This window comes from Halorussus limi (assembly GCF_023238205.1).
GTDB lineage: Archaea > Halobacteriota > Halobacteria > Halobacteriales > Haladaptataceae > Halorussus > Halorussus limi.
The window spans coordinates 56,297-170,404 of record NZ_CP096661.1 but is presented as its reverse complement, the minus strand read 5'-3'; the positions used below and the strand labels follow the sequence as shown (position 1 = coordinate 170,404).

Annotated in this window: 110 protein-coding genes and 3 pseudogenes (2 of these 113 only partly in view); 56 read left to right on the top strand and 57 right to left on the bottom strand. The window is 62.1% G+C overall.

The window, feature by feature from the left end; genetic code table 11:
• From M0R89_RS23500 to M0R89_RS21025, 4 genes are all read right to left on the bottom strand, one after another.
• A protein-coding gene (locus tag M0R89_RS23500) for a multicopper oxidase family protein (protein WP_368408905.1) crosses the window boundary here: on the bottom strand, positions 1-327 show its start. The gene continues 429 nt to the left of window position 1, outside the view; the window shows 327 of its 756 coding nt (coding positions 1-327); the start codon lies at positions 325-327; the stop codon falls past the left edge of the window.
• Between the two features lie 191 nt (positions 328-518).
• Positions 519-1,127, bottom strand: a complete 609-nt coding sequence (locus tag M0R89_RS23495) for a multicopper oxidase domain-containing protein (RefSeq protein ID WP_368408904.1) — start codon at positions 1,125-1,127, stop codon at positions 519-521.
• Positions 1,128-1,267: 140 nt separating this feature from the next.
• Positions 1,268-2,035 carry an SDR family oxidoreductase gene (locus tag M0R89_RS21030; RefSeq protein WP_248652975.1) on the bottom strand — a complete coding sequence of 256 codons (768 nt, stop codon included), beginning with the start codon at positions 2,033-2,035 and terminating at the stop codon, positions 1,268-1,270.
• A 161-nt stretch (positions 2,036-2,196) separates the two neighbouring features.
• Entirely contained in the window at positions 2,197-5,193 is a 2,997-nt protein-coding gene (locus M0R89_RS21025) for a PAS domain S-box protein (protein WP_248652720.1), read from the bottom strand.
• Positions 5,194-5,412: 219 nt separating this feature from the next.
• On the opposite strand from M0R89_RS21025, the gene M0R89_RS21020 reads away from it, so the two are divergent.
• The gene (locus M0R89_RS21020; RefSeq protein WP_248652719.1) at positions 5,413-5,904 is read left to right on the top strand and encodes a DUF7344 domain-containing protein; all 492 of its coding nucleotides are present in this window, start codon (positions 5,413-5,415) and stop codon (positions 5,902-5,904) included.
• A gap of 386 nt (positions 5,905-6,290) precedes the next feature.
• Here the strand turns inward: M0R89_RS21020 and M0R89_RS21015 are convergent, their stop codons facing one another.
• The 4 genes from M0R89_RS21015 to M0R89_RS21000 form a co-directional block, all read right to left on the bottom strand.
• Positions 6,291-7,142: a hypothetical protein gene (locus M0R89_RS21015; RefSeq protein WP_248652718.1), complete on the bottom strand. Its 852-nt coding sequence runs from the start codon at positions 7,140-7,142 to the stop codon at positions 6,291-6,293.
• Positions 7,143-7,313: 171 nt separating this feature from the next.
• On the bottom strand, positions 7,314-7,898 hold the full coding sequence (locus tag M0R89_RS21010) for a flavodoxin domain-containing protein (RefSeq protein WP_248652717.1): 585 nt from the start codon (positions 7,896-7,898) through the stop codon (positions 7,314-7,316).
• A 184-nt stretch (positions 7,899-8,082) separates the two neighbouring features.
• Positions 8,083-8,946, bottom strand: a complete 864-nt coding sequence (locus M0R89_RS21005) for a polymer-forming cytoskeletal protein (RefSeq protein ID WP_248652716.1) — start codon at positions 8,944-8,946, stop codon at positions 8,083-8,085.
• Entirely contained in the window at positions 8,943-10,211 is a 1,269-nt protein-coding gene (locus M0R89_RS21000; protein ID WP_248652715.1) for an MFS transporter, read from the bottom strand. Before M0R89_RS21000 ends, M0R89_RS21005 begins: the two co-directional genes overlap by 4 nt.
• Before the next feature lie 197 nt (positions 10,212-10,408).
• On the opposite strand from M0R89_RS21000, the gene M0R89_RS20995 reads away from it, so the two are divergent.
• Both M0R89_RS20995 and M0R89_RS20990 read left to right on the top strand, forming a co-directional pair.
• Positions 10,409-10,828 (top strand): hypothetical protein, encoded by a 420-nt coding sequence (locus tag M0R89_RS20995; RefSeq protein ID WP_248652714.1) that lies wholly within the window; start codon positions 10,409-10,411, stop codon positions 10,826-10,828.
• Between the two features lie 18 nt (positions 10,829-10,846).
• Positions 10,847-11,701, top strand: coding sequence for a CPBP family intramembrane glutamic endopeptidase (locus M0R89_RS20990; RefSeq protein WP_248652713.1), 855 nt, complete (start codon positions 10,847-10,849; stop codon positions 11,699-11,701).
• Positions 11,702-11,772: 71 nt separating this feature from the next.
• Here the strand turns inward: M0R89_RS20990 and M0R89_RS20985 are convergent, their stop codons facing one another.
• Positions 11,773-12,465 (bottom strand): YqjF family protein, encoded by a 693-nt coding sequence (locus M0R89_RS20985; protein ID WP_248652712.1) that lies wholly within the window; start codon positions 12,463-12,465, stop codon positions 11,773-11,775.
• A gap of 201 nt (positions 12,466-12,666) precedes the next feature.
• Here M0R89_RS20985 and M0R89_RS20980 point away from each other — a divergent pair, with 201 nt between their 5' ends.
• The gene (locus M0R89_RS20980) at positions 12,667-13,014 is read left to right on the top strand and encodes a DUF8147 domain-containing protein (RefSeq protein ID WP_497007471.1); all 348 of its coding nucleotides are present in this window, start codon (positions 12,667-12,669) and stop codon (positions 13,012-13,014) included.
• Positions 13,015-13,312: 298 nt separating this feature from the next.
• The gene (locus M0R89_RS20975; RefSeq protein ID WP_248652710.1) at positions 13,313-13,969 is read left to right on the top strand and encodes a helix-turn-helix domain-containing protein; all 657 of its coding nucleotides are present in this window, start codon (positions 13,313-13,315) and stop codon (positions 13,967-13,969) included.
• Between the two features lie 18 nt (positions 13,970-13,987).
• Here the strand turns inward: M0R89_RS20975 and M0R89_RS20970 are convergent, their stop codons facing one another.
• The 5 genes from M0R89_RS20970 to M0R89_RS20950 form a co-directional block, all read right to left on the bottom strand.
• Positions 13,988-15,241 (bottom strand): heme-copper oxidase family protein, encoded by a 1,254-nt coding sequence (locus M0R89_RS20970; protein ID WP_248652967.1) that lies wholly within the window; start codon positions 15,239-15,241, stop codon positions 13,988-13,990.
• A gap of 271 nt (positions 15,242-15,512) precedes the next feature.
• Positions 15,513-17,111: an SLC13 family permease gene (locus M0R89_RS20965; RefSeq protein ID WP_248652966.1), complete on the bottom strand. Its 1,599-nt coding sequence runs from the start codon at positions 17,109-17,111 to the stop codon at positions 15,513-15,515.
• A complete protein-coding gene (locus tag M0R89_RS20960; RefSeq protein WP_248652965.1) occupies positions 17,112-17,642 on the bottom strand; it encodes a VIT1/CCC1 transporter family protein in 531 nt (176 codons plus the stop codon).
• Positions 17,643-18,116: 474 nt separating this feature from the next.
• Positions 18,117-19,409, bottom strand: coding sequence for an MFS transporter (locus M0R89_RS20955; protein WP_248652964.1), 1,293 nt, complete (start codon positions 19,407-19,409; stop codon positions 18,117-18,119).
• Between the two features lie 3 nt (positions 19,410-19,412).
• Entirely contained in the window at positions 19,413-20,525 is a 1,113-nt protein-coding gene (locus M0R89_RS20950; protein WP_248652963.1) for an MBL fold metallo-hydrolase, read from the bottom strand.
• Between the two features lie 89 nt (positions 20,526-20,614).
• Between M0R89_RS20950 and M0R89_RS20945 the strand changes: the two genes are divergently transcribed.
• Positions 20,615-21,349 carry a helix-turn-helix domain-containing protein gene (locus tag M0R89_RS20945; protein ID WP_248652962.1) on the top strand — a complete coding sequence of 245 codons (735 nt, stop codon included), beginning with the start codon at positions 20,615-20,617 and terminating at the stop codon, positions 21,347-21,349.
• Between the two features lie 85 nt (positions 21,350-21,434).
• Here the strand turns inward: M0R89_RS20945 and M0R89_RS20940 are convergent, their stop codons facing one another.
• From M0R89_RS20940 to M0R89_RS20890, 11 genes are all read right to left on the bottom strand, one after another.
• On the bottom strand, positions 21,435-22,715 hold the full coding sequence (locus M0R89_RS20940; RefSeq protein ID WP_248652961.1) for a M20 family metallopeptidase: 1,281 nt from the start codon (positions 22,713-22,715) through the stop codon (positions 21,435-21,437).
• A gap of 6 nt (positions 22,716-22,721) precedes the next feature.
• Positions 22,722-24,068, bottom strand: a complete 1,347-nt coding sequence (locus M0R89_RS20935; protein WP_248652960.1) for an FAD-dependent oxidoreductase — start codon at positions 24,066-24,068, stop codon at positions 22,722-22,724.
• Between the two features lie 71 nt (positions 24,069-24,139).
• Positions 24,140-24,631, bottom strand: coding sequence for a hypothetical protein (locus M0R89_RS20930; protein WP_368408907.1), 492 nt, complete (start codon positions 24,629-24,631; stop codon positions 24,140-24,142).
• A 51-nt stretch (positions 24,632-24,682) separates the two neighbouring features.
• Complete coding sequence (locus tag M0R89_RS20925) at positions 24,683-25,429, bottom strand: DsbA family protein (RefSeq protein WP_248652958.1); 747 nt, start codon at positions 25,427-25,429, stop codon at positions 24,683-24,685.
• 119 nt (positions 25,430-25,548) lie between these two features.
• Positions 25,549-26,673: an MBL fold metallo-hydrolase gene (locus tag M0R89_RS20920; protein ID WP_248652957.1), complete on the bottom strand. Its 1,125-nt coding sequence runs from the start codon at positions 26,671-26,673 to the stop codon at positions 25,549-25,551.
• Between the two features lie 141 nt (positions 26,674-26,814).
• Entirely contained in the window at positions 26,815-27,804 is a 990-nt protein-coding gene (locus M0R89_RS20915) for a sulfite exporter TauE/SafE family protein (RefSeq protein WP_438267699.1), read from the bottom strand.
• 2 nt (positions 27,805-27,806) lie between these two features.
• The gene (locus M0R89_RS20910) at positions 27,807-27,956 is read right to left on the bottom strand and encodes a DUF7512 family protein (protein WP_248652956.1); all 150 of its coding nucleotides are present in this window, start codon (positions 27,954-27,956) and stop codon (positions 27,807-27,809) included.
• A 267-nt stretch (positions 27,957-28,223) separates the two neighbouring features.
• Positions 28,224-28,592, bottom strand: coding sequence for a rhodanese-like domain-containing protein (locus M0R89_RS20905; RefSeq protein ID WP_248652955.1), 369 nt, complete (start codon positions 28,590-28,592; stop codon positions 28,224-28,226).
• A gap of 134 nt (positions 28,593-28,726) precedes the next feature.
• Positions 28,727-29,194, bottom strand: a complete 468-nt coding sequence (locus tag M0R89_RS20900; protein ID WP_248652954.1) for a DUF6691 family protein — start codon at positions 29,192-29,194, stop codon at positions 28,727-28,729.
• Positions 29,191-29,691, bottom strand: a complete 501-nt coding sequence (locus M0R89_RS20895; RefSeq protein ID WP_248652953.1) for a YeeE/YedE family protein — start codon at positions 29,689-29,691, stop codon at positions 29,191-29,193. Before M0R89_RS20895 ends, M0R89_RS20900 begins: the two co-directional genes overlap by 4 nt.
• A gap of 1 nt (position 29,692) precedes the next feature.
• Positions 29,693-30,868, bottom strand: a complete 1,176-nt coding sequence (locus M0R89_RS20890; RefSeq protein ID WP_438267700.1) for an MBL fold metallo-hydrolase — start codon at positions 30,866-30,868, stop codon at positions 29,693-29,695.
• Between the two features lie 204 nt (positions 30,869-31,072).
• Between M0R89_RS20890 and M0R89_RS20885 the strand changes: the two genes are divergently transcribed.
• Both M0R89_RS20885 and M0R89_RS20880 read left to right on the top strand, forming a co-directional pair.
• A complete protein-coding gene (locus M0R89_RS20885) occupies positions 31,073-31,315 on the top strand; it encodes a sulfurtransferase TusA family protein (protein WP_248652951.1) in 243 nt (80 codons plus the stop codon).
• 2 nt (positions 31,316-31,317) lie between these two features.
• The gene (locus tag M0R89_RS20880; RefSeq protein WP_248652950.1) at positions 31,318-31,902 is read left to right on the top strand and encodes a DsrE/DsrF/DrsH-like family protein; all 585 of its coding nucleotides are present in this window, start codon (positions 31,318-31,320) and stop codon (positions 31,900-31,902) included.
• A gap of 125 nt (positions 31,903-32,027) precedes the next feature.
• Here the strand turns inward: M0R89_RS20880 and M0R89_RS20875 are convergent, their stop codons facing one another.
• Entirely contained in the window at positions 32,028-32,729 is a 702-nt protein-coding gene (locus M0R89_RS20875; protein WP_248652949.1) for a DUF2270 domain-containing protein, read from the bottom strand.
• Between the two features lie 175 nt (positions 32,730-32,904).
• Between M0R89_RS20875 and M0R89_RS20870 the strand changes: the two genes are divergently transcribed.
• Positions 32,905-34,287, top strand: coding sequence for a dihydrolipoyl dehydrogenase (locus tag M0R89_RS20870; RefSeq protein WP_248652948.1), 1,383 nt, complete (start codon positions 32,905-32,907; stop codon positions 34,285-34,287).
• Between the two features lie 132 nt (positions 34,288-34,419).
• Here M0R89_RS20870 and M0R89_RS20865 read toward each other — a convergent pair whose 3' ends face one another.
• The 3 genes from M0R89_RS20865 to M0R89_RS20855 all read right to left on the bottom strand — a co-directional run bounded on the left by M0R89_RS20865 (position 34,420) and on the right by M0R89_RS20855 (position 36,395).
• Positions 34,420-35,445: an NAD(P)/FAD-dependent oxidoreductase gene (locus tag M0R89_RS20865; protein WP_248652947.1), complete on the bottom strand. Its 1,026-nt coding sequence runs from the start codon at positions 35,443-35,445 to the stop codon at positions 34,420-34,422.
• On the bottom strand, positions 35,442-35,804 hold the full coding sequence (trxA, locus tag M0R89_RS20860) for a thioredoxin (RefSeq protein WP_248652946.1): 363 nt from the start codon (positions 35,802-35,804) through the stop codon (positions 35,442-35,444). Before trxA ends, M0R89_RS20865 begins: the two co-directional genes overlap by 4 nt.
• A gap of 189 nt (positions 35,805-35,993) precedes the next feature.
• Complete coding sequence (locus tag M0R89_RS20855; protein WP_248652945.1) at positions 35,994-36,395, bottom strand: helix-turn-helix domain-containing protein; 402 nt, start codon at positions 36,393-36,395, stop codon at positions 35,994-35,996.
• A gap of 545 nt (positions 36,396-36,940) precedes the next feature.
• Here M0R89_RS20855 and M0R89_RS20850 point away from each other — a divergent pair.
• The 5 genes and pseudogenes from M0R89_RS20850 (at position 36,941) to M0R89_RS20830 (ending at position 39,378) form a co-directional block, all read left to right on the top strand.
• Complete coding sequence (locus tag M0R89_RS20850; protein WP_248652944.1) at positions 36,941-37,432, top strand: DUF7995 family protein; 492 nt, start codon at positions 36,941-36,943, stop codon at positions 37,430-37,432.
• Between the two features lie 98 nt (positions 37,433-37,530).
• Positions 37,531-38,097 carry a DUF7342 family protein gene (locus M0R89_RS20845; protein ID WP_248652943.1) on the top strand — a complete coding sequence of 189 codons (567 nt, stop codon included), beginning with the start codon at positions 37,531-37,533 and terminating at the stop codon, positions 38,095-38,097.
• Positions 38,090-38,539, top strand: coding sequence for a toxin-antitoxin system TumE family protein (locus tag M0R89_RS20840; protein WP_248652942.1), 450 nt, complete (start codon positions 38,090-38,092; stop codon positions 38,537-38,539). Before M0R89_RS20845 ends, M0R89_RS20840 begins: the two co-directional genes overlap by 8 nt.
• Before the next feature lie 137 nt (positions 38,540-38,676).
• On the top strand, positions 38,677-39,078 hold the full coding sequence (locus M0R89_RS20835) for a DUF6166 domain-containing protein (protein ID WP_248652941.1): 402 nt from the start codon (positions 38,677-38,679) through the stop codon (positions 39,076-39,078).
• A gap of 23 nt (positions 39,079-39,101) precedes the next feature.
• A pseudogene (locus M0R89_RS20830) lies at positions 39,102-39,378 on the top strand (DUF7389 domain-containing protein).
• Here the strand turns inward: M0R89_RS20830 and M0R89_RS20825 are convergent.
• On the bottom strand, positions 39,368-39,901 hold the full coding sequence (locus M0R89_RS20825; RefSeq protein ID WP_248652940.1) for a hypothetical protein: 534 nt from the start codon (positions 39,899-39,901) through the stop codon (positions 39,368-39,370). The pseudogene M0R89_RS20830 and the gene M0R89_RS20825 sit on opposite strands and share 11 nt — an antisense overlap.
• Positions 39,902-40,516: 615 nt before the next feature.
• Here M0R89_RS20825 and M0R89_RS20820 point away from each other — a divergent pair.
• A complete protein-coding gene (locus M0R89_RS20820; protein ID WP_248652973.1) occupies positions 40,517-41,317 on the top strand; it encodes an aldo/keto reductase in 801 nt (266 codons plus the stop codon).
• 397 nt (positions 41,318-41,714) lie between these two features.
• Here the strand turns inward: M0R89_RS20820 and M0R89_RS20815 are convergent, their stop codons facing one another.
• Positions 41,715-42,161: a GNAT family N-acetyltransferase gene (locus tag M0R89_RS20815; protein WP_256478580.1), complete on the bottom strand. Its 447-nt coding sequence runs from the start codon at positions 42,159-42,161 to the stop codon at positions 41,715-41,717.
• A gap of 267 nt (positions 42,162-42,428) precedes the next feature.
• Between M0R89_RS20815 and M0R89_RS20810 the strand changes: the two genes are divergently transcribed.
• From M0R89_RS20810 to M0R89_RS20780, 7 genes and pseudogenes are all read left to right on the top strand, one after another.
• On the top strand, positions 42,429-43,859 hold the full coding sequence (locus tag M0R89_RS20810; protein ID WP_248652938.1) for a dihydrolipoyl dehydrogenase: 1,431 nt from the start codon (positions 42,429-42,431) through the stop codon (positions 43,857-43,859).
• 160 nt (positions 43,860-44,019) lie between these two features.
• Positions 44,020-44,325, top strand: coding sequence for a putative quinol monooxygenase (locus tag M0R89_RS20805; RefSeq protein ID WP_248652937.1), 306 nt, complete (start codon positions 44,020-44,022; stop codon positions 44,323-44,325).
• Between the two features lie 119 nt (positions 44,326-44,444).
• Complete coding sequence (locus M0R89_RS20800; RefSeq protein WP_248652936.1) at positions 44,445-44,801, top strand: DsrE family protein; 357 nt, start codon at positions 44,445-44,447, stop codon at positions 44,799-44,801.
• A gap of 461 nt (positions 44,802-45,262) precedes the next feature.
• Positions 45,263-45,871, top strand: coding sequence for an FAD-dependent oxidoreductase (locus M0R89_RS20795; RefSeq protein ID WP_248652935.1), 609 nt, complete (start codon positions 45,263-45,265; stop codon positions 45,869-45,871).
• Positions 45,768-45,995: pseudogene (locus M0R89_RS20790) on the top strand (FAD-dependent oxidoreductase); the annotation flags it as partial. The gene M0R89_RS20795 and the pseudogene M0R89_RS20790, both read left to right, overlap by 104 nt.
• A gap of 33 nt (positions 45,996-46,028) precedes the next feature.
• Complete coding sequence (locus M0R89_RS20785) at positions 46,029-46,316, top strand: oxidoreductase dimerization domain-containing protein (RefSeq protein ID WP_248652972.1); 288 nt, start codon at positions 46,029-46,031, stop codon at positions 46,314-46,316.
• Positions 46,298-46,468 (top strand): annotated as a pseudogene (locus tag M0R89_RS20780) (oxidoreductase dimerization domain-containing protein); the annotation flags it as partial. The gene M0R89_RS20785 and the pseudogene M0R89_RS20780, both read left to right, overlap by 19 nt.
• Before the next feature lie 58 nt (positions 46,469-46,526).
• Here M0R89_RS20780 and M0R89_RS20775 read toward each other — a convergent pair.
• On the bottom strand, positions 46,527-47,081 hold the full coding sequence (locus M0R89_RS20775) for an ArsR/SmtB family transcription factor (protein ID WP_248652934.1): 555 nt from the start codon (positions 47,079-47,081) through the stop codon (positions 46,527-46,529).
• 131 nt (positions 47,082-47,212) lie between these two features.
• Here M0R89_RS20775 and M0R89_RS20770 point away from each other — a divergent pair, with 131 nt between their 5' ends.
• On the top strand, positions 47,213-49,489 hold the full coding sequence (locus M0R89_RS20770; protein ID WP_248652933.1) for a heavy metal translocating P-type ATPase: 2,277 nt from the start codon (positions 47,213-47,215) through the stop codon (positions 49,487-49,489).
• Here the strand turns inward: M0R89_RS20770 and M0R89_RS23490 are convergent.
• Positions 49,486-49,821, bottom strand: a complete 336-nt coding sequence (locus M0R89_RS23490) for a heavy-metal-associated domain-containing protein (RefSeq protein ID WP_368408906.1) — start codon at positions 49,819-49,821, stop codon at positions 49,486-49,488. The two genes, M0R89_RS20770 and M0R89_RS23490, sit on opposite strands and share 4 nt — an antisense overlap.
• Before the next feature lies 1 nt (position 49,822).
• Here M0R89_RS23490 and M0R89_RS20760 point away from each other — a divergent pair, with 1 nt between their 5' ends.
• Complete coding sequence (locus tag M0R89_RS20760; RefSeq protein ID WP_497007470.1) at positions 49,823-50,038, top strand: DUF8129 domain-containing protein; 216 nt, start codon at positions 49,823-49,825, stop codon at positions 50,036-50,038.
• Positions 50,039-50,074: 36 nt separating this feature from the next.
• Here M0R89_RS20760 and M0R89_RS20755 read toward each other — a convergent pair whose 3' ends face one another.
• Together M0R89_RS20755 and M0R89_RS20750 are read right to left on the bottom strand one after the other, a co-directional pair.
• Complete coding sequence (locus tag M0R89_RS20755) at positions 50,075-50,221, bottom strand: hypothetical protein (RefSeq protein ID WP_248652985.1); 147 nt, start codon at positions 50,219-50,221, stop codon at positions 50,075-50,077.
• On the bottom strand, positions 50,214-50,354 hold the full coding sequence (locus M0R89_RS20750) for a hypothetical protein (protein WP_248652984.1): 141 nt from the start codon (positions 50,352-50,354) through the stop codon (positions 50,214-50,216). Before M0R89_RS20750 ends, M0R89_RS20755 begins: the two co-directional genes overlap by 8 nt.
• A 436-nt stretch (positions 50,355-50,790) precedes the next feature.
• Here M0R89_RS20750 and M0R89_RS20745 point away from each other — a divergent pair, with 436 nt between their 5' ends.
• Together M0R89_RS20745 and M0R89_RS20740 are read left to right on the top strand one after the other, a co-directional pair.
• Complete coding sequence (locus M0R89_RS20745; RefSeq protein ID WP_248652930.1) at positions 50,791-51,873, top strand: class I SAM-dependent methyltransferase; 1,083 nt, start codon at positions 50,791-50,793, stop codon at positions 51,871-51,873.
• 38 nt (positions 51,874-51,911) lie between these two features.
• Positions 51,912-53,261, top strand: a complete 1,350-nt coding sequence (locus M0R89_RS20740) for an FAD-dependent oxidoreductase (protein WP_248652929.1) — start codon at positions 51,912-51,914, stop codon at positions 53,259-53,261.
• A 119-nt stretch (positions 53,262-53,380) separates the two neighbouring features.
• Here the strand turns inward: M0R89_RS20740 and M0R89_RS20735 are convergent, their stop codons facing one another.
• A complete protein-coding gene (locus tag M0R89_RS20735; RefSeq protein ID WP_248652928.1) occupies positions 53,381-53,665 on the bottom strand; it encodes a HalOD1 output domain-containing protein in 285 nt (94 codons plus the stop codon).
• A 473-nt stretch (positions 53,666-54,138) separates the two neighbouring features.
• Here M0R89_RS20735 and M0R89_RS20730 point away from each other — a divergent pair, with 473 nt between their 5' ends.
• Together M0R89_RS20730 and M0R89_RS20725 are read left to right on the top strand one after the other, a co-directional pair.
• Positions 54,139-58,011: a PAS domain S-box protein gene (locus M0R89_RS20730; protein WP_248652927.1), complete on the top strand. Its 3,873-nt coding sequence runs from the start codon at positions 54,139-54,141 to the stop codon at positions 58,009-58,011.
• Between the two features lie 1,353 nt (positions 58,012-59,364).
• Positions 59,365-59,844 carry a hypothetical protein gene (locus M0R89_RS20725; RefSeq protein ID WP_248652926.1) on the top strand — a complete coding sequence of 160 codons (480 nt, stop codon included), beginning with the start codon at positions 59,365-59,367 and terminating at the stop codon, positions 59,842-59,844.
• A gap of 200 nt (positions 59,845-60,044) precedes the next feature.
• Here M0R89_RS20725 and M0R89_RS20720 read toward each other — a convergent pair whose 3' ends face one another.
• Positions 60,045-60,731: a helix-turn-helix domain-containing protein gene (locus tag M0R89_RS20720; protein WP_248652925.1), complete on the bottom strand. Its 687-nt coding sequence runs from the start codon at positions 60,729-60,731 to the stop codon at positions 60,045-60,047.
• 156 nt (positions 60,732-60,887) lie between these two features.
• On the opposite strand from M0R89_RS20720, the gene M0R89_RS20715 reads away from it, so the two are divergent.
• Complete coding sequence (locus M0R89_RS20715; protein ID WP_248652924.1) at positions 60,888-61,679, top strand: alpha/beta fold hydrolase; 792 nt, start codon at positions 60,888-60,890, stop codon at positions 61,677-61,679.
• Between the two features lie 62 nt (positions 61,680-61,741).
• Here M0R89_RS20715 and M0R89_RS20710 read toward each other — a convergent pair whose 3' ends face one another.
• Together M0R89_RS20710 and M0R89_RS20705 are read right to left on the bottom strand one after the other, a co-directional pair.
• Positions 61,742-62,296 carry a GNAT family N-acetyltransferase gene (locus M0R89_RS20710; protein ID WP_248652923.1) on the bottom strand — a complete coding sequence of 185 codons (555 nt, stop codon included), beginning with the start codon at positions 62,294-62,296 and terminating at the stop codon, positions 61,742-61,744.
• Positions 62,297-62,462: 166 nt separating this feature from the next.
• Positions 62,463-63,038 (bottom strand): DoxX family protein, encoded by a 576-nt coding sequence (locus M0R89_RS20705; RefSeq protein WP_248652922.1) that lies wholly within the window; start codon positions 63,036-63,038, stop codon positions 62,463-62,465.
• A gap of 237 nt (positions 63,039-63,275) precedes the next feature.
• Between M0R89_RS20705 and M0R89_RS20700 the strand changes: the two genes are divergently transcribed.
• Entirely contained in the window at positions 63,276-65,543 is a 2,268-nt protein-coding gene (locus M0R89_RS20700) for a copper-translocating P-type ATPase (RefSeq protein ID WP_438267698.1), read from the top strand.
• 109 nt (positions 65,544-65,652) lie between these two features.
• Positions 65,653-67,158: a PAS domain S-box protein gene (locus M0R89_RS20695; RefSeq protein WP_248652921.1), complete on the top strand. Its 1,506-nt coding sequence runs from the start codon at positions 65,653-65,655 to the stop codon at positions 67,156-67,158.
• Between the two features lie 19 nt (positions 67,159-67,177).
• On the opposite strand, the gene M0R89_RS20690 is transcribed toward M0R89_RS20695, so the two are convergent.
• Entirely contained in the window at positions 67,178-67,624 is a 447-nt protein-coding gene (locus tag M0R89_RS20690) for an anion permease (protein ID WP_248652970.1), read from the bottom strand.
• A 317-nt stretch (positions 67,625-67,941) separates the two neighbouring features.
• Here M0R89_RS20690 and M0R89_RS20685 point away from each other — a divergent pair, with 317 nt between their 5' ends.
• Both M0R89_RS20685 and M0R89_RS20680 read left to right on the top strand, forming a co-directional pair.
• Positions 67,942-68,880 carry a cation diffusion facilitator family transporter gene (locus M0R89_RS20685; protein WP_248652920.1) on the top strand — a complete coding sequence of 313 codons (939 nt, stop codon included), beginning with the start codon at positions 67,942-67,944 and terminating at the stop codon, positions 68,878-68,880.
• A gap of 94 nt (positions 68,881-68,974) precedes the next feature.
• Positions 68,975-70,372, top strand: a complete 1,398-nt coding sequence (locus M0R89_RS20680; protein WP_248652919.1) for a PQQ-binding-like beta-propeller repeat protein — start codon at positions 68,975-68,977, stop codon at positions 70,370-70,372.
• Between the two features lie 378 nt (positions 70,373-70,750).
• Here the strand turns inward: M0R89_RS20680 and M0R89_RS20675 are convergent, their stop codons facing one another.
• The gene (locus M0R89_RS20675; RefSeq protein WP_248652918.1) at positions 70,751-72,079 is read right to left on the bottom strand and encodes a DUF8593 domain-containing protein; all 1,329 of its coding nucleotides are present in this window, start codon (positions 72,077-72,079) and stop codon (positions 70,751-70,753) included.
• Between the two features lie 139 nt (positions 72,080-72,218).
• Between M0R89_RS20675 and M0R89_RS20670 the strand changes: the two genes are divergently transcribed.
• Complete coding sequence (locus M0R89_RS20670; protein ID WP_248652917.1) at positions 72,219-72,686, top strand: SPW repeat domain-containing protein; 468 nt, start codon at positions 72,219-72,221, stop codon at positions 72,684-72,686.
• Between the two features lie 25 nt (positions 72,687-72,711).
• Here the strand turns inward: M0R89_RS20670 and M0R89_RS20665 are convergent, their stop codons facing one another.
• Complete coding sequence (locus tag M0R89_RS20665) at positions 72,712-72,954, bottom strand: hypothetical protein (RefSeq protein ID WP_248652916.1); 243 nt, start codon at positions 72,952-72,954, stop codon at positions 72,712-72,714.
• A 216-nt stretch (positions 72,955-73,170) separates the two neighbouring features.
• On the bottom strand, positions 73,171-74,199 hold the full coding sequence (locus M0R89_RS20660) for an LLM class flavin-dependent oxidoreductase (RefSeq protein WP_248652915.1): 1,029 nt from the start codon (positions 74,197-74,199) through the stop codon (positions 73,171-73,173).
• A gap of 270 nt (positions 74,200-74,469) precedes the next feature.
• On the opposite strand from M0R89_RS20660, the gene M0R89_RS20655 reads away from it, so the two are divergent.
• Positions 74,470-75,444: a transcription initiation factor IIB gene (locus M0R89_RS20655; protein WP_248652914.1), complete on the top strand. Its 975-nt coding sequence runs from the start codon at positions 74,470-74,472 to the stop codon at positions 75,442-75,444.
• 12 nt (positions 75,445-75,456) lie between these two features.
• Here M0R89_RS20655 and M0R89_RS20650 read toward each other — a convergent pair whose 3' ends face one another.
• A complete protein-coding gene (locus M0R89_RS20650; protein WP_248652913.1) occupies positions 75,457-76,218 on the bottom strand; it encodes an SDR family NAD(P)-dependent oxidoreductase in 762 nt (253 codons plus the stop codon).
• Between the two features lie 229 nt (positions 76,219-76,447).
• On the opposite strand from M0R89_RS20650, the gene M0R89_RS20645 reads away from it, so the two are divergent.
• The 7 genes from M0R89_RS20645 to M0R89_RS20615 all read left to right on the top strand — a co-directional run bounded on the left by M0R89_RS20645 (position 76,448) and on the right by M0R89_RS20615 (position 83,720).
• Positions 76,448-77,098, top strand: coding sequence for a TetR/AcrR family transcriptional regulator (locus M0R89_RS20645; protein WP_248652912.1), 651 nt, complete (start codon positions 76,448-76,450; stop codon positions 77,096-77,098).
• The gene (locus M0R89_RS20640; RefSeq protein ID WP_248652911.1) at positions 77,098-78,405 is read left to right on the top strand and encodes an MFS transporter; all 1,308 of its coding nucleotides are present in this window, start codon (positions 77,098-77,100) and stop codon (positions 78,403-78,405) included. The genes M0R89_RS20645 and M0R89_RS20640 overlap by 1 nt, the downstream gene beginning before the upstream one ends.
• A 136-nt stretch (positions 78,406-78,541) precedes the next feature.
• A complete protein-coding gene (locus tag M0R89_RS20635; protein ID WP_248652910.1) occupies positions 78,542-79,567 on the top strand; it encodes a Cdc6/Cdc18 family protein in 1,026 nt (341 codons plus the stop codon).
• Positions 79,568-79,802: 235 nt separating this feature from the next.
• Positions 79,803-80,417 (top strand): universal stress protein, encoded by a 615-nt coding sequence (locus M0R89_RS20630; RefSeq protein ID WP_248652909.1) that lies wholly within the window; start codon positions 79,803-79,805, stop codon positions 80,415-80,417.
• 334 nt (positions 80,418-80,751) lie between these two features.
• A complete protein-coding gene (locus tag M0R89_RS20625) occupies positions 80,752-81,495 on the top strand; it encodes a winged helix-turn-helix transcriptional regulator (protein ID WP_248652908.1) in 744 nt (247 codons plus the stop codon).
• Positions 81,496-81,918: 423 nt separating this feature from the next.
• Complete coding sequence (locus tag M0R89_RS20620) at positions 81,919-83,520, top strand: TrkH family potassium uptake protein (protein ID WP_248652907.1); 1,602 nt, start codon at positions 81,919-81,921, stop codon at positions 83,518-83,520.
• Positions 83,517-83,720 (top strand): hypothetical protein, encoded by a 204-nt coding sequence (locus M0R89_RS20615; protein WP_248652906.1) that lies wholly within the window; start codon positions 83,517-83,519, stop codon positions 83,718-83,720. The genes M0R89_RS20620 and M0R89_RS20615 overlap by 4 nt, the downstream gene beginning before the upstream one ends.
• An 11-nt stretch (positions 83,721-83,731) precedes the next feature.
• On the opposite strand, the gene M0R89_RS20610 is transcribed toward M0R89_RS20615, so the two are convergent.
• Complete coding sequence (locus M0R89_RS20610) at positions 83,732-84,103, bottom strand: hypothetical protein (RefSeq protein WP_248652905.1); 372 nt, start codon at positions 84,101-84,103, stop codon at positions 83,732-83,734.
• A gap of 84 nt (positions 84,104-84,187) precedes the next feature.
• On the opposite strand from M0R89_RS20610, the gene M0R89_RS20605 reads away from it, so the two are divergent.
• Positions 84,188-84,877 (top strand): potassium channel family protein, encoded by a 690-nt coding sequence (locus M0R89_RS20605; RefSeq protein WP_248652904.1) that lies wholly within the window; start codon positions 84,188-84,190, stop codon positions 84,875-84,877.
• Positions 84,878-84,915: 38 nt separating this feature from the next.
• On the opposite strand, the gene M0R89_RS20600 is transcribed toward M0R89_RS20605, so the two are convergent.
• The gene (locus M0R89_RS20600) at positions 84,916-87,336 is read right to left on the bottom strand and encodes an amino acid permease (protein WP_438267697.1); all 2,421 of its coding nucleotides are present in this window, start codon (positions 87,334-87,336) and stop codon (positions 84,916-84,918) included.
• A gap of 340 nt (positions 87,337-87,676) precedes the next feature.
• On the opposite strand from M0R89_RS20600, the gene M0R89_RS20595 reads away from it, so the two are divergent.
• Both M0R89_RS20595 and M0R89_RS20590 read left to right on the top strand, forming a co-directional pair.
• Positions 87,677-87,829, top strand: coding sequence for a hypothetical protein (locus M0R89_RS20595; protein ID WP_248652903.1), 153 nt, complete (start codon positions 87,677-87,679; stop codon positions 87,827-87,829).
• On the top strand, positions 87,816-88,103 hold the full coding sequence (locus M0R89_RS20590; protein ID WP_248652902.1) for a DUF8156 family protein: 288 nt from the start codon (positions 87,816-87,818) through the stop codon (positions 88,101-88,103). Before M0R89_RS20595 ends, M0R89_RS20590 begins: the two co-directional genes overlap by 14 nt.
• Positions 88,104-88,130: 27 nt before the next feature.
• On the opposite strand, the gene M0R89_RS20585 is transcribed toward M0R89_RS20590, so the two are convergent.
• The 4 genes from M0R89_RS20585 to M0R89_RS20570 all read right to left on the bottom strand — a co-directional run bounded on the left by M0R89_RS20585 (position 88,131) and on the right by M0R89_RS20570 (position 92,044).
• Positions 88,131-89,354, bottom strand: a complete 1,224-nt coding sequence (locus M0R89_RS20585; RefSeq protein WP_248652901.1) for an FAD-dependent oxidoreductase — start codon at positions 89,352-89,354, stop codon at positions 88,131-88,133.
• 170 nt (positions 89,355-89,524) lie between these two features.
• A complete protein-coding gene (gene eif1A, locus M0R89_RS20580; RefSeq protein ID WP_248652900.1) occupies positions 89,525-89,809 on the bottom strand; it encodes a translation initiation factor eIF-1A in 285 nt (94 codons plus the stop codon).
• A 154-nt stretch (positions 89,810-89,963) separates the two neighbouring features.
• Positions 89,964-91,343 (bottom strand): hypothetical protein, encoded by a 1,380-nt coding sequence (locus M0R89_RS20575; protein ID WP_248652899.1) that lies wholly within the window; start codon positions 91,341-91,343, stop codon positions 89,964-89,966.
• On the bottom strand, positions 91,340-92,044 hold the full coding sequence (locus M0R89_RS20570; protein WP_248652898.1) for a hypothetical protein: 705 nt from the start codon (positions 92,042-92,044) through the stop codon (positions 91,340-91,342). The genes M0R89_RS20575 and M0R89_RS20570 overlap by 4 nt, the downstream gene beginning before the upstream one ends.
• Positions 92,045-92,230: 186 nt before the next feature.
• Between M0R89_RS20570 and M0R89_RS20565 the strand changes: the two genes are divergently transcribed.
• Complete coding sequence (locus M0R89_RS20565; RefSeq protein WP_248652897.1) at positions 92,231-93,283, top strand: pentapeptide repeat-containing protein; 1,053 nt, start codon at positions 92,231-92,233, stop codon at positions 93,281-93,283.
• Positions 93,284-93,337: 54 nt separating this feature from the next.
• On the opposite strand, the gene M0R89_RS20560 is transcribed toward M0R89_RS20565, so the two are convergent.
• Positions 93,338-93,670, bottom strand: coding sequence for a hypothetical protein (locus tag M0R89_RS20560; protein ID WP_248652896.1), 333 nt, complete (start codon positions 93,668-93,670; stop codon positions 93,338-93,340).
• A 193-nt stretch (positions 93,671-93,863) separates the two neighbouring features.
• Here M0R89_RS20560 and M0R89_RS20555 point away from each other — a divergent pair, with 193 nt between their 5' ends.
• On the top strand, positions 93,864-94,757 hold the full coding sequence (locus M0R89_RS20555) for a DsbA family protein (RefSeq protein WP_248652895.1): 894 nt from the start codon (positions 93,864-93,866) through the stop codon (positions 94,755-94,757).
• Between the two features lie 16 nt (positions 94,758-94,773).
• Here the strand turns inward: M0R89_RS20555 and M0R89_RS20550 are convergent, their stop codons facing one another.
• Positions 94,774-96,102, bottom strand: coding sequence for a helix-turn-helix transcriptional regulator (locus M0R89_RS20550; protein ID WP_248652894.1), 1,329 nt, complete (start codon positions 96,100-96,102; stop codon positions 94,774-94,776).
• Positions 96,103-96,348: 246 nt separating this feature from the next.
• Between M0R89_RS20550 and wecB the strand changes: the two genes are divergently transcribed.
• From wecB to M0R89_RS20510, 8 genes are all read left to right on the top strand, one after another.
• Positions 96,349-97,476 (top strand): non-hydrolyzing UDP-N-acetylglucosamine 2-epimerase, encoded by a 1,128-nt coding sequence (wecB, locus tag M0R89_RS20545; RefSeq protein WP_248652893.1) that lies wholly within the window; start codon positions 96,349-96,351, stop codon positions 97,474-97,476.
• Positions 97,473-98,759, top strand: a complete 1,287-nt coding sequence (locus M0R89_RS20540; RefSeq protein ID WP_248652892.1) for a nucleotide sugar dehydrogenase — start codon at positions 97,473-97,475, stop codon at positions 98,757-98,759. The genes wecB and M0R89_RS20540 overlap by 4 nt, the downstream gene beginning before the upstream one ends.
• Complete coding sequence (locus tag M0R89_RS20535; RefSeq protein WP_248652891.1) at positions 98,756-99,805, top strand: DUF354 domain-containing protein; 1,050 nt, start codon at positions 98,756-98,758, stop codon at positions 99,803-99,805. The genes M0R89_RS20540 and M0R89_RS20535 overlap by 4 nt, the downstream gene beginning before the upstream one ends.
• Before the next feature lie 236 nt (positions 99,806-100,041).
• Complete coding sequence (locus M0R89_RS20530) at positions 100,042-101,388, top strand: nucleotide sugar dehydrogenase (protein WP_248652890.1); 1,347 nt, start codon at positions 100,042-100,044, stop codon at positions 101,386-101,388.
• A gap of 1 nt (position 101,389) precedes the next feature.
• Positions 101,390-102,478, top strand: coding sequence for a glycosyltransferase family 2 protein (locus M0R89_RS20525; RefSeq protein ID WP_248652889.1), 1,089 nt, complete (start codon positions 101,390-101,392; stop codon positions 102,476-102,478).
• Positions 102,475-103,452, top strand: coding sequence for a glycosyltransferase (locus tag M0R89_RS20520; protein ID WP_248652888.1), 978 nt, complete (start codon positions 102,475-102,477; stop codon positions 103,450-103,452). Before M0R89_RS20525 ends, M0R89_RS20520 begins: the two co-directional genes overlap by 4 nt.
• Positions 103,452-105,431: a hypothetical protein gene (locus M0R89_RS20515; RefSeq protein WP_248652887.1), complete on the top strand. Its 1,980-nt coding sequence runs from the start codon at positions 103,452-103,454 to the stop codon at positions 105,429-105,431. The genes M0R89_RS20520 and M0R89_RS20515 overlap by 1 nt, the downstream gene beginning before the upstream one ends.
• A 247-nt stretch (positions 105,432-105,678) precedes the next feature.
• Positions 105,679-106,845 carry a rhodanese-like domain-containing protein gene (locus M0R89_RS20510; RefSeq protein WP_248652886.1) on the top strand — a complete coding sequence of 389 codons (1,167 nt, stop codon included), beginning with the start codon at positions 105,679-105,681 and terminating at the stop codon, positions 106,843-106,845.
• A 256-nt stretch (positions 106,846-107,101) separates the two neighbouring features.
• On the opposite strand, the gene M0R89_RS20505 is transcribed toward M0R89_RS20510, so the two are convergent.
• A complete protein-coding gene (locus M0R89_RS20505; protein WP_248652885.1) occupies positions 107,102-108,061 on the bottom strand; it encodes a glycosyltransferase family 2 protein in 960 nt (319 codons plus the stop codon).
• Positions 108,062-108,483: 422 nt separating this feature from the next.
• Here M0R89_RS20505 and M0R89_RS20500 point away from each other — a divergent pair, with 422 nt between their 5' ends.
• Entirely contained in the window at positions 108,484-109,641 is a 1,158-nt protein-coding gene (locus M0R89_RS20500; protein ID WP_248652884.1) for a PKD domain-containing protein, read from the top strand.
• A gap of 126 nt (positions 109,642-109,767) precedes the next feature.
• Here the strand turns inward: M0R89_RS20500 and M0R89_RS20495 are convergent, their stop codons facing one another.
• The 4 genes from M0R89_RS20495 to M0R89_RS20480 form a co-directional block, all read right to left on the bottom strand.
• Positions 109,768-111,327: a right-handed parallel beta-helix repeat-containing protein gene (locus M0R89_RS20495; RefSeq protein ID WP_248652883.1), complete on the bottom strand. Its 1,560-nt coding sequence runs from the start codon at positions 111,325-111,327 to the stop codon at positions 109,768-109,770.
• Between the two features lie 138 nt (positions 111,328-111,465).
• A complete protein-coding gene (locus tag M0R89_RS20490) occupies positions 111,466-112,044 on the bottom strand; it encodes a metal-dependent hydrolase (RefSeq protein WP_248652882.1) in 579 nt (192 codons plus the stop codon).
• A complete protein-coding gene (locus tag M0R89_RS20485) occupies positions 112,044-113,195 on the bottom strand; it encodes a DUF1616 domain-containing protein (RefSeq protein ID WP_248652881.1) in 1,152 nt (383 codons plus the stop codon). Before M0R89_RS20485 ends, M0R89_RS20490 begins: the two co-directional genes overlap by 1 nt.
• A 78-nt stretch (positions 113,196-113,273) precedes the next feature.
• Positions 113,274-114,108: the 3' portion of a hypothetical protein gene (locus M0R89_RS20480; RefSeq protein ID WP_248652880.1), read on the bottom strand. Its footprint extends 785 nt past the window's final position; the window shows 835 of its 1,620 coding nt (coding positions 786-1,620); its start codon lies off the right edge, out of view — the gene reads right to left on this strand; its stop codon occupies positions 113,274-113,276.

Genomic DNA, 114,108 nt, shown 5'->3' with positions numbered 1-114,108 from the left:
ATTGCCGTCAGTGGTACCGTCGTACCGCAGTATCGCTTCCGCAGGTTGCTCACTTCCGACGACGGGTGCCGCGACGATGGCCCCGTCCTTGGAGAAGTCGGCCTCGACGATCGTGTCGTAGCGTTCGCCCATGCTGATGTAGAAGGAGTCGACTTCTACCGGTTCGACCGGTCGTCCGTCGGCGTGCGTGACGGTCATCGAGTGTCCCCCGACGCCCACTCGGTGCGTCGTGGCGCCGCCGGGGTTGATGAACCGGAGTCGGATGCGCTCGCCTTCTTCGACGTCGAACGCGGGCGGGTTCGAGGGAAGACGGCCGTTGACGACCATCCCTTCGTACGGGGACGGCGGTCCTGCATCGGACCGCCGCCTCCCATTCCACCGTTCCGGTCTCCGTCTTCGCCGCCGGGGCCGCCCCCACCGGGTCCGTCTCCGCCTCCACCGGGACCGCCACCGCCACCACCGCCACGACCTCCCCCAAGCGGCGCTTCGATAGAGTCGAGGGTTGGGTCGCCAGCGAGTTAGTCGTCGACGACCAGCGTGAACTCCCGATCGTACTCGACGTGGGGCGACTCCTCCTCGACGATCAATGGCCCGTTGAGCGCCCTGTCGAATTGGAGACCGACATGGCTGTGATAGACGTAGGTGCCCGCCGGCGACGCTTCGTACTCGTACGTGAACGTCTCGCCGGGCGGGACCGGGTCATGCGTGACGTTCGGAACGCCGTCCATCGGATTGGGGACGGGAATGCCATGCCAGTGAACGGTCGTTTCCTCCGGCAATCGATTCTCGACGGAGACGCGCAACGTGTCCCCCTCGCTCACGCGGAGTTCCGGTCCGGGATACCGGTCGTCGTACAACCACGTGTCGCTGGTCTCGCCCGGTGCTACCTCGACTCGTCCTTCCATGGCGACGAGAGTCGCGTCCTGTCCGTCCCCGCCTACTTCCTCTTGAGACCCATCGAGGGACTCTGCTCCCAACCCGTGCACCCCCCTGCTTCCTGTGATTCCCAGCAGTGCCGCACCCCTTCCGATGCGCAACACACGTCGCCGTGATACGTTCCGGTTGTTGCTGACCATCACGCGCCCTACCACGCCGACGAGAAAAAACGAGGGGGCAATGCTCAACATCAGAGAGTATCGTTCCCTCCCCGTCTCGTTCGAAGCCGACTGCACTTCAGGAGCATACAGAACGAGCCTTCGACATTATATAGTAATGGTTTAGGAGTGATAAATTTTCCCTAGAAAATGTATAGTTGCCCCAGCAGTGGCTATCCGGTGTAGGTGTATCCACCGTCGACGACGAGCGACTCGCCGGTAACGTAGGACGCCAGGTCGCTCGCTAGGAAGAGTGCAGCCCCGGCGATGTCCTCGGGTTGGCCCATCCGGCGTTGGGGAATCATCTCTACGAACGCCTCGGTCGCCTCGGGACCTAGGTTCGCGTCCTCGGACATCGCGGTCTCGACACCCCCTGGATGAATTGCATTGACGCGGATTCCTTCGGGGCCGAGACTGTGAGCGAGCGCGTAGGTCAACAGGCGGACGGCACCTTTCGAAGTGCAGTACGTGACGTACCTGCCGTTGCCGACGATGCCGGCGATACTCGAGACGTTGATGATACTGCCGCCGTCGTGCTCGAGCATTCGCGCCGCGGCGCGTTGGGCGCCGAAGAACATCCCCTTGACGTTGACGTCCATCAACCGGTCGTACTCCCCGGGCGTGACATCCAGGAACTCCTCCAGTCGGAAGATGCCGGCGTTGTTGACCATCACGTCGATACCTCCGAACTCGTCGGCCGCGCTCATGGCCGACTCGATGTCCTCAACGTCGGTGACGTCGCACTCGACGAACGCCGCGTTCGCGTCCGTCTCGTCTTCGAGAAGTTCGTGCGTCGGTGCTCCCCCTTCCCGCGGCGTCTCTCGAACGTCGGCGACCACCACGTCGGCCCCGTGTTCCGCGAACGCCCGGGCGATACTCCGACCGATACCGCTTGATCCGCCTGTCACCACTGCCACACGGTCTGTCAGCAAATCCCCCATATCGGCGGTCACGACGAGCAAGGTAACAAGCGTTTACCCTGTTTTTGTCAGGACGACAGTTCTACGAGATTCTGTTGAAGTTCGTCAAATTCTACACTGAATAAACGATGCGCGTCCTGTACTCAGCGGCGATACTATCGATAGAGAAGACTGAAAGTTCGTTATTCTCCGACGCTCGCCGTAGCGCTGGCCACCAACTCGCCCAGCAATTTCTGCTGGGCGAGACGTAGATGCTGGTGAAACGTCGGGCCGGCGATGTTCAACGAGTCGGCTACCTCCTCGCCCGAACTCTGGCGGGGCCACTCGAAGAATCCCGCGTGGTACGCGGCCTCGACGACCGCCCGCTGTCGGTTGGTGAGATCGTCAGCAAACGCCTCTGCCACGCGTTTCGCCGTATCATCAGTCTGAACGACGCTATGTCGCGTAACCAACTCGGTCTCAGGATACACATCCTCCAGCACGTCGGTGATTCGGTGGACGTCGACGCTGTGCGGGAGGTAAACCGTCATCTCAAGGTCTCCATCCCCGATGCGGGGGTGTTTCACGCGGCCGCCGCGGCTAGCAAGCTCCGACACGACCGGCGGTTCCGTCAGCCGAAGCTCGAACGTCGCATCTCCGACCGCTTGCTCTGTAATAGTCACGTCGTCCCAGAAAGGAAGTTCGTCGACGAGCGCCTCCAGCGTCGAGACCGCGTCGTCGGTCACGGTACCGTACTGTAGGTAAATGCCATCTCCGATTGGGACAGTCTGATTTAACGTGATCGTCCCGTCGGCGTCCGATTTGGGGGCCGCTCCCTCGACGAAGCCCGGAATCCGGAACTCTAGTTCGACGACGGTGTCGGTCATCAACGCCTGCTTACGTTCGAGGGCCGCAATCGCGTGCCCGACGACTTCCCCCAGCTGGCCGAGAGCCTCGCGCTCACCGTCGTGAAACGCTCCTTTCCGGGCGGAGTACACGCCGATGATACCGTACAGCGTGCCCTCGTAGACGATGGGGATTGCTGCCGACGACCGATAGCCGTACTCGCGAGCGAGGTCGCGCCACGGTTCGAAAGCCGAATCGTCGAACGCGTCTCGGGTGACTTGTACCTCGTGGGTGTGAATAGCCCGACCGGCGGGCCCCTGCCCGTGGGGGTCATCCGAGTCGACAGAGATCGACACATCGCCAATGTAGCCGTCGACACCGGCTTCAATCCGGGAGTACACTGAGTTCGTCGTCGGGTTGACGTTTGCGATCCACGCAAACTTGTAGACGTCCGCCTCGGCAAGTGCGTCGCAGACGACTCGTTCGATTTCCTCGCGGGTCGACTGGTCGATGACCGCGTCGGTGATGTCGCGAACGATGGTATTCAGGCGATTGAGAGCGACAATTTCTTGTTCGTCCTCCTTGCGCTCGGTGATGTCACGGAAGTAGACTGACAACCCAGACTCCGACGGATAGATTCTGACGGTTTCCCAAATTCCGAGTGGCTCTGAGAACCGCTCGAAAATCTGGGATTCCTGCGTTGCCAGTGCGGTTTCGAATTGCTTGCGAAGGGGATCGTCGTCGGCTACGTCCAGCACTTCCCAGACGTTCTGACCGTAAAGTTCCGCTTCGGGCTGTCCAAGTAATTCTTCGGCGCGGTCGTTGACGTAGGTGAATCGATACTCATCGTCGAGGGCATAAAACGCGTCGTCAACTCGGGCGAACACCTCGTCGAGCTCGTGCTGGAGGCTGTCGCGCTGTTGCTCCAGCTGTCGGGCCTGTTCCTTGAGCTCCGTAATCTCGTCGGTGCAGACGACTACCTGTTTGAGGGTGTTGTCGTCGTCACGGATTGGTCTGGTACTGATTGAAAACCACCGACGGTCACCGTCGGTTGCCTCTGCCTCTCGAACGACCTGATTGGTGACTGCCTCGCCCGTCGTCAACGTCCGCGCCAGCGGGCGCTCCTCGAACGACAGGGGTTGGCCGTCCGGCCCGACGAGATCAACCTCACTGGCGGCGTAGTGCTCACCGTGAGAAAGCCCGAGGATGTCCTTTGCACGAGAGTTCAACCGCTGGAGGTCGCCGTCGGTGTCGAACACCATGAGGCCAGTAGGACTCACGTCGAAGAGGTTCTCGACGAGGTCACGCTCGCGGCGGAGTTGTCGCTCGTGTTTACGGCGGTCGGTCATGTCTTGGGTCACCTTCGCGTACCCTTGAAGAGTGCCGTCATCGTCGCGGATTGCCGAGATGCTGACTTTCGCCCAGAACCGCGTGCCGTCCTTTCGCACCCGCCAGCCCTCGACCTCGACGAAGCCGTCACGTGCGGCAGTAGCGAGGTTCCGTACAGGCACGTTCTCAGCACGGTCCGTCTTGGTGTAGAACGTCGAGACGTGCTTGTCGATGGCGTCTTTACGGGAATAGCCCTTGATCCGCTCGGCCCCCTCGTTCCACGTCACGACGCGGCCGTCGGGGTCGAGCATGAAGATTGCATATTCGTCGACTGTCTGTACGAGCGAGCGGAACTGGTGCTCGCGCTCGCGGAGTGCCCGCTCGGACGCCTTCTGGGCAGTGATGTCGTAGTAGAGTTCGACGCGGCCGCCGGCATACTCGCCAGTCTCAATGGGTTTACTCCGGTGTTCGAGCCATCGCTCGTTACGCCCGTTACCAGCCGTGATTCGGCACTCAAATTCCTCGGCATACGTGTTGTCGTCGTACGTGGCGATCACGGTCTCGGCGAAGTCGTCGGGTTCCGCGACGACATCCCCGATCGTCTCCCGGATGAGTTGCCGTTTGTCTCGTCCGACGATGGCCGCCGAGTCGAGTCCGAAGTAGCGTTCGATAGAGTCGTTAATCCACACGACGTCGAAGTCGTCGTCGAGCAGGAAGACGCCAACGTCCGCCGTGCCGAAGACGTCGCTCACGACCGATTCGTAACTGCCGTGTGCGAGGTCGGCGGTCGGCTGGGACGCGGTGGTCGGCCGGGAACGCCACCAGACGCGGCCGCTCGCCCCGACCTTCTTGGTCTCAAGGAGTTCGTCTTCGACCAGCTGTTCCAGCCGATTGTACGCGGTCCGCCGCGAACAGTCGACGACATCGGCGACCTCGCTGGTCGTCAGCGGGGGTGCTGGCGGCGTCGCGTCGAAGGCGGCGAGCGTGTCCGCGAACACGTGTCGCGTCGACTCGGCGGAGTCCATACCAATGGCATGCGCCATACACAGGAATAGTTTCCGCCACCGGAAACCAATGCTTCGTAATCGCTGTTATGGCCAGTAGTTTGGGAAGACCCTCGCTTCGATGAGGCTTTGATCGCTGTAAAGCAGAGACTGACAATATGAATACCCAAAAATGGTAGGGAGCTAGCTTAACCGGTGGGACTGTTTGGTATCCATACGGCCGACTGAGGGGGAAAACGAATGCAAGAAATCGAGACACAGTCCATGAATACGGAGAGGAAGCCCACCATACCATCGTTAACCGAGATGTACGGGGCACTCGCGGATGACCGACGACGCGTGATACTCTCGATCTTGACTGACCGGACGACAGCGGTTGACGTAGCAACCCTCGCTCGGTCTGTCGCAGCCCGGGAAACAGGAACGTCGGTTGGTGACGTCGACGAAGAGACCGTTGAGCAGGTACGTGCGTCCATTTATCACGTCCATCTACCGAAGCTCGCAAATGCTGGCATCATCCAACATAACGAGGAGCAACAAACCGTCGAACTTGCACATGATGGCATCCAGCAACTACCTTTGACCGACCAGCAGCGGTCGTTATCTTCGACCGATGATGCGACGTTGCAGATTGCAGCAGAGGAGCAACTCCAGAGTGCCCTGAATGCGAACAGCCAAGAGCAGACGATGTTTCACGTCCGGCAGGTTCTCCAGCTGCTACGTCTGAATTGAAAGACATCCTTACGGAAGGATTGGTCATGCTATCTAGCTGGTGTGGAAGAACTTTAGAGAGGCCTTCAGATTTCCAGGTATAGCATTTACAGGCGACATCATACGCATAGGGTTCACGACAGTTTGGAGTACCTCGGAATACCATGATATGAGGGATGCGCCGACGACGCCATGGGCATTGCCGATATTCCGGGTCAAATGGTGTAGTGGCTTGAGTGAACGATAACTACACGCTCTACATTGCTCACAATCACCCTCATTCTATCAACAGGCCCCTCTACGAAGAACTCGCCAACAAGATGCAAACGCTGGAGAACTCTGACTAGGGGAGGGGAAATCACAGTCGTTCTGGGACAGGATGTGCATGTAGCCGGGTATCGACTACGTCATGGCATTGTCGCTGGTTCTGCCGGCGCACGGCCAAATTCGGGACTGATCGAACGGAGCAACTTAATAAGTAGAAGGAGGCTGGTGAGCGTCAGCACCCCGAAGATGACAATCTGAGGTAGCGGTACTGATTGTCCGTCGCGAATCATAAAGAACGCCATCGCCAACACGGCCCCACCTAGCGTGGCGATCTTCACAAGCAGGACGGCGGTGAACGCGTACCCCCACGCCCGGCGCTTCCAGAGCCAGTACGCGGTGAGGAGGAAGGCCGGAACGATGATGCCGAGATCGAACGAGTAAATCACCGATGTCGGGAGTCCAGCCTCTGCGATACTCGGCGGTGTCGTTCCCGCGAAGGTCGCGGGGAGGATTTCCGAGAGCCACAGGAGCGTTATCAACGCGCCCAACAGCAGGTGGAATGTGACGTACGCCCGGACTGGCTTTTCGCCGATCGACTGCTTGAGTGCATCTGCATCCAGTCGGACCATTCCACCGACGAACGTGAATAACGTCAACCAGAGCAGTGTGGTGTACACTAGATACAGCTCGTTGAATGCGGTCATAAACGCGTAGGAGGCGTAGGTGTAGAGTAGATACCCGGTTACCCCGAGCCAAACGACGTATCCCCGAAGCGATCCGCGAGCGGCAAAGTACAACGACGCCGCCAGAGTAGGGACGGCAACCACGAGCGTCAGCAAATCTTGGCCGTAGACCTGAGGGAGGAGCACCGGTGCGTCGCGGTAGAAGCCGGGCACGAACAGGCCGACGACGGTTGCAATAACCGTCAGCACCAGCGTTACCACTGAAGCGAGAACGTACGGACGCGGGACTGTGACGCGAGATGCAGTCACGCATCGACACCTCGTCTAGTGGCTCCGGTCCTGTCGCTCTCTCCCCCCAGAACCCAGCGGTACAGGAGCACGAACAGAATCGTTCCGACGATTATCCCCGGCGTCATCGCCACGCCCTGATAGAGGTCGAGAACCGAACGAACGAGTAAGATAACACGTCCTTCGGGAGGGTCATTCGACTTCCTCCTGCCCGTTCGAGTCGGACGGATCGATGCCGAGGCGGCCTTCGACGAACGCGGCGACATCGGCAGCGAAGGCTTCGACCTCGTCCCAGTCGGTGAACTCGGCGTCTCGGGAGGTATCAACGTCGGGCATCGTCCGCTTGGCGATCTGTTTCATCATCAATCGCTTGAGGAAGCCATACTCCGAGTAGCGCAAAGCTCCGCCGAAGAGACCGATCCGGTCGGGATGCCACCCCGTATCTTCGATGAATTCCTCGACATACCCCGCTGCCTGTGTCCGGCCTTCCTCGGTCGCAGACGACAGCGACACTTGGAAGAAGGCCGTCGGCTTCTTCGCCAGTGCGTCTCGGTTCGTCTTGACGAACTCGCGGACCACCGACTGGTGCTTTCCTGCATGGATGGAGGCGCCGACGAGGACGGCGTCGAACTGCTTGACATCGAGGTCGGATGGAATTTCGTCGGTGTTGACCGCGGTGGCTTCGTGACTCCGTTCGCGGATTACCTTGATGATTCGCTCGGCGACCTTCTCCGTCTGGCCCTCCCCCGTTCCGTAACATATCAAGAACGATATCATCGTAAGTCCTGATTCAGTACGTCCCCACGCCCATTAAGGATGAGTGCCCCTCCGTATATGCAGATACCACGCGATAATTCGTGTGATCGGAACGATTCACGCACCTACGATTATCCGTGGGTGGATGTTCAGCATTCTAAGACGATTAGGGCGCATCGCCGAAGTCGATCCTGCGTGTCTTGGTCTACTCCGGAAGTTGAACCGGTTCGAACCGACGAAGTCCGAAGTAGGTGACGAGCGTTGCTCCGATTCCGACCGTCACGAGCGTGATTCCGAGCCACGACCCGACGATTGGAATCCGTGGAAGCACCGTCAACACTCCAAGAAAGAGCACTGAGCCGACAGCAGACGCAAGTCCGGGTCGTTCGAACGGAAGATGCTGTCCCACGAGGAAGCCGTAGACGACGACGCTGTATCCGACAACGAGAAGTCCAACCAGAATGCCGAGTACGCTAATCGGGAGCAAGATCAGCGTGAATGCCATGAACACGAACAACGCCAGCAACGTCACGCTCGCGAGCAGTCCGACCGTACCGCTGACGAGAACGTGGTCGGTAATCGAATCCCCGACGTTTGCGAGTAGCGTCGGCTTCCATCGAGCGAGACCGAATCCGGAAACTCCCAAGACGAGCGACTGTAGTACGAACGCGACGATTCTAGCGGCGGGTGAGGATTCCTGCGGAACGGGCTCGAATGATGTTCGCTCGGCGATCGCCGCCCCGGGAGCGATAGTTCGAACGCCTCCGACGAGGCGAAGTTCACCCTCGATTATCGCTTCCTCCTGGACCGTTAGATTTCCCGCGAGTTGGACGACGTCCCCGTCGCCGGTTCCCCGTATTCGGGTGTCTCCGGCGATGACGTAGATCGGTCCTGACACCGTGGCAGTGTCGGGGACGGTCACCGTCGCGTCGCCGACGATCAGCGCGTGATCGAGTTGGTCGATCGTGTGGTCGCCGTCGACGAGAATCTCGACTCGGTCTACCTCGCCGCCGCCAGCGGAGAGCATCAGCAGTGCGACGACGAGCAGTGGAATGAGTTCGGGTCTCATGCTACCTCCCCTCGTGCGAGCGCGATCATCCGTCGGACGTACAGCAGGACTGCCACCGAGAAGAACAACAGGAGCGCCAGCGCATTGACGAAGTTGAGATGGTCGAACAGCGACACCTCGCGCGCCTGGAAGTAGAGTGCGACGCCGGTACTGAGAAACGTCGCCAGAAAACCGGCCATTCCCAAACCGATCGCGGAATGCGTCCCAATCGTTTCGGGCGTCGACAGGTCGGGCCACAGCGCGAAGTTCAGTGTCGTGTAGAAGCTCACTGCGAGCACGTAGAACAATGGCAGTAGTAACGACGGCTCGCCCGCCTGCGCCATCCGAATGTCGAATGTGTACAGAAGGTGCGTGAACGAGAACAGGCCGAATACCCACAGGAACAGCCACCGCCGTTCGAAATTCGTGTAGAGGACGCCCGCCATCCCGGCACCGACGACGTGGGCGAGTGCGATGAATAGGCGTACATCGAGACTCGGTGACTGCCACGACGTGAAGATGTAGGTGGGAGTTTCGACGATCCGGAGGAAGCCGAGGCTATCGATGAAGAACACTCCGAACATCAGCACGACGAGCGTCCAGAATGTCAGACTCCACGTAGAGACGGGATTCGGTCTACAGAACCGTCCGACGTCGAAGCTCTCACTCCGTCCGGCGAACTTCTCGACGACGCTTACACGGCCAGATGCCAGCACGCCGAGGACCACGATTCCGGGAATCATTGCAGCCACCATTACCAGGCTGAACCCTTCGATGGACCATTCAAGTGGGTAAATCGCGGCGATAGAAAACGAGATAGCGGCGATGGCGGCGGCCACGTAGCCGCGGTCGCGGACGGGAATGAAGTCGATGGTCAAGCTGAGCGTCGTCGGCATCCCGACGCCGAGCGAGATCGCACAGACCACGACCCATGAGAAGAACTGTTCGGACGTGGCGACGAGGGGTGCGGTGGCAGTCAGTACGAATTGGACCAGAACGACTCCTAATACGAGACGGAGTTTGACCAACAGGCTCCGGCTCCATCCAGTACGGTCGAGCCAAACACCAGTTACGACGGCGGTGAGAAACGCCAGAAGCGCGAGGAGCGCCATGCCGATTGAGACGTCGACGTGGTCCATCCCTACTCGGTTTACCCCGAGGTCGAAGAGACCGAGCTGGACGAACGTGAGATTGTAGTAGTAGCCCGCGGACAGAAGTGACACGAAGAGGAGATAGCCGACGACTCGTGGCCAGTCCCGGCGAGCGACGTACTCAAACAGCTTCACTCTCTATAGTATCACGTCGCTATAGAACTAGCTTGGCCTTCTTTCACCAACTGACTCGGTACTCAATCAAAATTCCATCAACGCCCCGTGCGGCAGTTACCGAAGGTCATAGTGGCGATAGTGTCCATCAACGATGAAGCGGTATTGATGCGCCAGCGCATGTAGGCCTTAATAGTCGAGATGACCAACAGGAGAGTATGACGGCGAGTAAATGGCTCTTCACAGCACTTTTGGTATTACAGGCCCACTTCGCAGCCTCGTACTTCGTTCCCCTGGACAGAGAGGCCCAAAGAGAGTTTGGGGGCCTGTTGAGGTGGGTGTGGCCCTGGAGCGGTGGCGACAGCGGGCTGTTGGGCCAGGTCACAGTGTCTTCCGGCATACCACTCTCCGGAATATTCCTTGCCGGGACCGCAGGAGTACTCTTTTTCCTTGCGGCCCTGGCGGTAGTAGAGATCAGAGTACCGTTCGGCTGGTGGAGGATGCTGGCTGGGGGCGGAGCCACCCTGTCACTCTTGCTGATGGTAGGATTCTTCGGTACCACGAAGATACTGCCGATGGTCCTCGATATCGTCGTGTTGTGGGCCGCCATTACCGATTGGCTTCAGCCCACCGGCTGATAGGGGCAGAATAGGACAATGGTGTCGCGGAATAAGTCGGCTGTCTCGGGCGAGTTCGACGTCTGGGGGTTCCTGCTGTTCTCCCACGTCTGGACCTGGGTTTGGTGGAGTATCCCGATACTTCAGGGCTGGCACGCCTTTCGGGTTCCCGGGGTTGTCTTCTTGGTCGTCGGCGGAATTGGGGTAACTCTTGGCGGCATCGTCATGTCGTGGCAGGTTGCCGGACGCGCAGGACTCGAAGACCTGTGGCGGCGTATCATCGAGCCGAGCCGAATTCCGCTCCTGTGGAGTTTCGTCGTGCTCGTCCTTTGGCCATCGCTCGCACTCGTCGGTGCAGGGACCGCGACCCTCCTCGGTGGAGCAACGCAATCGTTGAGCGTCGATCCTATACGAACACTGCTGGCCGACCCAGTCGGACTCGTAAGCACGCTACTAGCTATCTTCCTACTCGGCCCGCTTCACGAGGAGATCGGGTGGCGAGGTTACTGGCTTGACCGGCTCCAACTTCGATGGGGCGCGCTGACTTCGAGCATCGTTCTCGGCGTTGTGTGGGCAGCGTGGCACGCACCGCTGTTTCTGATGGTCGGATACTTCAGCAGCTGGGACTTCTCGCCCGAGCCAGCGTGGTTCGCGTTCAATATCGTCGTTGGCTCGGTTCTTTACACCTGGGTGTACAATAACACAAATCGGAGCGTCCTCGCGGTCATTCTATTTCATTTCGTCGGTAACGCTACCGGACAGCTACTTGACCTTTCATCCGTTGCGCAGAGGTACCAGTCCGTGGCGACGGTACTTCTCGCCGCCGGTGTCGTGGTCTGGTGGGGACCGAAGGCTCTCCGTCGAGACGAGTCTAGGCCACTCCCGGACGACTGATTCCATGTCCGGGAGAGGCGGCCGTACTCGGGGTGAGTTCTACTAACGGCTACTCGGTGAGTAGGGCGGCTTCAGCGTCGAGAAAGACTTCTTGTAGCCGTAATATCCGTTCCGGGGCTGTAGTAGCATACCGGGTCACCGGCGGGCGGCGCGAATCCGTTCGCGTGAAACAGCGTGTTCTCGCGTATTGTCACCTCCGCTTCGTGGAGCGACCAGGGGTCGTGAGAAACGTCGGCGTATCGAAGTCGTCCGTCAAGGTCCTCGGTGTAGTATCGATAGCGTTCCGTGAGGAACTCGGCGCGCGAATCCGGCGCGGCGGTAAACGCCTCGCCAACTGGACCGTAGGTCGCGGTGAACTGGACCGGACGTTCGCCCGGGTGCAGACGCTTACTCTCGAACGAGATACCATCACTGGACTCCTGAAACTCGATTCGGGCGTAGTAGTACGGCAGATGGTGGAAGAGGCGTGCACCGACGACGCCGAGGATTCCCTGGGCGTCCAAGCTGAAGAAGTAGACGCCCGGCTCTCCGTCGCTCGTGACGTACGTTCTGAGATTCAATTCGGGAAGGGAGAACCCCGCAGTCCCCGGAACGCCGCGCGGGCGAACGGCGACGTTTAGATAGGGAACTATCGAGAGCCAGGCGCGTCCATCGTACGTGTCGACCTCGAGGGACGGGGGTAGATGGGCGGCGACAGTGGCGGGGTCGAAAGGCCAGTTCATGAACGCGAGGTGACGCCAGCCCATCCGTAGTGGGACGACCATGGGACTGGTAACGCGTAGAAATGGAAAATACGGGGGTTGACCGTATGACACGGCGGTTCCGTTTGGCCGCGATGCACGGTCATCGACACAATTGCTCCCGTGAGTAGAAGCGTTCGCCAATGGTGGTCCCTCCGAGAAGACATCGGATTACCGTAATATCTTTGTAGTCGATACTCGTGGCGGACTTATGGGCTTTCTTCGATTCCTCGTCGTCTCGGAGCAGGAATCACGACGTTTATTCTCGCTGCCATTCTGGTCATCGAGGCCATGGCGGTCGATCCCGGCGCAGGAATTCTGGGTGTACTCATCGGCGCGGTAGTCGGGGCCGCCGTACTTGTAACAGTCACTCTCAAGTTCGAGGATACTGACGCCGCTCTTCAGTCGGGTATTCAGGCAGTTGCCGCATTTGGATACGTTGCTCTCGTTCTGTCTTTCCTCAGGTACGCCAACGTGGCTGGACTCCGTTCCGTCACCGACGTCGTTTCCATCGCAGTCATGGCGACGATTGCGGCAGTAGTGATGTTCGTCGTTGTTCGGATTCGTCGATGATCTGCACAATTGAGGTTACTAACCCAAGGGCATGAATGACCGATGAGATACCTCGTTCGACTCGACGAGGAGCTACGCTATCCTTATCTGTGATAATTCTATTCGTAGTCGTATGGAATCGCATCTTGAACGACGAACATTGCACTATCTCTGTAGCCCCGAACCCCAGAGTAGACGCTTGAACACGTCGTTGATCGTCGGACGGGACGATGGAATCAAAAATAGGGTGCGAACTACTTACGAATATATTCGTGATTGTAGTTATTTATAGCGAAAGAGTACGATGAACTAGCTTTCAATGCCCCACGCCAAGCTCACGATAAATATCCCGGATGACACCTGGATAGGAGAAATTTCGTCTCGCCATCCGGAGGTAGTGTTCCAAGTTGTCGCGAGTATGCCCAGTGAAAACACCGGTATCGGGCTCGTACAGCTCGTCGCTACAGATCCGTTACCCATTATCACCGATATCCAAGACCGTGACGATATTGACGATCTCGAACTACTATCGAAACAGGAGGACGAAGCGCTTCTCCAGATTCAAACGTCGAACCCACTTCTTCTCCTACCGGTTTGGCGAGCCGGTGTCCCCCTCACGACGCCATTCGATATAAAAGACGGCCAAGCCACGTGGAAGTTGACTACGTCATCGAGTCGTCTCTCCAGTCTTCGCACACAGCTCGAAAACCTCGGCATCAGATTCGACATCGAACACGTTCGTGAGATTGACGCGAATCAGGCAGATCAGTTACTTACCGATCGTCAGCAAGAGATCTTGTTAACCGCGGTTGCGGACGGATATTATCGCACGCCGAGAGAGGCGACACTTGGCGACGTAGCTGATACCCTCGAGATTGCAAACGCCACCTGTAGTGACGTTCTTCACCGGGCTGAAGACCATATTATCCACTGGTTCGTCGACGAGCACATGGAAACACGATTTTCGAATCGATAGTCTCCATGCTGACCGGAGTTAATCCCCGATCAGCTGGGAGGGACGTTTGCGACCCGACGAGTTTTCAAGTGAGCGCCAGAACGAGATCACGAACAGTAGCCAAGCGATCGCTATTAGTGCGTATCCGCCGAGAGTCAGCGTCTCCGCGATCGGATCTATAGAAGGGAAGGCAGTCAACCAGAGTGCGAACATTCCGACGTTCACGCTTCCCACCTGAATCCAGGAAGGTTGAGTGATGTCGCCAGCGACCGAGGTGACGATCTCCACTAGGTCATCTGCTGTGGACCGCCCGGACGCTAGCGTTACTACCGGGAGGAACGCCATTGCGAGCTGGAGCATCCAGCCGAACACTAGCCCGTTAATCGCGGCGATCTCAATGGGTCCGGCGGGGACGGTGTCCGGGAACAAGAGCACAAGCGGGGCCCACGGAACGGGAAATACCAGCCATAGGTACCCACCCAGCACCAGTCCAAGCTGTTTCGGACGTCGATAGTCGCTACTGTGGTAGGTTCCCACGATGTTCACTAGGAGTCCAATGGTCCCGATGACGTAAATGGCGAGTCCTAGCATCGTGAGTTCGTGACGAGCAAGCCACGGCCCAGCAACCAACCCCACAGCGCCGAGCGTTACTCCCCAGAACGTCACAGGGACGAGTTGGGGGAAGCGGAGTTCGGTTTCAAAAAGGGCCGGCAAGAGCGTGAGCACCGTCGCGGCCACGATGAGTGCGAGAAATCCCCAGACGTTCGCGTGGACGTGGGCCTCGATCGAGCCGAAGTAGCCGCCTGGGCCATGGATGTTGAGCAACATTCCGAACGCCGCAAGTATACCAATGACCAGAAACCACGGAGCGACTCGGTAGTACCGGAGCAAATCGTGACCTCGCCTGCTCGTCCGGTAAATGGTCACGATAAGCAGGCCAAGCGCTCCGAGAACGATCGTCGCTCCCGCCACGGCGGTAGTTGTCGAACTGGTCGCCATTCCGATTAGGATCAGTGGATATCCAGCGTTGAGTAGTAACCACTGCCACCAGCGAGACGTACCGTCTACCGATCGTTCTGTACCTCCGATACTGTCCGTTAGCGACGGCAAAAAGCCGAACAGCGCCTGTGTCATCCCACCGATCGTGACGAAGTGGATTGTTAGCCACCGCAAACGAGGAAGCGATTCAATTAAGCCACTCTCGACGGATAATTTGCCTGCGACGGCGAGTAGTCCGACGCTCAGATACAGGCCGGCCATGACGACGAACGGATTTATGTGCTTTTGCATCATCGATCACCTCGTGAACTACATGTCCCTAACCACGGTACTTGGTTAGCAGTTGGCGCGAAGTTCTGAGTGGCCTTCGAAAGTATCAGGGACAGGCGAATGTATTAGTGGATACTGCGAGTACGTTCCGAACCTGCTCCGAATGGGTTACTATAGAATACTCTACTGCCATCGTTACGAGCAGGGAGACGAGGCTTCGTACGTCAAAGGCGTGGCGATTGCCGCGGGCGATGAGAAGACCGCCCACTGACCGTCACGCCGTCCGACGTTCGTTTCATGTCACTACCGGCCAAACTAGCGTGAACAGGCCGAACGCCAGTACCGCAGTGACCAGCACCATCGCCACGTCCAGGATTACTCCCGGTCGGAGCATGTGATCTTTCGTCATCTGGCCAGTCCCGAACGCGATGGCGTTCGGCGGCGTCGCAACCGGAAGCGCGAAGCCGAAACTGGCCGCGATAGCGCCCGTTATGGCCAGAAAGACGCTTGCGGCCGTCGGTGAGGTCCCGAACGCTCCCGCGTATCTCGGCCCCATCGAGATGAGAATCGGCACCGAGATCGCCGCCATCGCCGTGTTCGAGGCGATTTCGGAGGCGGCGACCATCGCGGCGGCGACGATGAGCGCGACGACCAGAATCGGTGCGCCAGCCATCGAGCCGACGACCGATTCGGCCAGCCAGCGCGTCGCGTCCGTCGTTGCGAGTGCGTTCGCCAACGAGATACCGCCGGCGAGTAGGATGATAGTTCCCCAGTCAATTCGTTGAATGTCGTCCCAGTCGATGGTTCCAGCGATTGCGAGCGCCGGTATCGCGGCCAGTCCGACGGTCACGAAGTACAAGATGCCCTGGTGGTCTCCGACGCCGAAAAGGTGGTCTCCCGAACCGCCGAACAACGTCACGTACAGGCGAGGTGGTAGAACACCCTCGAAGAGAAACCCGAGGCCACCGAGTAGCCAGAGGCTGGCCGTTGCGCCCGTAATAAGGAGGACGCGTTGTTCGGCGGCCGAGGGCGGTCCCGTCCGACGCAGGTATCGCCTCGCTTCTTCGCGTGCGACGCTAGCATCGTCGACTTGAGGAGGATAGACGAGGACGGCGAGTACGTACCACGTCACCGGCAGCCCGACCACGACAAACGGGAGACCGATCGCCAGCCAGTCGACGAACGTAATCGTGTAGCCGAGTTGCTCACTGAGCTGGGAGACCACGATGGCGTTGGGCGGCGTTCCGATGAGGGTCCCGACACCCCCAATGCTGGCCGCGTAGGCGACGCCCAGAAGCATCGCCAGTCGAAAGTTCGGCTGTTCGGTCAGCCGTGCAGACTCGTCACGGGGTATCGTCTGTTCTACTGCGGGAGGGTTCTCCGACACCGCGTCGCGTTCGGTACCGCCATTCGTCCCTGCGTCGTCTGCTATCACTCGGTCGGCGATACCGAGAGCGATGGGGACCATCATCGCGGTGGTCGCGGAGTTTGAAATCACCATCGACAGCGCCGCCGTGGCGACCATTACGGCGAAGACGATTCGACGCGGGGAGGTCCCCACGGCGGCGAGGACATGGTACGCGACGCGGCGGTCCGTCCCGTGTTTTTGGAGCGCCTCCGCGAGGACGAACCCGGCGAGCAAGAGGAAGATGATCGGGTCGGCGAAGCCAGCGACTGCCTCCCCAACGTTCGGGACAACGCCGAAGCCCGCGAGGAGTACGGGAATGGTTAACGCCGTAATCGGGAGTGGCAGACCGCCGGTGACCCAGAGGACGCCCGCGAAGGCCGCCGTCGCCAGCGCGTACTGTCCGGGCGAGGCCAGTCCGGGGATCGGGGCGGTGGCGACGGCGACAAAGACGAGGACGGCGACCGTTACGGTACGACGGTCGGCCATCTACGCGAGTCCGCCGAGGGCGTTCCCCGCGGCGAACGCAACTCCCGCGGCGAGCATTCCGACCGCCAGCATCTCGCCGCCGGCGGCGTACCATCGGCGGTTCGTCACGAGGGTTCGGCTTGCTCCGACGATGAAGAACGCGACGGCCGTCACAACGACCGAGAATCGGAATGTTGAGGCGAGTCCGAGCGCGTACGGGAATAGGGGTGCCCAGCCCGCGACGACGAACGCGAGGAACGTTATTATTGCCGTATATCTTGGCGGTTTCCCTTGTTCGGTGACATTACCTTGGGCTACCTGGTAATCCCGTTCGGACTGCTGGCTGAGGTAATTGCTCATGCCCATCGAGAACCCGTCCGCGAGTAGGTTCGCCACGCCGAGGATCAGCACGATAGCTGGATCGAGTGCAGCTCCCGCGACGCCAGCCACTACCGCGAACGTCGTGACGATGCCGTCGTTGGCCCCGTAGATGACCTCTCCGATGTAGCCGCCTGCATCATTCAGTTCGTCACCGAACAAGAGTTCGATCATCGTACTCGAACTCGGCCGCTACGTCCATAACGGTACGGTACAGTACTCCGTTGAGAATGTTTCCGACACTGCATTCACGGAGGCGATTGTGGTCACCATTTTGCAGTCATGGGTTAGAACTACCAATCGAGACGAACCTCAAACCCAGTCCCGGAACATGACCAATCCGAGGAGAACTAAGACGGACGGCGGGTTCTGCGAACACCCTACAGAATTTTGAACTACCTCCGAAGAGGAAAATAGAACCGGTCAATAAACCTCTCCTTTGACTCTTACTCGTTCTCGCCCACCTGTAGGAGCAATGTTGTACTGAGACAGGACAGGGGCAAGGTCGAAAATCAGATGGGCTGTAGCTCAACTCGTCGGCCAGACCGGTCACTCACGGACATAGATTGTAGATTTGATGTAATCTTGTCCGTACTAAGGCCAAGTGAACGCCAATTACGGTCACTACCAGAAAGAACGTCTACTGAACTAGTCTTGGGTAACCGTCTTGGCCGACCGCTCCGTCGCAGGTGCAGGTGGCTCGTGTGTCCCGAACTCGGGGTGCGTCTCTTCCATCCAGAAGTACACGATTACCCCCGAGACGAACATCAGGGCAGCGGTCATGTAGAATGCGGCCTCGGCGTTCACGAATTCCATCGCGAGGCCGATGAGAATCGCGCCGACGCCGTAACCCGAATCACGCCACATCCGGTAGACGCCCATCCCCGTCGCACGCCACGTCGGATGTGCCGCGTCGCCCGGCACTGTCATCAGATTCGGATAGAGCAACGCCATCCCGAGACCGGAAAACCCCGAGAGAACGACCCACGGAAGATATCCCTCGACGAGTACCATCCCGAGGACGCCCGCGCCGGTGAGGAACATCCCAGCAACGACAGGCGGACGACGACCGATTCGGTCCGCAAGACCACCAGTAGCAATCTGGAGGAAGTACATCGCGCTGTGGACACCGACAACGAACCCAACCGTTGCAATCCCGAGTCCCTGACTCGTGAGATACAACGGGACGGCGAGCCAGTACAGCGTATCGACGAACTTCTCGATGTGACCCGCTTGTGCTGCGGCGAACAGCGTCTTATCGCCGTAGGTCGCCCGCTTCAGCACCTCAACGAACGGGAGGTTCGCATCGTGGTGGTCGTCGTCATCAACCTCAACTTCTGCGTACTGGACAGTCTCCTTGATCAGGAAGATCGAGATAAGGAACGCCAGCACGACCACGACCCCGAGGAAGTAGAAGGGCTCAGGCCGGAGACTCCACCGGTTAGCGATGATGCCAGTGATCCAAGCACCGGCGGCGACGCCGGTGTAACCGAACGCCTCGTCGATACCAACGGCTAACCCTCGCTGATCGGGACCTGCGAGATCGATCTTGGCGTTGATCGCCATACTCCAAGTCAGTGCTTGGTTGATACCCAGCAGGATGTTCCCGACCGTGATCCAGCCCCAACTCGGCGCAAAGATGAGAATGATTGGGAGCGGTAGTGCAGTCGCCCATCCGAGGACAAGCACTGGCTTGCGGCCGTATTCGCCGCCCCACTTGCCGGCGTAAAGATTGAGAAGCGCCTTGACGAAGCCGAACGAGACGACGAATGAACCGATGACGAGTAACGATTCGACGCCGAGTACGTCACGACCCAAGACGGGGACGACGGCACGCTCAGAGCCGATGGTCAGGCCCGTAGCGAACACGAGCAGAACGTGCAGTGAGAACTGCCCGAGATGTTCGCGGATTCCCTGCTTGAGTTCAGTTTCGGTACTCATGGATTATTCGGCTGCACAGTTGTTCGGACCCAGTTCGAGTTCGGCCAGTTCGTCGGCGGGAACCGATTCCTGTCCCACATTCGTCCGCTTGACGCGCTCGAAGTTCGGCGGATGATCCGGGATATCGGAAGCGAGTTCCGCGACGAATTCCTCACGACCACGGCCGAGATCCTCATTCCGTTCCCTGACCTCACCGAGGGTTGCAGTCACCGGCGGTTCTGGTGAACCGGGGTCGTGTGCTGGCAAGACGAGAGTGTCGTCCGACCGGTCAAGCAACCGCTGAAGGCTCTCGTAGAGCGTCGCAGCGTTCTCCTCCACGTCGGAATCTTCAATCCCCGCTTCGACGCCGAGTTCGACGCGTCCCACGCTGTCGTGAAAGAGCGTGTCGCCCGTAATCAGGGCTGCCCCGTCGATATCGAACGAGACACTCCCTTCGCTGTGTCCCGGCGTGTGGATGACCTCGATATCGAGACTGCCGACGGTAACGGTCTGCCCATCTTCAAGGGGCGTCGCATCGATGGCGAGCGCGTCCTTCGGGTGGAGGTAGTACGGAACACTGTGACGGTTGGCGAGTTCCGCAGCTCCAGAGACGTGATCTGCATGGGCATGCGTATCGAAGACACCGACGAGTTCGGCGTCGTGGTCGCTGAGAATCTCGTCGTACTCCTCGATGTACTGAGAGGGGTCGAACACGGTAGCTTCGCCCTCTGAAATGAGGACGTGAGAGAGACAACCCTTCCCAGGCCGTGCGACCTGTATGAACGTGCCGTCGAGGTCAGCTGGAACTGATGCGGACCGGTGGACACGACTCCACCCGTTCATCCCGTCTGTGAGCGTCGTAGCATCGTATCCCATCTCGAGGAGGATATCGGTCGCACTCTGTGAGGCGACGCCAGCGGCACAGACGGTGACGATCTCCTTTCCGTCAGGGAGTTCCTTGAGAGCATCCTTTGCCGCATACGGATCGTCGGTTAGTCGATCGTAGACGTCTACGTTGATGCTACCGGGGATGTGCCAATCGTCGTAGTCCTCTTCGTGCCGAATATCGAGAACTAGGACGTCCTCCTCGTCGGTCTGTAATCGTTCACTGAGTTCGTTCGGACTGATCTCCGTCATCTGTGATTACCAGTAAGGTCGGTGTTTGAATATAGGTAGTGCCGGTCATGACCGGCACCGTTAATCCGGACGAGGTCCAATACTCTCGTATGAGTCTGTACGAAGCCTCGTTCCGGGTGAAACACGAATGCCCGTATCGGGAGATTTCAGAACACTTTCCGGACCTCACGATACGGGAGTGGTACCTGAGTGACTGCCAAGTACTGGAAATTAGCTCGTCAGAGGCACCGACCGAGGAACTGCTTGAGGAGATCAACCGTATAGGGACGATTCTTCACAAGACGATGGATGATTCAGGTCTGAACATAGTTACCCAGTCCTGCCTCTGTTCACTCGAGGAGTCTATCATCGACCGGTTCGAGGAGCACAACTGTCTCTATCAACCACCGACCATCCACCGCCAGGGGTGGGAACACTACACGGTGATTGCGTTCGACGAAGCGGACGTTAGAGCCCTGCTTCGGGACTTAGAGGCAGACCGCGATATCGAAGTTCTCTCTAAAACCGCCATCACGGAACAACAGATCCCGCACAGTATGCTGGCCCCGGTTGACCAGTTATTTGAGGATATAACGGACCGGCAGTTAGCGGCACTACGATTGGCCTTAGAAAGTGGGTACTACGAGCAACCGCGCCAGACGTCGCTCCGCGAGTTAGCGGAGCAAACGTCAGTAGCCCGTTCGACGTATGAGGAGCATCTCCGGAAGGCAGAGAACAAACTTCTCACGAACGCAGGTCAGTTCCTGCGGTTGGTGACCGCGGCCTCGTCGACGAACCCTCTACGGGTGGATCAGGCGAGTTCACACGGACAGAGCGCCGACTGAAGTTCTGTATTCTGCCGGCACCTGATCGATTACCCCCGTTGGTCGTACATTGAGCCCTCAAGTACAGTCTCAGCTACGTTCCCTTCTATCCTCTTTGTACGGAGTTGTCTGACGATTCGTCGACTGCCGTGGCGAAGGCGCTCGGTAATCCGGCGTATACCCGTGTGTTATCGAGGAGTGCGTCGATCGTGATGTACTCGTCTGGCGCGTGGACCGTGTCGGTACCCAGCGCGAACTCGACTGTCGGTACGCCGGCGTTGCGAAGCGTCTTGGCGTCCCCACCGCCGGTCGCGCTCCGCCGGTAGATGCGGTCACCTGTAACGTCCTCCGCGGTCGCAGCCACGGACTCGACGAGGGGACTCGCAAGGTTCTCGTAGGTGCCGACGCTCCAGGAGACGTCGGCGACGGTGACGCCCTCGTGATTAACGATGCAGTCTCGAACGTCGGCCAGCACTGCTTCCGTGTCGACGCCGGCCGTGAGGCGGACGTCGAGTTGCGCCCGCGCCGTTTGGGGGACCGTATTGACGCTCTCACCGCCCTCGATGATGCCCAAGTTGACAGTTGGGTGCGTAAATAGACGTCTCGCGGTGTCTGCACCCATCGACGGTGCGTAGTACTCGACGGACTCGTCGACGATTTGCTCGACCGCGGAAGGTAGCGAGAGGTCGCGCTCCCGAAGCTGGGTCCGAACCGCTTCGACGGCAGCCCAAAGCCGATCGATGGCGTTCCGGCCGAGCATCGGACGCGAGCCGTGAGCGGCTTCGCCGGTCGCTTCAAGCGTCAGCCAGATGCTCCCTCTGTCCGCGACGGTGACCGAGTGGCGGCCGCGCTCGCAGGTCGGTTCACCGATGACGCAGGCGTCAGCGTCGAGGTGTCCGACGTCGAGCAACGCGGGTAATCCGGCGTCACCTGCAACCTCCTCATCGCTGACGAACGCAAATTGAAGTGTGACCGGAGGTCGCTCGTCCTCCTCTGCGAATGCGCGGGCGACCATCAGCATCGCGGCGACCGCCCCTTTCATGTCGGTCGCTCCACGGCCGTAGATTCGGTCGCCCGCTCTCTCGCCCAATGGGTCGTGTGTCCACGCCTCTTCGTCGTACGGAATGGTGTCGAGGTGGCCGGTAAACAGTAGCGTTGTCTCGCGTTTACCGGGTCTCGTCGCCAGCAGGTTCGGCTTCGACTCGTCAACCGCGAACTGCTGGGTTTTTATATCGGAGTCGGCGAGATACGACTCCAGCAGGGCGACAATTTCGCGGGTGTCGCCCGGCGGATTTGACGTGTCCACCGTAAGTAGTTCGAGCGCTACGTCGACGAGGGAAGCAGGATCGTCGACGAGACCGTCGACGATGGATGTCGGAGTCGCCACCGTTAATCACTCTAGTTTACCGCCGAGGACCTTTGCAGCGGTGAGAATCGGGTCCCATACCGGACTGAACGGGGGTGCGTACGCGAGGTCTAGATTCTGGAGTTCGGTCACGGTCATCTCGGCGTGGAGCGCGGTCGCAACCGTGTCGATCCGCTTGGCTCCCTCGCGCCCGACGACGCTTCCGCCAAGGACCTTCCCCGTCCCGCGGTCGGCAAGGAGGGTAGCGGTCAATTCCTCCGCACCGGGATAGTAGTCCGCGCGGGTTTCGTCCGTAATTGTTACCGAGACGGGGTCGAATCCGGCCTCGCGAGCGGCCTCTTTGTCTACGATTCCGGTTCGAGCTGCACCGAGGTCAAACGCCTTCACGATAGCCGTCCCGGCGATCTCGCCGACGCGGGTCGGCGTCCCGGTGACGGTCTGACCGATGGCCCGACCTGCCCGGTTAGCGGTAAGGGCGAGGGGTACGTGGTCAGATTCGCCGGTGACGACGTTAGTCGCCTCGGCACAGTCGCCTGCCGCGTAGACGTTCTCGTAGTTCGTCCGCCCGAACTCGTCGGTTGCAATCGCGCCGGTCGGTCCGAGTTCGATGCTAGCGTTCTCAGCGAGTTCGACGTTCGGCGCGACCCCAACGCCGACGATGGCGATGTCCGCCGGCACCGTCTCAGCTTCGAGTTCGACGGCCGCCACAGCGTCTTCACCTTTGAATCCCGAGACGGGCGTGTCGAGGTAGAGGTTCACACCCTGCTCGCGGAGGTGGTCCTCGACGTGCTCGGCGACCGCCTCGCCGAACGGTCGGAGGACGTGGGGCAACATCTCATAGAGGTGGACTGTCGCGCCGCGCTCGGAGAGGGCTTCAGCCATCTCGATACCGACGTAGCCACCGCCCACGACGGCGGCCGTCTCAGGCATGTTCTCTGTGACGTAGCGCTCGATGGCGTCGGCCTCGTCCATGTCGTGAATCGTGAACACGCCGTCAAGGTCCATCCCGTCAAACGGAGGTTCGACGGCGTGGGCGCCGGTCGCCACAAGCAGGTCGCCGTACGGCTGTTCGAACTCCTCGCCGTCGGCCGACACGGTGACGGTCTCGCTCTCGGGGTCGATTGCGACCACTTCGTGGTCCGTGCGGAGGTCGATATTCCGGTTCTCGACGACCTGTTCGGGCGTCAGCGACACGAGGTCGTCCAAGTCCTCGACCTCGCCCTTGACGTAGTACGGCATCCCGCAGGCGGCGTATGAAACCCACCGGCCCTTCTCGAAGACGATCACGTCGCGGTCTGGGTCCTCGCGCTTCGCTTTACTTGCGGCGCTCATCCCTGCGGCGTCCCCGCCTACTATGACGAAGGGTTGCTCCATGTGAAAGAATAGGCCCTCCACGTATAAAGAATTTCGCAGATTCCACAATACTGAGAAACAGAGGTGGCGCTTCAAACATCACACGTGCGGGGATCACCAGACCGAGCGAGAAAAGACAGTAACAGCAACAAGCCACCTGCTCGGACCAGGTTCCCGTGGAACGGAAGCGCCGCGAGCACGCCTGCAAGTCCGAGGACTCCGAGCAGACCAGCACCGCAACTTGCACAACCCGACGCGACGAGGCCGGGCGCGACGCCGAGCAAATCCTTCGACTGCGAGACGCCCGCCAGTCGAACTTCCGCTATCGCGTTCGTGGCTGTGATGCCTGTCAGCAGCGCATATAGATAGACCAGTCCAAGACCGACTAGCCCGTTGGTCCGGTAAACGTTCTGTGTTAGTGCGATGACTGCGTCATCCACGTAACTCACGCCAGCACTCAACAGTTGTACCGAGTACTCCGGGAACGTGGTAAGGATCAACACGAAGTATGTCACTCCGGCGATAGCGGCCGCAAGCGCCAATCGCTGGCCCGACGTTGCGGGGAACAGCAGCGCGTCCGCCAATCGACTCGCGCTCGTCGTCAGTCGTCGCCCAGTGGATTGCCCCGTCATAACTTACTGGAGGTTTTCGATTGCCGATTGAAAGCGGTCGTACGGTTGTGCCCCGACTAGTTTCCCTGCTTTTTCGGTCTGGGGGTTGTAGAAAACGAAGGCCGGAGTCCCGCGAACGCCGAACGACTTGGCGCGGGCCATCTCCTCCTGAACTTCCTTTACCAAGGATTCCCGGGTTGAACTCAGACACGACTCCACCTTCTGCCGGTCGAGATTAGGGACGCGTGCGGCGATGCCCACGAGTTTCTCCCGCGTAAGCCATCCGGAGTTCGGCTTCTCCTGCGCGTCGAATACCTCCGAGTGCCACGCCCAGTAGGTCTCCGGCGACTCTTCGCGGACCTGCCGCCAGACGCACTTGGCGGCTACTGCTCCCGTCATTGACGCATCGCCGATGTACGGGAACTCGATGAAGACGACCCGTGCGTCACCTGTTTTGACGTGTTCTCGAATCAGTTTCGGAAAGGTGTTCTGCTCGAACCGGTTACAGAACGGACACTGGAAATCACTCCAATAGTAGACGTCGAGGTCGGCGTCCGTCGACCCCATGACGGGTTTCCTCGCGAGGTCGATTCCAGATGTCAGTTTGGCGTCGCTCCGGTACATATTCACCGATACTGGCGGTGATACCTTGCCACCAGACGCTCGATTATCTTGAGGGTTGAGAACGCCGTATGCGATACCGCCCCCGGCGACCGTCGCGCCGACTGCTCCGAGTAGTGCGCGCCGCGTAGTCTTGTTCTTTATATCCATTGGTGCACAAAATACACCGGCCGAAGTTAAATATTCTGACCGGTTATCAAGGCTGCCGGCACTCTAAAAGCGTCCCTGTTACTGTAAAAAGTGACTGCGTACTGCGAGAGGGGACTGCTCTAGTTCGCGGCGCAGTTGTTGGGGCCGAGTTCGAGCGCCTCGGTGTCGCCGCCGGGTTGCTCTTTACCCCAGTTGATCTGCTTGATTTCGTTGTAGTTCGCAGGTTCGTCCGAGAGGCTCTCGACGATGGTTTCGACGAACGCCTCCTGATCCCCGTCTTCGACGTAGCCGACAAGTTCGTTGTCGGTCTCTGACCGAAGCGCCCCGAGTTCGGTTGCCAGCGGGCGAATCTCCTCGTCGCTGAAGTGGCCCGGCAGGACGACCTTAGCGTCGCCCAGGTCGGTCACGCGGTCGAGGCTGTCGAACAACTGACCGGCGGCTTCTCGAACAGCGTCCTCGGAGCTATCTTCGAGGTCGGGACGACCGACGCTCCGGAGGAACAGGGTGTCTCCCGAGAGGAGCGCATCGTCGACTTCGAACGAGACGCTACCGGGCGTGTGGCCGGGCGTATAGATTACGTCGACGTCTCGGTCACCGACGGTGAGCGTCTCACCGTCTTCGATTTTACTGACCTCGTTAAGTTCACCGGTGTCGTCCTCGTGGAGGTAGTACGGGACGTCGAGTTCGCCGGCGAGGCGGCGTGCCCCCGAGACGTGATCGGCGTGGGCGTGGGTGTCCGCGACGCCAACGATGTCGAGGTCGCGGTCGTCGGCCGCGTTCAGGTACTGGTCGACGTACTGGCTCGGGTCGACCACGAGGGCCTCGTCGCCGTCGTGTACCAGATACGAGACACAGCCCGTACCGGGGCGAACGATCTGAACGACACCGTCGACATCGTCGACCTCGTACTCTCGGTGGACGCGGCCCCAGCCGTTCATTCCATCCTCGACCGACTTCGCGTCGTAACCGTGTTCGCGGAGGAACTCTGCGGCGCGAGCCGACGTGACACCGCCGACGCAGACTACTGCGATCTCCTCGTCCTCGGGGAGTTCGTCGAGGTTGTCCTCTAGCCCCGAGTAGTCGTACTCGAGGAGTTCGTCGTAGATGGGCACGTTCTCGCTATCTGCGATACGCCACTCCTCGTAATCGTCCTTGTTCCGCACGTCAAGCACGAAGAGGTCCTCGGCGTCGTCTTCTCGGACACGCCGGGCGACTTCCGACGGGTCGAAGTTAGTATTGCTCATTACACCCAATACTAAGCAATGGTCCCTCTTAAACTCGTCGGCTCTATCTTCGTCCGTCCGTCGTCGAACTCCCACATAGAGAATCAAACTGCAACAAAAACTGAATCGCGTCGGTCGAACGGCGACTGAACCGGAGCGTAATCAGTCGGCGGTGGCCGTCCGGGCAGACGACTCGTCGCGCAGTTCCTGTACTGCACTAAACACGACGGCACCAGATACGAGGACGGCCGCGCCGAAGATGAGCGCGATACTCACCGTCTGCAACACCTCGATGCCGTAGGCGGTGGAGAGTTTCTTCGAGGCGACGGCGACGCTACCTGCAAGCAGCATCGCGGCGAAGTAGCCCTTGATATCGTCCTCGTCGACGAGTTTGGTCGCGCCCGCCCCGACGCGAGCACCGAGGGCACTCCCAGCTAGCAGCGAGACGACAACCGGGAGCGCGATGGATCCAGTCCGGGCGTAGGTGAAGGCACCGAACGCCCCCGAGATGGTGATCTGTAGGATGTCGGTACCCACTGCGACCGCCGCGGGCACCCCGAGCCCGTACATCATCGCGGGCATCAGCAGGAATCCGCCGCCAACGCCGAGGAAGCCCGACAGGACGCCGATCGCCAATCCGACGGCGAAGATGATGACCGCGGAGACGCGGACGCCGCCGGTCAACTCGACCATCGGCGGGATTTCTATCGACTGGACCGTCTCCGAGAGGTCGAAGCTAACTTCCCCGTCGTCCGTCGAACGGGCATCACGCAAGGTTAGCAGGCCTACCGCGGCCAACAGACCAACGTACGCCACGCTGATGACGATACCCGATATCCCCGCCTCCTCGAGGAAGAGGACGACGTACTTGCCGCCCTCGATACCGAGTGTCATCGCTATCGTCATGATCAGTGCCAGTTTATAGTCGACCTGTCCGTGATTTCGGTGGCGTAGCGCGCCGATGACGCTCGTCCCGAAGACGAACGCGAGTCCGCTCCCAACGGCGACTTTCGGCTCGTAGCCCATCACGAGGAGCGCCGGGGTGACGAGGAACGAGCCGCCCATTCCGAAGAACCCGAACAGGGTTCCAATGAGCAGGCCGAACCCGACGAACATCGCGAGCGTCACTACGCTCATTCCGAGTATCGCCATGGTCAGGTTCCTCGAACCGCGTTGGTGATTCGGTCGCCGACGGCGGCCGAGAGACCGCCGTAGACGACGTAGAGTACCAAGGCCTCGGCGAGGACAAGGCTGACTTGTGCGACGGCCCTCGCGGGACCGTCCAGCGTCTCGATTCCAAGCATTACGGAACCTCCGATTTCAGTATTGCGCGTTTCATTGATATCTGCACATTACCGAGTAACCAGCCGAAGGTAATAACAGTTTTGCACCCACAACACAATACTATATTCGCGTAACCTACTGATTGTTATGCATAAGTTACGAATAGCTATACCCATGCCCGTCGGCTACTCGGTGTTCTCCCTAGCACTAACAATCGACAGCTGAACCGCACGAGAAACACGTGTGCTTCGGCGAACGCCTATTCAGCTCGGAGAGCGCGTACCCAGTCAGGGCAGAAATCGGCGAAGGGTCGATAACACACGATACAGTAGCGTATTCTCGGCGTAGTGTCGCCAACCAGTATACCCGCCACTGAGCGTCGTTGCGTCGTACCCCTGTTCTTCGAGGTGAGTAGTGGCTTTCTGTGCGACTACCCCGGCCTTGCAGACCGTGACCACTTTACTGTCGTTCGGAATCTGGTCTAGATAGTCGTCTAGTGATCCGGTGTTACCCTGGCGTAAGTCACCGTATACTGGTGCGTTGTGACTCCCTTCGATGTGGTCCCTCTGGTAGTCCTCGCGCGGCCGAATATCGAGGACGACCACGTCCTCGTTCGAACGGCGGTCGTCGAGTTCACCGGGACGAATCTTGCTCATCAGACCCAATTTCGCACTACGGGAATTTACTAATGACGCTCTCTCGGTTGTGTACTCCGAGCAGTGAGAGCGCAGAAGTAAGTCGAAGAACTTGTCTGACTACCGTGAATAGACGCGAGATCGCCGAAAATGGATTATCCCGAAGTGGCGTCAGCTGCGTCGGCGTCGTTCGATTGGCGGGCGCGCCAATACCCCTGTGCGTACGCGCCGAGGAACATCCCCGCGACGGCGTACAGGATGGGGTAGTTGCCGACTCCGAAACTGGCGTACGCGGCGCCGGGACAGATGCCCGACAGCCCCCAGCCGACGCCGAAGATGGCCCCGCCGATGACGACGTTCCGGTCGAAGTCCTTGAGTCGGCGGGTGTACTCCCGGCCGGTCAGCGGAGCATCGCCGAGGTACCGCGTGGCGACCGTGAACGTGATACCGGTCACGACCGCCGCACCGCCCATCACGAACAGGAGGCCCAAGTCGTCGAACTGGAGGAAGTCCAGTACGACCTCCGGGCGGGCCATCCCGCTGATGGCGAGTCCGAAGCCGAAGATCAGCCCGCCGAGGTAGATCACGGGCAGGAACAACGGACTACGGTCGTTTCCAGTCATGGACTCACCCCCAGTGCCTGCACCAGTTGGGCAGTTCCGATGGCGACGGTCAGGAACGTGGCGACGTTCACCAGCGATGTGTTCGAGAGCGACCCCGTGCCACAGACCCCGTGGCCCGAAGTACACCCCTTACCGAGTCGCGTCCCGACGCCGACGAGGAAGCCACCTCCGAGTAATCGCCACCACTGGACGTCGGTCGTCCAGATGCCGGGGTCCGGCGCGAGGACGAGTCCCCAGACGGCCGCGCCGCTGACGATGCCAGCGGTGAACACCAGCCGCCAGCCACGCGACCGGACGTACTTGAAGCGGTTGAACCGCGGTACGTCCGAGACGTACGACAGCGTCGATTCGAGGAACGTGCTCGCGCCCGCGATGATGCCCGTGGCCAGATAGATGACCGCGGCCCCGAGGCCGACGAGGAGTCCGCCAAGGAGATACGGCAGAACCCCTCGCGGGAATAGCTCACTAGCGGTGAGTAACGGAGTGAGCGCACTCATCTTAGTCGGTCAGGGCCTCCTCGCTGGCCGCGCAGTTGTTCGGGCCGAGTTCCAACTCGAACGCCTCCTCGTCGTCGGGCGACTGCTGGCCGAGGTTGGTGGCGATGATGTCCTCGTAGTTGGCCGGTCGCGGGGGCATGTCCGCGACGATGAACTCCACGAACTCGGCTTCGTCCATCGTGAGCGCGTCCATCGTCGCCTCTAGCTCGCCGAGGTCGGCCGTGTACGTGCCGTCGTCGTTCGGCGTTGCCGAGTCGCTGAAGTGCGCAGGCGCGACGATGGTGTCGTCGGGCAGGGGTAGGATTTTCTCGGTGAGGCTCTGGTAGAGCGTCTGCGCCGCGTCCTTTGCGGCCTCGGGATCTTCGAGGTCGGGGCGGGCCACGCTCTCGGTGAATAGGCCGTCGCCGGTGAACAGCACGTCGCCGACCTTGTAGGAGGTCATCCCGGTCGTGTGGCCGGGCGTGTAGAGGACCTCGATTTCGACGTCGCCGACGGTGAGCGCGTCGGCGTCCTCGACGGTCTCGTAGCGCTGGTCGTATTCGACACCACGTTCCACGGCAGGCTCGGGCATGACTGCCGTCGCGTCAGTGTCATCGGCGAGGTTACGCAGTCCAGAGATATGATCTGCGTGGACGTGGGTGTCGAGCACGTATTTCAAATCAGCACCGAGCGCGTTCGCGTCCTGTACGTACTCGTCGGTGAATGCCCGGAGTGGGTCGACGACCGCTGCCTCGCCGTCGGAGACGACGAGGTAAGCCAGACAGCCGCTGGAGGGGCGGCGGTACTGGGCGATGGTCGCCTCCGTTTCGGTGTCGAGTTCGGTGTACTCGTAGATGCGCGCCCAGCCCTTCATGCCGTATTCGAGGTGGTTGACGTCGTAACCCTCGTCTTCGAGATGTACAGCGACCATTTCGCTGGATCCGCCCTTCGCACACAGAACGGTGATTTCGCGGTCTTCGGGGAGCTCCGCGAGCAGGTCTTCCGGGATACCGTCTAGGAGTTTGAAGTAGGGGTAGTTCACAATTTCGACGTTCTCACCGTCGATGTGCCACTCCTCGAAGTCGCCTTCCGAGCGCGCGTCGAGGATGAAAACGCCTTCACCGCTATCTATGCGCTCTTTCAGCTCGTCGGGAGTGATCGATTCGACCGTCCCTTCAGTGGGTTCGGTTTCACTCATCGTCATCCGTGTCTACCTCCGGGAGTCAAATAAGACTTTGCATAGTAAACTGCAAATGGCACAATACTAGTTCGACTTGAGCGTCGTTTCAGACCATTAAACGCGTATGTGTTATACAGAGCGTGTTCGGTCGTGTATGCTTCCCGGGGTACTACCGATAGTCTTTTACTACCGGAGTTAGTATTGGGTAGTGAAGTCAATATCATGACTCAGTACGAAGTCACAGAGACGCTCGACGTAAAAGGACAGAACTGCCCGATGCCCGTCGTCAAGACCAAGCAGTCCATCGACCAGCTAGACGAGGGCGACGTACTCGAAGTCCTCGCGACCGACCCCGGTAGCATGAGCGACCTCGGGGGCTGGGCCGATACGACCGACGGCGTCGAACTGCTCGACCAAGAGGAGGGCGACGACCTGTTCAAACACTACGTCCGGAAGACGGAGTAAACATGAGTACGGATGCTCCCTCCGCGTCGGCCGACGGTGCGACGGAGACCGACGTGGCCACCCTCGAATCGCGTATCGAGGAACTCGAATCGGAACTCGCCGAGGTCAAGAGCGAGGTCGACGACGGCCCCAAGAAAATGTCGATCATTTCAACGAAGGGGACGCTCGACATGGCGTATCCGCCGCTCATCCTCGCTAGCACGGCCGCCGCGTTCGGCTGGGACGTGACGGTTTTCCACACATTCTGGGGACTCGACATCCTCCACGAGGACAAGTCGAAGGACCTCAAACTGAGTTCGGTCGGTAATCCGAACATGCCCGTCCCGAACGCCATCGCGACGCTCCCCGGTATGGACCGGGTGACGACGAAGATGATGGAACGGCAAATTGAAGACAATGACACCGCCACCATCCAGGAACTCATCGAGACTTCGCTGGACATGGGCGTCGAGTTCCAGGCCTGCCAGATGACCATTGACCTGATGGACTACGACGAGGGGAACTTCTACGACGGCGTCACCACGGGCGTCGGTGCCGCGACGGCGTTGCAGGACATGGCCGAGGCTGACATTCAGCTGCTGGTCTAACGCTGCTTTTTGGACCGGACTGCTACTCCTTCCATCGGTGGTCGCTCGTACCGATGGGTGATTTCCAACGGCGATCACCAACCAACGTAGAGGACGCCGGAAACTAGTGCCTGACCAGACCGTAACTACTCTTCTCGCAAGTCTTCGTTCAGGAGTTCCCCCTCTGCATGCCACGTGCGTGGTCGCATTGCGATGACGAGTAGCCCTCCATAGGTTAGTACGACAATGGCAATCACCGCAGTTCCTGGGAGTTGACCGATGGCTGCGCTGTCTGGCCATGGGACATCCGCAAACGCCGTGACACGAACTACCCATGCACCGAATAGGACAGTTAGCAGGGGGAGATACACCCGCCGAAGTCGATGTGCAATGGCTTCCAGTCGCGTGATTCTGAGTCGGGGTTGCCGGTAACTGCTACTCAGGTGGGCGCGCCAGTCCGCGTCTTCCAATCCCTGTGAGGGGTCCAGCCCGTACGCGAAGACGTTTTTCTGCAACGTGCGGACGCGCGACCGCCAGATGTCGTACCCCCGGTACCGCCGCGCTTCAATTCCGAGGAACACGCCGAGAATCGCGCCGCCGGCGAGCAACACGTAGTGTGGGTTTGTTACGCTGGAGAACGCCCACGTCAGGATCGCCGCTAGCACGATTACCGCCCAGTTGGTGGTACGGTCGAGGCGTTCACGCCAGAGCTTCATGCGATGGATTTCACCACGGTATAGATGGGCCATCGAGCCGCTGGGGCCCATCTCCTCGTCGAGAAGCCCTTGACCGACCTCGCGATGCTCTGGATCGGATGGATCGATTTCCTTACTTGAACTTCCGGTCATCGATATCTACGTTAGGTAGTCTTGCATAATCGTCCTACGGTTCTACCCTACTACCACAGCAAATCAAGGCCGACCTGTTCAAGGCGTTCAACCCTTTGAGGTTGGCTCAGAGAAGTATTGGAAGAAAGTCCGTATAGCGAACAATACTATCTGCGTGTAGACGCAATTCCGCAGTATGCAAGAGGGACAACTAACCGAGTTCGATGTGGTCGTGATTGGGGCTGGATCAGGGCTTAGCGTGGCGTCGGCGGCAGCGCGACAGGGGGCGGATGTTGCGGTAATCGAGAAGGGCCTGATGGGCGGGACGTGCTTGAATCGGGGGTGTGTGCCATCGAAGATGTTGATTCATCGTGCGGATATTGCCGAGCAAATCCGCCAGTCCGAACAGTTCGGTATCGAAGCCGAGATTACGAATGTCGATTTTGCGTCCATGGTTGAGGAGGTCAATGCTGATGTCGAGGAAAGCGCGACCCAAATCGAACATGGACTCCGCCAATCGCCGAATCATACGTTGTTCAAAGACGAAGCGCAGTTCGTCGATACGCGAACACTCAAAGTGAACGGGAACCAGATTATCGGTCACAAGGTTATCGTTGCTGCTGGAACGCGGCCCTTCATCCCACCGATTGACGGTATTGAGGACGTGGACTACATCACGAGTACGGGCGCGCTGCAACGGGATACACGTCCGAATCATCTCGTCATCGTCGGAGGTGGATACATCGCAGCTGAATTGGCCCACTTCTACGGATCGTTTGGTACGGACATCACCATTATTGGACGGGCAGACACACTACTCCCCGAGGAAGACCGCGAGATTGCAGAGCGATTTACACGGGGCTTCGCGGACAAACACACCGTCTACACCAGTTACGAGGCCATCGCCGCCGCCCAACAGAACGGAGAAATAACGGTTACTGCTGAACACGCTGATGGTGAGGTCATTGATATCGCTGGCGACGAGTTATTGATCGCTGCAGGCCGAATCCCAAATACGGATACCTTGGCGGTTGAAAACGCGGGGATTGAGACGGATCCGCTCGGATTCGTCGAGACAAACGAATATCTGGAAACCACGGCACAGAATGTCTGGGCGTTGGGCGACATTGTCGGGGAGTACCTCTACAAGCACAGTGCGAACCTTGAGGCGCAGTACGTAGTTCAGAACGCGTTTGGTGAGCACGACCATAAGCATCCGGTTGATTACGCTGCAATGCCGCATGCAGTGTTCTCGTCACCGCAGGTCGCTGGAGTTGGGATGACTGAAGAGGAACTCGAGGAAGAGAATATGGAGTATATCAGTGGGAAGTATTCGTACGAGGATACTGCGATGGGCGGTGCGTTGAAGGAGACCGAAGGGATTGTGAAGGTCCTCGTTGACCCGTCCGACGGTGCGATTTTAGGGTGTCACATTCTTGGGCCGCGCGCGTCGATGCTCATTCACGAAGTAGTTGTGGCAATGACCCAGGGTAGCGGAACGGTTGTGGACATTGCCGACTCGACACACGTTCATCCGGCACTCAATGAGGTCGTTCAACGGGCTTTTCGGAGCGTATAACGAATCAGGCGAGGACTTCTTCATACGTGCTCCGAAGGTAGGAAACGGACGCGGCTACTGGATGAGGACGAGAGAGGAATCGTTATACGAAACGGGAAGACGGACAGGAACCAGTCGAAGAGTTGAGGTTGCCTATGCTGAGGCTTCAACCGTTTTGGGCTGACCGCGTTCCAGGGTTTCGAGGTACTCCTCAGCGTCGAGTGCGGCCATACTTCCAGTTCCCGCCGCGGTGACCGCCTGCTGGTATCGGGAGTCGGCCACGTCACCCGCGGCGAACACTCCCTCCACCGTCGTCTCGGAAGTTGGCCGACCGTCATCGTCCGTCTGCAACCGAACGTATCCGTCCTCGTCCAATTCGACACCAGTATCTTCGAGGAACTGAGTGTTCGGCGTGTGGCCGACGGCGTAGAAGACACCACCGACGTCGACGGTCTCCGTCTCGACTTCGATCCCATTCTCGGCCCTCTGCTTGGGATGGCCGTCAGCATGGGAGATCAGCGTCGCACCGGTGACGCCCTCTTCCTGCGAGCCGTGGAGCGACCGGAGTTCCGTGTTCCATCGGAACTCGATGGCGTCGTGGTCGCGAGCACGGTCGGCCATGATTTCGGAGGCCCGGAGTTCTTCACGCCGGTGAACCACGGTCACGGAGTCGGCGAACTTCGCGAGGAAGAGCGCCTCCTCCATCGCGCTATCGCCGCCGCCGACGACGAGCACGTTGTCGCCGCGGTGGAAGGCTCCGTCACAGGTCGCACAGGTCGAGAGACCGTAGCCCATCAATTCATCCTCGCCGTCAGCACCGACCCAGCGTGCGCTCGCGCCAGTCGCGACGATAAGCGTCTGGGTCTCCAGAGTCTCGCCGGTCGACAGCGAGAGTTTGAACGGTCGCTCGTCGAGGTCCGCCCACTCGATGCTCCCGTGCTTGAACTCCGCTCCGAACTTCTCGGCCTGCTCTTTGCCGCGCTGGATCAGTTCCATGCCACCGACGCCGTCGGGGAACCCGAGATAGTTCTCTACGTCCGTCGTGAGCGTGAGTTGTCCGCCGGGTTCGTCACCCTCGAGGACAAGCGGGTCAAAGTCGGCGCGTGCCGCGTAGACAGCTGCCGACAGCCCGGCGACTCCGGAACCAGCGATGACGAGATCGCGTGTTTCCTCGCTCATTCTTCGGTGTAGTTCTGAATCAGTTCGCGCAACTGTTCCTCTGCCTGGACGCCGACTATCTCTTCAACCTGCTGTCCGTCCGCGAACAGCACAAGCGTCGGAACGCCGCGGACGCCATAGGCCTTCGCGAGTTGTTGGTTGGCATCGACGTCAATTTTCGCGACCACCGCGTCGGTCTCGGCGGCGAGGTTGTCGACTATCGGTGCCAGCATCTGGCACGGTCCGCACCAGTCGGCGTAGAAGTCCGCAAGGACCACGCCAGAGTCGTCCACGAGTTCGTTGAGTTCGGTTTCGCTACCGACGTTTACCGGTTCGGTAGGAACGTCCGTACCTGAATTGGATGCCGTATCGACTGTCATCGCCTGTGAGTAGGGCCCGATGGTAGTTAAGTGTTGTGTGGATTCTGTGCAATACTGTCGGGGTGCGATTGGGAAAGCGTTGAGAATGCCTTGTTGTATCAGTATCGTAATAGTTCCGAGACAGGGAATGCTGGAAGAGTAGGGCGGGAATCGACAGTAGAGAGAAGGAACGAGACGGAGATAGGCCTCTCAGCCCTCAACCTGCACGGCCGCATCGGTCTGATCATATTTGTCCTCGAAGTCCTGAATGAGCTGACCCATCTTGGCGTACCACTCGTTGAGCATCCGCTGCATCTCGTCGGTTATCTGTGACGGGTCAGTCGGCGAGTAGACGTGGTAGTAGCCGCCCTGGTCGTAGTTGACCTGTTCCTTCTGGATGAATCCCGTTTGGAGCAACCGCTGAACCGCGCGGTAGGCGGTCGAACGTTCGCGGTTGACGGCCTCTGCAAGTTCGTCGACCGTGACCGGTTCTCCTGCATCTACTAGCGCCTGGAAGCACTCCCTGTCGAGTTGTTTGAGACCGTGGAAACACTCGAGGAGACCCTCGCACTCCATATCTTGTTGGAGTTGTTCGGACATGGAATCTGGCATTGTTATCATCACTACGTAGACGCTACCCGATTAAAAGGCTTGTGTATGGGTGGTACAATTCCGTGCTTTTCGACTCGTTGACCAGTAATGACGAACTCAACTTCGCCGGAAAGCGTTTCCGAACCCAAAGGCCGTCTGATACGAAATATAATGTCAGGAATTCATTTCGTGTGGGGTTCAGAGTTGTCACGTCAAGCCACGTTCTACTGCTCGAATACCGGCTATGGCTGATACGAGCAAAAGAGATTATAGGACTGTTTATCTGCCACACAAGTGGTAAGGGCGTCGTCGAGTTGGCGAGGTCCTGGAGAAACGTGATATCAATGTCGGATGGAGTCATCTACGAGCGAGCGTTCGACGAAGACGTACAGTCCGGAGCTATATCGAACTACTGCCCCGGGTGTGATGGTCAGATCACTACCAGTACGGTCGAAACAACCGATGAGCACTATATCCGTGTTTTTCTGCGCCGGCGATGAGTGCCGGCGTACCCAGCAGTAGCGCGGCGTGCAGTCGCCTGCGTCGGCAGATCGACGTGAGAACCAATGCACATGATAATTTACTCGCTCGTAGAGGCGTCGACACAAGACGAAGCACTCGCGACTGGAAAGACGGTATTCGACCGACTCGTCGGAGCCAGTCCACATACAGATACTGTGTTCGATTACTACGTGACGTTCGACGAGTCGGGCACGTCAGTCGCTGGGAAGGCCCGGTGGGGCGACCTGCCAGTAGCAGTTCCTGTGGAATCCGACGATGGGCGGGAATTGCTGAAGCGTGGGTGGGACGCGACGAAGAGCGAGTTCAAGCGGAATCTCGACCGCATCCGGGATGCGCTTGAGGAACTAGGTGACGAGGAGATTATGCGTGATGAAGGACTGGCCCGGCATGCGTTCCACCAAGTCGGCGCGTACGATGGGCCGACTATCTTCCTGTACGACGAACACGGGAGCGGCATCCGGCATCGGGACCACCTCGACTGCATCCTTGACGAGAGTGAGAATCTCTGGATTATCCCCGCTGACGTTCACTACTGAACGGAGCGACAAACTCCGATACATGAAGCAGAAATAATTCAGCGTGCGATAGATATATGACCGATGCTGCCCAAAGATTAGGAAACAGGAGGATAGTGATGGATTTGACTGACACCCCCGAGGACGTTCGAGACCCGGACGAGGAACTACCAGATTTCACCGAATGGGATGCACCCGAAGAGGTCTTGAAAGGTGGTCCAACGCGGGAACGACTGCTCGGTGTCATCTTACAACTCCGTATCCCGACCAAGGTCGCGGAAATTGCAGATCAAGCAGACTGTGATACCGAGACCGCGCGCGACTACCTCGAATGGTTCACCTCGATGGGGATGACGCGAGAGATTCCGGGGCGGCCGGTAAGATACGAGCGAAACGAGTCGTATCTGCGGTGGCGCAGAATCGAACAGATTCGAGACCAGTACTCCGAGAGTGAGATCGTCGAGGAACTCAAAGAGACGATGGAGCAGCTTGAGGAGTACCAAGCACGATTCGACGCTGACAGTCCGGATGACGTATCGCTCGTGGACGATACCGGAGAGTCGGCGGTCGAAGAAATGTGGGAAGCGGTGAGTGAGTGGAAAACACTGGAGCGACGGGTAGAGTTGTTAGATGCGGCGCGGCAGAACGGTCATCCGTCGAGCGGTGGTGCCAGAGTCGATGCCTGACGACCGGTCGGGTGACTACGAGGACGTCGCAGAGACTGTTGGTGGCATCGATACCGAGATTCTCGAACAAATCGGACAGCACCTCGAACGAAGCCAGCGGTTCTCAGAGGTCGTGTTCCAACCAGACTATGCGCCGAGTTCCGTCGTGGCAGAGTACGATATGGGGTACTTTCCGGCGGCCATCGATCGGGCGTATCTTCAGATTCGTTGGTACGAAACGGACGATTTCAGCGTCCACTACTCCGAGCAGTACAACGACGGCGACCATTGGGAGTGTCGGTGGGACCGCCATCCGAACAGTCACAACACCCGCTCGCACTTTCATCCACCACCAGATGCAACGACGCCCGGTGACGATGCAGCGTACGCAAGCGACTGGCGGGATGTACTCTCAAGCGTTCTTGGGGACTTAGACGACCGAATTGAAGCGTTCTGGGAGTGAATGTCAAAAGTCGTCTTATCTTCTCTTGGGTGCAGAACAGCTACTCAGTCAGTAAATCCGTGACGGAGTGACCGCAGTGAGGTTTTTCACCCCCTGAGGGGTGCGGGGGAACTCGAAGTAATCCCTCGAATCGAACCATGAGTGGAACAACCGACTCCCGATCACTCGAACAGACACGGCCAAGCCAGAAACAGGATGTCGTCTACGTCGGCTATCGGCGGCGCGGACGCGCTGTTGTGGAAAAGCAACCTGGGGAAGAGCAGGTGACGCCACAGTCGAGTCTCGAACTGGCGAATCACAGTCCCTTAGGCTTCAACTGGGGGTACTGTGGGAGCGGTCCGGCACAACTTGCGCTTGCACTCCTGCTTGACTACACCGGCGACGAAGACGTTGCGCTAGCCCATTATACTACGTTTACGAGCACGGTCGTAAGCCAGTTAGACTGCTCTCATCCTGAAGGCTGCTGGCGACTCACCGGCACCGATATTGAAAACGCCCTTCGTGAACTGTCCGGTGACGCGGTCGCACAGTCTCACTAAACACCAAGCAATACAGCTACATCGTGTCAGAACACAACTCGCCGTCCTCTACAACGACTAAATCGAAAGCAACCAATGACGAATCGTCACCGACGGAGTACGTCGAACGGAGCGACGTCGGTGTCTCGCTCACGGTGAAACTCAAGCATGGAACAGGAACACGGGATGAAGACCAGATCAAGGCGAAGGTGAAAGCAAAAACGCTCGACGACGCCCGAGAAGATATGGACACATCGAGCGTACATTCGCGACCTCGCCAATCTTCTTCGAAGGTATAGATTGATCCACGCTATCGGATGATGGACACAAGGTACTTGTGGAAGTCTTTTACTTTGTGTGTGACCTGTCGCTGGCGACGCGATTTGGCATCGACCTTTATGCCGTGACTCTCAAGCCACCGACGTACTTCACTGCTCCCGGCTTTCCGCTCGATGCCGACCTGCCGGAAGTGTTTGATCGGGTGTCGCACCCAATTGTACTCCTCGTGGGCGAAAACGTCGATATACTCCGGTGAGTGGGCGATGAGGATGACGTGAATCTGTCTGTCGGCCAGCAATGACCGTCGATACGTCCAGCTACCGTTTGGCTCCGCCCCAACCGGCGGCTGGTGATACCACGCCAGCGGGTCCCACTCGAACCCGTGTTCCTCAAGTGTTTCTGTGAACTCGTCTAGCGGCTGGTGGATAGTGCCGACGTATCCGGTATCGCGAAGGCGGTACTCGGGCTGTCCGAAGGTTCGCGCAATTCTGGTGATAGAGGGACCGAGCCGCTGCCTCACGCGGTAGGGGACTTCTGGTTCGAGCGTCTCGACGATGGTCCGCATTTGGTGTCCGTTGGGTTTCCAATGCCTCGAATGTGTCGCAGACCCGGCGAAACACAAGCGAAGTGAGCGACACCACTCACGGCGCCCGCCCCATCGAGGAAGAACACGTATCCCAACTTTGGAACCATAGACAAAACGAACCAGTCACCCCCACGAGTCTACCGGCCCTGCCAGAACCCCAAAGTACGTAGTCGCCAAATAATTCCTGTGCTTCGTGGATGGACTGATACCCGAAGGCGGTACGTACAGACTCAGGGTGGCCGCGATAATCTTCTGCGGAAGACCACCCCGTTCGCTCTCGCGTTTCTTATTGGCTTTCTGCTAGCCAAACAGCGCCATAGCAGTGAGAGCGTCGAGGAAGCGGGGAGCGAACCGGGGGATCTAACCGATGCTCTGACCCGGATACGCCAGCGGATGGCCCCTAGCGGAACTGGGAGTATAGCGGACGAAGGGATGACCGACCAGCTCAGTTCCGTGATGAACACGGAGCAAGTCGAACGCCAAGTGAAGAACGTCGGCGAAGAGCGGAACCCCGACGAGAACGGGGCCGTTGATGTACCGACTACCGGCATCGACGCAGACGTCACCAACTACTCACCGTCCTCGACCCACGGGATGCCGATGCTCGGCATCGGCACCTTCGATCATGCGGACTATGATGCGTGCTACGGGAACATTCAACAGGCCCTCCACGTCGGGTACAGGCACATCGACACTACCGAGCAGGTTGAGGCGTACTACAACGAGAAGGCGGTGGGCGATGCTGTCGCCGCGTCGAGCGTGGCTCGCGAAGATTTGTTTGTGGCCACCAAGGTTCCGCCAGCAGACCTCGACCAATACGGCGTCCGACGCAGCGCCGAAGAGAGCCTCAACCACCTCGGTATGGAGTATGTGGACCTCCTATACGTCCACTGGCCCACGGGCAAGTACGACCCAGTCGAGACGCTCGATGCATTCGCAACTCTCCGAGAGGAAAGCCTCATTGAGAAAATAGGTGTGAGTAACTTCACGGTCGACTTGCTCAAAGAGGCCATCGAAGTCGCTGACGCGCCAATTTTTGCGAATCAAGTCGAGATGCACCCACTGCTCCCGCAAGAGGACCTCCGGAACTTCTGCTCCCAGGACCATGTGGACATGGAACTCGTGGCCTACTCGCCCATCGCCCGCGACGATGTCGAACACGTGACGGAGGTACAGGAAGTCGCGAGGAAACACAGCGCGACACCTGAACAGGTCAGCCTCGCATGGCTTCGGGAGAAAAACGTAACCGCTATTCCCAGAGCTACGACCAAAGACCACCTTCGAGAGAACTGGCTGAGCCTCGCTCTCGAACTTGATGACGAAGACGTGGCAAAACTCGATGCCATCGAGGAGCGCAAACGCATCGTCAACCCGGATGATGCCCCATGGCATTGATGCGGTTCGACACCGGTCGAATCAATTCCGACTCGACACAATCGACCCAATGTATATGCTGATTATTGTGGCGGTCGCGATTGGGATGATTCTCCTCCCACTCGAAGTATTGGACACTTCCCTGCTGGGAATCGCGACGGTGTCGTTATACACGGTATCGATCGGGACGTTCGTCCCATCCGAAGTGTCGATTTAAGCTTACCGAGTGGTGTCCGGACGACCGACTTCTTGAGCGTCTTCGATGAGTTTCCTTCTCGGAGTTGGGGATTTAACCAGTGTGGTGCGACACCGCCGGGCCAATAGCGAGTGGAGATATTTACGCTCTGCATTAACCGCCTTAACTCAAGAAGTTCGTTCGGTGGAGTAAGAGTATTAGCAATTAATTTGTGGTGCGAATTTATCGAAGAGCGTTCCTCATATCGACCATCGTCATTTCGACCGACTCGGTATCGACGGCGACCGTTTTCTCGTAAGTACCTGTTCGTTGAAAGCCAGTCTGTTCGTAGAACGGGACGGCATTCAGAGACACCTCCACGTATAGCGAGCCGCCTCCGTGGTCTCGCACTCGCTGTTCAATTGCTTCGACCAACGTTCGTGCGATACCCTGTCGTTGATTGGCGGGATGGACGTAGAGTTTATCGAGTTCTGGGTCATTCAACGAGACTTCCGCAAACCCGACGATTTCCGACTCGACTTCAGCCACTAAGAACGCAGAATCCTGTTCTGAAACTGAATACCTCTGTGGCGAGGGGCCTGATTCCCAGACCTCCATCTCCTCGTCGGAGTACTCTGAGGTATCGACTCCGCGATCGAAGCAACGTGAACCTCGTAGATTGCTTCGCAATCACTAGCAGTTGCATCACGAACCGCAACCATTAGCAACGACTTGCTCACCGTAACAAATAAAAGCAGTGTCGATAACACGTTCCGTCTCCATTCAACCAATACATCAGAACGTACTCAACGACTCTACTGCTCAATACACGCTCCGCATTGTTCATAGCCGATTTGTTCTTGTCATCAGAGGTGAGTTTCAACGAAGCGGGCTCGGAGTACCGGCGAGGATGGGCGCGGCGAGAGCTTTCATCACTCGCGCGCTCCTACGAGGAACATGAAGGAGTTTGATTTTCTCGTCATCGGGTCCGGGTCCGGACTGGACGTGGCAAACGTGGCGGCGAATCAGGGACAATCAGTCGCGGTTGTCGAAAAGGGGCGACTCGGCGGGACATGTCTGAACCGGGGTTGCATCCCCTCGAAGATGCTGCTGTACCACGCCGACATCGTCGAGACGGTGGAGCGCGCCGAGGAGTTCGACATTTCGGCGGAGGTCACCGACGTCGCGTTCGACGATATCGTCCGAAAGGTCAACGAGGAGGTCCACGGCGACGCGGCGTCCATCCGTAACGGACTGGAGTCGTCGTCACAGCACGAACTGTTCGACGGCGAAGCCTACTTCGTGGACGAGCGGACGGTGGAGGTCGAAGGCGGTGAGGACGACGGCGCTCGGCTCCGAGCGGACACGGTCCTCATCGCCGCCGGGTCCCGACCGTGGACTGCACCCATCGAGGGCATCGAGGGAGTTAATTACCTCACTAGCAAGCAGGCGCTCCAGTTGGAGGAACCGCCGGACCACCTAGTCATCGTCGGTGGCGGGTATATCGCGGCGGAACTAGGCCACTTCTTCGGGATGTTCGGTAGCGACGTGACCATCATCGGCCGCCGACCGCACTTGCTCCCGTCCGCCGACGAGGAAGTTGCGGAGGCGTTCACCGACCGGTACGCCGAGCGGTTCGACGTGTACACCGGCTACGAAGCGGTTACCGCGACCGAATCAGAAGAGGGAATTACCGTAGACGCACGAACGTATCCGCAGGGCGAAGACAGCGAGAGTTCCGACGAGTCGGTGAGTGTCACGGGCGACGAACTGCTGGTCGCGACCGGCCGGACGCCGAATTCCGACACGCTGAATCTGAAGGCCGCAGGCGTGAAAACGGACGCTGACGGATTCATCGAGACCGACGAGTACCTCCGGACGACCGCCGACGGCGTCTGGGCGCTCGGTGACATCGTCGGCGAGTACCTCCTGAAACACAACGCCAACCACGAGGCCCAGACCGTCGCGCGGAACATCTTCGGCGAGGACCTCGAACCGATAGATTACACGGCGATTCCGTTCGCGGTGTTCGGGTCGCCCGAGGTCGCTGGCGTCGGTGCCCACGAGGAAGCGTTACGAGCGGCGGACCGCGAATACGCGACTAATACATACCGCTTCGAGGATACTGCGCGTGGCGATGCGATGCATGCTGAGGGGTTCGTGAAGGTGCTCATCGATTTAGAGGGTGAGATTCTGGGCTGTCACATCATCGGACCGGATGCGTCAACGCTCATTCAGGAGGTCGTCGTCGCAATGAAAGCCGGGTCTGGGACTGTCCAGGATATCCGTGAGTCAGTCCACATCCACCCTGCGTTGCCGGAAGTCGTCCAGCGGGCGTTTGCTGGACAGTTTTCTCGCGGCGGGAATAGTCAACACCACCATCACTAACAGTTGTGCAGGCCCATCGTGACCCCTATCCCGGTGTAGGAAGGCTGCCATCAGAGGATACGACTACGAGGGAAGAAGAGCCAAATCTGCTCGTCGCGTTGCAGACCCGATGTAACTCGGCCGAGTAGCTTTACGTCTCCTTCTTGTTGAGTGCTTTGTAATGCTCGTTGTTCACGCGATATTTCCGATCGACCCTGATAGTCACGACGAAGCGCTCGACCGGATTACATCGCTCGCCGAACAGTCCCGTAACGAGAACGGCGTCATTGACTACCGAGTCGCGACGGATGTCGAAGATTCGAACGTATTCCGATTCTTCGAACAATACGAAGACGAAGCTGCGTTTGAGGCGCACGCGGAGACGGACCATTTCCAGGAGTTCGAGAAGGCACTTCCGGACCTCCTCGCCGGCGAACCGGAAGTGATGAAGTTCGACGTCGCAGACGCGTCTTCCGTCGAACTCTAAACGATCCGCCACGACCCCTCTGTTAGTTTAAGGGCTTACCAATCAGTCTGCTCGTAATCGCGGCCGGAATAGCCGTTGTCACCCGCTACTTACGTCTCGCAGACTAACGAGGATTCGTCATGGCGAAAGCAGCCGTCATCATTCTGGCCGGTACCGAATCGCACGCCGATCTGGGCCGCATCGTGAACGGCCTCGAAACTGCCAAAGAGTTCGCCGAGACGGAGGGCGACGATGTCGAACTCATCTTCGACGGCGCCGGAACACAGTGGGTTCCCAAACTCGAAGACGAGGACCACGACTACCACGACCTCTACCAGTCCGTTCGCGACGACATGGCGGTCTGCGACTACTGCGCCGGGGCATTCGGCGTCGGCGACGCTGTCGACGAAGCAGGGGCAGTTCGGCTTGACGAAAACGAAGGTCACCCCAGCATTCGGGACCTCGTTGACGACGACTACGAAATCATCACGTTCTGAGGTCGACTCTCGCAGAACAGAGTTTCAAAACCCGGATGTCGTCGGGACACAGCGAACATTTTCAAATCAGAGGGAAGTTGACAGCAGTCAGATCCGATGTGTGCTAGCGGATGCTGATCCTGCTCCCTTCGGTTTGTGTAACAAATAATTTAGGTCGGGAGGAGCATTGACTCAGCGAGCTCCGGCTGCGTACTCTCACCCTTGGCTTCGAGCGTTTTCGTAGAGAATTTGTCATTTGGCGGGGATTTTGAAGGTCAGCAGACGTTTTCTCAGGTGTCAGGGACGGCTGGTCAGGTATGAGCAGTAAAAGGCACAGAACTGTCTTAGCAGACTATCGAACGGTTGGTTACATCACACAAACGGTCACTCGTCGGTAGTCACTCGGCCGTCGAGGCCCACTCCAACAGTGGTTTGAGACGGGTTTTCACCTCATTCCCAGCGTCAGTCAGCGAGTACTCGACATGGGGGCGGAATCTCGTTATATTGGGTTCGAGATATCCGTCCGACATCAACGGCGCCATCCAGGACGACATGGACCCAATCGTCGAGCGCAAGGACGATATTTCCAGAGCATTCGCGAGGGAGCCTACAAGAACGTTGAGGGCAACGAAAATATCGACTTCGTCGAGGGCCACGGCGTCTTCGAATCCCCGCACGAGGTCCGCGTCGACGATCACACGCTCTCTGCCGAACGGGTCGTCATCAATACAGGTGCTCGCCCGGCGAAGCCGACAATCGACGGCCTCAACAACGTCGAAGTCCACGACAGTATTGATTTGCTCGACCTCGACGTAATTCCTGACTCGCTGGCCGTCATCGGGGGTGGGTACGTCGGCTGCGAGTACGCCCAGATATACAACCGATTCGCCTCAAACGTCACCGTCTTCCAGCGCGGCGACCGCCTGCCTCCTCCCGGACGAGGACCCGGAGGTAAGCGGGGTCATCGAGACTGCCTTCGAAGACGAAGGGATCACCGTCCAGACCAATGCACCCGTGACGGCACTAGCAGAGGTCGGCGACGGCATCCGCGTCGACGCCAATGGTACCAGCACAATCATTGTCTCAGATGACGCGCTCGCCGCTGGGCAGACGCCGAACACGGACGGTCTCGGGCTCAAAGACGTCGGCGTGTCGGTTGACGACCCAGGGTTCATCGAGACCGACGATAGCTTCAGAACGACTGCTGACGGTGTCTACGCCATCGGCGACGTGAGCGGGCCGCCGCCGATGTTCACCCACTCCGCTCGTGACGATGCAGACCTCCTGTATCGGCATCTCGCGAAAGACGAGGAGATCAGCACCGAGGGGCGAACCGTCCCATGGGCGGTATTTACTGACCCACAGGTCGGTCACGTCGGGCTGACCGAACAGGAAGTTCGGGACGAAGGGTACGAGGTGGGCATCGGCCCCAGAACTTCACTGACCAGGGCAAGCCGAAGGCACTCGGTGAGACCGAAGGATTCGTCAAACTCGTCACCGACGCCGACACCGACGAGCTACTCGGCGCGCACGTAGTCGGCGAACAAGGGGCCGAAATCGTCCACGAACTCGTCCTCGCGGTCGAACTCGGCGCGACCGCCGGCCAAATCGCCAAGACGATGCACATCCACCCCACGCTCCCCGAGAGCATCAACTCCGCCGCCGGTGGCGTTCACAAGCCCTTGTAACGTGTCTCGAAGAGAGTCACCCCGTCACATAGAAGGCGATGGTTCGCCATGAAATCGCTCACTCGACTGTCGATAAGAGATCATCGAGCTCCCCGGTTTCGCCCAGGTCGATGAGCGCGCGATTAAGCAGTTCTCGAACGACGAACTCCTCGTAGTGCTGGGTTTCGCAGTATTCACACGGCCTCATCTCCTTGGCTACGGCCTGGATCTCGTCTCCGTGTTGCTCGGCGAGGGTCTCGATCAGCGCAGCTAGCTCTTCCCGAGTCGTGTTCTGTGCCGAAGCGAGTTGGTCAGCACTACTTTCCGGGAGGTCGTACGAAAAGACACGCGTATTCGACTTGTAGTACTTCCGCGTCCCCCCACCGGCCTCTTCGAGCCGGGCGATCTCAACCATCTCGGCGTCCTTCAAGACGTTCACGTGGTGGCGCACCGTCGTTTCCGCCTTTTCCTCACCGCGACGGTGCAGTTCGTCGTGAATCTCCTCGATCGTCATTTCTTCGGTCGTGAGCATGTCGAGGATCTTCGCCCGGACGTCGTTTTCCAGCGCCTTCGCTTTCTCTGGGTCCGTCGTCACGACTTCGCGGATCGGTACATCAGATTCGAGGAGCGCCATTCTTGTGAGAAAGTAAGCGCACGACAACAGTAAGAGTAACGCCACTCACCCGACAGCAGTATTATCGATTAGAGACCGCTATGATTTTCGTCGTGATGGTTATCTGTGTCGCGCAATAACCATCATCCACGATGGGGACGACACACGAACAATTCAACGTCGGGGGGATGTCCTGCTCGTTCTGTGCCGAAAGCATCGAGAAGGCCTACAGCCGGACCGACGGCGTCAAGGACGTCGACGTGAGTCTTGCCCACGAAGAAGTCCTCGTCCAGTACGACGACGACCTTCTGAGCGAGATCGAGGTGAAGGACACGCTCCGTGACCTCGGCTATACCATCCGCGACTCGGACAAAGCGAAGCGATATGAACAGCAGCAGACCGAACTCGCCGACGGGAAGCGCCGGCTACTGCTCGCTGGCAGCGCCTCTATCGTTGTTGTTGCGCTGATGGGATGGATGATCCTCGTGATGAAGCGCTTCGAGTCGGCATCTCTCACGATGGATCTGGTGACCCTGGTGCTGGCGCTCGGGACGATGTTCGGTTCCGGGCGCTACATCAAACAGAAGGCTTTCCAGAGCCTCCGCAGGGGTATTTTCAATCAGCATGTCCTCCTAGAGGCGGGTGCATTCGCAGGGCTTTTCGGTGGATTGCTCGGCCTGTTCGTCTTCCCGAGCTTCCCGACTGTCCACTTCTTCGCCGTCTCCGTATTCATCACTACCTACCACATCCTCTCTGAGTACACTAGCCTCATCGTCCGCACACGGACCTCACAGGCGGTCCAGCGTCTCCTCGACCTCCAGCCAGACACGGCCCGTCGCGTCGGTGAGGACGGCGACGTCGAGGAGGTTCCTGTCGACGACCTCTACGTCGGCGACAACGTTCGCGTCAAACCCGGCGAGAACATTCCCGTCGATGGGACGGTCATCGAGGGAAAGTCCACGGTCGACGAGTCGGTCGCGACAGGCGAGTCCATCCCTGAGGAGAAGGCCGACGGCGACGAGGTGATTGGCGGCAGCGTCAACGAGACTGGGACGCTGCTCATCGAGGTAACTGCAACCGGGGAGGACGCGTTCCTGAACCAGATCGCCCGCGAAATCGAGGAGGCGCGGGCGATGAAGCCCGGCATCATCCAGCTCGCCGACCGGGTTCTCAAGTATTTCGTCCCGGCCGTTTTGACGATTGCCGCGCTCTCGTTCCTCTTCTGGGTGGTCGCACCGCTCGCGTGGGGCGGTGGCCCTAAGGTCCAGCGCGGGGTCTTCGCGGCGCTGGCTGTCCTCGTCCTGGGGTATCCGTGTGCACTGGGGATGGCCACGCCACTAGCCCTGATTCGGGGCGGTGGGAAGGCGGCGAACCACGGCATCTTGATGCGGTCAGGCGACGCCTTCCAGATATTCCCCGACGTCAACCATATCGTGCTGGACAAGACCGGTACCATCACCGTCGGCGAACCTGCCGTCAGTGAGGTCATTGTATTCGATGCCGAGGAGAGCAACGTACTGGCGACGGCGGCGAGTGCAGAGGCGTTCTCCGAGCACCCACTCGCCGATGCGATCCTCGATGCCGCTGACGAACAGGGCGTCGAGTACGGAGACCCCGATGCCTTTGATTCCGTGACGGGCAATGGCGTTCGGGCGACCGTTAATGGCGACGCGGTGCTGGTCGGCAAACCGGGCTGGCTCAGCGACGAAGGGGTCGACCTGTCGAACTGCCGCGACGACATCGAGCGACTCCAGGGACGCGGCCTCACCGTCTCTGGGGTCGTCCGTGACGGTGACCTCATCGGTCTGATCGGCATCGGCGACGAAATTAAAGCCGACGCCGACGAGACCGTCCGGCGGATGCGCGACGCCGGCATTACGCCCGTGATGATTACCGGCGACAACGAGCGCACCGCGAACGCGGTCGCCGAAGAAGTCGGTATCGACCGCGTCATGGCTGATGTCTTACCCGACGAGAAGCGTGAGGAGATCGGTTGTCTGCAAGAAGCCGGCCACCGCGTCGCAATGGTCGGCGACGGCATCAACGACGCCCCCGCACTCACGCAGGCAGATATCGGAATCGCCATCGGCGCCGGGACCGACATTGCCATCGAATCGGCTGATATCGTCCTGATGGGCGATCGGCTCGGCGGCGTGATGGACGCGTACGAGATCGGCACGGAGAGCTATCGCAAGACTCGTCAGAATCTCACGACAGCCTTCGCGTTCAACGGGATCGGCGTGGCCGCCGCGACGACCGGGCTCGTCCACCCGGTGTTCGCGATGCTCGCGATGGTGCTTTCGGTCTCAGCCGTCCTCGCCAACAGTTTCGCTGGTCAGTTCCTCTCGGGAGAGGGCGTCAACACCGAGTTCGCCCTCGACAAACGCACGGACGATGACGTGAGAGACGGCCGAGCGATGGCTGATTAGGCCACGACGTCGTAGCCAGCTTGTTCGATTGTTGCGTTCACGTCGTCGTTGGAGACCCTATCCTTGAGGACCACATCGACCGTGTCAGCTTCGTGGTCGGCCTCAACCCGACTAACACCGTCGAGATTCTGTAAGGCGGTCTCCACGTTCTGTTCGCACCCGTTGCACGACATCCCGGTGACGGAGATCGTCTTTCGCTTCATGGGTATCTGTAACCACTCGCGGAGGATGACCGTTACGGTAGCCGTTGTATCGGTGTTATCCCTATTGAAGTGGACAATGTTGTACGGAGAGTTGTTTGTGTCGGCCCTCAAGGGGTGGAGGCTCTTCAAGGTGGAGACAGCTAACGACGGCGAGAATGACGAGTTCTCGCCAGAGAAGCGTCTGGAAGCACCGAACACGCACCTAATCAAGGCAGGGATCGCGACGATTCCGGATATGTATACTCTCCAAGAGTGTGTTGCCTACGAGAATACCCACCAGAATCGCATTCAAATTCTTCGACGGCTCAAGCGGCGTGCAGAAGAAATTCGGTTAGAACGAGCGTAACGCTCCGTCTCTCGGAGAACGTAGTTTTTCGAGCCTCTAACGGGCGGAGGCTCGAAGAACATGAGCAATCGACCAGAAATCGACATCCAACACCAGACTGCGTTTGGGGACGATGGCCGACTCGATGTAGTCGAAAAGAGCGTCAAAACTTCCCTCGAAGATTTCGGCGCTGAGGTCAACCACCGCGAGCGCGACTTCCGTTACCCATGAAGTCCTTCTCACCGTGCCCGACGACCCGGTACTCCTCCCGTAGCCTGCCGGGTAGCTCCGCGTACGACACCAACCAGTCGCTCTCCAACTCGCCGAACCCCGACACGAACTCGGCGCGGTTGATGTCCGAGACGGGGTAGTACCTCTCCTTGCCGACGTACAGCAGGTCGCAGTAGAAGACAGTCTACTCTCCCGTGTACTCGTCTCCCGACTTCGCCAGTTGGGCCTTGCGGCCGGACGACGTCCAGAAATTGGACCAAGGAACTGGAGTACGGTCAGATAGAAATCCCACTACTTAATTATTAATAGCTATGTTTATCGTGGTGGCAGTCGACGAGACATCTGGAGGTGGACAGAGGTGGCACAAGCGCACAGGCCGTATTATGAAGCGCCAGCAGCCGACTGCCGGTCCATCATCCAATCGGAAAACGAAGACGATGCGGTCGAATCAGCTAAAAACCGCATGCGCGACATTCACAGGAAGGACTACTCGGACGAGAAACTCCGTAGTGAGCATCTGAAAATCGTGTAGTAACGAAACCATGACAACTGAACCCCGAGCGGAATCGGACACAATCAACGAACAGAAACTAACCGAACTCGTAGAGACCTCGCTTGTCGACCTCGGCGCGACGGTCCATGCCTCTCTGGCCATCATCGGCGATGAACTCGGTCTCTATGCGGCACTGGACAACGCTGGGCCACTCACGTCCGCCGAGTTAGCCCAAGAAACGGATACCGCAGAACGTTACGTCCGCGAATGGCTACGCGCGCAGGCCGCTGGCAGGTACGTGACCTACGACCCCGAAACTGACCGCTACGGCCTCTCCCCCGAGCAGGCGTACGTCCTGGCCGACAAGGAGAGCCCGGTGTTCATGCCGGGCGCGTTCCAGCTAGTGTCGTCGGTAGCCAAGATCGAACCCGAACTCTTGGAGGCGTTTCGGACGGGCGAGGGTGTCGGCTGGCACGAACACGACGAGGACGTGTTTCACGGCACTGAACGCTTCTTCGGGCCATCCTACGGGGCCTACCTGCTCGACTGGATCGAGGCGCTCGGCGGGGTCGACGAGAAACTGAAAGTAGGCGGCCGGATCGCCGACGTGGGCTGTGGCCACGGGGCACCGACGATCCGCATGGCTGAGGCGTACCCCGACTCGACGGTGGTCGGCATCGACTACCACGAGGAATCGATTACGGTGGCGCGCGAACGGGCGGAAACTGCGGGCGTCGCCGACCGCGTCGACTTCGAGGTGGCGACTGCGAGGGAGTACGACGGAGCCGACTACGACCTCGTCACGATGTTCAACTGCTTCCACGATATGGGTGATCCCGTCGGTGTGGCGGCCCACGTCCGAGAGACCCTCGCCGATGACGGTGCGTGGATGATCGTCGAACCCTACGCCGAGGACCGGGTCGAAGACAATCTCACCCCATTTGGTCGCCTCGCGTACTCGATCTCCACGGTGGCCTGTACGCCGAACTCGCTGAATCAGGAGGTTGGCTACGGGCTCGGCGCTCAAGCGGGAGAGGACCAAACGCGTGAAGTAGTCACCGAAGGTGGGTTTACGCGCTTCCGCCGGGCGGCCGAGACACCGACCAGTTTGGTCTTCGAAGCGAAGCCGTGATATTACCTGATGATATTTAATGGAGGGAAACCGCCATAATGACCTTAGCAACGGTTTCGCGGTACAACAGCAACCAACTGGGAGAGAAGAGTGGAAATGCAGTGGTGATTGGGGCGAGTATGGCCGGACTGCTCGCGGCCCGCATCTTAGCTGATAGATTTCTCGAAGTGACGGTCATCGAACGTGATCGACTGGCCAGCGAGCCAGTTGTTCGCCGAGGAGTGCCCCAGGGCGCCCATCCCCACGCACTACTCGAAGCCGGGCGGGCAACGTTGGAGGATCTGTTCCCGGGCTACGGCGAGGATCTCGTCTCGGCCGGAGGAGTCGTCGTCGATTTCGCCAGCGATGTGCGCTTCTACAGTGAAGGGGACTTCCTCGCTCGTGGTTCAACTCCGATGAAGACCTACTCCGCAACCCGGCCGTTGATCGAGCAAGTCGTCCGACAACACGTTTCCGAACTCGATGGCGTTCACATTCGCTCGGGCTGCCAGGTCACCGATTACTTCCTCGACGACACGGCAACGGTCGTGGAAGGAGTGGTCGTCCGTGATGGTTCGGACCGGACGAATGTCACCGCCGACCTGGTCGTGGATGCCACCGGGCGGACGAGTCGGACCCCGACGTGGCTCGAAAACCACGGCTACACACCACCGGAACTCGACGAGGTGCGCATCGACGTGGCCTACAGCACCACCTTCATCGAGCGACCTGCTGGCGACCTCCGCACCTTTCTCGTTCCGCCGTCCGCACCGCACACCCGCGGTGGCATGGCTGCGCCGGTCGAAGGAAACCGTTGGGTAGTGAGCGTGCACGGTGTCCACGGCGACCACCCACCAGCGGACTCCGCGGGATTCGCGAAATTCGCAGCGAGCCTCCTGACACCCGAGGTCAAGCACCTCCTCGACGGTCATCGACAGATTACCGGGAACATCGAACAGTATCCGTTCCCGACGAATAGACGGTACCGCTACGGGGACCTCGACCGGTTCCCCGATGGACTGGTCGTCATCGGCGACGCGATCGCGAGCTTCAACCCCATCTACGGCCAGGGTATGTCTGTGGCGGCTCTGGAAGCACTTGTGCTTCACCACACTCTAGCTGCGGGCGATTGCGAGAATCTCGCGCTTCGGTTTTTCGATCAGGCCGAAGAGGTAATCGACATGGCGTGGATGTTGGCGGCAGGAAGCGACTTCGCGTTTCCGCAAACCACCGGCCCCAAACCTCGTGGCACCGACCTCATTAGCTGGTATCTCTCTCGGTTGGCACAGAAAGCTCATACGGACAGCACGCTGTCCAGTGCGTTCTTTCAGGTGCTAACGATGGAACGACCACCGACCGCATTACTGCGTCCGAGGAGTATGTGGCGCGTGTTCAAACCGACCAGCTGAACTCTCCTGATGCTGTTCGGAGAAAAGGTCGGCGAGTCTCGTGCAAAATCCAGAGCGTATACTTATCGTTCGATTGCTGTATAGAGCTAAGGGCTTCAACAGAGTCGACGAAGTAGTTTTTAGTCAGCACCCACTGGCCGTTCTTCAAGCCGCCGAGTAATGGTTACAGCGTCGCCATCGACTGTTATCTCGTAATCCAGATACGTGAACGTCACCTCTCCGTTTCTCCGGTTTCGAAATAGATTGTCGAGGGCCTCTGGGTCTATCGCCTCGTGTAGCGGTGGTCGAGCCTCGGGTTTGTCGTCGTCCATCTTCGAGACACAGTTGATAACTGCGAGACTGAGTGGCTCGTTCCCCTCGATTGAATATCGACAGATGTCTCGGTTTTCTCTCTCATGACTCATACCGAGAGAGTACGAAGTAATTGTACATAAATCTCGACTCATACTTGCGTGGCAAAGAGTATCGTGATAACACCTGGTGCTAACATGGGGGAATAAAACGTCCTGTAGGAGATACGCACTACCAATTGAGCGTAACTGCCGTACTATGACGGAAATGGCAAGTAGGCAGTACACCCAATCTGGCCCGAACCCTGAAGCAGGGCAGACAGAACACCGGTATTAACCAACATATGAACGAGTACCACAGCGTTTGTTGGTTAATCACCAACTTCCTAATGACTTCCTCTCAACAAGTCTATTGTTGTCAGGCGTGGCCCTGTGGAAACTGCCAGTAGGTGGTAACTACTATGCCGAATATAGAGGGTGACTACAGCATACTCCGTGTACAGTAGGGTGAAAACGAGACTGTATCCGTCGAGTGGAGCAACTCTCTAAGGGACATTCTTTTTGCCGTCAAATACGGACATAGGCCAATGAGCTCGGGTCAAACCTCCTCCGAGGACGTACTCGCTGCCGCTAATCGCGTAGGGGCGGCCGGTGAACCCTTTACGGCCAGCGAAATCGCGGAGGAGTTAGGGTGTGCTCGACGTATCGCGGTAAACAAACTTGAGGAATTGACCGAGCAAGGTGACATCGAAAGCAAAGAGATTGGCACACAGAGCCGCATCTGGTGGCGGCCAACAGACTGTCTAAAATCTCCCTCCAAGAATAGGGAAAACCTCGAAACTGAACTGGAGGAAGTCTTCGGCCGAATCTCGGACGCCTTCTATGCACTCGACACCGATTGGCAGTTCACGTACGTAAGCGACTATGCCGAGGAACTCATCCACTATCAGGACGAGGGACTCGTCGGCAAGAACCTCTGGGAGGTGTTCGAGTGGGCCGAAGATTCGCCACTCGACAAAGAGTACCGTGAGGCGATGGAAACCCAAGAGCCGACCTCGTTCGAGTTCTACTCCCCCGACCCACTCGACACGTGGTACGAGGTCCACGCGTATCCTTCTGATACGGGGCTATCGGTGTATTTCCAAGACATATCGGAACGAAAGCGGCGCGAACGAGCACTCGAAGAGAGCGAACACCGCTATCGGACGCTGGTCGAAAACTTCCCCAACGGTGCTGTTACTCTCGTCAACGAGGAACTTCAGTATCAGACCGTCGGCGGTCAACCAATCACCAGTGGTACGACGAGAGAAACCCTCGAAGGGAAACCGGTCCGCGAGGCGCTTCCGGAAACGCTGGCCGACGAATTAGTTCCGCGCTACGAGGCGGCACTCGAAGGTGAATCGAGTTCCTTCGAGACTGAATCCGACGGCCGCATATACCAGATTCAGATTCTCCCGGTGTACGACGATGACGGAGAAATATTCGCGGCGTTAGGGGTTTCGCAGGACATAACAGAACAAAAGCAAAATCAGCAGCAGGTTGCTGAAAGCGAGCGTCGTTACCGGACGTTGGCAGAGTACTTCCCGAACGGCATCGTGACGCTGTTCGACCACGACCTCCGATATACACTCGCATCGGGACGAGGATTCGAGAATATCCCAGTCGAGCCGTCCGACCTTGAAGGGAAGCAGTTCGACGAGGTCTGGGGCGACGAGACTGCCGAGGAACTCAGGCCTGCCTTCGAGGCTGCGCTCGACGGCGAACAGCGGACGGTCGAACTCGAGTACGTGGACCGTGAGTGGGTGGTCCACGCAGTCCCCATCACCGACGAGCGCGGCGACGTGTTCGCGGGCATGACGATGGCCCAAGATATCACCGAGCGCAAAGAACGGGAGCGAGAACTCCAACGCTACCGGGAGTACACGGACAAGGTGCTCAACGCCATCGATGACGTGTTCTATATTCTCGACGAGTCCGGAAACCTCCAGCGCTGGAACGACACCCTCTGCGAGGTAACCGGTTATCACAGCGATGAAGTCGAGTCCATGCACATATTCGAGTTCTTCGACGAAGAGGCCCACACTGAGATAGCAAGCGCAATACGCGACGGACTTGAGACCGGCGACGCACACATCAAGACGGAGGTCGTAACGAAGCATGGAGACCGAATCCCGTACGAGTTCGTCGCTTCTGCGCTTGAGGACCCAGACGGCGAGCGCGTGTTGGCGGGCATCGGTCGGGACATCACCGATCAGAAAGAGCGCGAACAGACGTTACAGGATGCAAAAGAACAGTTAGAAGCAGCGACTGAAGCCGGTGCCGTCGGGACATGGGAGTGGAACATCGTAGATGACGAATTCGTCGCGGGCACGTCGTTTGCCCGAACGTTCGGTATCGACCCCGAAGATGCTCGCGAGGGCGTGTCTATCGACCGTCTGCTTTCCTCCATCCACGAGGATGACCGCGAGCGCGTCGAACAAGCAATCGAGAACGTGATAGAGACCTGTGGAGAGTACGAGGAAGAGTATCGGGTCTGGAATGCGGACGATGAACTCCGATGGGTCGTCGCCCGTGGTCACGTCGAATGTGACGAAGACGGCAATCCCATTCGGTTCCCCGGTGCGCTCACCGACATCACCGACCGAAAGCAAACCGAGCAGGAACTTGCGGCCCAGAGGAAACAGCTTGAGACCCTGTTCGAGGTGCTCCCGGTCGGCGTCATGGTCGCGGACGGAAGCGGCGACATCATCGAGGCCAACGAGATCGCGAAGGCCATCTGGGGCGTCGAGGAGTTCGACGCCGAGACGGTGGCGGAGTACGAGCAATACACGGCGTGGTGGGCTGACACCGGCGAACAGATCGACCCCGAGGAGTGGACGCTAGCTCGTGTACTGCGAGGCGAAGAGGTTGAAGACCCTGATATCTACGAGATTGAAGCGGCAGACAGCGGGCGCAGGACTATCATGGCTCACGGGATGCCGATTCGGGGCGCAGACGGCGAGGTCTCTCGGGCGGTCGCGACGCTGACGGACATCACTGAACGCCGTGAATCCCAGCGCCAACTTGAGGAGTCTGAGCGCAGGTACCGGACGCTCGCCGAGAACTTCCCCAACGGTGCCGTCGGGCTCTTCGATGAGGACTTAAAGTATACAGCAGTCGGCGGGCAACTCCTTGATGAAGTCGGAGTTACTCCGGAGGACCGAATTGGAAAATCCGTCTACGAAATCTATCCGGACGAACTCTTCAGCGAAGTTGAACAGTATTTCCACGCTACACTCGACGGCGAAACGAATTCGTTCGAGACGCAGTATCATGGCCTTCACTTGTTTAACCACACGCTCCCAGTCAGGAATGCCGACGGGGATGTCTTCGCGGGGATGCTCGTGGTCCAAGACGTTACTGACCAGCGAGAGGTGGAACAAGAACTTCGCAAGAGCGAAGCAAAGTTCCGAACGCTCGCTGAGAACTTAGAGGAAGTTGTGTGGATGTCCGACCCCGAAACAAGGGAGTTCCTGTACGTCAATCCTGCCTTCGAGGAGATTTGGGGACGGGACCGCGAGACACTATACGAAGAGCCGCGGTCCTTCCTCGACGGTGTACACCCCGAAGACCGGGACCGAGTGCAAAACGTCTACGACTCAATGCCGGAGACGGAGTCCGATATCGAGTACCGAATCGTCCGACCGGACGGCGAGGTCCGGTGGCTCCACGTACGGTCTGGACACGTCCGCGACGACGACGGCGACACAGTCCGCATCGTCGGCATTGCCGAGGACGTCACCGACCGAGTAGAGCGTGAGCAACAACTTGAGGAGACGGTCGAACAGCTCAAGGAGTCTAACGAACGCCTCGAAAGCTTCGCGAGTATGCTCGCCCACGAACTCCGCAACCCCGTCACCATCGGCCAAATCTACAGCCAACAACTCCCGGCCGAGACGGACGCCGAGGCGGTCAAGTACGTGACTGAAGCATTCGACCGGATTGAAGACATGGTCGACGTGATGTTAATTCTCACGAGAGGCCGTGATGCAGTTGGTGAACAGACTCCGATTCAACTCGCAGATATCGCACGGGAGGCTTGGGACAAGGTAAATACGCCCGGCGCAAGTATCGAAGTCGATATAGACTACACGATTCAGGCCGATGAGACGTACATCGAGCACCTGTTCCGGAACTTGTTCGAGAATGCCGTCGAACACGGTGGCTCGGACGTTACGATTACGGTCGGTGAACTTCCCGACGGGTTCTACGTTGCCGACGACGGAGTTGGGATTCCAGCGGATGAACGAGACACCGTCTTCGAAGCGGGGTATACGACTGCTGCCGAGCAAGGCGGTACTGGGTTGGGGCTCGCGTTCGTTCAGAAGTTAGCCGACGTGTACGGATGGGACTGCACTGTGACGGAGAGCTCCGATGGGGGAGCGCGATTTGAGTTCGTGAATGTGACGACCAGTCGTTGATGACCAACACCGGATAATCCAAAGTTCGACCAGCAACGACTGCTTCCAATATTCTCTCGCTCAGCTGGGCTCAAAATACTCAGTGTACGCTACTGCTCTGAATATACTCCGCGACCAGTAGCGTGACGTCCGCCGCCGACCGCACTTCAAGATACACCCATCGCTAGCCAACCTAGAGAAAACAACCCTGTCTATGCTTCTAGGGAAGCGTGGTGGAGTTCCTATAGCAATTTCGTGGTGTGGACCGGAGTGTCCTGACACCCGCTATGGTGAGTGGGCTAACACCACCTGCAGGCTTGGTCGTCATTACTCCACTCGACGCCACCGTCGTGAAACTGAACGACAGTTCGGTGTTCGCCCGCCTGATTCTTGTCCGTCCGAACGGTGCGGGGTGAGAGTGCAGCCAACTCCTCGATCTTCTTGAAGACACGTTTGAGTTCGCTGGAAGCGAACGACCGGTCGAAGTACGCAGCTAAGTCTGTTCGGATGCCGGGCGCGGTGTAGACGATGCGCTGGCCGTTCGCGTCCGAGACGACTGTTACCCATTCGTCGGCGTGTGCGTGGAGTGCTTGGGCATGCTCGTTGAGAGGGGTAGACGCGGTCGGTCACGGCGTCAGGACCGTTACGGACGAGGCGACCGAGTTCGTCACCGGACCATAGCTCTTTTTTCGACGTTTTGTCTCCTCGGGATTTACTATCATCCTGTTTACTGTTGGCCGTTAAGGGTTATACAGATATGTAATTTCCCGGCAGTATTTATTCTGGGTTAGATAACTCCCTTTTAAATATTCAGATGGTGTCTCTTGTCTTCTGGTTCCCTCTCAAAGACAGATGTTGACGCGTACGTTTTCAAGACTTGGAACTCGATTGCGGGTGGAATACTTTCGTTCCCTACAACGTAGTTCTGGGACAGAGTGTGCGTTCTCGACTGAACATTCAACTGAGTGCTTACCTTGAATGAATTCGATAAACACTCTTCGCAATAGAGATCAAGCATAACTAGCTATCCTAACCGTTTAGACTAACTATCCAGGGCATCAATTTCTGATTCAAAGCTACACTGGCAGCTCTGGTACGAACCGGTCTGGTCGTACGCGCCAATCCACCCACGACTGGTAATTTCTATTGATCGCAAGAAAAGGGTCTGTTCGGAGGTTAACGCTCAACGGAGTACACGAACCTAATTGACGCGCTGATCTCAAACACATCGAGACTGTCTCAAACGGCCATCATCTCTGTACGACGACACGCTGTACCGATACGGCTTCTACACCAACAATGTGAACTAGCCCTCACACTTGCTCGCTTCGAGAGACACCTGAGGTTTACTATCTTTCCCGTCTACAGTCACCTATGGTCTCCCGCCACACACTCCGGAACACTTTCCTCGGCCGTGACGTCGCCATTGCCTACGCGATTATCGTCGGCCTCTATTTCCTGAAATTCATACCGTTTCAGCCTGTGCAGCTTCCACCCTACCTCTTGATCGTTTCCTACGACCTCATCGAAGTAGCACTCCCGTTCCTCTCCCCATACTACCCAACCGCATTCCCCCTGTTCTTGTACGTACTCGCAATCAGTGGGGCAGGTATCACCCGGAAACTCCGAGTCACTGATAGTGAGCAGTCACCGTGGCTGCAGACACTCGGGGGAGTCTGTCTCATTATTGGCGTTCTCTCAATTGGATTCGGCGTATTTGTCGGCGGCCCCCTCGTTTCCTCCACTGACAACCCGACCCCACTGGCTATTACGGGTACGACGGGAATCATTTTTCTCGGGATAGCTTGGTGGTTGCTTGGCCGCAAGACAATTCATCCTACCACTCCCGCCTGAGAGAATACACCCACCTCTCGAAGTAATCTTCCCATCAAGGGGTGTGACAAGGCGAGAGGTCAAGCCGCCGCAATCACGATGCTTCACCATAGGACGAAGATTCGAGACCACATCGAACGGTTGTATTCGCGGACGAGAGGCGTTCTGTGATAGATTCCAGATATAGTCCTTCGAGGGCGAACCGGTCGTAGCGTCGAGTTTCAGTCGGGGAGCGGCGGCCACGTCGGCGCCACCGTCTCCTGGATGAGTCGGGTTTGCGCGCGACGCAACCGCTCGGACACCGAGGAAGCAGTAATATCCAGTTCTGCGCCGACGTCTTCGAGAGACGCCCGACGCGGGATGTCGAAATACCCGAGTTCGTACGCCGTTCGAAGTGCTTCGCGTTGATGGTCGGTAAGACCGTCACCGGGCGGTTCGGGGTCGCCGTCACGAGTAAGCCGTTGCAGTTTGAATCCGCCATTCTGCCGCCAGAACGTCGAGAACTTCTCGAACGCGTCGCGGTCGGCGAACCAACCCGTTTGTTGCCATCCACTCGGTAATACCTCGATTCGCTCGATTATCGCGTCCACCGTAGCGAGGGCTTCGAGGCCAGCGAGGTCGTCGACGTGGTCACCGAGTTGCTCCTCGAAGCTGAGCGCTGGAACCACCTGATAGCGACGCGTGTCGCCCGCCCGACCCACGAGAGTCAACTCCGCGACGTCGTAGGCGTCGGCGAGCGCGTTCTCGACTGCCGTCCGTGAGCCGTCGGTCACGGTGACGAGGAACAAGGGGCGAGCGCCGTGGTTGAACTGTAGTTCGAGAATCAGCGTCGCTTGGGGGACGGCCGCCGCCACTCCGGTAAGTGGGAGCGCCTCGCAATCAATTTCGAACGTAGCGACGAGTCCCATATCGTATCATTTCTATCACTGCTAATGGGAGTGTCGAAAGACGTTATCAAACGAGAAGGCTCCGGCAGGATAGCTGTGGCCGGGTTACCGACCCCACTTAAACAGCACAATTTGTGAGAGAACGGCTTAGCCCCGCCGTCCTTGAACGAAGGACGCATGCCGACGAACCAGTCTATAGATGGCACGGAGGTAGCGTACGAGCGACACGGAGACGGTCGGCCGGTCGTCCTGCTTCACGGCGGAATGGCTCCTCGGGAGTACTGGAATCCGGTCGTTCCGCATCTCAGCGAGTATGCCGCTGTGGTCCCTCAGCGGCCGGGTTTCGGTACCTTTCTCGACGATTCGGCGGAGACGAGCGCCGACGAAGTAATCGAGCGTGAAGCCGAGTACGTCCGAACGCTCGTAGATGCCGTCGACGGCGAGCCGATTCTGTTCGGCCACTCCTTCGGCGCGCTCACGGCGATAGAGGCCGCGACCGAGGCAACGGTCGAAGCGGTGGTCGCGTACGAACCCGCAGTCCTCCCCAAGGAGTATCGGAAAGAAGCCGACTTAGCCAGTCGCATGGAGGAGCTCGTCGAGGAGGGCGAACGTCGAGAGGCGGTCAAACGCTACGTCGAGCAGGTCCTCCACCCCGACGGAATCGACGACCTCGACGCGTGGTTGGCGGAATGGCCGGTCTGGCCCGACTGCGTCGAACTCGCCGAGGAGGTCGTCCGGATGAACTACGCCGTTGAGGGGTATCAGCTACCGGAACGACTCGACGTGGACGCTCCCGTCCTCGTGTTGACCGGTACCGACGGACCGGACTTCCTCCGGAAGAGCGCTCGCGCAGTCCACGACGTGCTTCCGGAGAGTCGTCTCGTCGAGTTCGACGGTGTCAGCCACAGCGGTCCCAGCGAAGCGCCCGGACTCGTCTCGGCGGAAGTCGAGGCCTTCCTCGGTCGATAGGACTCGCCAGTCACGCTGTTTTCACGTGCAGTAGTCCGGTGCGTCTTCGGTCCTGACGGGAACTATTCGCTATTCTGCCACTCCGATCGGAGGAGTCCGTACGAGAGCATGTCGTGATACTCGCCCCGATACCATGCGGCCTCTCGTTGCGTCCCCTCGTGTACGAATCCCAGTGATTCCAGCAGCGCGATGGACGCGTCGTTGAACCCGCCGACGTGCGCACTCAGACGCCGAAGGTTTCGGTCCGTGAAGGCGTACTCGACTATCCTGTTGACAGCGTCAGACCCGTACCCCTGTCCGTGGTGTTCGGGGGCAATCCAGTACCCCAGTTCCGCAGACCGGGCCCGAGACGTCTCGGTGGGGCCGTACTGAGACTGCGATAAGGACACGTGACCGACCGGGTCGTCGTCGCGACAAACCAGACAGTGGACGTCCTCCTCGGTGGTAAGGACGTTCTCGAAAAAATCTTCAGCCAAGTTATCGTTCATCGGATTGATATCGAGCGCTGGACGCCAGACAGTCGGGTTGTTCATCATCCGTTGAATGAACTCGATATCTTCCTCGTCGACTGGTCGAAGGGTTACCGTGTCACCCTCCAGAAACACCGGTCCGGGCATACCTCAACGTGAAGTGAATGGTACGAGTATTTTTGGGTGCTACGAGTATTGGTAGCGTTCAGTTGGGTTTCCGTGGTCGCGAAGACGAATACGCCGGCGGCAAATCCCGCGGGAAGCCGACGAATAGCGCGAACTCGACAGCGAGAAAGAAAAGTTCAGTTCTCGTCTACCCGAGGACGTACTCGAGTGCGGGATAGCGCTCTACGAGCGTCTCGCCGCCGAGGTCGTAGTTTTCGATCCACGCGTCCAGTCCGAGGATGCGGCCAGCACCGAACGCGGCCACGGCGAGGAAGACGAGCATGTACGCGAAGTCGCCGTTGATGACGCCGTGAGCGATGTCCCAGTTGCCGAAGTAGAACGTGAGCATCATGAGCGCGCCGAAGAACGCCGCGAGGCGGACGAACGCACCGACTAGCAGTCCGAGGCCGATGAATAGTTCGCCCCACGGGACCGCGACGTTCGCGAATTCGACGAACCACGGGGTCGAACCCATCCACGCGAACAGGCTGGCGAGCGGGTTGCCGTTGGTCGCAGCCACGTTAGCGAGGTAGCCGCCCGCGCTAAACGGTTCGGCGGCGACGAGTTTCGTGAATCCAGAGTAGGCGAACGCGTAGCCCATCATGAGTCGGAGCGAGAGGACGAACCACGCCGACAGGCTGTGGGCACGTCCGCCGATGGTGTAACCGCCGATAGTACTCTCGAAGGTGTTACGAGCGTCTGGTGAGATGGCAGATGAGGTCATGGTAACGGAAGGAGAAATTCCTACTACAGTAGACGTTGGCGGTGGTAATAAAGTAGTATGGATACGTGTTCACACGGATTCACGTAACCTATGGATTGATTCTTCGAGGTAGTGCTCACGGCTGGCCGATGGGCGATTTAGGACGCGACGCCGTCTGACCCGGATCGCAAAGTCGGCACCCGTCACGGACAGAACTACCTTGTCGCGGGCTACCGTATAGGAACCGAGAGAGTACCGATGGACGACCGGAATTCCCCACCGGACGACGGGCCGGCGCGCGACCACGGCGGACACGACAGCCACGAACGTCCGTCCGGCGACGACGCGGAGACGGGAGACGTCGAGCGCGTCGAACAGTCGATGCTCGAGGAGGAGGCTGAGAACTCCGAGGAAACAGCAGGAAACACTGCCCACGGCGGTGGGCACGGCGCGATGGACCACGGCGGTCACGACGAGCAGGACCACGAGGGACACGGGGACCACGGCGGGATGCACGCCGGCCACGAGCAGATGTTTCGCCGGCGCTTCTTCGCCTCGACGCTGCTGTCGATACCGGTCCTCCTCTACAGCGAGGCGCTTCAGGAGTGGCTCGGATTCTCAGTACCGGCGTTTCCCGGAAGCGAGTGGATCAACCCCGTCTTCGCGGTTGTCGTCTTTGCCTACGGAGGGGTTCCGTTCCTCCGGATGGCCGTCCCCGAACTGAGAGACCGTTCCCCGGGGATGATGACGCTTATCTCGATGGCCATCAGCGTCGCATTCGTCTACAGTCTGGCGAGTGTCGTCTTCCCGACGGAGTCGGCGTTCTTCTGGGAACTCGTGACGCTCATCGACATCATGCTACTCGGTCACTGGATCGAGATGCGTTCTGTGCGACGCGCCTCTAGTGCGCTGGACGAACTGGCGAAGTTGATGCCCGATACTGCGGAGCGCATTACCGAGGGCGGCGAAACCGAGGAGGTCCCGGTGAACGAACTCGCGGAGGGTGACCTCGTCCTCGTCCGCCCCGGCGCGAGCGTCCCCGGCGACGGCGTGGTCGAGGAGGGCGACTCGGACGTGAACGAGTCGATGATTACCGGCGAGTCCAAGCCGGTTTCTAAGGAACCGGGCGACGAGGTCATCGGCGGCACCATCAACGGCGACGGAAGTCTGCGCGTCCGAATCGGCGCGACCGGCGACGAGACGACGCTCGCGGGCATCATGCGTCTCGTCGAGGAGGCCCAGGGGAGCAAGTCGAAGACCCAAGTGCTCGCGGACAGGGCGGCCGGGTGGCTGTTCTACGTCGCCGTCGGCGCGGCTATCGTCACCGCTATCGCTTGGACCGTCGCGACGACGTTCGACGCAGCGGTAATCGAGCGGGTCGTCACGGTCCTCGTCATCGCGTGTCCGCACGCGCTCGGTCTGGCGATTCCGCTCGTCGTCGCCATCAACACCTCCCTCGCCGCGCGAAACGGGATGCTGATTCGCGACCGCATCGCCATGGAACAGGCCCGGGACCTCGATGCGATAATCTTCGACAAGACGGGGACGCTCACCGAAGGCGAACACGGTGTCGTCGGGGTGGCGACCATCGACGGGGTCGACGAAGACGAGGCCTTGGCGCTCGCGGCAGCCGTCGAGGGAGACTCCGAGCACATGATCGCCAGAGCGATACGCGAGGCGGCCGACGAGCGCGGAGTCGAAGCGCGACGCGCCACCGACTTCGAGGCGATGAAAGGCCGCGGGGTGAGGGCCACGATAGACGGTCGGGAAGTCTTCGTCGGCGGGCCGAACCTGCTCGACCACCTCGACAGCGAGGTACCTCCGGACCTTGCGTCGTTCGCCGACGAGGCCGGCGAGAACGCACAGACCGTCGTCTACCTCGTTCGCGAGGGGGAACTGGTCGCGGCGTTCGCAATGGCGGACGTCATCCGTGAGACGAGCTATCGCGTCGTCGATGCGCTTCACGAATTAGACATCGAGGTGGCGATGCTGACGGGTGACTCCGAAGACGTAGCCAACGCGGTGGCCGACGAACTCGGCATCGACACGGTCTTCGCCGAAGTGCTGCCTGAGGACAAGGACACGAAAGTCCAGCAACTCCAAGACGAGGGGAAACTCGTCGCGATGGTCGGCGACGGCGTCAACGACGCGCCGGCGCTGACGAGAGCGGACGTCGGTATCGCTATCGGGAGCGGCACGGACGTTGCCGTCCAGTCGGCCGACGTTATCTTGGTCCAGAACAATCCGATGGACGTCGTGCGCCTGGTGAAACTAAGCAAGGCGAGCTATCGAAAGATGCAGGAGAACATCCTCTGGGCCGCCGGTTACAACGTGTTCGCCATTCCGCTCGCCGCCGGCGTACTGGCCCCGATTGGCGTTCTCCTCTCACCCGCGGTGGGTGCGCTGTTGATGTCGCTCAGTACGGTGATAGTCGCAATCAACGCCCAGTTGCTTCGGCGGGCCGACCTCTCGGTCCCGACTCTCCCGGACGCGTCGACGTCGGAGCAGGCGCAACCCGCGGACTAACCACGGCCTTTACCGAGGTTCGGGCAGACGCTATATCCCGTCCGTACAGTCTCGTTTTTCGTCGGGGAAAACCAAATCGTCATTATCGTCCGTTCTGTGGAGGACATTGATGGGGTACGGGTCACAGGCCATCGGAAGGGTCGGCGGACGGCGCGCTCTCTTGGCCCTCGGAGGGTTGTACATCGCGATCGCTGCCGGATCGCCAGTATTGCAAGTACTCGAAGGGAGGGCATCCGACGATATCTTGGTAATCGCAATCTTGGTCGGCAGTGCCGGAGTCGGACTTCTCTATGCCGGCTATCGGCTACCGCGTACCGATATCCGTCCCGACCTCTATGGCGTCATAGCTACTTGGTGTGTGCGTACAATCGGGGTACTGCTCGGAATCCTCCTGCTCGTAGAAGTCATCGCGGGAATCGACGACCCCGTCGGGACCGTTCTCATCCTCACGCCGCTCGCCAGCGTCGCTGGCCTCGGCATGGGCGTTCACGACGCGACGGCGAAAACCCGAGCGCTCAACGCTGAAGAGCAACGACGCGAAGCCGAAGAACGACGGCAGGAAGCCGAGCGGTACAGTCGCGAACTCGAACGCGCAAATCGCAAGCTCGAACGCTACGAGACCATCGTCGAAACCGTCGAGGACGGCATCTACGTCGTGGACAAGAACGGGTATTTCACGCTGGTCAACGGCGCGTACGCCGAGATGCTTGGGTACGACCGCGAGGAACTCCTCGGCTCGCACACGTCGCTCGTCGCAGAGAACGCGGAGACGCTTGCCGACAAGATTCGTGATGACCTCGAAGCGGACGGTTCCGAGACGGGAACGTACGAGGCGACGTTGGAAACCGCGTCCGGTGAGGAAATCGAAGCCGAGGCGACCATGGCGTTCCTCCCGGGGCGGGATAGTGTGAGTCACGATAGAGTCGCCGTCGTCCGGGACGTGACCGAACGGAACGAGCGAGAACAGGAACTCGAGCGACAGAACCAACGGTTAGAGAGCTTCGCGAGTATGCTCGCTCACGAACTGCGCAATCCCGTCAATATCGGCCAAATCTACAGTCAGCAGCTGCCGGCCGATACCGAGTCGGAAGCGGTCGAGTACGTCACCGAGGCGTTCGACCGCATCGAAGACATGATCGACGTGATGTTGGTGCTGGCGCGTGGCCGCGATGCAGTTGGTAGCGGTAGCCCCGTCCGACTCGCAGACGTGGCGCGTGAAGCGTGGGAGGACGTGAACGCCCCCGAAGCGACACTCGAAATCGACGTCGACGTTACCACCCGAGCGGACGATACGTACCTCCGACACCTGTTCGGAAATCTGTTCAAGAATGCCGTCGAACACGGGGGAGCGGACGTCACGGTCACGGTTGGCGCCCTCCCAACCGGGTTCTACGTGGCTGACGACGGCCCCGGTATCCCGGTCGACGAGCGGGACACCGTGTTCGAACCGGGATACACAACCGCAGGCGAGCAGGGTGGAACTGGGTTAGGGCTGGCGTTCGTCCGCGAACTCGCCGAGGTGTACGAGTGGACATATACCGTGACCCAGAGCGACGCTGGCGGGGCGCAGTTCGAGTTCACGGACCTGACCACGGTGCAACGCGCGACTGAGTGATTCACGTTGCGCGCCTCGGTCATCCAACAAACGGCCAGACGACGGTGAAGAGAACGAAGGTGGGGACGGCGGTGACGATTACCATCGCGGCGTCGAGGATTACCCCCAGGCGGAGCATCTGGTCTTTCGTCATTTGGCCGGTCCCGAACGCGATCGCGTTCGGCGGCGTTGCGACCGGAAGGGCAAAGCCGAAGCTTGCCGCCACACCGCCCGTAACCGCCAGAAAGACGCTAGCGATAGCCGGGGACGTACCGAGGGTTCCGGCGTACCGTGGCCCCATCGATATCAGAATTGGCACTGATATCGCTGCCATCGCGGTGTTGGAGGCGATCTCGGAGACCGTAACGGTATTCGCTGCGACTACAAGCGCAACGAGCAACACCGGCGCTCCAGCGACCCGATTGACGACCGCCTCCGCGAGCCAGCGCGTCGCCTCGGTCGCCGCGAGCGCGTTCGCGAGCGAGATACCTCGTCGAACAGGACTACAGAACCGGAGACCCCTCCTACTCCGGTTTCAAGAAAGACGAAGGGACTACGAATAAACCCTTTTACCTGATAGTATTCAGTAACCTAATATGAGGCGGGCATATATCGTGTGTGTACTTCTGGTCGTTCTCGCCTCCTCACTACCGGCGGGTGGCCCGATCGCTATCTCGCAGTAGGGTGCTGCTTACCCCACTACGAATTAGTAATATAGAGCCATATAATTATTAATCTCTACGTATAATAGGCGCATCTGTAGCAGCTATTTTAATAAACCGGGCGTGTCAACGTTGGATCAAGATGACCGACGAAGAGTCGGCCCAAACCGACGATGGCGCGCACGACCACAGCCACGGGCACGGCGCGTCGTCGACGAGCAGTCGAAAGTTGGCCGCCGTCTCCGCCATCAACCTCCTCGGCTTCGTCGCCGAACTCGCCGGTGGGCTACTATTCGGGTCGGTCGCGCTCCTCAGCGACGCCTTCCACATGCTGTTCGACGCGCTGGCGTACGTGATGGCGTTCGCCGCCGCCTACGTCGCCGACCGCTACGGGGAGGGCGACCGCTGGTCGTACGGTCTCCACCGACTGGAACCGCTCGCGGCGTTTCTCAACGGCCTCCTGCTGTTGCCGATGGTCGGGTTCATCCTCTGGGAGTCCTACCAGCGATTCCTCGACCCGGTCGCCATCAGTACCGGCCCCACGCTCGTCATCGCGACGGGCGGCCTGCTGGTCAACCTCGGGTCGGTCTACGTCCTTCAGGGCGGCGAAATGAGCCTCAACGAGCGAGGCGCGTTCTACCACCTCCTCGGCGACGCCGGTGGCTCGATTGCCGTCATCGTCTCGACGGCGGTCATCGAACTGACCGGCGTCCGAATCGTCGACCCGATAACCGCGGGACTGATTGCCGTCGTCATCACGTGGTCGGCAGGAAAGGTGTTGCGGGGTAGCGGTGCAATCTTCCTGCACCGGACGCCGCTCGAACAGGACACGGTACGGGCCGTCCTTCGGGAAATCGACGGCGTGACCGCCGTCGACGACCTCCACGCGTGGCAGGTCTGCAGTCAGATAACGATAGCCACCGCACATCTCGAAACCGACGCGGAGACGATGGCCGACGCGGAGGCGGTGACCCGGCGCGTCCACGAGGAACTCGCCCGCCACGGCGTCGACCACGCCACCGTCGAACTGTGTCCCAGTTACGGCGACCGCGACACCCACCTGAACGAACACGCCCACTGACGATAGCCGGGCGGTGTTCCCGTCGCGGCCGCGGCCGGAGACCCCGAAACGGTCGACAGAAAGTACTTATCGGACGGATAGCGAGTCACCAACTATGCCCCCGAGCCCTCCGACGCGTTCCCGGCGAGCGTTCCTCGCGCGCGCCGGCGGTGCGGCCCTCACCGCGACCGCACTCGGCGGGTGTCTCTCCGGACGTCTGGTCGGCGGGGAGACTCCCGAATCGACGCAGACCGGCACGGACGCAGAGCCAATCGCATCCCCAGCGCGGGCGGACGCCAGCAGGTGGCCGATGGGCGACCACGACACCGGAGCGACTCGACACAATCCCGAGGTCGACGCCGGAACGGCCCCGACCAGCGCCGCGTGGACGTACTCCCTCCCGCAGTCCCACCTCCCGACCGACCCCGCGCTCGGACCGGAACGCCTCTACGTCGGAATCGGCAACCACGAACCGACACCGGCGAAGACGAGAGTCGCGGCGTTCGCGCTCGACGACGGTGCCAAGCAGTGGGAACGACCGCTGGCCTACACCCGAGACGCGACACCGACGCTGGCTTCGGACGGCGACGGCGTCCGCACGCTGTTCGCGCTCTCCGGGCAGGACAACTCCAACACCGGACCGGGACAGGGCGAAGTCCTCGCACTCGACCCCGCGACGGGCGAACGGCGCTGGCGATGGACCGTCGGGCGAGCGCTCTCGGGTCCCGTCGTCGTCTCCGACGGGCGACTCTTCGTCCACAACACCTCGCACGGAAAGACCGCAGTCCACGCCCTCGACGCGACGACCGGCACGGAGGTGTGGCGGTTCGAGGCGGGACTGGTCCTCCACCACGCGCCGACGGTCGCGGACGGCCGCGTCTTCGCGAACAGCGGTCGTCACCGACTCGCCGCGCTGAACGCCACCGACGGAACCGTCGAGTGGGAGACCGAGACGAAGGCCGACGATATGCGACCGGTCGTCGACGCGAAGCGCGGGCACGTTCTGATGGGACACCCGAAGGGACTCGAAGCGGTTTCCGCGACGACCGGCGAGCGAATCTGGTCGCTCACGACGACGAGCAGCGAGACGAAGGAGAAGAACTACCTCGGCGTGATTCGGGGGCCGGTCGTCACGGACGACGTCCTCTACGTCCAGACGAGCGATACGTCGCCGTTCGCAATCGGCGACCCCGGCCACCTCCACGGGGTCGACCCGGCCACGGGTGAAATCCAGTGGTCGCTCGAAACAGGCCGGCCGGCGAGTCACGCGCTCGGTGCCGGTGGACGCGCCATCGTCGCGCGCCGCTTCCCGGAGCGAACCGGCACGAGCAACGACTCGGAGCAGTCGGCGACGGGCGACGTCGCGGCCGTCGCGGCCGACGGGTCCGTCGCGTGGACGATGGACGGACAGTGGAACCCCGTCGCGGTCGGCGCGGGACGGATGGTCGCCTATCGGGGGAGTACCGAGAGCCTCTCCAGCCAGGTCGACATCCGGTGTTTCGCGTTCGACTGAGGGCCGACCGCTGGCACTACGTTTCCGCGGACGAACTGCGGGCCGAGCAGAACGACGCGTCGCTGGAGGACCGAATCCGGTTCAGGAGAGAGAGAGTTCGGGATGAGTATCCCGAAGGACAGTTCTATGGGGGTTTCGGGAGACGGTCGTCGTCTCCGTTCGAGGACACCCACAGCTATTCCATAGTCTTTCTGCTAACCGAAACTGGTAGATTCCGGGGCGAGCGCAGAGATGCCCCGAGAAGAAACCAGCGGAGTTTACGGTCCGATTACCCGACCGCTAAGGTCCGTCAGCCGCTCGGTCCCGGAGTTCGAGGTCGACATCCGCAGCGACCCGCTTCGAGTTTGCGGCTTTGCTCACGCCGAGAGTGAGCGAGGACTACCGTCTCTCCTCGTCGAACTCGGCGGTCGAGACCACAATTTCGTCGTCGGTGATGCGGTCGATCCGGTCCTCCCGCAGTCGGTAGTACTCCTCGTCCTCGTCGAACCCGAGTCGGGACATGACTTTCTCGGTGAGACTCGCGTGAGGGTCGACGAAGGCCACGCCGTCGTTCACGTCGATGACCTCCCCGACTTTCTCACCGGTCTCGTCGACCACTCGCTTCCCTTCGTCGCTCTCGTCGGGCAGCACTCGGACTTCCTCGGTCTCGATGTCAGTGTCGGACTCGATTTCGGTGTCGGATTCGACTTCGGTCTCGGTCTCGACCGTGGACGCGTCATGCTCGGCGAGACCGGCCTCGACGGTGTCCTCGCCGACGACTTCGCGGTCGAGGAGTTCGCCTTCGACCACTTCGGTCGTGAGGCGCGACCGGTCGGATATCTCGCGCTCTAACCGTCGCCGAGAGGTGAGGTAGGTGGTCAGAACGTCGTCCTCGGTGAACTCGCTCTCGATGTCGTACGATTCGGTATCGACGGTTTCGCCCTCACGGGCGTCGGTATCGACGTCGATGATGTCGCTGTCGAGGAGTTGTCGGTGGACGGTGTCGACGTCGACCTCGGCTTCGAGGTCGTGAGCCTCGACTCTGTCTGTCTCGGAGACGTCGACGTCGGTGATGTGTGTCTCGACCGTGTAGCGGTCGCGTTCCTCTATCGTGACCGCCCAGTCCTCGCGGACCTCGACGGTGACGTCGAACGGGTAGTCGTCGTGACTATCGGTGGACTCGGTCGGAACGTCGTCGGTGAGGTACCGGTCGGTCCCGTACGTCCCCATGTAGTCGAAGTCTGCGTCCTCGCCGGCGATGTCGCAGGACTGGCACTCACGGCCCAGTAGTTCGACGTCGACCACGTTCCGGTCGATGGTCTCGCGGTCGACGACGTCGCTTTCGAGAGTAGCTTTCTCGACGATAGTCTCCTCGACCACCGTCGTCTCGGTGACGGTGCCGGTGATGGTCTCCCCTTCGATCAGTCGCTGTTCGGCCCCTTCGCGGTCGAGTTCGTCGGACTCCGAGACGACTCGGTCGAGGGCGGTATCGCGGTCGCTAACCTCGAACGAGTCGCGGTCTTCGGCCTCGCCGTAGTAGGTCACGACGCGGTCCTCGTCGTCCACCTCTCGGTGGAAGGTCTCCCAGTCGAGCCGCTCGTGGTCCGACGTTACGTCGTTCTCGCGAACGAGTCGGATTCGGTTCTCCTCCCGGACGGGAACGGCGTCGTGTTCGTCCGCCCACGTTTCGATGTCGTCGCGGTCGCGTGAGATTCTCGGCTCAGTCATTGTAATCCCCCAAGTATCACTAGTGAGTGGCTACGCGGTTAAACTGAATGGCCCGCCATCCGGCGGTATCGGCGTCGGTATCCGGGAGGCCAGCAGACTCTTTGGGTCGCCACCCCAACGAGGGCAAGGGGGAGAACAAATGAGTAATCGCGAAACGGACGCCGAGTACGACACGGATCGTAACGTCGACGCAGACGTCGACCCGAATCCGTACGAACGCGGCAAGTGGTTGTCGGGAATCATCGCGCTCATCGGAGCGTGGATGATCGTCCAGTCGTTCCTGTTCGACATGGTCGCCTCGCAGTTCTGGAACGACATCATCGTCGGCGCCCTCCTGCTCGTCGCCGGAGGCTACAACTACTCTCGCCGGGGCAACGACAAGGTAGGTAGCGTCGGTGCCGCTGCCGTCGCCGCGCTGGTCGGCCTGTGGCTCATCGCCGCGCCGTTCATGTTCGGTTGGGACGCCGGAGCCACCGAGGCGACGAATCCGCTGGTGTTCTGGAACGACATCGTCGTCGGACTGATCACGTTCGCCCTCGGGGCGTTCAGCGCGTACGCGGCGCGCGACCAGAAGAAGGAAGCCCGGCGACTCGGCCGCGAGACGTGAGGCGTTTCCGCCGTTCTTTCGATTCTTACCGAGCGAATTTCTTCCGGCGATAGATTGCGACGTGATACTGAGTGAGTACCGCCGAGAACGCGACCAAAAGCGCCGCGAAGAGGCCGATGAAGACTAGCGACCCGTCGTGTACTAAGCCGTTTATCAACTGTAGAAGTCCGAACACCGGAAGGCCAAACGTGTAGAGGACCGTCCGGACCGGGAAATCGCTGGCCATCTGGAAAAACGCGTCTCTGTCGTCCGTTACTCCGTCCTGCATTGGCTGACCCCCATCGTGTCTCGTTCACGTTCTTCTGAGGCCAGATTATAGTCTTTTCGGAGCGCGTCGGCGGAACAATCGCTGCGGAGAGCCGACGAATGTATCGAAGCCCCAAACGCGAGGACACCGCCCACGAAAAACAGCGAGGCGTACCACTCTCCCGACGTTGCGGAGGGCCGGGTCGAACAGTTCGAGCGGGCGAGTGCAGACGCCTCGTCAGCGACCTGCGAGTCCGACGCCCTCCGCCAGCAGTTCGTGAGACCGGAGCGCGTCGTCGTGGTCGGGGACGACGTGCTGAATCATCACTTCCTCCACGCCGACGCGGTCGGCGAGTTGCTCCAAGAGGTCGGCGAGCGTCTCGGGACTTCCGGATATCGCTCGGGGCCACTCTCCCGGGTCGAGCGTGGCCGGCGTCGGGTCGGGGACGCCGCCGAGTTCGTCGATGGCCTCCTCGACGGACGGCGTGGTTCCGATATCTCCGCGCTGCATCCGCTTGTACGTAGCCTCGGCCACCGCTCGTAGGCGCGCCGCTTCCTCGTCGGTGTCAGCACAGACCGCGTTCACTGCGACCATTCCCTGCGGTTCCTCGACGCTACCGGCGAGCCGTGACGGTCGGAAGCTGTCGCGGTACTCCTCGAACGCGCGGGTGGCGAACTGCGGCCGGATGAACGCCGCGAAGCAGTACCGGAGTCCGAGTTCGCCCGCGATGGCCGCGCTCGACGGACTCGACCCGAGCACCCACGGGACGGGCGTCGCCTCGCCCGAGCGCGGAATCTGGAGGTCGCTGTAGGCGTGGTCGTCGGGGTAGTCGTCGTAGAGGTGGTTGACGACCGCCTCTATCTTCTCGGTGTGGTCCTCGTCGGGGTTCCGGACGCGTCGCTTCGTTCCGAGGGCGCGGTCGGCGGCCGGCGAACCGTTCGCTCGCCCAAGACCCGCGTCGATACGCCCCGGTGCGAGCGCGTCGAGTACGCCGAACTCCTCAGCGACCTTGAACGGACTGTAGTGGTTGAGCAGCACCGCCCCCGACCCGAGCCGAATCGAGTCGGTCTCGGCGGCGAGGTGTCCGAGCAACACCTCGGGGGTCGTCCCTGCGATGCGGTCGGCCATGTCGTGGTGTTCGGCGACCCAGAATCGAGAGTATCCCAGCCGTTCGGCCTGCTGCGCCGCCTCGACGGTGTTCGCGTAGGCGTCGGTTGCGGTGCCATCGTCGGGAACCGGAGAGAGGTCGACGACCGAGAGGTCCATGTCGGGTCTCGGAGTCTAAGGCGGATAACGCTTTCATTCTCGGCACGACCGGCCATGTTTCGAGGAGGGCTCGCGGAGACGACCCGGCCATCGTTGCTCCGACGTTCGAGACGATAGTTTCGCTCGGTCGTGAGAAGTTCGCGTGTTACGCAACCGAGTTTACTCTAACGCTGGTCGAACGCCTCGCAAACGAGTCCCGAGACAGTCGTTCCCCTTCTACACAGAACCATACTTATTAGGCAACCAAGCCACTACTATAATTGGACTTTAATGGTCCGGCTCAATCGACAGCGAGAACACGAACGTACGTCGGAAGAACAACAAGCAGAAGAAACGGAGGCGACGGAGGGAGAGAAGAGTTGTCCCGAGTGCGAGTCCGAGAGTCTCGTTACGAGCGGAGACGGTGACGAAATCGTCTGCGAGGACTGCGGACTGGTTCTCGACGACCAACAGATAGACCGCGGGCCGGAGTGGCGGGCGTTCAACCACGGCGAACGCCAGAGCAAGAGTCGCGTCGGCGCACCGACGACCCAGACGATGCACGACAAGGGGCTGACGACCCAAATCGACTGGAAGAACAAGGACGCCTACGGCCGGTCGCTCTCCTCGGAGAAGCGAAGCCAAATGAGCCGTCTACGGAAGTGGCAAGAGCGCATCCGGACCAAGGACGCGGGCGAGCGGAACCTCCAGTTCGCCCTGAGCGAAATCGACCGCATGGCCTCGGCGCTCGGCGTCCCGCGGTCGGTCCGCGAAGTCGCGTCGGTCGTCTACCGGCGCGCGCTCAAGGAGGACCTGATTCGCGGCCGGTCCATCGAAGGAGTCGCGACCAGTTGTCTCTACGCCGCGTGCCGCCAAGAGGGGATTCCCCGGAGTCTCGAGGAGGTGGCCGAGGTGTCCCGGGTCGAGAAGAAGGAGATCGGCAGAACGTACCGGTACGTCTCGAAGGAACTCGGCTTGGAGATGAAACCGGTCGACCCCAAGGAGTACGTGCCGCGGTTCACCTCCGAACTCGACGTGACCGAGGAGGTCAAGATGAAGGCCAACGAGATTATCGACAAGACCGCCGAGAAGGGCCTTCTCTCCGGGAAGTCGCCGACCGGATTCGCGGCCGCGGCCATCTACGCCGCGTCGCTGCTCTGCAACGAGAAGCAGACCCAGCGCGAAGTCGCCGACGTGGCGCAGGTGACCGAAGTTACCATCCGCAACCGGTATCAGGAACAGATAGAAGCGCTGGGCGTCCACTGACAGGTGTCGTCCCTACCCGCTTTCGTAGCCGCCGTCGATGACGAGGCCGTGGCCGGTCACGTACGACGCGTGGTCCGACAGCAGGAAGGCGACGCAGTCCGCGACTTCGTCGGGGTCTCCCAATCGCTTGAGCGGGTACTGTTCGACCATCGCCTCTCGCGCCCGGTCGGGGTCGTCTCTGCCTTCGAAGTAGCTGTCGGTCAGCGGCGTATCGACGAACCCCGGACACACGGCGTTCACTCGGACGCCGTGCGGTCCGGCCTCTTGGGCGGCGGCGCGCGTGAAGTTCAACACCGCGCCCTTCGTCAGCGAGTACACCGACTGGCCGGGCAGTCCGAGTTTGCCCGCGACGGAAGACATGTTGACAACTGAGCCGTGGCCCTGTTCTTTCAAGAGCGGCAACGCGGCGTGACAGCAGTTCCAGACGCCGTTGATGTTGACGTTCATCACGAAGTCCCGGACGCTCTCGTCTACGTCCTCGATGGACTGTCCGGGGTGTCCCACACCGGCGTTGTTGAACAGACCGTCTAGCCCGTACTCCTCGTGGGCGGCCTCTATGACGGTCGCCACCTGCTCGGGGTCGGTCACGTCGAGTTCGTGGGCCTCCGCGTCGCCTCCGTCATCGCGAATCGTCTCGGCGACTTCCTCCGCCCCGGGCGTGTCCACGTCCGTGACGAGCACCCGCGCGCCGTACTCGCTACACTGTTTCGCAGTCGCCGCACCGATTCCGGACGCAGCGCCCGTGACGAGTACCGTCTTGTCATCGAGTTGCATACGGAGGGTTACGTACCCCTGACATATAACGTTCGAGCGAGCGGTGACTGTCCGTATCGAAACCGAACGCGGTGTCCTGCGAGTCGAGGCGATACACGGCAGGTGACGCTCCGCGACGGTATCTGACCGACGGCGTCGGGTCTCGCTCCGCGGACGACCGCAGTATCTGCGGCCACGTCGCGGTCACCGGCCGAACTGCCAACTGGTTGAACCGAAGGCTACAAGAATCTTGATTGAGTACTCAATCAACATGGTCGAAGACGCCGACGACGTCTCCACCGAGCAAGCGCTCCTCAGAGCCACCGGACAAGCCCTCCGAGAACACGGCATCGAAGGGCTGACCACCGAACGCGTCGCGGAAGCGTGGGGGAAATCCCAGTCTCTCGTCCACTACTACTACGAGACGAAGACGGAACTCGTCACCGCGTACATCGAGTACGTCCGGTCGAACTGCAACGCGGAGTACGAGGCGCGCGCCAGCGACCCCCCGACCGAGCGAATCCGGTGGTTCTTGGACTTCTCGGCCGACCCGACGGAGACCGAACGGGCGGCGAGTCGCGTTCAACTCGAACTACACGCGACGGCGGCCCACAACGACGCCTATCGAGCGGAACTGAACCGACTCGAAGACGACGGTCGCGCGTTCGTCCGACAGGCCATCGAGGACGGTATTACCGCAGGCGAGTTCCGCGACGTGGACGTCGAAGCGACGACGAGTCTCCTGCTTTCGGCCCACGACGGCGGCGTCCTCCGGGCGACGACCCTCGAACGGAGCGAAGACGCCGACACGCTCAGACGCGGTCTCGAAGAGTACCTCTCGTCGGTCCTCGGCGTGGAAGAGGACCACAACCCCTCGAACGGCGGTGCGGAGGACTCGTAATGTCGTTCCGGTCGGCGCTCTCCCACCGGGGGTTCCGAGCGCTCTGGTTTGGACAGGTCGCCTCCCGAGTCGGCGATAGCGTCCACGAAATCGCGCTCATCTGGGTGGTCTATGAAGTCACCGGCGACCCGACGCTGCTCTCGCTCACGTTCGTCGCTAGCTTCCTCCCGACGACGGTCCTCTCGCTGCCCGGCGGTGCGATTGCCGACCGCGTCAACCGCAAGCACCTCCTCGTCGGGTCCGACGTCGTCAGGGGCGCGGTCGTTCTCGTCATCCCTGCGGTCGGACGCGGCGAACTGCTCGTTCCGACTATCCTCGCCGTCGCCCTTTTCACCGGCATCATCGACGCGTTCGACGGCCCGGCCCGGAGCGCGATAATCCCGCAACTCGTCCCCGACGACGACCTCGAGTCGGCGAACTCCCTGAAGGAACTGACCTTCAGCGTCTCCCAGATGTTCTTCGCCGGAGGCGGCGCGGTAATCGCAGTCGTCGGTTCGTTCGACGCCTTCTACGTCGACGCCGGTTCCTTCTTCCTCTCCGCGCTGTTCGTCCTCGCCATTCCGTCCGAGCGCGGCCGCCCGTCGCCGGACGAAGACCAGTCACCGAAACGAACGTTTCGCGCGCGACTCCGGTCGGTCGTTCGAGAGACGAAGCGGGACATCTCCGACAGTCTCGGGTACGTCGCCGACCATCCGCTCCTGACGAACCTCGTCGCGTTCCAAGTCGGTCTCCAGTTCACCCTCGCCCCCATCAACGTCGCGCTCCCCGTCTACGCTCCCTCGCTCCCGCTCGAAGGCGGGTTCGCCATCGGCCTCCTGTACTCGGCGTTCTTCACGGGGATGACCGCGGGAAGCCTCCTCGTCGGCCGGTACGACGGCCTCGTCCACGCCTATCGCGGGCGACTCGTCGTGGGCGGTCTCCCGGTGTTCGGTCTCCTGCTCGTTCTCGCCGTCGTACGCGTCCCGACCACGGGGGTTCAGACTGCCGCCGTCCTCGTCTCGCTCGCGCTCGCCGGAGCAGTGTTCGCCGCGGTCAGGGTTCCGGTAACTACGCTCGGTCAACTGGTGGTGCCGGAGGAGCGACTCGGCAGATACAGTTCCGTCGTCGGCGTGTTCTCGTCGCTGGCGTTCGTCGTCGGTCTCGGTCTCACCGGTCCCGTCGTCGACGCGTTCGGCAGTCGGGCCACGCTGCTCGGAGTGGGAGCGCTAGGGATACTTTTAGGCGGCCTCTTCGTGGGGCAACCGCTCGGGCAGATAAGCGGCGAAGTGCAAACGCGGACCGCGAGTACCGGCGAGTCCAACGCGTAGGAGCGGCCGAGCGTCGAACGCGCGCCGACGCGCCAACGTGTCGACGCGACGGGCGAACCTACCGCCGACGGGACTTCTGGAATTTCCGGAAAACCAGCCTCGGCATTTAAGTCCCAGTGGCCTGATACCGGAACTAATGATAACCGATGCTCGCGTCCTCCGGACAGGCTTCGTTCCCCGAGAAGTCGAGCATCGAGACGCCGAGGTCACCCACCTCACCGAGGTCCTCGCTCCGCTGACCGACGGCGACCCCGCCGACACCACCCTCCTGCTCGGCCCCTCGGGCGTCGGCAAGACCTGTCTCGCCAAGTACACCGCCGAGCAGTTGCGCCAAGAGGTCCTCGACGTAGAGTACCAGTACGTCAACTGCTGGCAGAACTTCTCGGAGTTTCGCACCCTCTACCGGATTTTAGAGGGACTCGGCAAAACGATAGACATCCACCGCCAGTCCACGCCGCGCGACGAACTCTTCGAGCGACTGCGCACGTACGACGGCCCGCCGTGCGTGGTCATCCTCGACGAGGCCGACCAACTCGAACAGAAGCGTCTGCTCTACACGCTCCACGAACTCCCGCAGTTCTCGATGCTGCTCATCGCCAACCGCGAGCGGGAACTGTTCGCCAACGCCGACGAACGCCTGACCAGTCGGCTCACGGGGTGCGAGCGCGTGCGGTTCGACCGCTACGACTCGGCGGAACTCGTGTCCATCATGGACGCCCGCGTGAAGCGCGGTCTCGAGGAGAACGCCGTCGAGCGCGACCAGTTGGCGACCATCGCCGACGCCGCCGCGGGCGACGCCCGCGTCGCGCTCAGTGTCCTCCGGACGGCCGCCCGGCAGGCCCACCAGAGCTACGAGTCGAGAATCACCGACGAAATCGTGGAAGCGTCGATTCCGGAGGCGCGCGCCGAACGCCACGAGAAGGACGTGGACACGCTGACGCCCCACCAGCACACGCTCTACGAGATTATCGAGGACCACGACGCCATCTCGCCGAGCGAACTGTACGAGGAGTACCGCGAGCGCACGGACGACCCGAAGACCGACCGCACGGTCCGCAACTACCTCTCGAAGATGGACCAGTACGACGTGATAGAGGCCGAGGGGACGAGTCGCGACCGGACGTACCGGTCGGTGTCCGAGACGTTCGACCGAATCGAGTAATCGGTGGACCGCCGTCGGACGAGACCCGACGACCGCGGGTCGAGTGAGCATCCCGAATCTAGGTATAAAACCGTCTTGCGGTGTCGTAGCTGAGAGCCACAGAGACTTTTGGCGGATGAACCGTATCAGAATTCGGTGAACAAGGATGTCGTCACAGACCGTGTTGATTCCAGTCGAGTTCCCCGACCCGGACCCGCTCCCTTCGACCTTCGTAGAGGGGCTCACAAGTTGTAAAGTGATTCTGCTCGGTGTCTACGAGACGCCGAGGGAACTGACGGCAGACGAACGGCAGCGACGCGAAGTGGAGGCGTATCGGGACCTGTACACGCTCGCGGCCGACTTCGTTCAAAGAGGGGAGACCGCCGAGGTAGAACTCGTCATGGGAGAGAACGTCGCGGACGCACCGACGACCGTCGCCGAAGACCGGGACGTGGACGCGCTTCTCGTACCGAACCCCATCACCACCTTGGGCCACGTCTTAGTCGCGATACGCGACGAGAAGTTCGCGCGACCGATCAGCGACTTCGTCTGCGCGTTGAATCAGGAGGTTCTCTTACACACGAATCTCTTGCACGTCGCCGAGTCCGAGTCCGACGTCGAGGAGGGCGAGCAACTGCTCTCGGAGGTCAAACAGCGACTCGTCGACGAGGGGTACTCGCAGGCAGGAATCGACAAGGAAGTCGTCGTCGACGACGACCCGTCGTTCGCGATAAGCCAAGCGGCGAGGAACAACGACCTGATCGTCGTGGGCGAGACGCAGGAACCGGGAGTCGAGCGCGTCTTTGGGCCGACGTACGAATCGATCGCCGACCGGACGGAACTCCCGATAATCGTTGTTCGGGATACGTAACCCGAGCGGTACGGAAATCGTTCCGGACGGGACTCGCACGACTGGTCTCGAGCGAGTCGCATCGACGCCGACCGCGCGGTACGTGGCGACTGCGTCGAGTGACGACTGCTCGGCGTATAGGACGAAGGCGAACCGTCTCCGGCAAGTCACGGCTGGCACCGATTCGTACGGCGCGGTTTGGTACCGGTACGGAAACCCGGAGTGAATTACTCGTTCCGAAGTCTCTTTTTAGTGCGCGGTTAGGGTAGTCGCGTCGTGCAAGTCGGCCGAGAGAAGGATTGATGAGGCTACGAAAGCCGGAAGCGGTTTATCATCCCATCACCGCATCTTAGGTATGAGCGTTCGCTTGGACGAAATAGACAAGCGTATTCTTTATCACCTCGCTCGGGATGCGCGGGGCATCTCCGCCCCGGACATCGCCGAGGAGGTCAACGTCTCGGCGGGAACCATCAGAAACCGCATCAGGCAACTCGAAGAGAAGGGCATCATAGAGGGATACCACGCCCGAATCGACTACGAGCGCGCGGAGCGACGGCTGACGAACCTGTTTATCTGTACGACCGACGTGCCCGACCGCGAGCGCATCGCGAAACAGGTCGCGGACATCCCCGGCGTGACCGACGTCCGCGAACTCATGACTGGCCGGGGCAACCTCCACGTCGCCGCAGTCGGCGAGGACATGGCCGACCTCTCGCGAGTCGCCCGCGACCTCGCGAATCTGGGTATCGACATCGAGGAGGAGAACCTCATCCAGCAGGAGTACCGCGGCCCCTACGACGCCTTCGGTCCCGAGGACGGGCCGGACGCCCACTCGATAACCGACTTCATGAACCTGTCCGGTGGCGCGGAGGTCGTCGAACTCGTCGTTTCTTCGTCGGCCCAAATTGCCGACCTCACGTTACAGGAGGCGAACAAGCGGGGCATCATCGATTCCGAAGCGCTCATCATCTCCATCGAGCGAGACGAGGCGATGCTCACACCGAAAGGAGACACCCACCTCCGTCCGGACGACGTCGTGACGCTCTTTTCGCGGAACGGTATCGACGAGGAGACCATCAGCGCGTTCGGCGACCGATAGCGTCCTCTCGCGCTTCGGAGGACGACTCTCGGGACACTTCGAGAGCGGATTTTCCTGCTCGCGAGAGGCGTCTATGAGAGTACCCTTTTCATTCACCCGTAGGGACAGAATCCGGAACAAAGCATAAGCATAGGAATCGCACGCGAACACTACTTATAAATGGAGTTGGGCAATCAGAAGTTTTAAATTACTCCTAACAGGTGACTCTTGTTGATGGGACTACGCAGACTATCGAATAAAACATATCGAGCAAATACTACCTCGTATCCGACACGCGGTCGGGCGTCCGGTCTGTGTCGCGAACGCATTGCGAGAACCAGTAGCAACCGCTGTCGGGCGAACAGCGAGTACGCCCGGAGGGCGTCGGTAGGACGGCGAGAGGACACCGTCTGGCACCGATTTCGCTCGGAGGCGTAGAGGACGATGAACGGGGAGTTCGGAACCATCGGCCGCGACCTCGGACGGATGCTGGAGGCGTTGGCGGGACTGATGTTCGCCTCGCTCGTCGTTCCGATAGCGTGGGGCGAACACTACGTGATACTGCCGATGGTCGCCTCGGGACTCGTTCCGCTCGGATTAGGGCGGTGGCTCTCGACGCGGTACGCCGACGCCGCCGACCCCGGGAAACTCCACGGGATGACCATCGCCGCGTCGGGGTGGTTCCTCGTCGCGCTGTTCGGGTCGCTCCCGTTCCTGCTCGTCGCGTGGACGGTCCACCTCGACCCGTGGTTCCTGAACGCGCCGGAGTTCACCGGACGGGCGGCGTCGACGCTCGCGGCGTTCCGGAACCCGCTGAACGCGTTCTTCGAGTCGATGTCGGGGTTCACCGGCACGGGACTCACGATGACCGACGACGAGAGTTCCCTCCCCCACCTGCTCCAGTGGTGGCGGTCGTTCATCGAGTGGGTCGGCGGGGTCGGCGTCATCGTCCTCACGACCGCCATCCTCGCTCGACCCGGAAGCGGGTCGCTGACACTCTACGAGAGCGAAGCCCGTTCAGAGAAGATTCACCCGGGCATCGTCTCGACGGTTCGGACCATCTGGTGGATTTTCCTCCTGTTCACCTTCGTCTCGATTCTGCTGCTATGGCTGGCGGGGATGCCGATGTGGGACGCCATCAACCACGCGATGACCGGTCTCGCCACCGGCGGGTTCTCCATCACGGACAACAGCATCGCGACCTACGACAGCGTCGCCATCGACTTCGCGCTGCTGCCGGTCATGGTCCTCGGGAGCATCGCGTTCCCCATCCACTACCTCATCTTGCAGGGCGACCTGCGGAACTTCTACGAGGACCTCCAGACGCGATGGGTGTTCGTCTACTTCGCCGCGGGTGCGCTCGGTCTCACGGCGATGCTGTACTCGAATCAGGTGTACACGCCCGAGTCGATGACCGTCGCTGGGATGACGCTGACCGGAAGCGGCGCCGCGCTGTTCCAGTCGTTCCGGTACGGGGCCTTCCAGTTCGTCTCGGCGGCCTCGTGTACCGGGTTCCAGACCGCCAGTTCCCTCGGAACGGCGTGGTCCGCTCAGGCGCAACTGCTCGTCTCCTTCGGGATGGTCGTCGGCGCGGCCGCCGGGTCCACCGTCGGCGGTATCAAACTGATTCGCGCTCTCACGCTGACGAAGGGGACGATGTTCCGGATACGGGACGTCTTCTACCCGCCGTCGGCGATTCGGACGTTCAGCCTCAACGGTCGGAATCTCTCGGAGGAAGAGGCGTCCAAGGAGTTCGAGGAGGCGGCCATCATCACGTTCCTCTGGTTCGTTTTCCTCGGACTCGGAACGCTCGTCTTGCTCCTCGTTCTCCCCACGGGGACCGACGGGTTCACGCTCGAAAACGTCCTGTTCGAGGTCGCAAGCGCACAGGGCAACGTCGGCCTTTCGTCGGGCATCACCGGCCCGAGCATGCCGACGCTCGCGAAGGTGACGTTCCTGTTCAACATGTGGATTGGCCGACTCGAAATCATCCCGGTACTGGTCCTGCTTCGGGGAGCCTTCGTCAGATTAGGAGGGTACCGATGAACCCCGATAGCGTCCCGGTCATCGGAGAGATTCTCGACGCGGGACCGAACGACCGCGCGTTCGACTCGCTGCTGCTCGTCGGACCGCTGCTCATCGCCACCGTCGCCCTACTCGGTCGGTCGATAGGCACGATACTCTTGGCGATGGGGTATCTCGCGGCCTTCGTCGGGTACACGCTCTCGAAAGCCCTCTCGTCGTGAGCCCGCTCTCCTCACGACTCGGAGACGGGGCCGATGAACTCCCAGTGTAAAGACGGCTCTTTCCCTCGTTCGGGATGGTTTTCGACCCGAACGTGATACAGGTACGGTCCGTGCGGGCACTCGTCGCAGCCTTCCGCACACGGTTGTTTCTTGGCGACCATCGTGTACCCTTCCTTCTCGTCCACTTCGAGGAGTTCCTCGCCGGATTTGGCTTCGAGCAAGTCCTCCACCGTCGGCGGTTCGGGCAACAGCGAGCGAGCGTGCGAAACGACGGCGCGGAGTTCGGACTCGTTCAGTTGGGGGAGTCGGTCCGCGAGGTCCTCGGGGAGGTCAGAAGGCGGAGAAGCGGAGGAATCCGAGTGGCTGTTAGGATTCTGTGACATGATTCGCACTTCGTAGTTCTCCTACTTAGAATTGTGGAATCAGAATCCATCACTTTTAAGCGATTGTGCCTTCCTAAAACCAGCATGTACGTCATTATCGTTGGTGCGGGCGACATCGGGTCGCAACTCCTCGAAATCGCGACCCGAGAGAACAACAACGTGGTCGTAATCGAGAAAGACGAGGCAGTAGCCACCCGTACCGCCCAGAACTTCGACTGTCTCGTGCTGAACCGAGACGCGACGGTGATGGACGCGCTCGAGGAAGCGGGCGCCGAACAGGCCGACGCCATCATCAGCACGACCGAATCCGACGCCACGAACATCATGGTGATGCTCCTCGCTCAAGAACTCGAAATCCCCTCCCAAGTCTCCGTCGTCCACAACCCCGAACACATGGGTCTGTTCCGCCAACTCGGCGTCAACGTCCTCGAAAATCCGGAACACTTGATCGCAGAGTACCTCTATCGGGCGGTCCAGCGGCCGGCAATCAAGGACTTCATGCACCTCTCCGGGGACGCGGAGATATTCGAGATTACGGTCGGCGAGGGTAGCCCGCTCGTTCACCGGACGCTCGCTACTGCTGACGAAGACGGCATCCTCCCCGACGACGTTCGGGTGGTCGCCATCGAACGCGACCACTCCGTCATCCTCCCGCAAGGCGACACCGAAATTCGGACCGGGGACTTGGTAACCGTGTTCTCGACGCGCGGCTTCGAACCCGAGATTATCGAAGTGTTCGTGGGTGAGGAGGGAGTCCGGTCGAAAGTCACCTAGCGAGTCCACAGGAGACCGCTGTAGGGAGTGTCGCGTCGTTACCGCCCGAGCCAACGAGCGAGTCGTGACGCAATGTCCGTGTTCCGTTTCGCCATGATGACGGTGTTCTTCGCCTGCCATCCAACCTGTTCGGGAACGACCCCGAAGACGAACTGTTGGAGCAGTCCCTCTCGGGTGGCACCGATAATCGTGAGGTCGGAGGACTCCGACCGGTCAACGATAGCGGTGACGATGTCCTCGCCCTCGACGACGTTCGTTTCGGCGATGTCGTCACCCTCGAAGATAGCAGCCGTAGACTCGACGGTGTCCCGTGCCTCCTGTCGCCGCTGGTCGCTCGCGCCCGGGTCGACAATGTGAACCACGTCGATACGGGCGCCCGTCGTGCGGGCTATCGCTTGCGCTATTTCGGCGGCGAACTCGGCGTGGGGTCCGCCCGCCGTCGGGAGCAGGATGGACTCGACGGTCCCCGTCGCGCTTCCGATTCGCTCGACGAGTACGTCGGCGTCCGCCTTCTGTACGACCGTATCGACGTTACTTCCGAGGACGATGTCTCGCCGCTGAGTCTTGTGTTGTCCCTTCCACCCCATCAGAACCGTCTCGCAGTCGTACTGTTCGACGGTGTTGATGATCGCCTGTGCGACGTCGTGACCGATACGGACCGTCCCGCTGACCGGCACGTCGACTTCCTTCGCGATGTCCATCGCTCGCTCGACCACCTCCCGTTCGTCCGTGACGAACGTCCGACCCTCGGAAATCGGGGTCTGTTGAGGGACGGTGACGACGCTCATCACTAGGATTTCGGCGTCTTTGTCGCGCGCGATATCGACCGCGGTCCGCATCAACTGCTCGGCGTTTTCCGGGTTCGCTATCGGGACCACGATTTGACCGTCCGACTCCGACGGACTACGTTCGGTCAGCAGCGTGGGCGTCTCCTGCTCTATCTGCTCGGCCTCCTTTCGCTTGGAGTAGCCGTAGTAAATCGCGAGACCGAACAGCATCCAGATTGCGGTCGTCACCAGCGCGATGAGACCGTGGTTGCTCTCGCCGATACCGATGGCCTCCAGTCCGAGGGTGTAGATGAGGAACGGCGTCAGTAGTATCTGCAGTCCGATGCCGATGAGCGGCGGCCACGGCATGTACGGCACTTCGTACGTCCGCGGCAGGTCGGGGTGTGTCTCGCGCATCCGGATGACCGTCCAGTTCACTTGGACGAACAGCAGGATGAACATGATGTCCGCCGAAGCCGCAACCGCCTCGATGGGAAGGATGACCGCCATCGCCGCGATGAGGATAGCGGAGATGAAAATCGCCCAGTGGGGCGTCCGCTTGTCGGGGTGAATTCGGTCGAAGACGCCGGGAAGCGCGCGGTCGCGACCCATGGCGAACGAGACGCGACTCGACGAGTACACTGTCGCGTTCAGTGCGCTCATGGTCGCCGCCAGTCCGGCGAACAGCAACAGCGGAACGCCGTAGGGCATGAACTGGCCCGCGGCGCGGATGATGCCGAGTTCGCCGAGTTCGCCGAGCAGTTCCCACGTGTAGACGCTCTGTTGGCCGCCCACCTCGGCTAACCCGATGATGCGTTGGGTCACGTCGATGCCGCCGATGGACGCGAACGCCACGAGGACGTAGATAGGGACGACTATCAGCATCGAATAGAACACCGCCTTCGGGATGTTCTTACCGGGGTCGACGACCTCTTCGCCGGACTGCACGATGATTTCGTACCCCTCGAACGCGATGTAGGTGAACCCCATCGCGCCGATGATACCGAACAGGCCGTTCGGCGCGAACGAGGGACTGGCGAAGAACTTGTCGGTCCACTGGGGAGCGGTGACGGTCGCGTACGCGCCGAACGCGATGAACGCCCCGAGGATGACGATTTTGATTCCCGTGACGACCACGCCCGCCTTTCCGGTCTCCTCCGCTCCGCGGTAGTTGATGTATGCGAAGGCGGCGACCATGAGGACCGATAATCCCTTTTCGGCCATTATCGGGGTGACGAACCCGAAGAGATGGAACTCGTGGGGGAGTCCCGTCGAGTAGACGATGAGTTCGACGAGGAAGACCCCGAAGGTGACGGCGTAGAGCGAACACGCGACCGCGTGAGCGAACCAACTCATCCACCCGGCGTAGAACCCGTTGGGGTCTACGAGCGCCTCTTTCACCCAGAGGTAGCCACCGCCGGCCTCGGGGAACGCCGCGCCGAGTTCCGCGTACGACACCGCAGTGAACATCGCCACGAAGCCGTTGAGGAGAAACGCGAGCGTCAGCGCGGGTCCGGCGAGTCCGGCGGCGAACCCGGTGAGCGCGAACACGCCCGCGCCGATCATCGCCCCCACGCCGATGAAGGTGATGTCGAAGAGACTCATGTCCCGCGACAGTTCCGTCTCTACGTCTCCCTCCTCCCCGCCGACTTGATCCCCCGTCGTGACGTCTTGCGAAGAATCATCCGCCATTACCGCCTCCTACAATAACTGACGTTAAAAAGAGATTGGCGGACAAGCAGACTGTCAAGTATCTTCTGCGAAGGTGCGCAGCGAAACGACAGATATGTAAAAAGACCGAAGGCTAACGACAGCGTTCGTAGCCACCTCTCAAACAGGGAGAGGAGTAACGCACAATTCGACCGAAGAACGGGCCGCGACTGGACGCGGCGGTCGATTCCGGTAACGTTTGGAAACCGAGGCATCCGCAACGTGAGCCCCTAACTCGTCCTCCTCCGGGACACGGCTCGCTTCCGGAACTTCTGGAAGCCGCGCGCCGACGCTTAACCGGCTACCGCGAGTACGTCTGTGTATGCGAGCGATACCACAGAACGGTGGGGTACCGAAATCGGAGCGACCCGAGTTAGCGGTAGGCGTTCGTCCGCTCGATTCGGTGGGAGACGAGCGAGCGACCGCGACCAGCGCCGCGCCGACCACGGAGGTGAGCGTCGATGGGGCCCGCTAACACGGCGTTCCGCGACACGCTCGCGTCGCTCGAAGATAGCTGGCGGGACTACCGGCGGGCGCTCCGCCGGCCGGACAGGGACCGCTTCGACCGCCTCTGGGAGGACGCCCGCCGGTACGCCGACGCGGGCGGCTACCTCGACCGCCGGAACCCGATGGTCGTCGTCCTGCTCTCGATGGTCCTCGCTCAAGAGAAGCGCATCGAGGACCTCGAAGCGGAACTCGAAGGCGCGCGGTCCGAGGCGACGGCCGACCCGGACGATTCGGCGTCGTAGGTAGAGGCCCGTCGAACTGAAATCACTTCACGATTCACATGCGCCAACTACGTCGGCGTCGGTCACGCTCTGCCCGTCGAACTCGGCGACGAGTTCGTCGAGTCGGTCGGGGGCGTCCGCGCCGGGGAGTTGGCGGTCCGCGGTCAGGCACTCGGCGTCGACGCCCAACCGGTCGCAGACGTGGTCGGTGGCCGACTCCGCCATCTGGCGGTACGTGGTCAGTTTCCCGCCGACGACGCTCGCGAAGTTGTCGACGCCGTCGGCGGCGTGGTCCAATCGGAAGAACCCGCGGGAGATGCCGCGGCCGCCGCGTTCGTCCTCGTCGGGGCCGTACAGCGGGCGGACGCCCCACCACGTCCGGACCGTCGGTGCGTCGGCGACCGGCGGGAGCATGGCGGCGCACTCCGCGACCGTTTTCGAGACCTCCCACTCCTCGGTCGGGTACTCGTCGGGACTCTCGACGCGGACGCTCGTGGTTCCGAGGACGACCTCCGAGTCGTGTGGCACGATAATGTCTCCGTCGTCGGGGGCGCGACACCGGTTAAGGACGGGGCCGAGGCGGTCGTACTCGACGGAGACCATCACGCCCCGCGTCGGCCGCATCTCTACGTCTACGCCGGCCATCGCGGCGACCTGTTCGGCCCACGCGCCGGCCGCGTTGACGACGTAGTCGGGGTCGACGCGGTCGTCGACGGTCCCTCCGACGTCGACGCCGGTGATGCGTCCGTCGACGACGGTCATGCCCTCTACAGGAGCGTGGGGGTGAATCGTCGCGCCGTGGTCGCGGGCGTCGGCCGCGTTGGCGGCGACGAGTCGCGAGGGGTAGACGACGGCGTCGGGCACCTCCATCGCACGCTCGACGTCGGCCGAGAGGTCCGGGACGACTTCGCCCGCGGCGTCGCCGTCGAGGACGTTCGCCGGGATACCGACGGTTTCGCAGGCCTCGCGCTTTGTCTCGAAGTACGCGGGGTCGTCCTCGGCGAGTTGGACGAACAGTCCGCCGGTGTCGCGGACGCAGGCCCCGGCAATTTCCTTGAGAACGCGGTTTGCTTCGATGCACTCCTCGGCGCCGACCGGGTCGGACTCGGCGTAGCGCGCCCCGCTGTGTAACAGGCCGTGGGAGCGTCCGGACGTGCCGCTGGCGAGACCGCCGCGGTCGACGAGCGTCGCGTCCACGCCGCGAAGCGCGAGGTCGCGGGCGATTCCGGTCCCGGTCGCGCCGCCGCCGATTACGAGGACAGTCGTCTCCATACGGTTGGTTCGGTTATGCGTGTAAGTTCTTGACGGCGACCCGACCGTCTGACCGTCGAACTGTTCGACAGCGGACTGCTACGTGAACGAACTCGTCGTCACTCCGCTAGTGAGATGAGATAGAGTAAAACGAGACGAACCGACCCAGACGGGTCGGTATCGCGGCGGCGTTAGTCGATGTGGCCTTCGGCGCGGAGCTGGTCGGCGTCCTGCTCGGTGTAGCGCCATTCGACGTCGGCCTTCTCGTCCTGCCAGTCCCACGGGTCGACGAGGACGACGTCGCCTTGGTTGATCCACGTTCGGTACTTCATTCGTCCGGGGATGCGGCCCATTCGGTTCTGGCCGTCCTCGCACTGGACGCGCACGTGGTTTCCGCCGTTGTGTTCGGTCACGACGCCGAACAACTCGTCGCTGTTGGGCATGCGAAGGTTTCGCCGCCCGGAGTTTTCGCTCATACCTTACAGAGGAACGCCCCACGGAAAAGTCATCCGAGATGTTTGGTGACGTATAACACTGATGGCACACGGGGGTTCGTCTCCCTCCGTCGTTTCCGCTCCGCAGGGGGTAAACGTCCGTCCGCAGGGTTCTGGGCCGGGGACCGCCGACCCGTCAGAACGCCCGTCGAATCTCGTCGGCGACGTCCGCGCTCGTCTTCGGCGTCGCCCGCGCCATCGCGCCGGCGAGGACGTACCGGCCGAGTTCCCGGTCGAGCCACTTGGCGGAGACGTCGCTGTCCTCGTCGTAGCCCTTCAATTGGTCGTCGGCGTACTCGAAGACGCCGACGATTTGCGAGAGGACGTGCCGGCCGAGTCGCGGATTCGTGCCCGATTCGAGAGCGTCCTCGAACGCTCTAATCGCCGACTCGCGAATCTTGCGCACGTCGTCGGCGCTCTCGACGGTGACGTGGTCGCCGCTTTGGACGCGCTCTCGGAGTAACTCGAACGCGCGAACTCTGACCAGCGTCTCGTGGGCCGAGACGACGACCTGCGCGCGTCGGCCGGTCGCGCGTTCGTCTTCGAGTCCGTCGGCGTAGTCCAGACCTCGATACAGTTCGGTCATCGCGGACCCGACCGGAGTGCGCTTTATATTGCGGTCCACGAACGACGACGGCTTTCGGGGGTTGCCGTCGGGGAGTTTTTCTCGCCGATTTTCGAGCGTCTGAATCAACGACTCTCCGGCGGCAGTCACTTCCGAGCGAACGCGGCGCGGGTCGGCGAGCGACGATTCGTATCGGTCGTAGAGGTACTCGGCGTCGTCCAGCGCGGCGCGTGCTTCTTCGAGGGCGCCCGCGAACTCCCCCGTCCGTATCGGGTTCTCGGCCTCCCGGCCGTATCGCTCGACCGCGCCCCCGGTTCGGTGTCCGACGAACGCGACCAGTTCCTCGATTTTCGCGTGGGCCAGCACCGCTCGAATCGGCGCGTCGCCGACGTAGCGCCACCGACCGCGGAAGGCGTCGGTGGCGTCCCGAATCTCCGGGACCGTCTCTCGAAGGTCGGCGAACCCGAGTCCGGCGTCGATAGCCGCCCACGTCGCCGTGACCTCTCGGGCGCGTCCGCGAGCGGTGCGGAGTTTCGTCATCGTTTCGACGGGCGTGGGCGCGTCGGCGGCGTCTTCGAGCGCGGTGGTCGCCTCGTCGCGCATCTGGGAGACCTTGTCTCGAATCGCACCGTTGGGAATCTCTCGGGCGTCGAACGGCGCGGGAACCGAGTCGAGGCGGTCCCGGACCGCCGCGGCCGTCTCGTCCAGTCGCGACTGCTCGACCGGAATCGGCACCGTCTCGGGCACCGTCGGCGGGTCCGCCGAAACCGCTTCCCCGATCGCTTCGCCGCTGAGCGTCGGTGGTTCGTCCCCGAAGACACCGCCGATGCCACCGAATCCGTTACAACCAGCGAGCGTCGCGGTTCCGGCGAGTGCGAGGAATCCGCGACGCGTCGCGCCGCCGCCCCGTACCGCGCCACTGCGGGCCGCGTCGGGTCGGCCGTCCGTCATCGGTCGCCCTCCGTCGCGGTTTCGGTACCGTTCGTCGGCGGTTTCGGGCCGAAGTCGGGCGCGTCGGTCGTCGTCTGGTCGGGCGGTCGGTGTCGCCGACCGCATCCGTTGCTGCTCCACCCCGACCCGCCACCGGTCATCGCCTCCGGGTCGAGTACCTCGGGGATGCGAATCAGCCACGAAACGCCGTCTCTCGCCTCGACCTCGCAGGAGACGTCGGACGAGCGGAGGTAACTCCCGTACTGAGTGTGGATGTCCGTCCGCGACCACGTGACCGAACAGAGTTCGAGGGAGTAACACTCCCTGACCGGGTAGAACTCGACGTAGAGGGTCTCGCTGTCGAAGTCGGTGTCGGCGACGAACTGGCGGGCCTCGGCCGCGCCGTCCGTGTCGGCGAACCACATCCGCCGTGCGGCCTCGGTGGAGGTGACGAAACCGCGCTGTCGAGCGTCTTCCGGGGGACCGTCGGTGGGCGAGGACGACGCCGTCGTGCCTCGTCGGCGCTCGTCCGAGACCCTGACCGCCGGTTTCTCGTCGGGGCGTCGCAGACTGTAGTGGTCCGGAACCGCTCCGGTGTCGCTGCTCGGAGACTGACTCGCGGTCTCCGTGGACGTACCGTCTCTCGAATCGCTGCATCCGGCGAGGCCGACGAGGGCGCCGACCGCGCCGTGGAGGAGTCGCCTGCGCGTAAGGGGGACCATACCCGCCACTTCCGAACGAGGGGCAGTTAATTCATCGCATTCGTCTCGCGACTCGATGCCCTCGGCTTCGGGTTCGCCGTGTAGACGCTCGGAGTTCTCGAAAGCGGTCGAATCCGGCGAGCGAGCCTGCGACTAAGTAACTCGGTTCCGCTAGTGAGTTTTAAAAATGGCCGGCCAATACACGGTATGGGAACGACAGCGTCAGACCGGTGTGGATACCGACTCGAAGTCGGACTCGACAACGACGACATTCCGACCCGACCGTGCGACCGGCCGGTGTGGGAGGACCACGACCGGTGCGTCTGGCACGCGCCGGTCGAGGGAAAAACCAAAGAGCAACTCGAAGACGCCGACCCGGAGTCCAGAGACGCCATTCACGGCGCGTATCTCCGAGAGGCCTCTCTCGCAAACGTCGATTGGTTCGTCGGGTCCTCCCTCATCGGAGCCAACCTCAAGGGCGCCGATTTGAAGGGGGCGGACTTCACCGAGACCGACTTGACACTGGCGACGCTGACGGACGCCAGCGCTCTCGGTGCCGATTTCACCGACGCGAACCTCGAAGGGGCGATTCTGACGAACGCCGACGTCCGGCGGGCGACGCTCGAAGGCGCCCGACTCCACGAGACGATACTCACCGACATGCACATCGGAGGCGGGACCGAGATGGGTGGAACGTCCGTCTACGACCGAGAAAACGCGCCGCCGAACCTGGTCGACGAGCAACCGCTCGACGCGGCGGCGTGGGTGTATCGGCAGTTTCAAACCCTGTACGAGGAGAACGGACTCCCGGAGTTAGCCCGCCGGAGTTACTATCAGGAGCGCGACGCTCGCCGCCGCCTCGCGTGGGGACAGTCGAGATACACCGAGGCAATAAAGTGGGAACTGTCCCGTTGGACGATGCAGTACGGCAGCAGTCCCTACCGAGTGCTCCTCACGTCGCTCGTCGTGGTCGTCGTGGCCGCGCTCCTCTACCCGCTGACCGGCGGGATTCAGGAGATTCAGGCCGGGCAACCGGTGACGTACTCGATAGAGAATCCGGACGAAGCGCCGTGGTGGTGGATCGGACAGGTTCTGTTCAAGAGCCTCTACTTCAGCGTCGTCACGTTCGCCACGCTCGGACTGGGCGACATCCAACCGATAGGGTCGTTCGCGCGGTTCTTGGCAGGTCTGGAGTCGATTCTCGGGTCGCTGCTGGCCGCACTGCTGGTGTTCGTACTCGCCCGCATCGTGACGTGGTGAACTCGGAGACTGACCGCTCTCCGGGAGTGCGACCGGCCGCATCGCGCCGCGGCGCTACCTCGCGGCCGAGGAGTCCGTCCAGTCGGGGGTCGCAGTCACCGCGATAGCGAACGCGAGCACGCCGACGACGGGAAAGATGTATATCCAGAGGACCGCCTGCCAGAGCCCCAACAGCAGGAGGCCACAGGCGCCGCCGGCGGCGACCGTCTCTCGCCGGTAGACGACCCCGGCGGCACCCGCGACGGCGAGTCCCCCGAGAACCGCGAAGAACGCCAGTCGCGTCTGCGTGTACCCCGGCCGTCCGAGATACTGTCCCAACACGCCGAGAAACGCGGCGACGACCAGAACCGTCGTGGCCTGTACGACGGAGACCCTCGTGACTCTCATCCCGAGCGAGTACACTTCCTGTCGCTCGTTAAATGTTTCCGCTGACTCTCGCGGTCACTCTGCTTCGGTCGGCGGGACGGCGTCCGGCGAACCCCGGACTCGTCCGGTTCTTCCGGCCTCGAACCTCGACTATGCCGTCGCGCGGACGCTTATCCGACGGATAGTAATGGTCGCTCGAGCCGACGTCGGAGTCGTGTCTAACCGCCGCAAACTACTCGGCGCGGCCGGTTCGGCGTTTCTCGCCTCGCTCGCTGGCTGTGCGAGCGTCATCGGAGAGACCGCCGACGGCCCGGAGACGACGACCGACGCATCGCCCGCTAGCGACACGACGACCGCCGGGTCCGCGGCCAGCGCCGGAACGGAGACGACCGCCGACGGGGACGCCACTCGGCAGAACGTCACCGACGGAAACGCCACCGGACGGAACGTCTCGGAACCGGGCGCGACCACGACCGCCGACGCGGAGTCGCTCGGACGTGTCAGCATCGACCCGCCGACGTTGACCGTCTCGGAGTCGCTCGTACCCGCGACCCCCGGCCGGTACGACTACGCGCGACTCGGCCGCGAGAGCGCCGACGCGACCGCCACGCTCTTCGGCAACTGGAAGTGCCCCTACACCGGGGAGTTCGTCCGCCAGATGCTCGGCGACGTCATCGAGGAGTTCGTCGCGCCCGGCGACGTGGCGCTCGAATTTCGGGCGCTGAGCTACCTCGGCGGCGAACCGTTCCTCGGTCCGGACGCCCCGCGGGCCGCCCGCGCCGGACTCGAAGTCTGGCGGACGGCACCCGAGCGCTACTGGCGGTACTTCGCGTCGGTGTTCGAGAACCAACCGCCGGAGCGGTACGAGTGGGCGACCGCCGACAGACTGGTCAGGTTCGCCGAGACCGCGAACGTCCGCGACACCGACGCGGTGGCGGAGGCGCTGCTGACCGGCGCACACCGCGAGAAGGTGAAAGCGACGACCGGAGAGGCCCGGCGACGCGGCGTCGCCACCGTCCCGCGCGTGGCGACCGCAGAGAAAGTGACCGCGCCGACCGTGGACTTCGCGGCGACGAAACGACAGTTGCGCCGGGCCGTCGAGCGCTGACGTCCGAGTCGGGTTTTCACCCGTCGTCGCCGTCGCCGAGCGACTGCACCGCTTCGGGTTCCTCGCCGGGCAGAACGATGACGTTCCGGCGACCGGCGTTTATCTTCACGACGAGTTCCTGAGCGTCCATGCGGGCGAGGAGGCGACTCACCTTCGACTTCGACCACGGCGTCCGGGAGACGATTTCGCTCTGGGGTAACTGTCCGTCGTTCGCTTCGAGCAGACCCAGCACGCGTTCCTCGTCGGAGAGCGGCGGCGACGGGTCGGGGTCGCGCTCGCCGCGGTCGTCGGTCCGCCCGGCGTCGCGCCGACCGGTCGATTCGGGCGGGGTCGTCTCCCGTCCGGCCGCTCCCGTTCCGCGACCGGACGCCTCGCGTCCAGTGGCGTCCCTCTCCGTCCCGGCGGTCCTTCTCGCCCCGTCGGTCTGTCCCGCCGCGTGGGGTTCGCTTCGCTCCGTCCTCCCGCGTCCAGTGGCGTCGGACCGACTCGCCAGCGCCGCCGACTCCGATTTGGCGCCGACGCGAGTCAGAAGCGACGCGACGAGTCGGGGACCGAACCGGTAGAGGAGACCGACCGCCACGCCGAGAGCGAACAGCCCCGTCACGCCGAACCCGACCGCGGTCTTGCGTTTTAGTGGGTCGGTACCGAGCGCGGTCTCGGTGCCGTCGTCGAACAGGTCTCGGTCGGTGTCGGCGGCCGCGGGGTCGGTGCCCTGCTCTCGTTCGTCGCGGTTCGACAGACCGTCGCCGTCGAAGTCCGCGGTGGGCACGAGGACTCGGAGTCTGGCGAGTCGGGACACCACGACCGTCTCGTTCCCGCCGACCCGGGTCACGGAGACGCTGACGTTTCGGACGCCGGGCGCGAGTGAAACGACGGCCGACTCGTCGGTCGAGTCGCCGGCCGATGCCGCGGCGTCGGACGCCGACCCGGAGGTCGATTTCGCGACCGACCCCGGCACCCGGAGTTCGACCGCGGTACCGGCCGGGCGGAGCGTCGCCGTCGTGCAGTTCAGTTCGGCGGTCGCTGTCAGGGCGCAGACGCGGTACTCGGCCGGGGCCGGGAGGTCGCCGACCGTGGCGGTCAGCGAGTAGGGCCGCGACCGCCAGAGCAGGACGGTCCCGTCGTGGCGGGCCGCGACGGCTGCTCCGGAGACTGACACGTCGCCGACCGCGAGGTCCGGCGGCGTTCCGGCGGTCGCGGGGACACTTCCCCCAGCAGCCGCCGGAGAGAGTGTCACGGCGGCGACAAGCGCAGCGACGACCAGCGCGAGGACGGCCGCGCGCCCGAGCGGTCCGGCGGGGCCGCGACCCGGCGTCGGCCCGAAACGATGCGTGTCCCCACTCATTTCTCCGACCGTTGGGCCTCCTCGGACAATACTATAGAGCGACTAAGCCGCGGCGTCGGGGGTCGGACGAGCGAGGGCGGACGGCGACCGGCGAGGCGCGCGGCACCGCGTGCCGACGTTCGGCAGGTGCTAAACCGGCTCGAAATCGGCCGGTGACGGCTTATCTGGCCGATAATAAAGCCCGCCCCGCGTCACGCGAGAGACGAGCGCGTGCGGTCGCCCCGTACGCCCACGAACGACTTACGCATGAACTCGCCACAACTCGCCATCGTACTTGGAACGAGACCGGAGATAGTCAAGCTCGCGCCGATTATCCGCGAGTGCCGGGACCGCGACGTGCCCCACATCGTCGTCCACACCGGACAGCACTACTCGCCGCAACTCACGGAGGTGTTCTTCGACGAACTGGAGCTTCCGCCGCCGGACCACGCGCTCGGCGTCGGTTCGGCCACCCACGGCGAGCAGACCGGGAGCATGATTGCGGGCATCGAGGAGGTCCTGCTCGAGGCCGACCCCGAGACGGTCCTCGTGCAGGGCGACACCAACACCACGCTCGCGGCGACCATCGCGGCGAGCAAACTGGACGCCGAACTCGGCCACGTCGAGGCCGGACTCCGGAGCGACGACCGGGGGATGCCCGAGGAGGTAAACCGCATCATCTGCGACCACACCGCCGACAGACTGTTCGCGCCGACGCCCGCCGCGGCCGAGAACCTGCGGGCCGAGGGCGTCCCGAGCGACCGCATCTCGGTCACGGGAAACACGGTCGTCGACGCGCTCCAGCGCCACCGGGGTCTCGCGGCCGACCGGACCGCCGTCCTCGACGACCTCGGCGTCGAACCGGGCGAGTACGGACTCCTCACGCTCCACCGGGCCGAGAACGTGGACGACCCCGACCGGTTCGCCGACCTGCTGACCGGCGTCGGCCGGGTCGCCCGCGAGTACGAGATGGACGTCGTCTATCCGGCCCACCCGCGCGCACGGAAGAAGTTGGAGGACCTGCGGGTGCCCAACGCCGTCGAGGTGGTCGAACCACTCGACTATCTGGAGTTCCTGCGCCTCGAGAGCGATGCCTCGGTGATTCTGACCGACTCGGGCGGGGTCCAAGAGGAAGCCTGCGTGCTGGGCGTCCCCTGCGTCACCCTCCGAGAGAACACCGAGCGTCCCGAGACGATAGCGGCCGGGGCCAACCGCCTCGGCGGCGTGACCCCGACCGGCATCTTCGAGACCGCCCGCGAGATGGTCGGCACCGACGCCGAGTGGGAGAACCCGTTCGGCGACGGCGACGCCGCGGCGCGGATTCTCGACGCGGCCGCCGCGACCGACGCCGACGGGGCGGACGACTCGGCCGCCGCGACGGAGGCGGTCCAATGACTTCCGTCTGCGTCCACGGACTGGGCTACATCGGTCTGCCGACCGCCGCCGTGCTTGCCGACGCCGGATACGAAGTCGTCGGCTACGACGTGGACGAGGCGGTCCGCGAGATAGTCCGGGGCGGCGACTCCCACGTCGAGGAACCCGAACTCGCCGACCTCGTGGCCGAGGTCCGGGAGTCGGGCGCGCTGACGGTCGCCAGCGAGGTCCCGGTCGCCGACTACCACCTCGTCTGCGTGCCGACGCCCTTCGACGCCGAGACTCGCGAGGCCGACCTCCGGTACGTCCGGGCCGCGGCCGAGGGCGTCGGCGAGGTGCTACGGGCGGGCGACGCCGTCGTCCTCGAATCGACGGTGCCGCCGGGGACGACGACCGGCGAGTTCTGCGAGACGCTGGCGGCAACCTCGGGACTCGACTCGGGGGCGGACTTCTCGCTGGCCCACTGCCCCGAGACCGTGCTTCCGGGCGACATGCTCGCGGAACTCCGGGCGAACGACCGGTTGGTCGGCGGCGTGGACGACGCCTCGGCCGAGGCGGCCCGGGCGCTCTACGACCCCGTGGTCGAGGGCGAGATTTCGGTCGTGCCCGACCCCACGACCGCGGAGTTCGCGAAACTGATTCAGAACACCTACCGCGACGTGAACGTCGCGCTCGCCAACGAGGTGGCGAAACTCGCCGACGACTACGGCGTCAGTTCGCGGGCGGTCATCGAGGCCGCCAACGACCACCCCCGCGTGGACCTCCTGCGTCCGGGACCGGGCGTCGGCGGCCACTGCCTCCCCGTGGACCCGTGGTTCCTCGGGCGCGACTCCGACAGTCTGGACCTCGCGGCGCGCGCCCGGGAGATAAACGACGGGATGCCGAGTTACGTCGCCGACCGCGTGGCCCGGCACCTCGGGTCGCTCGACGGCCGAAAGGTCGCGGTCCTCGGCGTCGCGTACAAGGGGAACGTCGACGACACCCGCGGGAGTCCGGGCCTCGCGCTCGCCGACGAACTCCGGTCGCGGGGCGCGGACGTGACGGTCCAAGACCCCCACGTGACGGGGACGGTCGACGACGGCGTCGCGGCCGACGGGGGCGACCCGGCGCTCGAACTCGAATCGCTCGTCGGCGCGACCCGAGGCGCGGACGCGCTGGTCGCGACCGCGGCCCACGAGGAGTACGGCGCGCTGGCCCCCGGCATCGTGACCGACAGGATGGCCGACGAGGTAGTCGTGGACGCCTGCGACGCGCTCGACCGCGAGCGGTGGCGAGGCGTCGGCGCGACGGTCGAGACGCTATGACCCGGGACCACACCGCGTGGGTGGACCTCGTGAGTCCCTCCCACCCGTTCCTGTTCGACGGCCTGCTGTCGTCGTTCCCCGACCTCGACGTGACGACGACCGTGCGCGAAAAGACTGAAACCGTCGATTTAGCCGCCGAAGCCGGCTTCGACTTCGAGGTCCGCGGTCGGGACTTCGACGACCCTCACCTCCGGAAGGCGGGGATTCCGCTCCGGACCGCGCAACTCGCGGCCCGGCCTCCGGACGCGGACGTGTCGCTGTCCTCGCGCAACGCGATGTGCGTCCTCGCGTCGAAGGCCCGCGGGATTCCCTCCGTCCACTTCACCGACAACGACATCACCGCCTACGTGGACGGTCTCTGGGCCGAGGAACTGTACAACTGGCTCGAAGCCCGCGCGACCTACACCGTGGTCCCCGAGGCGTTCGAGACCGCGGAACTCGAGAAGCACGGGACCGACGCGATGTCGATTTTTACCTACCCCGGCTACAAGGAGGACATCTACGTCGCCGACTTCGAACCCGACGAGTCGTTCGCCGACCGACTCCCCGTCGGGGAGTACGTCGTCGTCCGGCCCGAGGCGCTCGACGCGGCCTACGTGGACGAAGCCGAGTCGCTCGTCCCCGCGGTTCTGGAGGGCGTCGTCGACGCCGGGTACGACGTCGTCTACCTGCCCCGCGGCCGGGGCGACCGGGGGTACGCCGGCGGGGTCGACCCCGACCGGATTCACGTCCCCGACGCCGCGTACGACGGACTCCAGTTGGCCGCTCACGCCGAGTGCGTGCTGACCGGTTCGGGGACGATGGCGCGCGAGGCCGCCTGCATGGGCAAGCCCGCGGTGTCGTTCTTCCCGAACGAACTGCTGTCGGTGGACCGCCAACTGGTCGAGGAGGGCCGACTCTTCCACTCGCGGGACCCCGAGGCCATCGCGGACTACGTCGCGGGCCTCGACGCCGACGACGCGCGACTCGACAGGTCGCGCTCCCGGCGGGTCCGCGACGAGGTGGTCGCGCTCACGGACCGGCTAATCGACCGGGCCACCAGATGAGGGTCTCGCCGGAGACGACCACGCCGAGACCGTTTCCGGCGGGGACGACTCCGCGGTGGACGATTGTATCGAGAACGGTTCCCACGAAAGACGATTTCATCGAGAACGATTCCAGTCGAGACGATTCCGGCGGCGGCGATTCCGCCGAGTTCGGCCGCGTTCCGCGGCTTATCCCGTCTATAATAAAACCGGTTCGCGGCCTGTCCAACGACGAGAAGCGATTCACTCCCGACACCATGAGTTCGTACAACGAGAACACCGACCGAACTTCGGTGATGGACCGAGAGGAAGCGACGCCGAAGTCAGTCCCCGTCTGTCTCGTGGGACTGGGCTACGTCGGCCTGCCGCTGGCCGTCGAGTTCGACCACGCGGGACAGCGGGTACTCGGATACGACATCGACGAAGAGCGCATCGAACGCCTGCGGCGCGGCGAGGACGTGACCGAGGAGGTGGGCGACGCCGCCATCGCCGAGAGCGACGTGCAGTTCACGGCCGACCCCGCCGCCATCGCCGACGCCGAGTACGTCTGCATCACGGTACCGACGCCGGTGGACGAGTTCCAGAACCCCGACTTCCGGTACGTCGAGCAGGCGGGCCACACCGTCGGCGAGCACCTGACGCCCGACACCACCGTCGTCCTCGAATCGACGGTGTATCCGGGCGCGACCCGCGACGTGCTGGTTCCGGCGCTCGAAGCGGCCTCGGGACTCGCGGCCGACGAGGAGTTCCACGTCGCGTACTCGCCCGAGCGGACCTCGCCCGGCGACGACGACCACGGCATCCGCGAGGTGGTCAAGGTCGTCGGCGCGGACGACCCCGACGTCCGCGAGGACGTGGCCGCGCTCTACGAGTCGGTCGTCGGCGCGGGCGTCCACCGGGTGAGTTCCATCGAGGCCGCGGAGGCCGCCAAGTGCATCGAGAACGTCCAGCGCGACATCAACATCGCGCTGGTAAACGAACTCTCGATAGTGTTCCACCAGATGGGACTCGACACCCAAGAGGTGCTGGACGCCGCCCGGACGAAGTGGAACTTCCACGACTACTCGCCCGGACTGGTCGGGGGCCACTGCATCCCCGTCGACCCCTTCTACTTCGCTTACGGGTCGGAGATGCAGGGGTACACGCCGAAACTGACCCTGAAGGGCCGGGAGATAAACGAGTACATGCCCAAGCACGTCGGCGAAGTCACGCTGAAGGCGCTCAACGACGCCGGGAAGGTCCTCCGCGAGAGCGAGGTGCTGGTACTGGGACTGGCCTACAAGCCGAACGTCGCCGATATCCGGACCTCGGAGGTGCAGGGCGTCATCGACGTCCTCCGGGAGTACGACGTGGACGTGGCCGGCTACGACCCCCACGCCGACGACGACGCGATGCGCGACCACTTCGACATCGAGGTCCGCGAGTCGCCGTCGTTCGAGGACGCCGACTGCGTGCTGGTCGCGACCGCCCACGACACCTTCGAGCGGTTGGACCTCGCGGCCGCGGCCGACGCCGCGGCCGACGACCCGGTGTTGATGGACGTGAACGGAACGTTCGACGCCGAGACCGCCGAGGACGGCGGTTTCGTCTACCGGAGGCTGTGAGATGTACCGGGACACGCGGGTCGGCGTGGTCGTCCCGGCGTACAACGAGTCGGCGCTCGTCGGCACCGTCGTGGAGACGATGCCCGAGTTCGTCGACCGAATCTACGTCGTGGACGACCGCTCGACCGACGACACGTGGGAACACGTCCGGCGGGCCGCCGAGCAGGCCAACCGGCGGGCCGCCGAAAACGGCCGCGGAAGTCGAGGCGGGCGCGGAGAACGAACCGACGGCGACCGCGGTCGCTCGCGCTCTCGCGGGAGCGCGGTCGCCGCGGACTCCGCGACCGCCGACGGCGGCGTCGCGGTCGGCGACCGCGTCGTGCCGATTCGCCACGAGGAGAACCTCGGCGTCGGCGGCGCGATAACCACCGGCTACCGCCGGGCGCTGGCCGACGGCGTGGACGTGGTCGCCGTGATGAACGGCGACGCTCAGATGGACCCCGACGAACTCCCGCGACTCCTCGACCCCGTCGTCGAGGGGCGGGCCGACTACGCGAAGGGCAACCGACTGCTCCAGCGGGAGTTCCGCGACGGCATGACGGGGTGGCGGCTGTTCGGAAACTGGCTGCTGACGTTCCTCACGAAACTGGCCAGCGGCTACTGGAAGACGATGGACCCCCAGAACGGCTACACCGCCATCTCGCGCGAGGCGCTCGAAACCATCGGGACCGGCGACTTCTACACCGACTACGGGTTCTGCAACGACGTGCTGGTGAAACTCAACGCCTACGGATTCACGGTCGCCGACGTGCCGATGCCCGCTGTGTACGGCGACGAGACCAGCAGTATCCGGTACTCGTCGTTCGTCCCGAAGCTGTCGGCGCTCCTGCTCAAGGGGTTCGTCTGGCGACTCCACACCAAGTATCTGGTCCGGGACTTCCACCCGCTCGCGCTCTGTTACCTGTTCGGGGTCGCCTCCCTCGCGGTGGGCACCCTCGCTGGCGTGGGCGCGACGGTCGGCGGCCTCGCGGGGTTCGAGTCGGCCGACGTGACGACGGCCGTCTTGGTCCCCGTCGGCTGTCTGGCTCTGTTGGCCGCGATGACGCTCGACATGCAGGCCAACCGCGACCGGGAGGTGCGCGCCGAGTGAGAGTCCTCCAACTCGTCACCGAGCGCCGCCCGTTCTTCGACGCGCAGGTGGCCGCGCTCGACGCCGCGGGCGTCGAGTCCACCGTCCGCGAGGTGCCGGGGAGCCACTCCCCCGACGAACCCCGGACCGCGGCGGAGTACGCCCGGTTCCTCCCCGAGGTCCTGCGAGCGCTGGACGACCACGACGTTGTCCACGCGAACTACGGCCTGACCGCGCCGTTCGCGCTTGCGCTCGCCCGGCGGCCGGTCGTCCTCACGCTCTGGGGCACCGACCTGATGGGCGAGCGGGAGTGGATTCGGCAGTTGAGTCGGGTCTCGGCCGGACTCGCCGACGCGACCGTCCTGCCGAGTCGCCGCATGGCCGAGACGCTCGGGCGACCGTACACCCATATCCCGTTCGGCATCGACACCGACCTGTTCCGTCCGATTCCGCGGGAGTCGGCCCGCGAGCGAGTCGGATGGGACGACGACCGGAACGTCGTCCTCTTTCCGTACGCGCCGGAGCGCCCCGAGAAGGACTTCCCGCGGGCCGAGCGCGTGGTCGAGGCGGCCGACGCCGAGGCCGACCTCCGGACCGTCACCGGGGTCCCCCACGACGAGATGCCCCACTACCTGAACGCCAGCGACGCCCTGCTGGTCACCTCGCGGCGCGAGAGCGGCCCGATGGTCGCCAAGGAGGCCGCGGCCTGCGGCCTGCCGGTCGTCTCGACCGACGTGGGATTCGTCGGCGACGTGCCCGGTGCCGCGGTCCGCGAGACGACCGACGGACTCGCCGAGGAACTCGACCGGGTTCTGGCGGACGCCGGCGGCGATTCGCCGGCGTGCGTCGCCGAAGGTCCGCGACTTCCCCGAGAGTGGCAACTTGAGACGACCGGCCGGCGACTCCGGGCGGTCTACGAGCGCGTTCTCTGCGAGCGGAATGGGACCGCGACGGTCGGGGAGACCCCGACGACCGAGGGCGGAGGTGCCACCTGATGTCCACCCGACTGGGCAGGGCGTTCAGCGACCTGCGCATCGACACCACGATGGCCGGACTCGGCGTCCTCGTCGCGTCCCTGCTGTTCCCGCTCCGGTTTTTCGCCTCCCAGATTTACATCGAGACGATTCCGGTCGTCCTCGGGGTGGCGTGCCTGCTCTACCTCGCGGGCGTCCGCACCGAGACCCGCGACGACCACGCTCTGCCGCGACTTCCGGCGCGCGTATCGGCGTTCCTGCCGAGCGTCGTCTTCCTCGGGGCGGCCGCGCTGGTCGTCGTCGCGGTCCGGGCGGGCGAGCGGTCGCTCCTGTTCTACGACATCGCGGGCGTCCTCGGGACGCTGGTCGTCGGACAGGCGCTGTTCGTCGGCGACGAGGAGTTCGACCGCAACTGGCTACTCGCACAGGTGGTGGTTCTGGCGGCCGCGATTCGGCTCCCGGCGCTGTACGTGAATCCGGGGTTCATCGGCATCGACCTCTGGACGCACGTTCCCCGGTTGGCCGACGCCATCCTGACCGAGGGGACGCTGGACGCGATAGACGACAACAAGCACTACGCCGCGCCGTTCTACCACCTCTACGTCGTGGCGAGTTCGCTGCTGTACGGCAGTTCGCTCCGAATCGCGCTCCACCTCTCGCTCGGTCTCGTCGTGCCGCTGGCGTCGCTGTTCGTCTACGCTACCGCGAACCTGTTCACGGGCGAGCGGTGGGCCGTCCTCGCGGCCGCGCTGTACGCCGTCGCCGACTACCCGATAGAGTGGGGCATCCACGTCATCCCGACGAGTCAGGGGCTGTTCATGTTCCTCGGGGTCGCCTACATGGTGGTGCGCCTGATGCGAATCGAGAACCGACTCCGGGACTTCCTGCTCCTGTCGGTCGTCTCGGTGGCGATCATCCTCACCCATCAGGTCTCGACGTTTATCATGCTCGTCCTGCTGGGTTCGACGCTCGCGGCGCGCCTCCTCGTGGAGTACGGGCCGTTCGCGGGGTCGGCGAGCGTCTTCAACCCCTTCGACGGCGAGAAGACCGTCCGCATCCTCGGCCTGCTCGTCTTCGACGCGGGGTTCACCCTGTTCATGTGGTCGTTCACGCCCTACGCGGGGGCCGACCAGCCCTTCCTCTCGCTGGTCCTGAGTTACCTGATGGAGACGCTCGCGTCGAGCGCCGGGTTCCTGAATCTGGTCGGCGGCGCGAGCAGGTCGTCCGGCGGCGGGGCGGCCAGCGCCGCGCCCACGCTGGTCGAACAGGTCGCGCTCTACGTGGACACGACGGGCTTTCTGCTGTTCATGCTCCTGACCTTCGTCGGGTGCCTCTACGTCGTCCACCGCAAGCGGGCCTCGCAGGCGACGTTCACCCTGCTCGTCTCGACCGCGGTCATGCTGGTGTTCGTCCTCGGCCTGCCGATGTTCGGCATCGACAACTTCGTTCCCCAGCGCTGGATAGCCTTCATGTACGCGCCGATGGCGGTACTCGGCGTCGTCGGCTTACGCTACCTCTCGCGGTCGCTCGACTCGCGCCTGTTCGTCGCGCTCGCGGTCGTCCTCGCGCTCGCGTTCCCGAGCGTAATGGTGATGTCGAGCAACGGGACGGTGGACGACCCGGTGTTCCCCGGCGAGCGCGAGCGACTCAGCTACACCGAACAGGAACTCGCCGCGGTGGACACCATCGGCGCGATGACGGGGTCGCCCGACCGCGACGAGTTGACCGGACGCCAGATTCTCCACACCGACCACCCCTACCAGACCGTGTTCACCAGAACGCGGTCGTACCCGGCCGCTCCGGCCGTCGTCAACGAGAGTCGCCCCGTGACCCACGACCTCGTGGTCTACCGGGAGTACCAGCGCCGCGGCGCGTCGTTCTTCCTGACCGGCGAGAACGGGTCCGGGAAGATTCGGGACATCCCCCAGTCGCGGCTCTGCCGCCCGACGATGGGCGAGGTGTACGCGAACGGCGACGTGACGATGTGTTCGACGCCGTGACGATGTACTCGACGCCGTGACGAGTTCGGTCGGCCGACACCAGCCTCCTTTTTCGGATTCGTCGGACGATACCGTTCCCCGTAGACCTCCGCGACTCCCGGAGCGCGGGGAGCGAACGGTCGGCGAAAACCGCCGCACGCCGAGCCCACCTCGCGCCGACTCGACAGGCACTCGTCAGTTACTATCCACCTGCTACGCGGCGCATACCCGGCAGATAATAAACTGCCCTCCGCCCGGAGCGGTGGGTATGGACTCGAAATCCACGACCCGACGGCGCTACCTCCTGACGGCCGGTACGGCCGCGACCGCGTTGCTCGCCGGGTGTCAGTCCGGCGCGGACTCGGGCGATGGGACGACGACCGCCGCGGACGGGACGACCACCGCGAACGCCACGACGACCGACGGCGGAGAGACGACCACCGCGGGCGAGGAGACGACCGAGAGCGCCGAAGACTACCCGACGGACCAGACCCCGGACGACGGCTACCCGCCGGAGTTCGACGACCGGCCGTCGGCGACGGAGTTCGACGCCGATTCGTTCCCCACAGTAAGCGAGGAGGCCGAGAGCGGTTCGACGGTCGAGGTGCCGCTGGTTCCGCTCGACGTGGCGTACAACCTCTACGCCCGGCGCGAGGCGCGCATGGTCGACGCCAGAGCGAAGTACGGCTACGAGGTCTCGCACGTCCTCGGCGCGGTCCGGAGTCCGCCGCCGAAGGGCGGGAGCGACGACCCGACCGACGACTGGCCCGACTCCGACCGGGTGATAACCTACTGCCACTGCCCGACGCACCTCGCCGTCGAGCGCGCGGCCAATCTCATCGACGACGGCTTCGAGGAGGTCTACGCCCTTCAGAACGGCTTTCAGGCGTGGAAGGTGGCGGACTACCCGACCGCCGGGTCGGGCGTTCCGGCGACGGCGAAGACGTGGACGGTCGAGGGCACCACCGACAGCGGCGACGCCGGCGGCGTCGCCTACGTCTACGATAGCCGGACCGACCGCGTGGCGGGCGCGGAGATAGCCGCCGACGGCTCTTACGCCGTCGAGTTCGCGTCCGGGTCCGTCTCGGGGTCCGACACCGTCACCGTCGGCACGCCGAGTTACGAGGTCGAAGGCAAACTGTCGTCGTTCGCCGAGACGACCGTCACCGCCGACGCCGGAACGACCAACGGGACCGCCGGGAACACCACGACGGCCCCCAACGGCACGACCACGATGAACGGGACGACGGTAAATGGAACTGCGACGGAGAACGGCACGACGACCACGACCGAGTCGATGATAAATCTGGACGAGACGACCACGACGAACCGGACGACGACCACGACGAACCGGACGACGACCGCGAACGGGACCGACGACAGTTCCGACACCGACAGTCTGCTCGGTCGCCTCGTCGGCGGTCAGTTCTGGTAGTCGAGTCCGTCGAACGGTTTCTCGGTCCGGGTGGCGTTCCCCCGTTTTCCGCGATTGGACGTTTTCCGGATTTGACGCGACGGACACCTCGTCGTTCGAGTGGTTTCGTCGAAACGGGGCGTGAGCGCATTTCTACACGAATAACTCGATACCGCTGTTAGCAGTTTCTACCCACTCCTGAGAAATATTTCTACGTCCCAAAGCTCACTCTGTGTTTCCAAAATAAGGGCGAAAGTACGAAACCGACTCGGACCCGCTACCGACTCCGCCGAGCGACCAGCACCGCCATCGCGAGCGCCGCGAGCATCGCCGAGCGCCCGCGCCGACTCCCGGTCGCGGCGAACCACGCGAGCGATGGAACCTGTCGCGGGCCAGCCGAGGCGGTCCGTAGCTTCGCCAGCCCTCGCAGGAACCGGCCCTCCCGGAGGTAGTACTTGGCGAGGACGAGGTCGTGAGCGCCCCGAACGTCGTAGCCGTCGCGCTCGGCGCGCCGGACCGAGTCGGCGTGCTTGTCGAGGAACTCCTCGTCGGCCGCCGCGGCGGTGTCGGCGTCGGGCGACCCCGAGTAGTGGCGCACGACCAGCGGTTCGGGGACGTGCGCGAGGTTCCCCTCCAGCAGGACCCGGAGCAGGAAGTCGGGGTCCTGAAACCAGTCGAGGTCCTCGTCGAAGCCGTCGATTCGGCGGGCGACTTCGGTCCGGACGAGCAGCGTCGACCCGGCCCCGGTGTGAAGCGTGTCGGCCAGCGTCGGGCCGACGAGGTCCTCGCCGCCCTCGACGACCGCCTCTCCGTCGTCCGTCGCCAGAAGGTCGGCGGCGGCCTCTCGAATCAGTCCGGACGCGCCGGGTACCGTGACCTCGTAGTCGCAGTAGACCGCGACCCACTCGTCGCCGGTGCCCGAGAGTCGGTCGAGTTGGGCGTCGAGCTTTCGGGGTCGCCACTCGTCGTCCGAGTCGAGGAAGGCGACGTACTCGCCCTCGGCGGCCTCGATGCCGGTGTTCCGCGCCGGGTTCGCGCCGCGGTTGGTCTCGTGGGCGAGGTAGCGCACCCGGTCGTCGTCGTAACCGGTGACGACCGCCTCGGTGTCGTCGGTCGAACCGTCGTCCACGACGACGAGTTCGAAGTCGTCGTAGGTCTGAGCGAGGACGCTGTCGATGGCTCTGGTCAGCAGTTCCGCACGGTTGTACGTCGGGATGACGACCGAAACTGTGGGCATCTTCTCGGGACGTAGGCACCCGACGGCCATTACTACCGACCGGCTAAGTCGGGTGCAAGGCGACGGTGTCGAGGAACGAGGCGTCACGGGCGGGAGTCGAATCGGCGGGGAGCGGCCGACCGCGCCCGAGAAAGATTTCGACCGTTGCAGGCCGTAGACCCCGCCTTCCAACGGCTTAGACGTCGGATAGTAAATATCGCTACCCCGGAACGTGGAGTTCGATGCCGTGACCGAATCACCGAGTACGACCGACGCAACGCGCGAGAATTCGAGCTTCACGACAGCCAACTCGACATGATACGTTCGACGCACACGGACCACGAAACGCGACTCGGCAGAGACAGCACAACGCGAACCCGCAGAAACGACACGACGCGGCGCTGCGGAGATAGAGCGACGCGACTCAGCGGAGGAACCTCGACGTGACGACCGCGAAGACGACGAGCGTCCTGCTCGTCGCGCTCCTGCTCGTCTCGTCGTTCGGAGCGGTCGCCACCGGACCCGGAGCGGGTTCGGGGACAGTCGATGTCGGAACTACCGACGAAACGGCCGGAAACGAAGACCGGACGGCCGGAAACGCCGGAACCGCCGGGCAGACGTTCCACGTCGTGCAGGGCGAGGAGTGCTACGAAATCACGGCGCTGGGCGACGGGAACCGAACCGTCTCGGAGTTCTACGGCTACCGGTCGGGGGCAGGCACGCTGTACGGGTCGTACGGCGAGCGGTCCCGAGCGATTCAGCAGAATCAGGTCAGTCACCTCTTCGTCTACGAGGGCGAACAGGGACTGAGCCTCGTAATGCTCCACGACGAACTCGACTCGTCGCGGGGCGGCGCGGCCTCCTTCTCGGTCTCCGGCCTACCCGCCGACCGCGTGTGGGCCGTCGAGGACGACGACTACCCGAACCGCGACGACAACTTCGTCCACGGCGAGACCAACTCCACGCTCCACTGGATGTGGGGCGACGGCCGGACCGACGGCGCGGCGGTCCGCGGTATCTCCGGCGAGTTCGACGCCATCACCGTCGACGCCGAGTGGGGCGAGAACTCGTGGGCCTACCGGAACCGGAGCAATCCGTGGCGGTTCGCCACCGACGACGTCGAGGAGTGGCACCTCCGCTCGGGCACCGGCGAGGAGTTCGCACTCGACAAGGGCGAACCCGTCACTATCCGAAAAGGTAGCTGTTCGGGGAGCGACGGGTCGGACGGCGACGATTCGCCGGACGACGGCGACGGGTCGGGCGACGGCGTGAACCGCTCGGAGGGCGCGCTCTCGGTCTCGGCCGAGGAGGTCAACCCCGGCGAGACGGTGAGGTTCGAGGCCAGCGGCTTCGCGGACGACGGCGAGAACGCGACCTACGAGTGGGACTTCGACGGCGACGGCGACGCAGACGAGACCACCGATAACCGGACGGTCGAACACAGTTACGACGAGAGAGGTAGCTACGGCGTCACGGTTACGGCGGTCGGCGAGAACGGGAGAACGGAGACCGCCTCCGGGACCGTGCGAGTCGAGGGCGGCGACGAACCGCCGAAGTGCGACCCCGCGAGCGACGACGACCGAGGTAGCGAGGGCGAATAAGCGACATCGGGAAAGGCTGACCTGAGCGAGAGTGAACGAGAGACGCCGAGAGCGGTCGGCCGCGACGAGTCGATTCGTCGCGGTCGTCGTTTGCCGCGTCGGTCGGGATGGGGAAATCGCTCGCTTCTACGTCGAATTACCGCTTCGAGTGGCAAAGGTGCCACCGCCGGTCCGGACGCCGCCCGAGAGGTCGCAGTCGACCACCTCGACGCCGTCGCCGTCGAGCAGGTAGAGCGCGGGGGAGTCGCCCCACGAGTCGGCGGTGACGCCCTCGAACCGGGTCCGCGAACCGGTGTTGTACAGCGGAGTGTCGCTCGCCATGTAGGTCCCGCCCGAGACGAGGCAGTCGTCGCCCCGAACGTCGATGGCGCGGCGGTCCTCGCCGGGTTGGTACACCGCGAGGTCGTGGAACTCGCAGTGGTCGCGGTGACAGAGGACGGCCGGGCGTCCCGCGCCGCCGGTCGCCCACCCGTAGACCGACAGGTTCCGGGCGACCACTGGGCCGGGCGCGTCGCCGAAGGCGGCGAGAGCGTACCCGCCGCCGCCGAGGTGAATCTCGCTGTCGGCGACGGTGACGCGGTTCGCGGTCGGCGCGACCACCATCGCAGTGTTGGGTCGGTCCGCCACCGCGACGTTCACCCCTTCGATGCGGGCCGACTCCACCTCGTCTTGGACCGAGAGCGCGTAGCCGTTGGGCCGGGTCAGTTCGATGCCGACGTTCTCGACTCGGAGGTCCGCGCCCGCGTCGAGGCGGAGGCCGCGCTGGTTCACGTCCTCCGGTCGGTTGTGTGTCACTTCGATGCGAGTCCCCCGGACGCGGCTTCCGTCGCCCGCGACGCGGACGCTGGCGACGTTGCTGTTCCGGTAGCGTCCGCCCTCGACCAGTACCCGGCCGTCGGGTGTGTCCGCGTAGAGACCGTTGTCGGGGAAGCCGCCGACTTCGAGGTCCCGCAGACGGAGCGTGCCGCGGTGGTAGGGACTCACCAGCACGCCGGTCGGCCCGACAGCGATGTTCCCGTCGGTGTTCGCGGAGTACGCGCCGCCGTCGGGCGCGCGGAACCGCTCGACGGTACCCCACCCGTCGGGGTCGAGAACGTCGAACATCGCCGGACCGAGCGTGCCGCCGTCGTGGAAGCCGACGACGTTCACGTCGCGGACGGCGAGTCCGTCGGTGACTTGGGCTTCGAGCGCCCGCATCCCGGTGTCGGGGGCCGTGAAGTCGAACGTGAAGCCCTCGAACAGCAGGTCTCGGCCGGGGTCCGCGAGGACGCCGAGGCGGAACAGCCACGGCGCGCTGTCGTCGAAGTCGGCGGTCGGCACGACGGTCGCGTCGTCGCCGACGAACCCGACGCGGTCGTACGCGACGAGTCGGAACATCTCGTCCATCGCGTAGGTCCCCGGCGGGAACCGGAGCAGCGTGTCGGTGGCTCCGTCGTTGCAGAGCCGATTCAGTACCGAGTTGATCGGTTCGTTCCCGGTGTCGTCCGCGCCGGCCTCGGTCACGTCGACGACGGTGTCGTACTCGCTGGACAGGGCCGCGCCGCGACTGGAGAGTTCGCCCGGCGCAGTTGCTTTCGACCCGGTGACCGCCGACGAAGTGGCCGTCGCGGCGGTCGCTGTGGCGACGGCGGTCGCCAGAAATCGACGCCTACTCGACTGTTTCGGAGTGTCGTCTTCGGGAGACATCCACCTCGGCAGTCTCGCGAGGCGCCGTTATATCGGGGCGACCGTTTCCGGCGCTGAACGGTTGCACAACAGTTGCCAAGCAGGATTTCGGGAGAAAAGTCGTCACCGTCCCGACGCGACTCGCACCGTGCCGACGGGCTACTCGGACCGACCCGCCAACAGCGTCCGGCACTCCGCGAGGACCGGCGCGCCGTCGTACAACCAGACCGCGGCGACGACCCCGACGAGCGCGAGTTCGAAGGCGAGCAGGGGACCGAACTCGAGCGCCCATAGTCGGACCAGCCACGCTCGGAGGTAGAACAGCGTCCGGGCGACCAGGCCCGCCTCGGTCGGCGAGGCCGACGAGACGACCGCGGGCCACAGCACCGCCTCGACCGCCAACTCGTCGCCCAGCAGGAAGGGGTAGACCACGTCGCCGGCGAGGTGGGAGGCGTGGCCGACGAGAAACGCGGTCGCCGCCCCCGCCGCGTTTCGCCGCCGGGCGGCCAACCAGAGCGCCGCCGCGAACGCCGGGAAGACGAACGCCGAGTGGGCGACGGCGTAACCCGACGGAAACACCCCGAGCGTCCACGAGAGCGGCTTGTCCACGAGGTCGGGGAAGACCGCGCCGAATCCGGCCGCGAGCGCGATTCGACCGTCGGGCGACTCGCCGCGCCGGAGGTGCCACCACAGCGAGACCAGCAGGTAGCCGAAGGCGGCGTGTTCCCACGGCCACATCAGCCGTCTCCCCGCGGGACTCGCGGTGTCCGGCGCGCGGCGCTACCGTTCGCGCCGTCGCCGCCGGCCGCGACTTCGACCGGAAGCCGGAGCGACCGGTAGGCGGTGTCGAGACTCGGGTCCTGCGGCGGGTCGCCGCGGTAGACGAGGACGACGATTCGGAGGTCGTCGCCGGTCGCCTGCGGGGTGATTTGCGCGGTTAGGTTCCGGGTCTCCCCGGCGGCGAGTTCGAAGCTCCCGCGGTCCACCTCTGTCTCGGCAACGACTTCGACCGAGTCGTTTGCGCCCTTCGTACCGGCAGAACCGTCGTCGGCGACCGACGCGTTCGCGCCCGCCGCGCCGGACCGCTCGACGCGCTGGAGTTCGACCGCGTAGCCGTACTCGACGGTCGAACCCTCTCGGTTGACGACCGCGAAGTCGAGCGGTTGGGACCGGCCGCGGGTCAGCGTCGAGGGGTAGAGCGCGGTGGTCTCGTCGGTGACGTTTCCTGACTGGACGTAGAGTTCGGTGAACCCCTCGTCGGCGGGCGGCGCGACGAGCGCGTACCCGACCGACGACGCGAGGACGAGCAGACTCACCGCGACGAGTATCCCCGACCACGGGCGGGAGGCCTTCGAGGGCGTCCCGAGCGTCGGCGAACCGGTCCGGAACCCGGACGACGACTCGCCGAACAGGTCCGACGGCGAGGGGACGCCGGGCGCGAACCGGTCGTCCGGGGACTGTCGGGCGCGACTCACCGCCGCGCAGACCAGCAGGACGGCCGTCGCGCCGAAGACGCCGACCTGAATCGGCCGCGCCGCGATGGGGAACGGCGAGAAGTGGACCGCGAGTGCGACCGCCGGAACCACGATAACGGTCCAGAGAACCGCGAGGACGACGCGCTCGACGCCGCCGATGCCGTGGTCGCCGCGCGAGAACGCCGTTCGGAGACCGGTGCCTGTCGGCCCGATGGTCGACTCCTCGGGCGGCGACCCGCGGGTCGGGTAGACGAGGGCGACGACGGCGTACCCCGGCAGGAACACGACCGTCGGAATCAGGAGGACGAAGCGGGCGATGCCGTCGAGCGAGAGCGCGGTCGCGGCGGCCGCCGCCGCCAGCAGGCCGAACGCGACCAGCAGGTCGAGGTATCCGCGTGCGGGACGTGACTCCATCGACGGGAACTCAGGAACCCGTCGTGCTTTATTATCCGGCGGGTAAGCCGGGCCGAACCGCCGCGTCGAACTCCCGGGTTACGTCTCGTTGCCGTACATCGTGAGGCCCTCGCACCCCACGTCGAGGACGCCGCCGACCAGCGTGTTGTCCTTCACTTTGACGTCGGCGCTCGACTCGTTGAGTCGGAGCGCCTCGTAGTCCGAGTACGACTCGGCGTAGGCCGACTCTATCCACGCGCCGGTTCCGTTGACCACGATGGGGTGGTGAGTCGTCTCGAAGGTGCCCCCGTAGACGAGGCAGTCGTCGGCGTTGATTTCGAGCGCGCGCCGGTAGTCGCTCCCCGGTTGGTCGATTTCGAGTCCTCGGAACTCGCAGTTCGCTCGCTCGCACCGGATGGCGTTCCGGAAGACGCTCCCGGACGCCGGACCGGTGACCCGAACGTCCGAGACGCCGACCTCGCCGGGTCGGTCGCCGCCCTTGATTTCGACGGCATTGCCGCTCCCGTGGATGTCGACGTGGACCTTCTGGACGTAGGTCGGACCGGCCTCGTCCTCGACGACGATGGCCTGGTTCGTGCGGTCGGTGCGCTGAATCACCGAGGAGTTGTGAATTTTTGCCGACTCCACGTCGTCGAGGACCGTGATGCCGTTGCCGGTCGGCTTGTCGAGTCGAACCGTCGAGTCGAGGACCTGTAGCCACGAACCCTGGTCGAGGCGAATCCCGCGCTGGTTGTCGAAGTGGTCGGGGTTGTCGTCCACGATGACGGTCGCGCCCACGATTTTGCTGTGGTGGCCGCCGATGCGGAGACTGCTGGCGTGGCTGTTGCGAAAGACGCCGCGCCGAACGATTACGGTCCCCTTGGCGTTTCCGGCGTAGACGCCGTTGTCGGGGAAGCCCCCGAGTTGGCAGTCG

Bases quoted from the DNA above. Each gene is read 5' to 3' on its own strand.
- M0R89_RS23495 (WP_368408904.1), bottom strand. From the start codon at position 1,127: ATGTTGAGCATTGCCCCCTCGTTTTTTCTCGTCGGCGTGGTAGGGCGC.
- M0R89_RS21030 (WP_248652975.1), bottom strand. From the start codon at position 2,035: ATGGGGGATTTGCTGACAGACCGTGTGGCAGTGGTGACAGGCGGATCA.
- M0R89_RS21025 (WP_248652720.1), bottom strand. From the start codon at position 5,193: ATGGACTCCGCCGAGTCGACGCGACACGTGTTCGCGGACACGCTCGCC.
- M0R89_RS21020 (WP_248652719.1), top strand. From the start codon at position 5,413: ATGCAAGAAATCGAGACACAGTCCATGAATACGGAGAGGAAGCCCACC.
- M0R89_RS21010 (WP_248652717.1), bottom strand. From the start codon at position 7,898: ATGATATCGTTCTTGATATGTTACGGAACGGGGGAGGGCCAGACGGAG.
- M0R89_RS21005 (WP_248652716.1), bottom strand. From the start codon at position 8,946: ATGAGACCCGAACTCATTCCACTGCTCGTCGTCGCACTGCTGATGCTC.
- M0R89_RS20995 (WP_248652714.1), top strand. From the start codon at position 10,409: ATGACGGCGAGTAAATGGCTCTTCACAGCACTTTTGGTATTACAGGCC.
- M0R89_RS20990 (WP_248652713.1), top strand. From the start codon at position 10,847: ATGGTGTCGCGGAATAAGTCGGCTGTCTCGGGCGAGTTCGACGTCTGG.
- M0R89_RS20985 (WP_248652712.1), bottom strand. From the start codon at position 12,465: ATGGTCGTCCCACTACGGATGGGCTGGCGTCACCTCGCGTTCATGAAC.
- M0R89_RS20975 (WP_248652710.1), top strand. From the start codon at position 13,313: ATGCCCCACGCCAAGCTCACGATAAATATCCCGGATGACACCTGGATA.
- M0R89_RS20970 (WP_248652967.1), bottom strand. From the start codon at position 15,241: ATGATGCAAAAGCACATAAATCCGTTCGTCGTCATGGCCGGCCTGTAT.
- M0R89_RS20965 (WP_248652966.1), bottom strand. From the start codon at position 17,111: ATGGCCGACCGTCGTACCGTAACGGTCGCCGTCCTCGTCTTTGTCGCC.
- M0R89_RS20960 (WP_248652965.1), bottom strand. From the start codon at position 17,642: ATGATCGAACTCTTGTTCGGTGACGAACTGAATGATGCAGGCGGCTAC.
- M0R89_RS20955 (WP_248652964.1), bottom strand. From the start codon at position 19,409: ATGAGTACCGAAACTGAACTCAAGCAGGGAATCCGCGAACATCTCGGG.
- M0R89_RS20950 (WP_248652963.1), bottom strand. From the start codon at position 20,525: ATGACGGAGATCAGTCCGAACGAACTCAGTGAACGATTACAGACCGAC.
- M0R89_RS20945 (WP_248652962.1), top strand. From the start codon at position 20,615: ATGAGTCTGTACGAAGCCTCGTTCCGGGTGAAACACGAATGCCCGTAT.
- M0R89_RS20935 (WP_248652960.1), bottom strand. From the start codon at position 24,068: ATGGAGCAACCCTTCGTCATAGTAGGCGGGGACGCCGCAGGGATGAGC.
- M0R89_RS20925 (WP_248652958.1), bottom strand. From the start codon at position 25,429: ATGGATATAAAGAACAAGACTACGCGGCGCGCACTACTCGGAGCAGTC.
- M0R89_RS20920 (WP_248652957.1), bottom strand. From the start codon at position 26,673: ATGAGCAATACTAACTTCGACCCGTCGGAAGTCGCCCGGCGTGTCCGA.
- M0R89_RS20915 (WP_438267699.1), bottom strand. From the start codon at position 27,804: ATGGCGATACTCGGAATGAGCGTAGTGACGCTCGCGATGTTCGTCGGG.
- M0R89_RS20910 (WP_248652956.1), bottom strand. From the start codon at position 27,956: ATGCTTGGAATCGAGACGCTGGACGGTCCCGCGAGGGCCGTCGCACAA.
- M0R89_RS20905 (WP_248652955.1), bottom strand. From the start codon at position 28,592: ATGAGCAAGATTCGTCCCGGTGAACTCGACGACCGCCGTTCGAACGAG.
- M0R89_RS20900 (WP_248652954.1), bottom strand. From the start codon at position 29,194: ATGACTGGAAACGACCGTAGTCCGTTGTTCCTGCCCGTGATCTACCTC.
- M0R89_RS20895 (WP_248652953.1), bottom strand. From the start codon at position 29,691: ATGAGTGCGCTCACTCCGTTACTCACCGCTAGTGAGCTATTCCCGCGA.
- M0R89_RS20890 (WP_438267700.1), bottom strand. From the start codon at position 30,868: ATGAGTGAAACCGAACCCACTGAAGGGACGGTCGAATCGATCACTCCC.
- M0R89_RS20885 (WP_248652951.1), top strand. From the start codon at position 31,073: ATGACTCAGTACGAAGTCACAGAGACGCTCGACGTAAAAGGACAGAAC.
- M0R89_RS20880 (WP_248652950.1), top strand. From the start codon at position 31,318: ATGAGTACGGATGCTCCCTCCGCGTCGGCCGACGGTGCGACGGAGACC.
- M0R89_RS20875 (WP_248652949.1), bottom strand. From the start codon at position 32,729: ATGACCGGAAGTTCAAGTAAGGAAATCGATCCATCCGATCCAGAGCAT.
- M0R89_RS20870 (WP_248652948.1), top strand. From the start codon at position 32,905: ATGCAAGAGGGACAACTAACCGAGTTCGATGTGGTCGTGATTGGGGCT.
- M0R89_RS20865 (WP_248652947.1), bottom strand. From the start codon at position 35,445: ATGAGCGAGGAAACACGCGATCTCGTCATCGCTGGTTCCGGAGTCGCC.
- trxA (WP_248652946.1), bottom strand. From the start codon at position 35,804: ATGACAGTCGATACGGCATCCAATTCAGGTACGGACGTTCCTACCGAA.
- M0R89_RS20855 (WP_248652945.1), bottom strand. From the start codon at position 36,395: ATGCCAGATTCCATGTCCGAACAACTCCAACAAGATATGGAGTGCGAG.
- M0R89_RS20850 (WP_248652944.1), top strand. From the start codon at position 36,941: ATGCACATGATAATTTACTCGCTCGTAGAGGCGTCGACACAAGACGAA.
- M0R89_RS20845 (WP_248652943.1), top strand. From the start codon at position 37,531: ATGGATTTGACTGACACCCCCGAGGACGTTCGAGACCCGGACGAGGAA.
- M0R89_RS20840 (WP_248652942.1), top strand. From the start codon at position 38,090: ATGCCTGACGACCGGTCGGGTGACTACGAGGACGTCGCAGAGACTGTT.
- M0R89_RS20835 (WP_248652941.1), top strand. From the start codon at position 38,677: ATGAGTGGAACAACCGACTCCCGATCACTCGAACAGACACGGCCAAGC.
- M0R89_RS20825 (WP_248652940.1), bottom strand. From the start codon at position 39,901: ATGCGGACCATCGTCGAGACGCTCGAACCAGAAGTCCCCTACCGCGTG.
- M0R89_RS20820 (WP_248652973.1), top strand. From the start codon at position 40,517: ATGCCGATGCTCGGCATCGGCACCTTCGATCATGCGGACTATGATGCG.
- M0R89_RS20810 (WP_248652938.1), top strand. From the start codon at position 42,429: ATGAAGGAGTTTGATTTTCTCGTCATCGGGTCCGGGTCCGGACTGGAC.
- M0R89_RS20805 (WP_248652937.1), top strand. From the start codon at position 44,020: ATGCTCGTTGTTCACGCGATATTTCCGATCGACCCTGATAGTCACGAC.
- M0R89_RS20800 (WP_248652936.1), top strand. From the start codon at position 44,445: ATGGCGAAAGCAGCCGTCATCATTCTGGCCGGTACCGAATCGCACGCC.
- M0R89_RS20795 (WP_248652935.1), top strand. From the start codon at position 45,263: ATGGGGGCGGAATCTCGTTATATTGGGTTCGAGATATCCGTCCGACAT.
- M0R89_RS20785 (WP_248652972.1), top strand. From the start codon at position 46,029: ATGTTCACCCACTCCGCTCGTGACGATGCAGACCTCCTGTATCGGCAT.
- M0R89_RS20775 (WP_248652934.1), bottom strand. From the start codon at position 47,081: ATGGCGCTCCTCGAATCTGATGTACCGATCCGCGAAGTCGTGACGACG.
- M0R89_RS20770 (WP_248652933.1), top strand. From the start codon at position 47,213: ATGGGGACGACACACGAACAATTCAACGTCGGGGGGATGTCCTGCTCG.
- M0R89_RS20745 (WP_248652930.1), top strand. From the start codon at position 50,791: ATGACAACTGAACCCCGAGCGGAATCGGACACAATCAACGAACAGAAA.
- M0R89_RS20740 (WP_248652929.1), top strand. From the start codon at position 51,912: ATGACCTTAGCAACGGTTTCGCGGTACAACAGCAACCAACTGGGAGAG.
- M0R89_RS20735 (WP_248652928.1), bottom strand. From the start codon at position 53,665: ATGAGTCATGAGAGAGAAAACCGAGACATCTGTCGATATTCAATCGAG.
- M0R89_RS20730 (WP_248652927.1), top strand. From the start codon at position 54,139: ATGAGCTCGGGTCAAACCTCCTCCGAGGACGTACTCGCTGCCGCTAAT.
- M0R89_RS20725 (WP_248652926.1), top strand. From the start codon at position 59,365: ATGGTCTCCCGCCACACACTCCGGAACACTTTCCTCGGCCGTGACGTC.
- M0R89_RS20720 (WP_248652925.1), bottom strand. From the start codon at position 60,731: ATGGGACTCGTCGCTACGTTCGAAATTGATTGCGAGGCGCTCCCACTT.
- M0R89_RS20715 (WP_248652924.1), top strand. From the start codon at position 60,888: ATGCCGACGAACCAGTCTATAGATGGCACGGAGGTAGCGTACGAGCGA.
- M0R89_RS20710 (WP_248652923.1), bottom strand. From the start codon at position 62,296: ATGCCCGGACCGGTGTTTCTGGAGGGTGACACGGTAACCCTTCGACCA.
- M0R89_RS20705 (WP_248652922.1), bottom strand. From the start codon at position 63,038: ATGACCTCATCTGCCATCTCACCAGACGCTCGTAACACCTTCGAGAGT.
- M0R89_RS20700 (WP_438267698.1), top strand. From the start codon at position 63,276: ATGGACGACCGGAATTCCCCACCGGACGACGGGCCGGCGCGCGACCAC.
- M0R89_RS20695 (WP_248652921.1), top strand. From the start codon at position 65,653: ATGGGGTACGGGTCACAGGCCATCGGAAGGGTCGGCGGACGGCGCGCT.
- M0R89_RS20685 (WP_248652920.1), top strand. From the start codon at position 67,942: ATGACCGACGAAGAGTCGGCCCAAACCGACGATGGCGCGCACGACCAC.
- M0R89_RS20680 (WP_248652919.1), top strand. From the start codon at position 68,975: ATGCCCCCGAGCCCTCCGACGCGTTCCCGGCGAGCGTTCCTCGCGCGC.
- M0R89_RS20675 (WP_248652918.1), bottom strand. From the start codon at position 72,079: ATGACTGAGCCGAGAATCTCACGCGACCGCGACGACATCGAAACGTGG.
- M0R89_RS20670 (WP_248652917.1), top strand. From the start codon at position 72,219: ATGAGTAATCGCGAAACGGACGCCGAGTACGACACGGATCGTAACGTC.
- M0R89_RS20665 (WP_248652916.1), bottom strand. From the start codon at position 72,954: ATGCAGGACGGAGTAACGGACGACAGAGACGCGTTTTTCCAGATGGCC.
- M0R89_RS20660 (WP_248652915.1), bottom strand. From the start codon at position 74,199: ATGGACCTCTCGGTCGTCGACCTCTCTCCGGTTCCCGACGATGGCACC.
- M0R89_RS20655 (WP_248652914.1), top strand. From the start codon at position 74,470: ATGGTCCGGCTCAATCGACAGCGAGAACACGAACGTACGTCGGAAGAA.
- M0R89_RS20650 (WP_248652913.1), bottom strand. From the start codon at position 76,218: ATGCAACTCGATGACAAGACGGTACTCGTCACGGGCGCTGCGTCCGGA.
- M0R89_RS20640 (WP_248652911.1), top strand. From the start codon at position 77,098: ATGTCGTTCCGGTCGGCGCTCTCCCACCGGGGGTTCCGAGCGCTCTGG.
- M0R89_RS20635 (WP_248652910.1), top strand. From the start codon at position 78,542: ATGATAACCGATGCTCGCGTCCTCCGGACAGGCTTCGTTCCCCGAGAA.
- M0R89_RS20625 (WP_248652908.1), top strand. From the start codon at position 80,752: ATGAGCGTTCGCTTGGACGAAATAGACAAGCGTATTCTTTATCACCTC.
- M0R89_RS20620 (WP_248652907.1), top strand. From the start codon at position 81,919: ATGAACGGGGAGTTCGGAACCATCGGCCGCGACCTCGGACGGATGCTG.
- M0R89_RS20615 (WP_248652906.1), top strand. From the start codon at position 83,517: ATGAACCCCGATAGCGTCCCGGTCATCGGAGAGATTCTCGACGCGGGA.
- M0R89_RS20610 (WP_248652905.1), bottom strand. From the start codon at position 84,103: ATGTCACAGAATCCTAACAGCCACTCGGATTCCTCCGCTTCTCCGCCT.
- M0R89_RS20605 (WP_248652904.1), top strand. From the start codon at position 84,188: ATGTACGTCATTATCGTTGGTGCGGGCGACATCGGGTCGCAACTCCTC.
- M0R89_RS20600 (WP_438267697.1), bottom strand. From the start codon at position 87,336: ATGGCGGATGATTCTTCGCAAGACGTCACGACGGGGGATCAAGTCGGC.
- M0R89_RS20595 (WP_248652903.1), top strand. From the start codon at position 87,677: ATGCGAGCGATACCACAGAACGGTGGGGTACCGAAATCGGAGCGACCC.
- M0R89_RS20590 (WP_248652902.1), top strand. From the start codon at position 87,816: ATGGGGCCCGCTAACACGGCGTTCCGCGACACGCTCGCGTCGCTCGAA.
- M0R89_RS20585 (WP_248652901.1), bottom strand. From the start codon at position 89,354: ATGGAGACGACTGTCCTCGTAATCGGCGGCGGCGCGACCGGGACCGGA.
- eif1A (WP_248652900.1), bottom strand. From the start codon at position 89,809: ATGAGCGAAAACTCCGGGCGGCGAAACCTTCGCATGCCCAACAGCGAC.
- M0R89_RS20575 (WP_248652899.1), bottom strand. From the start codon at position 91,343: ATGACGGACGGCCGACCCGACGCGGCCCGCAGTGGCGCGGTACGGGGC.
- M0R89_RS20570 (WP_248652898.1), bottom strand. From the start codon at position 92,044: ATGGTCCCCCTTACGCGCAGGCGACTCCTCCACGGCGCGGTCGGCGCC.
- M0R89_RS20565 (WP_248652897.1), top strand. From the start codon at position 92,231: ATGGGAACGACAGCGTCAGACCGGTGTGGATACCGACTCGAAGTCGGA.
- M0R89_RS20560 (WP_248652896.1), bottom strand. From the start codon at position 93,670: ATGAGAGTCACGAGGGTCTCCGTCGTACAGGCCACGACGGTTCTGGTC.
- M0R89_RS20550 (WP_248652894.1), bottom strand. From the start codon at position 96,102: ATGAGTGGGGACACGCATCGTTTCGGGCCGACGCCGGGTCGCGGCCCC.
- wecB (WP_248652893.1), top strand. From the start codon at position 96,349: ATGAACTCGCCACAACTCGCCATCGTACTTGGAACGAGACCGGAGATA.
- M0R89_RS20540 (WP_248652892.1), top strand. From the start codon at position 97,473: ATGACTTCCGTCTGCGTCCACGGACTGGGCTACATCGGTCTGCCGACC.
- M0R89_RS20535 (WP_248652891.1), top strand. From the start codon at position 98,756: ATGACCCGGGACCACACCGCGTGGGTGGACCTCGTGAGTCCCTCCCAC.
- M0R89_RS20530 (WP_248652890.1), top strand. From the start codon at position 100,042: ATGAGTTCGTACAACGAGAACACCGACCGAACTTCGGTGATGGACCGA.
- M0R89_RS20525 (WP_248652889.1), top strand. From the start codon at position 101,390: ATGTACCGGGACACGCGGGTCGGCGTGGTCGTCCCGGCGTACAACGAG.
- M0R89_RS20515 (WP_248652887.1), top strand. From the start codon at position 103,452: ATGTCCACCCGACTGGGCAGGGCGTTCAGCGACCTGCGCATCGACACC.
- M0R89_RS20510 (WP_248652886.1), top strand. From the start codon at position 105,679: ATGGACTCGAAATCCACGACCCGACGGCGCTACCTCCTGACGGCCGGT.
- M0R89_RS20505 (WP_248652885.1), bottom strand. From the start codon at position 108,061: ATGCCCACAGTTTCGGTCGTCATCCCGACGTACAACCGTGCGGAACTG.
- M0R89_RS20495 (WP_248652883.1), bottom strand. From the start codon at position 111,327: ATGTCTCCCGAAGACGACACTCCGAAACAGTCGAGTAGGCGTCGATTT.
- M0R89_RS20490 (WP_248652882.1), bottom strand. From the start codon at position 112,044: ATGTGGCCGTGGGAACACGCCGCCTTCGGCTACCTGCTGGTCTCGCTG.
- M0R89_RS20485 (WP_248652881.1), bottom strand. From the start codon at position 113,195: ATGGAGTCACGTCCCGCACGCGGATACCTCGACCTGCTGGTCGCGTTC.